The sequence below is a fragment of the Pseudacidovorax sp. NFM-22 genome, assembly GCF_021401245.1.
Lineage (GTDB): Bacteria > Pseudomonadota > Gammaproteobacteria > Burkholderiales > Burkholderiaceae_C > Xenophilus.
Genome location: NZ_JACBFY010000011.1, coordinates 1 through 111,317, shown reverse-complemented (window position 1 = coordinate 111,317; position 111,317 = coordinate 1). Strand labels below are relative to the sequence as shown.

Below are 111,317 nucleotides of genomic sequence, written 5' to 3'. Positions count from 1 at the left end.
TACTGCGACGTCAGCTTGCCGGCAGCTTGACCGCCCGCCCGGCGGGACGGGCAGGCGAGGGCCGCTGGCGCGCCGCGAACCGCGCGGTGGGCATCAGCTCCGGTTCGCCTTCTGGAAGCGCTCCAGCTGCTCGTTGCCACGTTGCACCGCGGCGTCCAGCGCTTCCTTGGCGCTCTTCTTGCCCGACCAGATCTGCTCGGTCTCCTCGTCGATGATGGTGCGGATCTGCACGAAGTTGCCCAGGCGGATGCCGCGCGACTTGTCGGTGGTCTTGCGGATCATCTGCGTCACGGCCACGTCGGTGCCCGGCTTCTCCTTGTAGAAGCCCGACTTCTCGGTCAACTCATAGGCGGCCAGGGTGATCGGCAGGTAGCCGGTGCGCTTGTGGCTGGCCGACTGCACGTCGGCGTTGGACAGGAACTTGAAGAAGTCCGCCACGCCCTTGTATTCGGCCGGCTTCTTGCCTGCCATGACCCACAGGCTGGCACCGCCGATCACGGTGTTCTGCGGCGAACCTTCGACATCGGGGTAGTAGGGCAGGGTGGACAGGCCGTAGGCGAACTTGGCGTCCTTGGCAACGCGGGCGTACAGGCCCGACGAACCGGTCATCATGGCGCACTCGCCGGCGGGGAAGGCGGCGTCCGGCACGTTGCCACGGCCCTTGTAGACGAACAGGCCCTGCTTGGCCATGTTGGCCAGGTTCTCGAAGTGGCGCACATGCAGCGGCGAGTTGAAGGCCAGGCGTGCGTCGGTGCCACCGAAGCCGTTGTTGCGCGTCGCGAACAGGGTGTTGTGCCAGGTCGAGAAGCTCTCCAGCTGCGTCCAGCTGATCCAGCTGGTGGTGAAGGGGCACTTGTGGCCGCTGGCCTTGAGCTTGGCGGCGGCGGCGACGACCTCGGGCCAGGTCTTGGGCGCCTTCTCGGGGTCCAGACCGGCCGCCTTGAAGGCGTCCTTGTTGTAGTAGAAGATCGTCGTCGAGCTGTTGAAGGGCAGGCTCAGCATCTGGCCGTTGGGGGCCGTGTAGTAGCCGGCCACGGCGGGGATGTAGGCCTTGGGATCGAAGCTCACGCCGCTTTCCTTCATCACCTCGGCCACCGGCTTGATGGCGGCCTTGGAGGCCATCATGGTGGCGGTGCCCACTTCGAAGACCTGCAGGATGTGCGGCGCGTTGCCCGACCGGTAGGCGGCGATGGCGGCCGTCATCGACTCGTCATAGGTGCCCTTGAAGGTGGGCACGACCTTGTATTCCTTCTGGCTCTCGTTGTACTGCTTGGCGAGGTCGTTGACCCACTCGCCCAGCGGGCCGCTCATGGCGTGCCACCACTGGATCTCGGTCTGTGCGTGCGCCGGAACGGCGGCCATGACGGCCACGGTGGCGGCTGCAGCAAGTTGCGTGAATCGCATGAAGACTCCTGGATGCGAATGACAAAAGTGAAGAGACTATGGCTGTTCTGTGACAGCGTGACGGCGGGTTGTCGCATGGCAGGCGGTCCATGCTCAAGCGGGGAAACCCTTTTTGCGGCCGGGGCGGGCCGGCCGCTCTGCGGCGGTGCAGCAGGCTTGAACCATACTCGACCGTTTTGACAAACGTGTTGATGCCGGGCATGACGAAGACCACCTCGCTGGACAAGGCCAAGATCAAGTTCCTGTTGCTGGAGGGCATCCATCCCTCCGCGGTCGAACTGCTGCAGGCCTCCGGCTACAGCCAGGTGGAGGTGCTGCCCGGTGCGCTCGAAGGCGAAGAGCTCAAGGCCCGCCTGGCCGACGTGCACTTCCTGGGCATCCGATCGCGCACGCAGCTCACGGCCGAGGTGTTCGCCGCCGCGCCCAAGCTGGTGGCCGTGGGCGCCTTCTGCATCGGCACCAACCAGATCGACCTGGACGCGGCCCGCGAGCATGGCGTGGCCGTGTTCAACGCGCCTTACTCCAACACCCGCTCGGTGGCCGAGCTGGTGCTGGCCGAGGCCATCCTGCTGCTGCGCGGCGTGCCCGAAAAGAACGCGGCGGCCCACCGCGGCGGCTGGCTCAAGACCGCCGACAACGCCTACGAGATCCGCGGCAAGACGCTGGGCATCGTGGGCTATGGCTCCATCGGTGCGCAGCTGTCGGTGCTGGCCGAGGCGCTGGGCATGCATGTGGTCTTCCACGACGTGGTGGCCAAGCTGCCGCTGGGCAATGCGCGCCAGGCCCGCAGCCTGGAAGAGCTGCTGGCCCAGTCCGACATCGTGAGCCTGCACGTGCCCGAACTGCCCTCCACGCAATGGATGGTCGGCGAGGCCGAGATCGCGGCCATGAAGCCGGGCGCCATCCTCATCAATGCCTCGCGTGGCACGGTGGTGGTCATCGAGGCGCTGGCCGCGGCGCTGCGTGAGCGCCGGCTGCTGGGCGCGGCCATCGATGTCTTTCCCAAGGAGCCCAAGAGCAACAAGGACGAATTCCAGTCGCCGCTGCGCGGGCTGGACAACGTGATCCTCACGCCGCACATCGGCGGCTCGACCATGGAGGCGCAGGCCAACATCGGCGTCGAGGTGGCCGAGAAGCTGGTGCGCTACAGCGACAACGGCACCACCACGCGCTCGGTCAACTTTCCCGAGGTGGCGCTGCCGGCGCACCCGGGCAAGCACCGGCTGCTGCACATCCACCGCAACGTGCCGGGCGTGCTGTCGGCCGTGAACCAGGTCTTTGCCGACCACCACATCAACATCGCCGCGCAGTACCTGCAGACCAACGACAAGGTGGGCTACGTGGTGACCGATGTGGACGCGGCTTCGTCCGACGTGGCCCACGAGGCGCTGGCCAAGGTGCCGGGGACGATCAAGAGCCGGGTGCTGTTCTAGGCGCCGCGCCGCGCCTGCCTCGGCGTCGCCTGCGGGTCCCGCCGGGGCCGCCTCGCAGCACCGCCGAAGTCGCGGCCGATGCCCAAGGGCCGGCTTCGGGTGCCCGTACGATGGCGCTCCTTGTCATTGCCGGGAGCGTCCATGCCGCTTCGAGTCGTTCAGCTGGGGTCGCCGCGTGCCGCCGATGAAGGCACGCGCATCGGAACCGTCCGCCGCCCGCCCCGCGGTGTGCCCCAGGCGGCGTTCTCGTCGGGCAACTGGTACGACGTCTGGTTCCCCGTTCTGGCGCCCTCGGCCGACACCATGAAGCAGGGGCGGGAGGCCGAGACGCCGCAGCAATGGTCCGCCTTCGTGCGCAAATTCAAGGCGGAGCTGAACACGCCGGAGGCCCAGCAGTCGCTCGACCTGCTGGCCGTCCTGTCGCGCGACGCCAACCTGTCCGTGGGCTGCTACTGCGAGCATGAGAGCCGCTGCCATCGCTCGGTCCTGCGCGAACTGCTGGCGGCCCGCGGCGCGGTGTTCGCAGGCGATGAGCCCGCATGACGTCCTCTCCCGCCATAACCTTTCGTCGTCTTCATCCATGCCACGCATCGACCATGTCGCCCTCTGGGTGCACGATCTGGACGCCATGTGCGCCTTCTACGCCCGCGCTTTCGAGGGCCAGGTGGGGCCGCTCTACAAGAATGCCGCCAAGGGATTCGCCTCCCGCTTCGTGGCCTTCGGCGACGGTGGCCGGATCGAGTTCATGACCACGACCACGCTGGCGCCGCTGGCTGCGGCGCCCGGCAGCCAGCGCATGGGCCTGACGCACCTGGCCATGGCGGTGGGCAGCGAGGCCCGGGTCGACGCACTGACGCAGGATCTGCAGCGTCAGGGCGCGCCGCTACTCGACGGGCCGCGACGCACCGGCGACGGCTACTACGAAAGCGTGGTACTCGACCCCGAGGGCAACCGGATCGAGATCACGGTCTAGCGGGCGTGGCGGGCAGGGCACGGCCCGGCATGGGCCCGGCCAAGCGCCGCCATGAGGGCGGCGACTAAAATCCGCCCCCCGGTTCAAGGGCGCGAGGCGCCCTGCCGTGGCGCCTTCCCCCGATGAATGCCCCGACCGCGCTCAATGCGCTGCTGTCGCAGGCCGCCGAGCCGGCGCGTCTGCGCGAGATTCCGTACAACTACACCAGCTTCTCCGATCGCGAGATCGTGATCCGCCTGCTCGGCAGCCGGGCCTGGGAGCTGCTGCAGAGCCTGCGCGACGAGCGCCGCACGGGCCGCTCCGCCCGCATGCTGTACGAGGTGCTGGGCGACATCTGGGTGGTGCAGCGCAATCCCTACCTGGTGGACGACCTGCTGGACAACCCGCGCCGCCGCGGCCAGCTGGTCGACGCCCTGCGCCACCGCCTGGCCGAGGTGCAGCGCCGCCGCACGCCGCAGGACGACGCCCAGCGCGACACGCTGGTGGGCGAGCTGCTGGTGCTGGTGCAGCAGGCCATCGATGGCTTCTCCGCCCACTTCGACGAACTCGCCGCCCTGCGCCAGAAGGCCCAGCGCGTGCTGCGTCGCTGCACGGCGCGCGACAACATCAAGTTCGACGGCCTCTCGCGCGTGGCCCATGTGACCGACGCCACCGACTGGCGGGTCGAATACCCCTTCGTCGTGCTCGTGCCCGACACCGAGGCCGAGATGGCCGCGCTGGTGGCCGCCTGCATCGAGCTCGGGCTCACCATCATTCCGCGCGGGGGCGGCACCGGCTACACCGGTGGCGCCATTCCGCTGACCTGGAAGAGCGTGGTGATCAACACCGAAAAGCTCGAAGCCATGACCGAGGTCGAGATGGTGAACCTGCCGGGCCTGGACGGCCCGGTGCCCACCATCTGGACCGAGGCCGGGGTGGTGACGCAGCGCGTGGCCGATGCGGCCGAGCGGGCGGGCTTCGTCTTCGCGGTCGACCCGACCTCGGCCGAGGCATCGTGCGTGGGCGGCAACGTGGCCATGAACGCCGGCGGCAAGAAGGCCGTGCTGTGGGGCACGGCGCTGGACAACCTCGCCTCCTGGCGCATGGTCACGCCGCAGGCCGAGTGGCTGGAAGTCACGCGCCTGGGCCACAACCTGGGCAAGATCCACGACGTCGACAGCGCGGTCTTCGAGTTGCAGTACTTCGCCGCCGACGGCCGCACGCCGCTGCGCACCGAGCGCCTGGAAATCCCCGGCCGCACTTTCCGCAAGGAAGGCCTGGGCAAGGACGTCACCGACAAGTTCCTGGCCGGCTTGCCCGGCATCCAGAAGGAGGGCTGCGACGGCCTGATCACCAGCTGCCGCTGGGTGGTGCACCGCATGCCGGCGCACACCCGCACCGTCTGCCTGGAGTTCTTCGGCAATGCCAAGGACGCGGTGCCCTCGATCGTCGAGATCAAGGACTTCATGTTCGCCGAGCAGAAGCGTTCGGGCGTGCTGCTGGCCGGCCTGGAGCACCTGGACGACCGCTACCTCAAGGCCGTGGGCTATGCCACCAAGAGCAAGAAGCACGGCGGCGGCCTGCCCAAGATGGTGCTCTTCGGCGACATCAGCGGCGACGATGCCGACGCCGTGGCCCGCGTCACCAGCGAGGTGGTGCGCATCGCCAACTCCCGCTCGGGCGAAGGCTTCATCGCCATCAGCCCCGAGGCGCGCAAGAAGTTCTGGCTGGACCGCAAGCGCACTGCGGCCATCAGCCGCCACACCAACGCCTTCAAGATCAACGAGGACGTGGTGATTCCGCTGCCGCGGATGGCCGAGTACACCGACGGCATCGAGCGCATCAACATCGAGCTGTCGCTGCGCAACAAGATCCGCCTGACGCACGAGCTGGAGGCCTTCCTCTCGCGCGGCAACCTGCCGCTGGGCAAGAGCGACGACGCGCACGAGATTCCCGCCGCCGAGCTTCTGGAAGGCCGCGTGCAGCAGGCCGTGGCCCTGGTGCGCGAGGTGCGCGGCCGCTGGCAGAGCTGGCTGGGCGACGCCGACGCGCTGTTCCCGCAGCTGCAGGACCACTCGCTGCGCGCCAGCTGGAAGACCGAGATCCGCGCGCCGCTGGCCAAGATCTTCGGCGGCAGCGAGTTCGCGCCCATCCTGGCCGAATGCGAGGCCATCCACAAGCGCGTGCTCAAGGGCCGCGTGTGGGTGGCGCTGCACATGCATGCCGGCGACGGCAACGTGCACACCAACATCCCCGTCAACAGCGACGACTACGAGATGCTGCAGACGGCCCATGAGGCCGTGGAGCGCATCATGAAGCTCGCCCGCAGCCTGGACGGCGTGATCTCGGGCGAGCACGGCATCGGCATCACCAAGCTGGAGTTCCTGTCCGACGAAGAGCTGGCGCCCTTCGCGCAGTACAAGCAACGGGTCGACCCGGAAGGCCGCTTCAACAAGGGCAAGCTGCTGCGGACTCCGCGTTCCGCTGGCGCTGAAGCCGCCTCCTCCGTTCACGCTGAGCTTGTCGAAGCGCGGCGCGAGGCTTCGACAAGCTCAGCCCGAACGGGTGGCGCTGGCTCAGCCCGAACGGTGCGGGAGGAGCCGCTTCATGCCGACCTGACCAACGCCTACACGCCCAGCTTCGGGCTGATGGGGCACGAGTCGATCATCATGCAGCAGTCCGACATCGGTGCCATCGCCGACTCGGTCAAGGACTGCCTGCGCTGCGGCAAGTGCAAGCCGGTGTGCGCCACGCACGTGCCGCGCGCCAACCTGCTCTACAGCCCACGCAACAAGATCCTCGCCACCTCGCTGCTGGTGGAGGCCTTCCTGTACGAGGAGCAGACGCGCCGCGGCGTGTCGATCCAGCACTGGCAGGAGTTCGAGGACGTGGCCGACCACTGCACGGTCTGCCACAAGTGCCTGACGCCCTGCCCGGTGAAGATCGACTTCGGCGACGTGTCGATGAACATGCGCAACCTGCTGCGCAAGATGGGCCAGAAGAGCTTCCGTCCCGGCAACGCGGCGGCCATGTTCTTCCTGAACGCGACCAACCCGTCGACCATCAAGGCCATGCGCACCGGCATGGTGGAAGTCGGCTTCAAGGCACAGCGCCTGGCCAACGACCTGCTGCGCCCCGCCGCCAAGAAGCAGACCGCGCATCCGCCGGCCAGCCTGGGCACGGCGCCGATCAAGGAACAGGTCATCCACTTCGTCAACAAGAAGATGCCCGGCGGCCTGCCCAAGAAGACGGCCCGCGCGCTGCTGGACATCGAGGACGCCGACTACGTCCCGATCATCCGCGACCCCAAGGCCACGACGCCCGAGACCGAGGCGGTCTTCTACTTCCCGGGCTGCGGCTCGGAGCGGCTCTTCTCGCAGGTGGGCCTGGCGACGCAGGCCATGCTGTGGCATGCGGGCGTGCAGACGGTGCTGCCGCCGGGCTACCTGTGCTGCGGCTATCCGCAGCGCGGCTCGGGCCAGTTCGACAAGGCCGAGCAGATGATCACCGACAACCGGGTGCTCTTCCACCGCGTGGCCAACACGCTCAACTACCTGGACATCAAGACCGTGGTGGTGAGCTGCGGCACCTGCTACGACCAGCTGCAGGGCTACCAGTTCGACAAGATCTTCCCCGGCTGCCGGATCATCGACATCCACGAGTACCTGCTGGAGAAGGGCATCAAGCTGGAGGCCAACGCCGCCGCGTACCTCTACCACGACCCCTGCCACACGCCCATGAAGCTGCAGGACCCGATGAAGACCGTGAAGTCGCTGGTGGGCGACCAGGTGCTCAAGAGCGACCGCTGCTGCGGCGAATCCGGCACGCTGGGCGTGACGCGGCCCGACATCTCCACGCAGATCCGCTTCCGCAAGGAAGAAGAGCTGAAGAAGGGCGAGGCCGCGCTGCGCGCCACCCATGCGCTGCCGGCGCAGGGCGACGTGAAGATCCTCACCAGCTGCCCCAGCTGCCTGCAGGGCCTGTCGCGCTACGGCAATGACCTGAACAACGGCCTGCTCGAAGCCGACTACATCGTGGTCGAAATGGCACGCCGCATCCTGGGCGAGAACTGGATGCCTGAGTACGTGTCGGCCGCCAACGCGGGTGGCATCGAGCGGGTGCTGGTGTGAGCGTGGTCGCGGGCTGCCCGCTGTGCGACGAGCCCGGCGGCCGCGTGGTCGCCCAGGGCGCGCGGTGGCGCGTGATCCACGCGCAGGAGGCGGGCTTTCCAGCCTTCTACCGGGTGGTCTTGACGGCGCATGTGGCCGAGTTCTCCGACCTGCCGGACGACGAGCGTGCCGAGTGCATGCGCGTGATGGTGGCCGTGGAGCGTGCGCTGCGCGATGCGCTGGCGCCCGCCAAGATGAACGTGGCCACGCTCGGCAACATGGTCCCGCACCTGCACTGGCATGTGATCGCGCGCTTCGACTGGGACAGCCACTTTCCCTCGCCCGTGTGGGCCGAGGCGCGCCGTGCGCGCGACATGGCGCGCGAGCAGGACGTGCAGGCCCGCCTGCCCGCGGCGGAGTCGGCCATGGTGGCCGCGCTTGCGCGCCGCTGATCTCGATGAGCAAGGAATCTTCCGCATGGCAGGCTTGACGCCCGGCGCACCGACGCCCGAATCCATCACCCTGCATGCGCAGTCGCGCGTGCTAGAAGTGGGCTTTTCCGATGGCGCGGTGTTCCGCATTCCCTACGAGCTGCTGCGCATCAACTCGCCCTCGGCCGAAGTGAAGGGCCATGGGCCGGGCCAGGAGATCCTGCAGACCGGCAAGCGCGAGGTCGAGATCGTCGACCTGCAGCTGGTGGGCCACTATGCCGTGCAGCCGCTCTTCAGCGACGGGCACGAGAGTGGCATCTACTCGTGGGACCTGCTCTACGACCTGGGCGCCCGCCAGGCCGAGCACTGGGCCGAGTACGAGCGCCGCATCGCCGAAGCGGGTGCCGACCGCGATGCGCCCATGCCCAAGTCGGGCCCCTCCACCTGCAGTCCTTCCTGAGCGCCGGGCGCTTCGCGCTTTGCGCGAATGTCCGCCGCATGTCAAGGGTCGTCGGCCGGAAGGCCGGGCGATCCGCCTAACATCGGACCCATGACTTCCACCCACTTCGGTTTCGAGACCGTCGACGAAAGCGACAAGGCGCGCCGCGTGCGCGGCGTGTTCGATTCCGTGGCCCCGCGCTACGACCTGATGAACGACCTCATGTCCATGGGTCTGCACCGGGCATGGAAGGCGTACACCGTGATGGTCGCGAACGTGCGCGAAGGCTCGAAGGTGCTGGACATCGCCGGCGGCACCGGCGACCTCGCACTGGCCTTCGCCAAGAAGGTGGGCCGCAGCGGCCAGGTGGTGCACACCGACATCAACGAGGCCATGCTGCGCACCGGCCGCGAGCGCCTGCTCGATGCCGGCGTGGTGCTGCCCACCACGGTCTGCGATGCCGAGAAGCTGCCCTTTCCCGACAACCATTTCGACGTCGTCACCGTGGCCTTCGGCCTGCGCAACATGACGCACAAGGACGCCGCGCTCAAGGAGATGAACCGCGTGCTGCGTCCGCGCGGCAAGCTGCTGGTGCTGGAGTTCTCGCAGGTGGCCCAGCCGCTGCGCAAGGCCTACGACTGGTATTCCTTCAACGTGCTGCCGCGCCTGGGCAAGGCGGTGGCGGGCGACGACGCCAGCTACCGCTATCTGGCCGAGTCCATCCGGATGCATCCGGACCAGGAGTCGCTCAAGACCCTCATGAAAGAGGGCGGTTTCGGACATGTGGACTATCACAACATGACGGGTGGCGTGGTCGCCCTGCATGTTGGAATCAAGTGCTGAGGGGCTGACCGGCCCGGCCGCATTGCATGCGGCCGTCAGGTGCAAGGGGAGTAGCGTGCTCGCTATTCACACAACAAGAGAACTACGAGTCGATCTGAAACTGATGTTTCGTATCCGGAAGGAGACTGGACGATGAAGCGAAATCTGTGGGCCGTGCTGCTGGTGTGTGCGTCGATGGCCGTCGTGAGCCTGGACGCCGACGCCAAGCGGCTCGGTGGGGGCAAGTCGATGGGGCGGCAGTCCAACAACGTGACGCAGCGTGAGGCCGCGCCGACGGCCGCACCGGGCGCCCCGACCCAGAACGCGACCAACGCGGCGCCCGCCGCCAGGCCGGGGACGCCGGCCGGCGCGGCGCAGGCGGCGCCCAAGCGGCCCTGGGCCGGCATCCTGGGCGGCATCGCAGCCGGCCTGGGCCTGGCCTGGCTGGCCAATTCGCTGGGCCTGGGCGCCGCCTTCGGCAACTTCCTGCTGATCGCGCTGCTGGTCCTTGCTGCCGTGGTGATCTGGCGCGTGCTGAGCAACCGCTCGCGCGGCGCCGCTGGCCAACTGGCCATGCAGGGCGCTGGCGCAGCCGGTTCGCCGAGCATGCCGCGCAGCTACAGCCCGAACAACGTCGGCAATGACGCGTCGGCCCGTCCGTGGGAGCGTCAGCAGGCGGCCTTCGACGGCTCGGCCGCGGGTGGCAACGCAGGGTCGGCTTCGACCCTGGCCGGTGCGACCGGCGTGAGCATCGGCTCGGCCCTCCAAGGGGCCCAGGGCTGGGGCGTGCCGGACGGCTTCGATGCGGAGGGCTTCCTGGCTGCGGCCAAGCGCAACTTCGTGACGCTGCAGCATGCCTGGGACCGTGCCGACATCCCGGCGCTGCGTTCCATGATGACCGACAGCATGGTCGAAGAGATCCGCACCCAGCTGGAGGAGCGCGAGCGCAGCTCCGGCGGCCGTCCCAACAAGACGGAAGTGGTGATGCTCGACGCCAAGCTGCTGGGCATCGAGGAGATGCCCGACGTCTACCTTGCCAGCGTGGAGTTCTCCGGCATGATCCGCGAGGACGACTCGGCGGGCCCCAGCCCCTTCCGCGAGGTCTGGAACATGAGCAAGCCCGCCCATGGCGGCGGCTGGCTCGTGGCTGGCGTGCAGGCGCTCCAATAAGACGTATTGGCCCGTGGGACGGGCCCGGGTTTCTGCTTCCGCAGCGGCCCGCCACCAGATAATGGGGACATGGTCACACCATCGTCCCCATTTGCTTTTGTGGAATCGCTGTTCGAGCGCATCGGCGAGCGCCTGCAGCCCCCCGCCTGGGCCATCCACGAGGTCCAGCACCGTGCCGTGCTCTTCCTGAATCACGTGCTGCAGCAGGAGCCCGAGGCGCAGGACCGCCTGGCGCGGCAGAAGGGGCGGGTGGTGCTCTTCCGCTGGCGCACGATGCACATGCGCCTGGTCGCCACGCCGGCCGGCCTGCTCGACGTGGCGCCCGAGGCGGCCCTGCCTGATCTGACGCTGACCATCACCGAGACCTCGCCCTTCGCCCTGGCCGGCGCCCAGTTGCGCGGCGACAAGCCCAAGGTCGAGATCGAGGGCGACGTGCAGCTCGCGGCCGAGGTCAACTGGCTGGTCGACCACGTGCGCTGGGACGTCGAGGACGACCTGGCGCGCCTGATCGGCGATGCGCCGGCCCACGCCGTGGGCAATGCGGCCCGCAAGGTGGCTGGCGCGCTGCGCCAGTTCGTGGACCGCGCCGCACGGCCGCGGTCTTCCGGCGGCAGCGCCGAATGAGGCGCATCGCCCGCGGCTTCTTCATCGTCTGGGTCGCACTGCGCTACGGCCTGGACGAGCTCGTCCTCACCAGCTTCCAGAATCCGCTGATCCGCCGGCTGGCGCGCATCCTGACGCTGGGACGGCGTCTGGAAGCACCGCGTGGCCAGCGCCTGCGCGAGGCACTCGAAAGCCTGGGCCCGATCTTCGTCAAGTTCGGCCAGGTGCTGTCCACGCGGCGCGACCTGCTGCCGCCCGACATCGCCGATGAGCTGGCCTGGCTGCAGGACCGTGTGCCGCCCTTCGACTCGGCCATCGCCGTGGCCACCATCGAGCGTGCCTTCCGCCGGCCCATCGCCGAGATCTTCGAGCAGTTCGACACCACGCCGGTGGCGAGTGCCTCCATCGCGCAGGTGCACTTCGCCACGCTGCGCCTGCCCGACGGCAGCCTGCGCGAAGTCGCCGTCAAGGTGCTGCGCCCGGGCATGCGCAAGGTCATCGACAAGGACCTGGAGCTGATGGCCATGATGGCCGGCTGGGTCGAGGGCCTGTCGGCCGACGGCAAGCGGCTGAAGCCGCGGCAGGTGGTGGCCGAGTTCGACAAGTACCTGCACGACGAGCTGGACCTGGTGCGCGAGGCGGCCAATGCCGCCCAGCTGCGCCGCAACATGGCCAAGCTCGACATGCTCCTGATCCCCGAGATGTTCTGGGACTGGTGCCATCCCGAAGTGATGGTGATGGAGCGCATGAAGGGCGTGCCCATCGCCCAGCTCGACCGCATCCGTGCGGCCGGCGTGGACATCAAGAAGCTGGCCCGCGACGGCGTGACCATCTTCTTCACCCAGGTGTTCCGCGACGGCTTCTTCCACGGCGACATGCACCCGGGCAACATCCAGGTGAGCCTGGCGCCGGAGACCTTCGGCCGCTATATCGCGCTGGATTTCGGCATCGTGGGCACGCTCACCGAGTCCGACAAGGAATACCTGGCGCAGAACTTCGCTGCCTTCTTCCGCCGCGACTACAAGCGCGTGGCCGAGCTGCACCTGGAAAGCGGCTGGGTGCCCCCGGGCACGCGCATCGACGAGCTGGAGGCCGCCATCCGCACGGTGTGCGAGCCCTACTTCGACCGGCCGCTGCGGCAGATCTCGCTGGGCATGGTGCTGATGCGCCTGTTCCAGACCTCGCGCCGCTTTCATGTCGAGATCCAGCCGCAGCTGGTGCTGCTGCAGAAGACGCTGCTCAACATCGAGGGCCTCGGCCGCCAGCTCGACCCGGAGCTGGACCTGTGGGCCACGGCCAAGCCCTTCCTCGAGAAGTGGATGGCCGACCAGATCGGCCCGCACAAGCTGTGGGAGCAGCTGCGCGCCGAGGGCCCGCGCTACGCCAAGCTGCTGCCGCAGCTGCCGCGCCTGCTGCACGACTACCTGGCGCAGCGTCCCGGCGACGACCGCCGCGAGCTGCAGGAACTGCTGGCCGCCCACAAGCGCACCCACCGTCTGCTGCAGGCCGTGATCTGGGGTGGCACGGGTTTTGTATTGGGCGTGCTGGTCATGCAGGTGCTGCCGCGGCTGCACTGGCTCTGAGCACTTTCCCGCCTCTTCCTTCCGGTTCCAACAACAAGCCTTTCTCGAGGAGAACCCGTCGTGCTGCTGTCACTGGTCATCGTCTACCTGCTGGTCACCATCGGCATCGGCCTGTATGCGGCCCGGCGGGTGAAGAACACGACCGACTTCGCGATCGCCGGCCGGCATCTGCCGTTGTTCATGATCGTGACCACCACCTTCGCCACCTGGTTCGGGTCGGAGACGGTGCTGGGCATCCCGGCCAAGTTCATCGAGGGCGGCCTGGGCGGCGTGGTGGAAGACCCCTTCGGCGCCGGCACCTGCCTGATCCTGGTGGGCCTGTTCTTCGCCGGCAAGCTCTACCGCATGACGCTGCTGACCATCAGCGACTACTACCGCGAGCGCTACGGCCGTTTCATCGAGGTGGTGTGTTCGCTGATCATCATGCTGAGCTACCTGGGCTGGGTGTCGGCGCAAGTCACGGCGCTGGGGCTGGTGTTCAACCTGCTGTCTGGCGGCGCGGTGAGCGTGCCCTGGGGCATGGTGATCGGCGTGATCTCGATCCTGGCGTACACGCTCTTCGGCGGCATGTGGTCGGTGGCCGTCACCGACTTCGTGCAGATGATCATCCTGGTGGCGGGCCTGTCGATCATCGCGGTCTTCGCCGGCAACATGGCCGGCGGCGCCGACAAGGTGATCGACCTGGCGGCGAGCAAGGAGCTCTTCAAGTTCTGGCCCGAGCCGAGCTGGCACGACATCGTCTTCTTCTTCGCTGCGGCCATCACGATGATGCTGGGCTCCATTCCGCAGCAGGACGTGTTCCAGCGGGTGATGTCGGCCAACAGCACCAAGGCCGCCACGCGCGGCCCGGTGATCGGCGGCGTGGCCTACATCCTCTTCGCGGCCGTGCCCATGTTCCTGGTGGCGAGTGCGCTGATCATCATGCCTGAGCAGACGACGGCGCTGCTCAAGGAGGATCCGCAGAAGGTGCTGCCGACGCTGGTGATGGAGAAGATGCCCTTCGTCATGCAGGTCTTCTTCTTCGGCGCGCTGCTGTCGGCCATCAAGTCCACCGCGTCGGCGACGCTGCTGGCACCCAGCGTGACCTTCACCGAGAACATCTGGCGCCAGTTCCGCCCCCAGGGCACGGACCGGGAGAACCTGCGCACCATGCGCATCACCGTGCTGGTGTTCAGTGGGGCGGTGCTGGCCTACGCCATCCGCATGCAGGGCACCTCGATCTACGAACTGGTGTCCGGCGCCTACCAGGTGCCGTTGGTCGGCGCCTTCGTGCCGCTGGTCTTCGGCCTCTACTGGAACCGGGCTACCACGCAAGGTGCCGTGGCCGCCGTGCTGCTGGGCGTGGGCGTCTGGCTGGCCGGCCTGGCGCTGCCGTGGGGCGAGGTGTTCCCGGCGCAGCTGGCCGGCGTGCTGGCCTCCGCGGCGGGCATGGTTGTCGGTTCCCTGCTGCCGCAGTGGGTGGCCAACCGGCGTATGCCGCACCGGATGCTGGCTGGCGAATAAGGCGCTGCAGGCGCTGGCCCTCGCCACCCCAGGCTGGGGAAAGCCCGGGGTCGGTGCCTATAATCGCGGGCTTTGCGCGGCGGCCGCCGGCCGCCCGTTTCACGTCTTTCCAGCAGCTTTTTCCATGCCCATCTACGCCTACAAATGCAGCGCCTGCGGCTTTGCCAAGGATGTGCTGCAGAAGATGTCGGATGCGCCGCTCACCGTCTGCCCTTCCTGCGGTGCGGCCTCGTTCAGCAAGCAATTGACCGCCGCCGGCTTCCAGCTCAAGGGCTCCGGCTGGTACGTCACCGACTTCCGCGAGGGCGGCTCCAACACCGGCAAGTCCGGCGGCAGCGCCCCGGCCCCGGCCCTCGCCAGTGGCGATGCCGCTGCACCCGCACCAGCGGCTGCACCTGCTGCGGCGTCGCCGGCCCCTGCGGCGCCCGCACCGGCCCCGGCACCCGCTGCCAAGGCCGACTGACTCTCGCCTCGCACACCGCACCATGCTCGCCCTGCGCAAGTGGCTCCTGTCCGGCCTCCTGGTCATCGTGCCTCTGGCCGTGACCCTGGGCGTGCTCAACTGGATCGTCGGCACCCTCGACCAGACCTTGTGGCTGCTGCCCGAGGATTGGCAGGAATGGCTGTCCGCCCACCGCATCCGCGGGTTGGGCGTGCTGCTCACGCTGGCCATTCTGCTGGTGGTCGGTGCCGTCGCCAGCAATTTCATTGGCAAGCGGCTGCTGGGTTGGGGCGATGCGCTGGTGCGCCGCATCCCGGTGGTGCGCTCCATCTACTCCAGCGTCAAGCAGGTCTCGGACACGCTGTTCTCCGAAAGCGGCAATGCCTTCCGTACTGCGGTGCTGGTGCAGTGGCCGCGCGAGGGCATGTGGACCATCGCCTTCGTCACCGGCGCACCCGGTGGCGACGTGGTCAACCACCTGCATGGCGACTACCTGGGCGTGTACGTGCCCACCACGCCCAACCCCACGGGCGGCTACTTCGTCATGCTCCGCCGCAGCGACTGCATCGAGCTGAAGATGAGCGTCGACGAGGCGCTGAAGTACATCGTCTCGATGGGCGTGGTGGTGCCGGGCGGCCCCGCTGCACTGCCCACCAAGAAATCCTGAGATCAGAAACAAGAAGGCGCCCCGCGCGGGGTGCAGGAATCCAAGCATGGCCATGCGTTCTCACTACTGCGGTCTCGTGACCGAAGCCCTGATGGGCGAAACCGTCACCCTGTGCGGCTGGGTCAACCGCCGTCGTGACCATGGCGGCGTGATCTTCGTCGACCTGCGCGACCGTGAAGGCTACGTGCAGGTGGTGTGCGACCCCGACCGCGCCACCACCTTCGCCGCCGCCGAAGGCCTGCGCAACGAGTTCTGCGTGCAGGTCAAGGGCATCGTCCGCGCTCGGCCCGAGGGCACCACCAACGACGGCCTCAAGAGCGGCAAGATCGAGGTGCTGGCGCACGAGCTGAAGGTGCTCAACCCCTCCGTGACGCCGCCCTTCCTGCTGGACGACGACAACCTGTCCGAGACCACGCGCCTCACGCACCGCGTGCTCGACCTGCGCCGCCCCGCGATGCAGAAGAACATGATGACGCGCTACAAGGTGACGATGGAGGCGCGCAAGTTCCTCGACGCCAACGGCTTCATCGACATCGAGACGCCCATGCTGGGCAAGTCCACGCCCGAAGGCGCGCGCGACTACCTGGTGCCCAGCCGCGTGCACGACGGCGCCTTCTACGCACTGCCGCAGTCGCCCCAGCTGTACAAGCAGATGCTGATGGTGTCGGGCTACGACCGCTACTACCAGATCGTCAAGTGCTTCCGGGACGAGGACCTGCGCGCCGACCGCCAGCCCGAGTTCACGCAGATCGACATCGAGACCTCCTTCCTCACCGAGGACGAGATCCGCGACATGTTCGAGGGCATGATCCGCAACGTCTTCCGCAACGTGGCCGACATCGACCTGGGCGTGTTCCCGGTCATGAGCTACGGCGACGCGATGTTCAAGTACGGCTCCGACAAGCCCGACCTGCGCGTCAAGCTCGAATTCACCGAGCTGACCGAGGTGATGAAGCGGGTGGAGTTCAAGGTCTTCTCCGGTGCCGCCAACATGGACGGCGGCCGCGTGGTGGCCCTGCGGGTGCCCGGCGGCGGCGCGGCGGAGGGCGGCCTGTCGCGCGGCGACATCGACGGCTACACCGAGTTCGTCAAGATCTACGGCGCCAAGGGCCTGGCCTACATCAAGGTCAACGACTGGTCGCAGGGGCGCGAAGGCCTGCAGAGCCCCATCGTGAAGAACCTGGACGACAACGCCCTGGGCGAGATCATCGCCCGCACCGGCGCGCGCAACGGCGACCTGATCTTCTTCGGTGCCGACAAGGCCAAGGTGGTCAACGACGCCATCGGCGCCCTGCGCGTGAAGATCGGCCAGAGCGCCTTCGGCCGCAAGAACGGCCTGTTCGAGGATCGCTGGGCGCCGCTGTGGGTGGTGGACTTCCCGATGTTCGAGTTCGACGAGGACAACCAGCGCTGGAGCGCGGTGCACCACCCCTTCACCAGCCCCAAGGACGGCCACGAGGACCTGATGGACACGGCGCCCGAGAAGTGCCTGGCCAAGGCCTACGACATGGTGCTCAACGGCATCGAGATGGGCGGCGGTTCGGTGCGTATCCACCGCGAGGAGGTGCAGAGCAAGGTGTTCCGCGCCCTCAAGATCTCCGCCGAGGACGCGCAGTTGAAGTTCGGCTACCTGCTGGACGCGCTGCAGTACGGCGCGCCCCCGCACGGTGGCATCGCCATCGGCCTGGACCGCCTGGTCATGCTGATGACCGGCGCCGATTCGATCCGCGACGTGATCGCCTTCCCCAAGACGCAGCGCGCGCAAGACCTGCTGACGCAGGCCCCGAGCGCTGTGGACGAGAAGCAGCTGCGCGAGCTGCACATCCGCCTGCGCAACGCGCAACCTGCCGCCTGAGTCGCAGCCCGGCCGCGGCGGTCCTTCGCACAGGTCCGCGGCGGGCGGGCACAGCGGCTGGCACACCATGGTCACGGACGCCACGCTGCCGGCCTTCAAGATCCCGCAGTCGGTGCTGGTGGTGATCCACACGCCGGCGCTGGAGGTGCTGCTGATCCGCCGGGCCGGCATCGCGCCGGCCTTCTGGCAGTCGGTGACAGGCAGCAAGGACTGGCCCGAGGAAAGCTGGGCCGCCACCGCGGCACGCGAGGTGGCCGAGGAGACCGGCATCCACTGTGGCCCGGGCACGCCGCTGCCCCTGCAGGACTGGGGCCTCGAGAACGTCTACGACATCTATCCCCGCTGGCGGCACCGCTATGCGCCGGGCGTGACGCGCAACACCGAGCACCTCTTCGGCCTGTGCGTGCCCGAGGCCGTCACGCCCGTCCTGGCGCCGCGCGAGCACGATGCCTGGCAGTGGCTGCCCTGGCGCGAGGCGGCCGACGCCTGCTTTTCCCCTTCCAACGCGGAAGCCATCCTCCTGCTGCCACAATTTCGCGCATGACTGCTGCGCATGCCACGAGCGATCCCGGGCGGGCCGAAAGCGAGTTCGGCGCCCTGTCGACGCTGAGGGTGGCCACCTACAACATCCACAAGGGCGTGCAGGGCGTAGGCCCGGCGCGGCGGCTGGAGATCCACAACCTGGGCCATGCGGTCGAGCAGCTCGATGCCGACTTGGTGTGCCTGCAGGAGGTGCGCAAGCTCAACCGCCAGGGCGAGCGCCGCTTCGCCCGCTGGCCGGAGCAGCCGCAGGCCGACTTCCTTTGCCCTGAGGGCTACCGGGCCGTCTACGAGACCAATGCCTACACCCGCCACGGCGAGCACGGCAATGCGCTGCTCACGCGCTGGCCGGTGGTGCGCCATGGCCATGAGGACATGTCCGACCACCGCTTCGAACAGCGCGGCCTGCTGCACGTGGAAGTGACCCTCGGCAGCCAGCCGGTGCATGCCATCGTCGTGCACCTGGGGCTGATCCGCGGCAGCCGGGTGCGGCAGGTGGCACAGCTGCAGCGCTACATCGAACGCGAGGTGCCCCCCGGCGAGCCGCTGGTGGTGGCTGGCGACTTCAATGACTGGGGCGCGCGCATGCGGCCCGCCATGAACGACGTGGGCCTGGTCGACCTGGTGATGCCGCGCTGTGCGACCTACCCGTCGCGGTTGCCGCTGGCGCAGCTGGACTTCATCTACGGCCGGGGGCTGCGGCCCATGTCGCTGTCGGTGCCCCGCGGGCGCATCTGGGCGCGCATGTCGGACCACTTGCCGTTGGTGGCCGAGTTCGCGTTGGACTGAATGTGCAGGCAGCCGCGGTGCGCTACGCGCGACGCACCATGGTCGGATCACAGCGGCCCAGGGCGGTACGTGGGATTGGGCGCCGCGCGCCCGTGATGAAAAAACCCTGCTGTTACGATTCCGCACCATGTTGATCCCCGCCCAGCCTGAGGACCGTTCCGCCGTTGCGGCGAGCGACGAGGGCACGCCCGTCTCCGTCAAGATCCGCGAGCGCCTCAAGGCCGCACGCCATCGCTTCCACGCCAACGACAACATCGCCGAGTTCATCGAGCCGGGCGAGCTGGAGGCGCTGCTCGACGAGGTCGAGGTCAAGATGCGCGATGTGCTGCACAGCCTGGTGATCGACATCGACAGCGACCACAACACGGGGAACACGGCCCGCCGCGTGGCCAAGATGTACCTCAACGAGGTGTTCCGCGGCCGCTATGTGCACGGGCCCAGCCTCACCGAATTCCCCAATGCCGAGCGGCTGAACGAGCTGATGATCGTCGGCCCGATCACTGTGCGCAGTGCCTGCTCGCATCACTTCTGCCCCATCATGGGCAAGCTGTGGATCGGCGTGATGCCGAACGAGCACACCAACGTCATCGGCCTTTCCAAGTACGCGCGCCTGGCCGAATGGGTGATGGGCCGTCCGCAGATCCAGGAAGAGGCCGTGGTGCAACTGGCCGACCTGATCCAGGAGAAGACCCAGCCCGACGGCCTCGCCCTGGTGATGGAGGCCGAGCATTTCTGCATGCAGTGGCGCGGCGTGAAGGAGACGGACAGCAAGATGATCAATTCCGTCATGCGCGGCGTCTTCCTCAAGGACCCGAACCTGCGCCGCGAATTCCTCGCGCTGCTTCCACGCAAGGGGTGATGCCATGCTCGTGCGCCTTCTCTATGCCAGCCGTGCCGTCGACGTGTCGCCGGCCGCCCTCGACAGCATCCTGTCCACCGGGCGGACCCACAACACGGCGTCGGGTATCACCGGCATCCTCTGCTACGGCGGCGGCGTGTTCCTCCAGGCGCTGGAAGGCGGCCGTATGGCGGTGAACACGCTGTATGCGCAGATCCTGCGCGACCCCCGCCACAAGGACGTGGCGCTGCTGCACTACGAAGAGATCCTGGAGCGCCGCTTCGGTGGCTGGACCATGGGCCAGGTCAACCTCAACAAGCTCAACGCGAGCACGGTGCTCAAGTATTCCGAGCGCCCGGAGCTTGATCCGTATGCCGTTTCGGGCAAGGTCTCTCTGGCGCTTCTCGAAGAGCTGATGGCCACGGCGGCCATCGTCGGCAGGCCCTGAAGGTCATCGCTGCCGCGGCGGCAGTCCAGCGGGCGAAGCGCCTGGTCGGCTGCGACTTCTCGAGCACGCCGACGCGCCGCAAGCCGATCGTGCTGGCCTGGGGGCGGTGCGATGGCGACGAGGTGGTCGTCGAGGCGCTGCAATCCTTTTCGACGCTGGACGCCTGGACCGATCGCCTCGCCATCGAGCCGGCGTGGGTTGGGGGTTTCGACTTTCCCTTCGGCCTGCCGCGGGAGTTCGTGCTGGCCCAGGGCTGGCCGCTGGACTGGGCGGCCTGCATGGCGGTCTACGCCGGATGGAGCCGCGCCGAGTTGCGCGAGCGATTCATCGCCTTCTGCGCCGCACGGCCGGTGGGGGGCAAATTCGCCCACCGCGCCACCGACGGGCCGGCCGGTTCGAGCCCCTCGATGAAGTGGGTCAATCCCCCGGTCGCCTGGATGATGCATGCGGGCGTGCCGCGACTCCTGGCGGCTGGCGCGTGGTTGCCGGGGCAGGGCGGCACGCGGGGAGCGCCCAAGGTCGCGCTGGAGGCCTATCCCGGACTGGTGGCGCGTGACCTGCTCGGCACGCAAAGCTACAAGAGCGACGAGCGCGCCAAACAGACGCCCGACCGCCTGGAGGCCCGGCAGCGCCTGATCACCCATCTGGAGGCCGGCAAAGGGCGGCTGGGCCTGCGCCTCGTCTTGTCGAGCGAGCTCCGCGAAGCGCTGGCCTGCGATGGCAGCGGGGACTCGCTGGACGCCGTGCTGTGCCTCATGCTCGCGGCCTGGGGCGAGCAACGCGCCCAAAGCGAAGGGCCGGGGTATGGACTCCCGGCCCGGATGGATCCGCTCGAAGGCTGGATCGTCGGCGCCTGAGCGGCGCAGGGTGCGGCGGACGAGGGCTTACTTGTCCATCCAGTCGCTCAGCTCGTCGGCATGCTCTTCCTCATCGGCGAGGATCTCTTCGAGCATGCGACGCGTGGTCGAGTCCTTGTCACCGATCAGGGCCACCATCTGGCGGTAACTCTCGACCGCGATGCGCTCGGCCTTGAGGTTGGCACGCACCATGGCCTGCAGATCCTTCGACTCGTCGTAGTCGGCATGGCTGCGCTTCGACAGGCTGTCGGGCTGGAAGTTGGGCTCGCCGCCCAGTTGCACGATGCGCTCGGCAATGCGATCGGCATGAGCGGACTCTTCGTTGGCATGCACGAGGAATTCGTCGGCAATCGCCGGCGACTCGACGCCCTTGGCGGTGAAGTAGTGGCGCTTGTAGCGCAGCACGCACACCAGTTCGGTGGCGAGCGCGTCATTGAGCAGCTTGACGATGTCGTCGCGCCACGGGCCATAGCTGGGCGTGACGGCGCCATCGTCCAGGCTCTTCGCGGCGGCATCGATGGCCTTCTGGTCGAGTTGGAGGGGCTGACGGGCTGCAAGGGTGTCGTTCATGGCATTTCCTTTCGTGGGGGAGAGTCTGGTTCTGGGCGGGACATGGCCAAGGTGGTGATGAGGTCGGCCACATCGGAGGTGCGCAGCAGCAGCGCCAACAGCGCGGTGCCGGACAACAGCCGCCATGGTCGGGTCAGCGCGAGCACCGAACCCGCCGCAGCCGCTCCCGCCACCAGCTTGGCAGGATGCCGGCTGGCGTAGCCCTGCAACAGAGGGTGCGCGAGCTGCCCCGCGGCGTGCAGGGGATGCCGCTGCCACCAGCGTCGGGCCATGTTGCGGCCCATGTCCAGCCAGGGCAGCTTTCGCAGCACGGACGCGCTGCGCGCAGCCACACCTTGCCCTGAACCCGTCCCGCGGCTGCGTTGCGGCGGAGGAGGAGGCGGGATGAGTGCATCCAGCAAAGCCAACCGAGATTGGGCCAGGCGCTGCTCGGGTGTCAGAGGCAGCGCGGTGTCATCGATGCGGTCAGCGATCGGCATGGCTGCTTTCGGAGAGGGCGTGGAGTACCTGCATGTCTTCGGCCGCCTGGTTCTTCAGTCCGGCGAAGAGGGGGAGTTGAGGCGGCCTCAAAGCGAGTGCGATGCCCACGAGCATCAGGACCACCGCCACGCCGGGCACGATCAGCAGCACCCACTCGAAGCGCCCGTGGAGTACGCCCAGCATCACAGCCACGCCACCCCACCCCAGCGTGAACAAGGCGCCGAGCAGGGCGATGGCGCCGCCAATGGCACGCGTCACCACCGACCGGCCGGCCTCCGCCACCTCGACCTTGGCCAAGGCGACGTAATTCAGGAGATGGCGCCCGACCAGCGCAGGATGTCGCAGGGCTGCGGAAATGACAGGATGGAGCATGTGCGGTGGTCGGTACGCCTGGGCGTCGATCAGTAGTCGTCGCCGCTGCGGCGGCTGGCAAGCACGATGAGTGCGGTGATCGCGGCCCCCGCGGCTGCAGCGATCAGCACGGAGCGGACGGGCTGGTCGGCGATATAGCGGGTCGTCACCGTGGCGGCCTCGCCGAAGCGTTCCTGGGCACGGCTGGTGGTCTTCGATGCCGCTTCCAGGCCGCGCTGGACGGCCTGCTGAACGCGCGACGCGATCTGTTCCACCGTCGGCTCCACCTCGCCGCGCAGCTGCCGCACCTTCTGGCCCGTCGCATCGACGGCGTTCTTGGCGTAGGTGCGCGTGCTCTCGGCCGCATCCTGGGCGGCGCCGCGCAGTTCGTCGGCAAGTTGGGAGGGGGTCTTGGCGGTCGAGTTCATGGAGAAGTCCTTGTGGATGGGATGGGAAAGAAGTCAGCCCGCCGGCCGTAGCCGGCGTGCAAAGATGCTAGCGCCTCAACGCCGGCGCAACAGACCCGCGATGAAGCTGGCAATCGTCAGGATGGCGAAGATCACGAACAGGAGCTTCGCGATGCCCACGGCGCCGGCAGCGATGCCGCCGAAGCCGAACAGCGCGGCCACCAGCGCGATGACGAGGAAGACGACGGTGTAGTGCAGCATGGCAGGCTCCTTTCATGCCGGTGCCCACCGGTACCCTGGAGCGGGACCGCAGGTGAAGGCACCTTGTGTTTGCCGATGGCGAGAGCTTAAGGAGCAGGCCCGCCCCGGACCTGTCAGCAGCGGGGTCCGGGGGGCGTAGGAAAGCGGCGAATCGGGCGGTCCGCAGGGCTGGATGCGCCCTTGCGGCGGGCGTCGCCCTACTGCTTGGGCATCACGGCATGCAGGCGCGTGCCATTCCCCGGACTGCTGTCCACCGACAGCTTGCCGCCTGCGGCCTGCACGCGATGTCGCATGCCGGCCAGGCCGTGACTCGCACGTGCGGCCTGCTGCTGCAGGTCGAAGCCCCGGCCGTTGTCGCTGACTTCCACCTCGACATGGTTCTCATAGTCCTTGAGGACGATGGTGGCCTCCTGGGCCTGGGCGTACTTGCCGATGTTGGTGAGGCCTTCCTGCACCATGCGGTAGATGGTGAGCTGGCGCGACTCGTCCAGTTCGACCGGCTCCAGCGCCATGTCGACCTGGATGCCCGAGCGCTCAGCGAACTCGCGGCCGAGGATCTCGAGCGAGGCCACCAGGCCGAGGTTCGACAGCGACGAGGGCCGCAGGTCCTCGATGATGCGCCGCTTGAGGGCGATGCCCGAATTCAGCAACTCGGTCAGGTGGGCCAGGCGCTGGGCGGCATCCGGCGAATCGCCCAGGCGCGACTTGAGCCGCGCCACATCGAGCTTGGCGGCCGTGAGCAGGGCGCCCAGTTCGTCGTGCAGTTCACGGGCCAGGTAGCCGCGCTCGGACTCCCGCACCTCCTGCAGGTGGGTCGCCAGTTCGGCCAGCGACGCCGTGCGGTCGCGCACTTCCAGCTCCAGCGAGTTGCGTTCGCGTTGCAGCGCCTGCTGCTGGCGGTCGTTGGCCTGCTGCAGTGCCGAGGTCTGGCGAAGATAGAGCACGAAGGCCAGCAGGGCCGCCAGGACGATCAGGCCGATGCCCACACGGGCCAGGCCCAGGGCCTGCGAGATCTGCAGTCGCCCTTCCTCGACCGACCGGGTGCTGAACGCCATGAGCGCATCGGCTTCCTGGCGGATGCCCTGCATTTCCTCCCGACCCACGTCCGTGCTGAGCACGAAGCGCGAGGCGTCCGCATTGCCGGTGCTGAGCATGCGCACGGTCAATTCCATCTCGGCCAGCTTGCGCGACAGGTGGTTGCCCAGTGCGGCAAGATGGCTGCGCTCCATGGGCTTGTCGGCATAGAGCATGCGCAGGCGGTCCATCTGCTTGGGCAGTTCGGCAACCGCGAGGTCATAGGGCTCCCGATAGCGGGGGTCGCCCGTGAGCATGAACCCGCGGGTGCCCGTCTCGGCGTCCAGCGTGTAGCGCAGCAGCAGGTGGATGGACAGCCGCGCCTCCTGCGCGCGGCCGATTTCCTCCAGCGCACGGGTCGACCGGTGATAACCCGATTCATTGAAGGCCACGAGCGCGAACGCCGCCAGGATGGCGAGGCTCAGACTCAAGGCTTTCTTCTTGTAAGCCAACAGCGACAGCTTGTGTTTCAGCATGCGTGAGGGGGAATCGGGCCGTCTATTTATTGAATAATGTTTGTCAACGAAAGCTGTGTTGGCGGTGGCAATAAGCCACTGCGACTCGACAAAGGCAACAAATGATCAAGATTGGCATTGTGGACGACCATGCGATCGTCCGGTCCGGACTGAAGCAGTTTTTCTCGGAGCACGTGGACCTGCGTGTGGTGGGGGAAGCCGCGACGGGCCGCGAGGCGATCGAGCTGGTGCGCACCACCGAGCTGGATGTGCTGGTGATGGACCTGTCGATGCCCGGTCAGAGCGGCATCGATGCTCTGGCCATGATTCGGGCCAAGGCACCCGACGTCGGCATCCTGATCCTCAGTGGCTATCCGGAGGAGCACTACGCGATGAACCTCATCCGTCAGGGCGCGAGTGGCTACCTCAACAAGGATTGCGACCCGATGGAGATCGTCAACGCGATCCGCACCATCTCGCTGGGCCGTCGCTACATCACGCCCGCGGTGGCCGAACTGCTGGCCCGCCAGCTCGACCGCAAGGACGACGCTGCGCCGCATGAGCAACTCTCCGAGCGCGAATTCCAGGTGTTCCTCAAGCTCGCCAAGGGCGAAACCGCCGGCGAAATCGCGAAGACGCTCTCGCTGTCGGTGAAGACGGTCAGCACCTACCGCACGCGCCTGATGGAGAAGATGAATCTTTCGTCCAACAGCGACCTCACCTATTACGCGCTCAAGAACAAGCTGATCGACTGATCGGCAAGGGCCGCGCCCCCAAGGCGCAGCCTTTGTTGCAGACCGCGCCGGGCCTGGCCTCGCGCGGTCTTTTCTTTTTGCGCGGCTCAGTGCGCGGTCGGTTGCTGGGATTGCCACAGGCAATAGTCGACCAGGGCATCGATCTCGTTGGATTTGTCGAAGACTGCGTCGACGCCCAACTGTGCACAGCGGCGGCGGATGTCTGGCGTGGCGTAGTTGCTCAGCACCACCACCTTCTGCTGGGGCTTGCGTTCACGGCAGGCGTTGAGAACGCCCAGTCCACTGCCCTCCCTGAGGAACAGGTCCACGATGGCCAGTTGCCAGTCGCCGCGATGGTCGCGCAGCCACTGGCGCGCGTCGGTCTCGGTCTCCGCGTAGCCCACTGCGCTCACCGGCGTGAGTTCTTCAAGCGTTCCCACCAGGTTCTCGCGGATGGTGACGTTGTCTTCGACGATGTAGGTGTGCAGTCTGCCGCTCATGATGGGTGAGACGCCGGCCAGGGCCCGGGCCGCGCGTGCGGCAACAGGCAGGCAGTGGCGACCCGATGCTGGTACTGACTAGATCGTAGAAGCGCGCCCCGCCGACCCTGCAATCCCGGATGGCCTGTTGCTGTAGGAGCGAGCCGACGATGCCGCCGTAGGTGTCTGCGCACAGGGGGTGCGGCGACCGGCCGACCTGCGGTCGTGGCGCTGCGAATTAACGTGTTGCCATTCGTTCAATCCGGTCGTGGGCGGTTGGCAAGGCCGTTTGGCCCGCCGTCAACGCCCGCGCCTTGCAATCAACATGATGACGGCATCCGAGAGGTGGACCATGAAAGGCATTCTGGGTTTCCTGCTGGCGGGCGGTCTGGCCCTGCTTGCTGCATGGGTGGTCGTGCAGGGCGAACCGGGCTCGGCCGAGCTGCACCTGGTGAACGCCGTCACCGCCGATGCCCCGGGCGGGGTGGGCAAGGGCTGGCTGTCGTTCTTCGTCGGCCCTTGAGGCGGACGGGCCGCATTCCATGCATCCATCCACCGCCACAGCCCCCGCTGCCGCTGTACCACCTCGCGGCGGGCGATGGCTGCGGCGCATCCTGATCGCGCTCGCCATCCTGATCGTCGCGGTGGTGTTGATCGTCCTGTTCTTCCCATGGGATGTCCTGCGCGGTCCCATCAATCGCTATGTGAGCGAGAAGACTGGGCGGCGTTTCGAGATCACGCGGCACCTCGATGTGAAGCCGGGCCTGCGCACGGCGCGCATCACGCTCGATGGCATCGAGTTCGACAACCCCAAGTGGGCAAGGGACCCGCTCCTGGTCGGCGCCGACAAGGCCGAGATCGACATCCGCATCTGGCCGCTTCTCCGCAAGCAGGTGGACATTCCCCGTCTGATGTTGAGCGCCCCCCGGATCGGCCTGCAGATGGAAGAGGATGGCCGCAAGACCTGGGCCCTTGAGAAGGGTGGCGATGGCGAGGCGGGCCGCGGCACCACGCCGCGGATCGGCGTGCTGCAGGTCGATGGCGGCCATCTCGATTTCCTGGCCAAGCACCTGGGCGTGGACATGCGCGTCGACTTCGCCTTCGATACCCAGAAGGGCGACATGCCCCTTTCCTACCAGATGAAGGGACGCTACCAGTCCCAGCCGCTGAGTGCCCAGGGTCGCACAGGCAATGTGCTGCTGCTCACGCAGGCCGGAGTGCCACCCTTTCCTTTCGAGATCAACGCGACGGCCGGCGGGACGCGCCTGGACGCAACAGGCAGCATGGCCGCGCTCACCGAACTGGATGGCGTGGATGCCAAGGTTCGGCTGAAGGGCCGCAACCTGGGCGATCTCTACCGCCTGATCGGCGTGGCGCTGCCGGACACCTCGCCCTACCAGGTCGAAGGCCGCCTGCTCAAGACCGGCAACACCTGGCAGGCGCAGCAGCTGGCGGGCAAGCTCGGGCTGTCGGACATCGGCGGCGAGCTGCAGTTCGAAAAAGGCACTGCCCGTCCTAAGCTGAGCGGCAAGCTGGCCTCGAAGGTGATGGACATGGACGACCTCGGCCCGCTCATCGGTCTGCCGCCGACTGAGCGCTCGGCCAAGGCCGTCGAGGGCGTGGACGCACCCGCCACGCTGGAGAAGACCCGCCGCCGCGGCGCGGATGTGCGCGTGCTGCCGACCGCGCCCCTGGACTTCGAACGGCTTCGCGCGATGGACGCCGATGTGCGCTACACCGCGGGGCGCATCCGCAATGTGCGCGAGGTGCCGCTGCAACGTGGCAGCGTGCAGGTGGCGCTCAAGGACGGCGTGCTGGAACTCAAGCCGCTGGACCTGGGCGTGGCGGGCGGCAGCATCCAGGGTGCCGTGCACATCGACGGTTCGCGCAACCCGGCCGACATCCGCATGGCGTTGGACGTGAAGGCGCTGCAGCTCAATCAGCTGATTCCCAAGGTCGAATCCACCAAGAGCAGCCTGGGTCGGCTGGATGGCCGCATCAACCTGGCGGGGCAGGGGACGTCCGTCGCCAACTGGCTCGGGGCGGCCTCCGGCGATGTGGCAGCCATGACGGGGCGCGGACAGTTCAGCAACCTCTTGCTGGAGATCGCCGGCCTCGACGGTGGCGAGGTGCTGGAATTCCTGCTTCGCGGCGACAAGAACGTGCGCATGCGCTGCGCGGCGCTGGCCTTCGATGTGAACAAGGGCGTCATGAACGGCCGTACGCTCATCTTCGACACCGACGACACGCTGTTCACCGCGACCGGACAGGCGAGCCTGAAGGACGAGACGCTGGACTTCGTCATCCGGCCGCAACCCAAGGACAAAAGCATCCTGAGCCTGCGCACCCCCCTGACGGTACGGGGGCATTTCGGTGACCCCCGCCCGGGTGTGGAAGCTGCACCGTTGGTCGCGCGCGGCGCTGCGGCCCTGGCACTCGGCGCCATCAATCCGTTGCTGGCCCTGGCGGCCACGGTCGAGACCGGGCCGGGTGAGAACGCAGACTGCGCCGCGGCCTTGGCCGATGCCGGCAAACCCGAATCGGCCGAGGCTGCCAAGGCGGCCGATCGGGCGAAGGCCGTGCGCCGCTGAGCATTCACACCTTGCGGTGCATGCCCCCGCAGACAGGGCATTCCGGGTCGCGTCGCACCTGAAGCGTGTCGAAGCGGCTCGCCCGGCCGTCGAACATCAACAGCCGGCCCGTCAGCGTGCCGCCGATGCCGGCAACGAGCTTGAGGGCCTCGTGCGCCTGCAAGGTGCCCAAGGTGCCCACCACGGGAGAGAACACGCCCATCACCGCGCAGCGTGTCTCCTCGAACTCGGCGTCGGGCGGAAACAGGCAGGCGTAGCAGGGACTGTCTGGCTGGCGCGCGTCATACACCGACAGCTGGCCGTCGAAGCGGATGGCCGCACCTGCCACCAGCGGCCTGCGATGGGCGACGCAGGCGGCATTGACGCGGTGACGGGTCTCGAAGTTGTCGCTGCAGTCCAGCACCACGTCGGCCTGCGGCACGAGTTCCTCCAGCAGCGGGCCATCCGCACGGGCGCGGACCGTGCGGATGTCGATCCCGGGATTGAGCGCCCGCATGGCCTCGGCCGCCGACTCCGCCTTCGGCATCCCCACCCGCGCGCTGCTGTGGGCAATCTGGCGCTGCAGGTTGGTCACATCGACGACGTCGTCATCCACCAGGGTGATCCGTCCCACGCCCGCCCCCGCCAGGTACAGCGCCACGGGCGAACCCAGCCCGCCGGCACCGATGACGAGGGCGTGGGCGGCCGACACGCGCTGCTGGCCGTCGATGCCGAACTCCTCCAGCAGGATATGGCGCGAATAGCGCAGAAGGTCTTGGTCGTCCATGGCTCGGCGGGGCGCAGGCGCTTCAGCGGTTCCGACAAAGACATCGGCCTCCACGCGGGAGGCCGATGCGTTGCGGAAGCCGGGCGCTGGGCCTCAGTTTTCCTTCTTCTCTTCCTTGTTCTCCACGATCACCTGCGTCTTGCTGGCGACCACGGGCTGGCCCTTGAGCTGGTTGATCGCCTGCATCAGCGGGAAGTCCTTGTCCGTGCCGAACTCGGGCGTGACCCGTGCCTGCGGCGACTTCTTGGTTTCCTCTTCGAGGCGCTTGCGGGCTTCGTCGCGCTGCTTCTCCAGCTCGGGGTCCTTCTTCTCGGGGCCCTGGCCGCTGGACAGGTGCTTCTCGAGGTCGGCCTCGCGCATGCGCAGCACGGCGAAGGGGCTGCCTTCGGCCGTGTCGTCCACCAGCACGTTGGGCACGATGCCGCGGGCCTGGATCGAGGTGCCGCTGGGCGTGTAGTAGCGCGCGGTGGTGATCTTGAGGCCGGTGTCCGGACCCAGCGGACGCACCGTCTGCACCGAGCCCTTGCCGAAGGTCTGGCTGCCCATCACGGTGGCGCGCTTGTGGTCCTGCAGGGCGCCGGCCACGATCTCGCTGGCCGAGGCCGAGCCTTCGTTGACCAGCACCACCAGCGGCACGGTCTTGAGGCCGGCCGGCAGGTTGCGCAGCGGGTCGCTGCCCGAGCGGCGCTGGTAGTCGGCCGGAATCGCCTTGTAGACCTGCTTGCTCTCGGCCAACTGGCCGTCGGTGGTCACCACCGTCGAGCCCTGCGGCAGGAAAGCGGCAGAAACGGCCACCGCCGCGTCGAGCAGGCCGCCCGGGTCATTGCGCAGGTCGAGCACCAGACCCTTGAGGTTCGGGTCCTGCTTGTAGATCTCTTCGATCTTCTTGGCGAAGTCGTCGACCGTGCGTTCCTGGAACTGCGACAGGCGGATCCAGGCGTAGCCGGGCTCCATCACCTTGCCACGCACCGACTGCGTGCGGATCTCCTCGCGGGTGATCGTCACGGGGAAGGTGCGGCTTTCGTCTTTGCGGAAGATGGTCAGCAGCACCTTGGTGCCCGCCTCGCCGCGCATGCGCTTGACGGCTTCGCTCAGCGTCAGGCCCTTGACGGCGGTGTCGTCGATCTTGGTGATCAGGTCGCCCGGCTTGAGGCCGGCGCGGAAGGCCGGCGAGCCCTCGATGGGCGAGACCACCTTGACCAGGCCGTCTTCCTGCGAGATCTCGATGCCCACGCCCACGAAGCGGCCCGAGGTGCCCTCGCGGAATTCCTTGAAGGACTTCTTGTCGAAATACTGGGAGTGCGGATCGAGCCCGGCCACCATGCCGGAGATGGCGTCGGAGATGAGCTTCTTCTCATCCACCGGCTCCACATAGTCGGTCTTGATCATGCCGAACACCGCGGCGAGCTGCTGCAGCTCTTCCAGCGGCAGTGGCGCCAGGGCCCCGCGCGCCATCGTCTGCAGCGAGACGGTGGTGAGCGCGCCGGCGACCGCGCCTGCGGCAATCCAGCCGGTGATCTTCAATTTCTGGCCCATGGGCAGCGTCCTTTCGGGAGACCCGATCCGTCGTTCACAAAATCGGCAATCAATATACGCGGACTTTGGAAGCGGAAATGGCCCCGCGGGTTCCGTCCGTATCCGTGAATCAGGCTTTGCCCTGGGAGGCGACCGCGGCGGCCGCCTTTTCGGCCGCGGCCGCGTCGCCCAGGTAGTAGTGGCGCAGCGGCTTGAGGTCGTCGTCCAGCTCGTACACCAGCGGAATGCCGTTGGGGATGTTCAGGCCCACGATGTCGCTGTCGGAGATGCCGTCCAGGTACTTCACCAGGGCGCGGATCGAGTTGCCGTGGGCCGCCACCACCAGCCGGCGCCCGGCGCGGATGGCCGGGGCCATCGACTCGTTCCAGAAAGGCAGCACGCGCGCGACGGTGTCCTTCAGGCATTCGGTCAGCGGCACCTGCTCGGGGTCGAGCCGGGCGTAGCGCACATCGCCGCGCTCGCTGCGCGGGTCGGTCGGCTCCAGTGCCGGCGGGGGGGTGTCGTAGCTGCGGCGCCAGACCAGCACCTGCTCGTCGCCGTACTGCTTGGCCATGTCGGCCTTGTTCAGGCCCTGGAGCGCGCCGTAGTGGCGCTCGTTCAGGCGCCAGGAATGCACCACCGGCAGCCAGGTGCGGTCGAGTTCGTCGAGCACATGCCACAGCGTACGGGTGGCCCGCTTGAGCACGCTGGTGTAGGCGACGTCGAAGTCGTAGCCCTGTTCCTTGAGCAGGCGGCCGGCCTGCTTGGCCTGCGCGATGCCGGTGTCGGTCAGGTCGACGTCGGTCCAGCCGGTGAAGCGGTTCTCGAGGTTCCAGGTCGATTCGCCATGGCGGATCAGCACCAGTTTATGCATGGGGTCCCTTACGTGTCGCCGGAGTAAAACCGCCATTCTAAAATTGCCGGTTTGCCATCTCGGAAGCTTCCCGTGAAATTCATCCTCGACAACTGGGCCCTGATCCTCCTCGCACTCGGCTCGGGCGGCATGCTGGCCTGGCCGGTGCTGCGCGGTGCGGGCCAGGGCTCGCTCAGCGCCCAGGGCGCGGTGCAGATCATCAACCGTCAGAAGGGCGTGCTGATCGACGTGCGCGAGCCCGAGGAATTCGCCGCCGGCCATGCCGTGGGCGCGCGCAACGTGCCGCTGGCCGAGCTGGAGCAGAAGCTGCCGGGCCTCGTCAAGAACAAGGCGCTGCCGGTGCTGCTGATGTGCGCCACCGGCGCCCGGGCCCAGCGCGCGGTGGCTGCGGCCAAGAAACTCGGCTACGAGCAGGCCCAAGCCGTGGCCGGCGGGATGAAATCGTGGAACGAGGCTAACCTGCCCGTCGAGAAGGTGGCCGCCAAGGCCTGAGCGCCTTCCGCCCCATCCCCCATTCACCCGCCCACGAGGAAACCCATGCAAGCCGTGAAGATGTACACCACCGCCGTCTGTCCCTACTGCATCCGCGCCAAGCAGGTGCTCAAGGCCAAGGGCGTGGACAGCATCCAGGAGATCCGCGTCGACGCCGACCCCGCGGCCCGCGACGAGATGATGCGCCTGACCCAGCGGCGCACGGTGCCCCAGATCTTCATCGGCGACACCCACGTCGGCGGCTGCGACGACCTGATCGCGCTCGACGGCCGTGGCGGCCTGGTGCCGCTGCTGCAGGGCGCCTGAGGCACCGCTGGCCGGCCGGGCCGGTCATTGGCACAGGCCATAATCGAAGGCTTTCGCGCCCGCTGACCGCGGGCCTTTTTGTCCCGACACACCTCCAAGCACCATGGCCGACCAACAAGCCGCAGAACCCGTCTTCCAGATCCAGCGCGTCTACCTCAAGGACCTGTCGCTGGAGCAGCCCAATTCGCCGGCCATCCTGCTGGAGCAGACCCAGCCCACCGTCGACATCCAGCTGGGCGTCGAGGCGCAGAACGTCGCCGAAGGCATCTTTGAAGTGAGCGTCTCGGCCACCGTGCAGACCAAGATCGACGACCGCACCGTGTTCCTGGTCGAGGCCAAGCAGGCCGGCATCTTCGAGATCCGCAACCTGCCGGAAGACCAGATGGGCCCCATCCTGGGCATCGCCTGCCCGCAGATCGTCTACCCCTACCTGCGCGGCAACGTGGCCGACACCATCCAGCGCGGCGGCTTCCCGCCCGTGCACCTGGCCGAGATCAACTTCCAGGCCATGTACGAACAGCAGCAGGCCCAGGCCGCCGGCCAGGGCCTGCCGGCCAACGCCCAGTAATTGCCGGCGACGGCAAACCGGGCAGGCGCCGCCATGCGCATCTGCGTGCTCGGCGCCGGCGCCTGGGGCACGGCGCTGGCCATCAGCGCCGCGGCCCACCCGGCCGGGCACCACGTGGTGCTCTGGGGCCGGGATGCCGCCCAGGTGGCCGAGATGGCGCGCAGCCGCGCCAACCCGCGCTACCTGGCGGGTGTGGCCTTTCCGCCTTCCCTTCTTCTTCTGTCGGGCGACGCCCGCGAGGCCTGGCGCGATGCCGACCTCGTGGTGCTGGGCACGCCCATGTCCGCCTTGCGCGTGCAGCTGGCGGCGCTGGCGGCGGACGGCTGCGCCGCGCCGGTCGCCTGGCTGTGCAAGGGCGTGGAGCCGGCCAGCGGACTCTTTCCCCATGAGGTACAGGCCGAGGTGGCGCCGAAGCTGCGCGCCGGCCTGCTGAGCGGCCCCAGCTTCGCGCTGGAAGTCGCCCAGGCCCAGCCCACGGCCCTGGTGGCCGCGAGCGCCGATGCCGACGTGCGCGAGCGCCTGGTCGGCGCCTTCCACGGGCCGGCGCTGCGGGTCTATGGCAACGACGACGTCATTGGGGTGGAGGTCGGCGGTGCCGTCAAGAACGTGCTGGCCATCGCCACCGGTCTGGCCGACGGACTGGTGCTGGGCCTCAATGCGCGTGCCGCACTCATCACCCGCGGGCTGGCCGAGATGACCCGCCTGGGCATCGCGCTGGGCGGCCGGGCCGAGACCTTCATGGGCCTCTCCGGCCTGGGTGACCTGGTGCTCACCGCCACCGGCCACCTGTCGCGCAACCGGCGCGTGGGCCTGCTGCTGGCCGAGGGTCGGACGCTCGATGAGGCGGTCCGCTCGCTCGGCCATGTGGCCGAGGGCGTCAACTGCGCCCGGGCCGTGGTGCAGCGGGCGCGGCAGCTGGGGGTGGAAATGCCCATCGCCGAATCGGTGGTGGGCCTGCTCGACGGGCGCCTGCAGCCGGCGCAGGCGGTGGCCGCGCTGATGGGGCGCGAGCCGACGCACGAGGTCTGACTCTCAGCTTGGCGCGTACGCCAGCCGCACGTAGATGGGCGCGAAGGCCTCCGCCTGGGTGATCTCCACCAGCGTCTCCTTGCCCAGTTCCAGCAGGGCAATGAAGGTGACGACCAGCACCGGCACGCCGCGCGTGGCGTCGAACAGCGATTCGAATTCGACGAAACGCCGCCCCTGCAGCTGGCGCAGCACGATGCTCATGTGCTCGCGCACCGACAGCTCTTCGCGCGAGATCTTGTGGTGCTGCACCAGCTTGGCCCGCTTGAGGATGTCGGCCCAGGCCTGGCGAAGGTCGTCCAGGCTCACCTCCGGAAAGCGCGGCTTGAGCGACTGCTCGATGTAGACCTGCGCCTTCCAGAAGTCCCGTCCGTAGGTGGGCAGCGCATTGATGGCGGCCGCCTGCATCTTGGCCTGCTCGTACTCCAGCAGGCGCCGCACCAGCTCGGCCCGCGGGTCCTCCGCCTCTTCGCCGTCGGCCGACTTCTTGGGCGGCAGCAGCATGCGCGACTTGATCTCGATGAGCATCGCCGCCATCAGCAGGTACTCGGCCGCCAGCTCCAGGTTGCGGCTTCGGATCTCTTCCACGTAGGCGAGGTACTGGCGGGTGACGCCCGCCATGGGGATGTCGAGGATGTTGAAGTTCTGCTTGCGGATCAGGTAGAGCAGCAGATCCAGCGGCCCCTCGAAGGCCTCCAGGAAGACCTCCAGCGCATCGGGCGGGATGTAGAGGTCGTTCGGCAGCGCGAACAGCGGCTCGCCGTAGAGGCGGGCCAGCGCCACCTGGTCGACCACCTCGGGCATGGCAGCGACCGCGGGGCGGTCGTCCTCGTCCGCGGCGGCGGCAGGCAGCGCGGGGGTGGTGCTCAATGCGACTTCGTCTGATAGACGTAGGGCTGCTGCGCCACGGCGGCGGCCTCGAACTCGGCCTGGGTCTGGCGGTCGATCTGCTTGTCCCACAGCAGGGCGCGGCCGGCGCGCTGTTCTGCTTCGAGCGTGGGCTTCTGTTCGCGCAGCTTCTCGATGAACTGGGTGGCGTCGGAGGTGTAGTGGGGGCGGCCGAAGATCGACATAGACTGGTGCAGCTTCTTGTGACGGGACGAGGGGCGCGATTTTAACGACGGGGCGATGGGGAATCGATGACCACTGGCAGGACCGCGGCGCGCATCGCCGCCGCATTCACCGCGCTGGCCGCCCTGGCCGGCTGCGACCCGCAGCGCATCGACCAGCTCGAAGAGGGCGTGGCCATCGAGGCCGATGTGCGCGCCCAGTTCGGCGAGCCCGAGAACATCTGGGAGTCGCCCGCCGGCCGGGTGCTCGAATACAACCGCCAGCCCGCTGGCCGCAAGAACTACATGATCACCATCGGCCCCGACGGCCGCATGAGCGCCCTGCGCCAGGTGCTCACGCCCGAGAACTTCGCCCGCGTGCAGCCCGGCATGCCGATGGAGGACCTGCGCAAGCTGCTGGGCAAGCCCGCCAAGGTGACGCGCTATGCCCTCAAGCAGGAAACCGAATGGGACTGGCACTGGATGCAGCCGCCCAACACGCCGATGGTGTTCACCGCGGTGCTGAACGACCAGCAGTATGTGCTGCGCAGCGGCTCGTCGCAGGACCGCAGCGTCGAGGCGCCGTGACATGAAACCACCCCGTTTGGACTTCCTCACTGCGTGTGGAAGTCCAATCCCCCTCAAGGGGCGCACCCGGCGGCCGGGCCAAGCCCGTTCCGCGGGTGCACTGGCATGGCCTGCTCCGCGGCCTTTCGGTCAGCAGGGTGGCGCAGGGTTCATGCCATACGGGTGGCGCATCGGCGCCTTGAACAACTGAGTTCCAGCTGATGGATCTGCGGCGCCTCGGTCGGGCGCCACCCCGTACCCAAAACCGCCGTCGCGGACGCCTTCAGTCGTTGCCGCCCGGCAGAACCGCGCCCGCCGCCGCCCCGACCGCCCGGCCGCCCAGCCGCGCGGTGCCGATGGCCGCATCTGCCGCCAGCCCGACCGCGCCGGCGCCCACGCTGACCGCGGTGGCGCCCACCGACACGGCAGCGCCCGCCACGGCGCAGCCGCCAATTGCGCTGAGGGCAAGGCTGGCCCACAGCAGATGACAGTAAAGGGCTGGGCGCATGGCGGCTCCGGTGTCGGGGTTGGAAGAACGATCGGCGTGCGTGCGCTGAAAAATGCCGCTCAGCGCACCCGCATGCCCGGCTGGGCACCCGGCCAGGGCTCCAGCACATGGATGCCGGGCTGGGCCTTCTCGTCCGCATGGCTGGCGGCCAGCACCATGCCTTCGCTGACGCCGAACTTCATCTTGCGCGGCGCCAGGTTGGCGACCATCACGGTGAGCTTGCCCACCAGCTGCTCCGGCTGGTAGGCCGAGGCGATGCCGCTGAACACGTTGCGGGTCTTGCCTTCGCCCACGTCCAGCGTCAGGCGCAGCAGCTTGGTGGAGCCTTCGACCTTCTCGCAGGCCACGATCTTCGCGATGCGCAGGTCGATCTTGGCGAAGTCGTCGATGCCGATGGTGGGCGCCAGCGCCTCGCCGCCGGGCAGGTCCGGCGCCGCTTCGGGCGCGGGTGCCGCGGCAGGGGCGGGCGGCGTGAAGAGCTGTTCCAGCACCTTCGGGTCCACGCGCGTCATCAGGTGCTTGTAGTCGCCGATGGCATGGCCGGCGCCCAGCGCGCGCGCGGCGTCGGCCCACTGCAGCGGGCCGACGTTCAGGAAGGCCTCGACCTGCGCGGCCAGCGCCGGCAGCACCGGCTTGAGGTAGAGCGTGAGCAGGCGGAAGGCCTCGATGCAGGTGGTGCACACGTCGTGTAGGCGCGCCTCCTGGCCGGCCTGCTTGGCCAGCTCCCAGGGCTTGTTGGCGTCGACGTAGGCATTCACCTGGTCGGCCAGGGCCATCACCTCGCGCAGGGCACGGGCGTAGTCGCGGCCGTCGTAGAGCTGGCGCAGGTCCTCGGCGCCGGCGCGCAGCATCACCAGCAGTTCCTCGCCGTCGACAGAGACCGTGCCCAGCTGGCCGCCGAAGCGCTTGGCGATGAAGCCGGCCGAGCGGCTGGCGATGTTGATGAACTTGCCCACCAGGTCGCTGTTGACGCGGGCGACGAAGTCCTCGGGGTTGAAGTCGATGTCCTCGTTGCGGCCGTTGAGCTTGGCGGCGATGTAGTAGCGCAGCCATTCGGGGTTCAGGCCCAGGCCGAGGTACTGCAGCGGGTCGATGCCGGTGCCGCGGCTCTTGCTCATCTTCTCGTTGTTCACCGTCAGGTGGCCGTGCACGAAAATGCCGTCCGGCGCCTTGCGGCCGCTGAAATGCAGCATGGCCGGCCAGAACAGGGTGTGGAAGGTGATGATGTCCTTGCCGATGAAGTGCACTTGCTCCAGGTCGGGCTGGGCCATGTAGGCCGCGTAGTCCTCGCCCTTCTTGCCCAGCCAGTTCTTCAGCGAGGCCAGGTAGCCCACCGGGGCATCGAGCCAGACGTAGAAGTACTTGCCCGGCGCGTCGGGGATCTCGATGCCGAAGTAGGGCGCGTCGCGGCTGATGTCCCAGTCGCCCAGGCCGCCGGTGCCGTCCTCCTTCTTGACCAGCCATTCGCGGATCTTGTTCTGCACCTCGGGCTGCACGTGGCCGGGGGCCGCGGTCCATTCCTTCAGGAAGGCCTCGCAGCGCGGGTCGGACAGCTTGAAGAAGAAGTGGTCGGAGCTGCGCAGCTCCGGCTTGGCGCCCGACAGGGCCGAGTAGGGGTTGATCAGCTCGGTGGGCGCGTAGACGGCGCCGCAGACCTCGCAGTTGTCGCCGTACTGGTCCTTGGCGTGGCAGTTCGGACACTCGCCCTTGATGAAGCGATCCGCCAGGAACATGCCCTTCTCGGGGTCGTAGAACTGCTCGACCGGGCGGGTCTCGATCAGGCCCGCGGCCTTGAGGTCGCGGTAGATCTGCTGGGCGAGTTCGTGGTTCTCGGGCGCATCGGTGGAGTGCCAGTTGTCGAAGGCGATGTGGAAGCCGTCGAGGTAGGGCTTGCGGCCAGCCGCGATCTCGGCCACGAAGGCCTGGGGCGTGATGCCCGCCTTGTCGGCCGCGATGGTGATGGCGGCGCCGTGGGCGTCGTCGGCGCAGACGAAGTTGACCTCGGCACCGTTCATCCGCTGGAAGCGCACCCAGATGTCGGCCTGGATGTATTCCATGATGTGGCCGATGTGGAACTTGCCGTTGGCGTAGGGAAGGGCGGTGGTGACGAAGAGCTTGCGCGCTGCGGGCATGGATGTCGGTCTCGCGGATGGGCCGGCCGTGTCGCGGCAGGGCGCCGCGGGCTGGCAGGGTCGGGCATTTTAGGTTTGGGGCCGCGTCGCAGCCGTATGCTTGCAGCTTTGCCCGCAGACCCCGAAGGAGGAAGCCCCGTGACCACCCCCCGCATCCCCGCCACCCTGATCTCCGGCGACGGCATCGGCCCCGAGATCATGGAAGCCACCCTGGCCGCGCTCGACGCGCTGGGTTCGCCCTTCGAGTGGGATCCGCAGATCGCCGGCCTGGGCGGCGTCAGGACCTCGGGCGACCCGCTGCCCGAGGCCACGCTGGAGAGCATCCGCCGCACGCGCCTGGCGCTCAAGGGCCCGCTGGAGACGCCCTCGGGCGGCGGCTACCGCAGCTCCAACGTGCGGCTGCGCGAGGCCTTCCAGCTCTTCGCCAACGTGCGGCCGGCCCGCACCATCATCCCCGGCGGACGCTTCGACAACATCGACCTGCTGGTGGTGCGCGAGAACCTCGAAGGCCTGTACATCGGCCACGAGCACTACATCCGCATCGAGGACGATCCGCACGCCGTGGCCATGGCCACCGGCATCAACACCCGCCAGGGTTGCAAGCACATCCTGCGCTATGCCTTCGAGGCCGCCGTGGCCCAGGGCCGCAAGAAGGTGACGGTGGTGCACAAGGCCAACATCATGAAGGCGCTGACGGGCATCTTCCTGGAGACGGCCGAGCAGCTCTACGCCGCCGAGTACCAGGGCAAATTCCAGTTCGAGACCATGATCGTGGACGCCTGCGCCATGAAGCTGGTGCTCAACCCCTGGCAGTTCGACATGATCGTCACCACCAACCTGTTCGGCGACATCCTGTCCGACCTGGTGGCCGGGCTGGTGGGCGGCCTGGGCATGGCCCCCGGCGCCAACATCGGCGCCGACGCGGCCATCTTCGAGGCGGTGCACGGCTCGGCGCCGGACATCGCCGGCAAGGGCATCGCCAACCCTATCGCGCTGATGCTGGCCGCGGCGCAGATGCTGGACCACGTGAAGCGCGTCGACCTGGCCGACCGGCTGCGCACCGCCATCGACCAGACGCTCAACGTCGACAACGTGCGCACGGGCGACCTGGGTGGCGGCGCCAACACCATCGCCTTCACCAAGGCGCTGGTGGCCCGCATCAAGGGGGGTGCATGACGACGGAACAGAACCTGCCCATCCTCTCGCCCTCCGAGGCGCGGGTGCTCGGCGTGCTGATCGAGAAGCAGCGCACCGTGCCCGACAGCTATCCGCTCACGCTCAACAGCCTGCTCGCCGGCTGCAACCAGAAGACCAGCCGCCATCCGGTGATGGAACTGGGCGAGGCCGAGGTGCAGGACGCGCTGGAAAGCCTGCGCCGCCGCAGCCTGGTGGACGAGAGCAGCGGCGGCCGCGCCATGCGCTACGGCCACAACACCGACCGCGTGCTGCGGCTGCCCTCGCAGTCGGTAATCCTGCTGGCGGTGCTGATGCTGCGCGGCCCGCAGACGGCAGGCGAGCTGCGCATCGCCAGCGACCGCATGCACAACTTCGCCGACATCTCGTCGGTGGAGGGCTTCCTGGATGAGATGGCCGAGCGCCCGGCCGGCGCGCTGGTGGTCAAGCTGCCGCGCCTGCCGGGGGCGCGCGAGAGCCGCTGGGCGCATCTGCTGTCCGGGCCGGTGGCGGCCGAGCTGATGGCGGTGCCGGCGGCCGGTGCTGCCGCGCCGGCGGCCGGGGGCGATGCCGGTGAGACGGCCGCCCTGCGCCTGCGGGTGGACCGGCTCGAAGCCGAGGTCGCCACGCTCAAGGCCACGCTGGCCAAGGTCTGCGCGGACCTGGGCATCGACGTCGCCTGAAGTCCCGCGCCGTCCGGCCATGTCCGGATGCGCCCCTCTCCCCTCGCGGGAGAGGGAGAAAGCGCCGCGACGGCCCAATGCCAGTCAGTTCGCCCGTTCGCCCTGAGCTTGTCGAAGGGCTTGCGCCAGGCTTCGACAAGCTCAGCCCGAACGGACTTTGGTTATCTGACTGGCATGGCGCGACGGCCGCGCGATCCCCTGGGCCTGTCGTGCCGTGCGCCCGCTGTCACCCAGCGGACCGCCCTCGCGGGGCCGGCTGCGCTACCTTCCGTCTCCCCAAGAACAGGGCCGCCCGCGCCCACGGAGACACCCCATGACGCACCCCGCCGCCCTGGCCGAATGGCACCGCCTGGTGCAGACCCACGATAGCGCCGGCCTCTGGGCCCTGCTGGCCGAGGACGCCGTCTTCCACTCGCCCGTGGTGCACACGCCGCAGGTGGGCCGGCCCATCGTCAGCGCCTACCTCACGGCGGCCTTCCAGGTCTTCTTCAACGAGAGCTTCCGCTACGTGCGCGAAACCGTCGCGGCCGACCATGCGGTGCTGGAGTTCGCCGTCACCCTCGACGGCATCGAGGTCAACGGCGTGGACATCATCAGCTGGAACGCCGAGGGCCGCATCACCCAGTTCAAGGTCATGCTCCGGCCGCTGAAGGCGGTCAACCTCATCCACCAGCGCATGGGCGAGATGCTGGCGGCGCGCAAGGGCGGCTGACAGCCACCCGGCGCGGCCCGGGCCGCGGCAGTAGCATCGCGCGCACCGCCATGCCCGCACCGCTGCCATGAACCTCGAATCCGATCCGACCGCGAACACCCCGGGCGGCTTCGACCTGCGCCGGTGGCGCGCGCTGGAAAGCGCCTCGCCCGCCCGCGAGCCCTGGCAGGCCCTGCCGGGTCATGAAGTGCGCCGCTCCAGCCAAGGGCTGCCCTGGCCCGGGCTGATGCTGTGGCACCAGGTGGGGCCCGAGGGCGACCTCTACGTGCCGCCCACGGCCGAGCACACCATCCTCGTGCGCCGCGCCATTCCCACCGACCTGCTGCAGCGCCATGGCGCGAGCGTGGGCCGCACCCGCTGGCGACCCGGGCAGGCCGTGGTCGTGCCGGCGGGCCTGCCCAGCTTCTGGCGCAGCGCCCGGCCGCGCGACAACCTGCACATCGACGTCGCCCCCAGCTGGCTGCACCGCAGCGCGCAGGCCGAGGTCAGCCTGCACAGCTGCTTCGGCCGCGACGACCCCGTGCTCGACGGCTTCGCCCGCATGCTGCTCGGAGCGCTGGACAGCCAGGCGGCCTTGCAAAGCGGCTTTGGCGAGCATGTGGCGCAGGCCCTGGCGCTGCATCTGCTCAGTCATTACGCCGGCCCGCACCGGGCGTTGCGCGGTGGCGCCTGGCTGCTGCGACGGCAGATGCAGCAGCTGGAGGAGGCCGTGCGCGAGGCGCTCGACGCCCACTGGACGGTCGAGCGCATGGCGCGACTGGTGGGCCTGAGCAGCTTCCACTTCGCGCGCGCCTTCAAGGCCTCGTACGGCATGACGCCGCACGCCTGGCTGAACGCGCAGCGCATGGCGCACGCCGCCCAGCTGGTGCGCGAGACCTCGCTCGACATCGCCGAGATCGCCGCACGCACCGGCCACCGCTCGGCGCCGCATTTCTCGCAGGCCTTCCGGCGGCACTGGGGCCAGTCGCCGACGGCCCTGCGGCGCGGCGGCTGAGCGTCTCAGGGCTTTCCCGCGGTGGCGCAAGGCGCCGACAGCCGGCGCAGCAAACCGACAGGCCCCCATCTTCACCCGCGGCACAGTGCGGGCCCAGCCCGGCATCGACCAGACCGGGCCTGAAGGAGACCTTGCCATGACCGACCGCCGCCAGTTCACCGCCCGCATGCTGGGCACCCTGGGCACCCTGGGCACCCTGGGCGCCACCGCCGCCCTGCCACTGTGGCCGCGCCTGGCCTCGGCGCAGACGCCCGAGGTGGTGCGCATCGTCGTCGGCTTTCCGCCCGGCGGCAGCACCGACAACGTGGCCCGCCGCCTGGCCGAGAAGCTGCGCGGCGCCTACGCGCCGACGATGCTGGTGGACAACCGGCCCGGCGCCGGCACCCAGATCGCGGTCGGGGCGGTCAAGGAGGCCGCGCCCGACGGCGGCACGGTGCTGCTGTCCCCGCCCGCGCCCTTCAGCGTCTACCCCTTCACCTACCGCAAGCTGCCCTACGCGCCGCAGGACCTGGTGCCGGTCGCGATGGTGTGCACCTTCCCCTTCGCCTTCGCTGTCGGGCCGGCGGTGCCGGCCAGCGTCCGGACGCTGCCCGACTTCATCGCCTGGGCCAAGGCGCATCCGACGCAGGCGGCCTTCGGCTCGCCCGCCGCGGGCTCCACGCCGCACCTGCTGGGCAGCCTGCTGGGCAAGATGGCCGGCGTGGAGCTGACGCATGTGCCCTACCGCGGCGACGGGCCCGGCCTGCAGGACCTGATGGGCGGCCAGGTGGCGGGCTATTCGACCGTGCTGGGCAGCTACCTGCCGCAGCTGCGCTCGGGCCGGCTGCGCCTGCTGGCCGTCAGCGGCAGCGCGCGCAGTCCGTTTGCGCCGGAGCTGCCCACCTACGCCGAGCAGGGCTATGCGCTCGACAACACCGAATGGTTCGGGCTCTTCGTGCCGGCACGCACGCCCCAGGCCGTCATCGAACGTCTGGCCAGCGCAGCCCGCGCAGCCGTAGCGCAGCCGGACTATGCCCAGGGCCTGGCCGAATTCGGCATGAGTGCGCAGTTCCTCGGCCCGCAGGAGCTGGCGGCGAAACTGAAGGCCGACACCGACTTCTGGCGCGTGCAGGTGCCGCGCATCGGCTTCACGGCCGACTCCTGAAACCCCCGCCGGCGAGCCATTCGCCGGCCTTTCCCCGGCGACTGCCCATGACCCCCTCCGAACACCCGCCCACGCCCCTCTGGACGCCCGATGCCCACCGCCGCGACCGCGCCCTGATCACGGCCTTCGCGCAGTGGCTGCAGCGCGAGCGCAGCCTGCACTTCGACGGCTACGAGGCCCTGTGGCAGTGGTCGGTTCAGGACACCGAGGGGTTCTGGCGTGCGGTGCTCGACTTCTTCGCGCTGCCCTTCGACCCGCCGCCCGCGCGCATGCTGGAGGACGCGCCCATGCCCGGCGCACGCTGGTTTCCGGGCGCACGGGTGAACTTCGTGCAGCAGGTGCTGCGCCACGAGGGGCTGCAGACGCCGGCCATCGTCTACGAGAGCGAGGCCGGTGGTACCGGCGAGATCGGCTGGGTCGAGCTGCGGCACCAGGTGGGCGCCGTGGCCGCGATGCTGCGCGCGCTGGGCGTGCAACCCGGCGACCGCGTGGCGGGCTACCTGCCCAACATCCCGCAGACCGTCGTGGCCTTCCTGGCCGCCGCCAGCCTGGGCGCCATCTGGACGCTGTGCGCGCCCGACATGGGGCCGGTGAGCGTCGGTGACCGCTTCCGCCAGGTCGCGCCGAAGGTGTTGATCGCCGTGGACGGCTACCGCTTCGCCGGCAAGCCTTTCGACCGGCGCGCGCCGCTGGACGAAATCCTGGCCGGCCTGCCCAGCGTGCAGGCGGTGCTGTGGGTGCCGCACCTCGGGGCCGATGCCGCGCCGCCGCCGCAGGTGCAGGCCCGGCGCTGGCTGCCGTGGGCGGACGCGCTGGCCACGCCATCGGCCGTGGCGCCGGAGCCGATGGCGGCCGATCACCCGCTGTGGATCCTCTATTCCTCGGGCACCACCGGCCTGCCCAAGCCCATCGTGCATGGCCATGGCGGCATGCTGGCCAACGGCATGGTCAACATGGTGCTGCACAACGACCTGCATCCCGGCGACCGGGTGCTGTGGGCCGTCAACACCTCGTGGATGGTGTGGAACGCCCACATCATGAGCCTGCTCGGCGGTGCCACCGTGGTGCTGTACGACGGCAGCGTGACGGGCGACGGGCCCGAGCACGACTGGGGCCACCTGTGGAAGCTCGCCGGCCGCACGCGCGCCACCTTCTTCGGCGCCGGGGCGGCCATCCACCAGGCCTGCATGAAGGCAGGCATCGTGCCGCGCGACATCGCCGATCTGGACGCGCTGCACACGCTCGGCTCCACCGGCTCGCCGCTGTCGCCCGAGGCCTGTGCCTGGATGTACGCGTCGATCCGGCCCGACCTGTGGCTCAACGTGGTGTCCGGTGGCACCGACCTGGCCGGTGGCTTCCTGGTGGGCCTGCCCACGCTGCCGGTGTACCTGGGCGAGATGCAGTGCCGCACGCTGGGCGCCCGCGTCGAGGCCTGGAGCGACGAGGGCCGCCCGGTGATGGACGAAGTCGGCGAGCTGGTCTGCGTCAACCCGCTGCCCTCGATGCCGCTGTTCTTCTGGGGCGACGAGGACGGCAGCCGCTACCGCGAGAGCTATTTCGACACCTTCCAGGACGCGGCTGGACGGCCCGTCTGGCGGCATGGCGACTGGCTGCGGCTGGTGCCCCGGCCGGGGGCGGTGGGCGGCGTGATCTACGGACGCTCCGACGCCACCATCAACCGCCAGGGCGTGCGCATGGGCACGGCCGAGTTCTACCGCGTGGTGGAGCAGCTGGAGGAGGTGGCCGACAGCCTGGTGGTGGACCTCGAATACCTGGGGCGCCCGTCGTGGATGGCCCTGTTCGTGCAGCTGCGGCCCGGCATCGAGCTGGACGAGCCGCTGCGCCAGCGCATCCGGCAGGCGCTGCGCACGGGGCTCTCGGCCCGCCATGTGCCCGACGAGATCGTTCCGGTGGCGCTGGTGCCGCGCACCATCACGGGCAAGAAGCTGGAACTGCCCGTCAAGAAGCTGTTGCTGGGCCAGCCGCTGGACAAGGTGGTCAAGCGCGATGCGCTCGCGCAGCCCGCGGCCATCGACTGGTTCGTGGCGTTTGCGCAGGACTATCTGGCGCGCTCGCCCTCATAGCTCTGTTGTCCGACAGCGGGCGCGCGCCCGGCTTCCTACGATGGCACGCAGGGGGAGAGCCCGGGGTGCCGTCGCCGCAACACACAACGACAGACAGGACGCGACCTGACCCGAACCCGCCGGCGCCATCTGCGGTGCCGGCCCGTTTCGAGCAAGGGGTCTGGCGATGTCCACGAACACGCCGCGCACGCGCGCGGCCACCACCGGCAGCCGGGAACAGGCGCGCAAGCGGGAGGAAGAAGGCCGCCTGAAGCCGGGCAACCGTCGCCGCCTGCCCGCGCAGTCCCAGGATGCGGATCTGCCGCCGCAGCACGAGCCTGGCAGCCACGATGGCGAGAAGGTGAGCGAGAAGGGCGACGCCACCGGCGCACCTCATCCTGCCGCCAAGGGGCGTGATGCCCCGGTGGACGTGCGTTGATCGCGCGGTGTCGAATCTCCCCGCCGGCTCCGCTGGGCATGCCGTGCCTGCGTCACCGCTGCTGCCTGCGCTGCACGCCACGCGCGTCGCGCCTGCCTTCTGACGCGGGGGCCGCATGCCCTGGCTGAAGGTCCTGCACATCGGCGCCGTCATCCTGTGGTGCGGCTCGCTGCTCTATCTGCCGTTGGCGACCGCGGCCGCTTCCGGCGACGGCCGGCGGCGACCGGCAGCGCTGGGCGAACCGCAGGACGAGATCCTGCGCGCCCTGTTCATCTGGGTGGCCACGCCGGCTGCGCTGGTCGCCATCGGGTCGGGCACGCTGATCTTCGTGGTGCAGGGCACGCTGGGGCTGTGGCTGCTGGCCAAGCTGGTGCTGGTGGGCCTGCTGGCGCTGGGCCATGCGAGCTTCGGCCTGCTGATCCTGTGGGTGGAGCGCGGCCAGTCTGCCAGGCGCGCCGCACTCCTCGTCGGCGCATTGCTGCTGCCGCTGCTGCTGGCGATTGCGTGGCTGGTGCTGCGCAAGCCCGGCCTCGACGGAGCGCTGCCATGAGCGGCGGATTCACCGCCACCGCGCGGCGCTGGCTGTCCGCGCCCGCTTCAGCTCATGTCGACCGCCACACCCTTCTCGTACACCAGCCGTCCGCCCAGGTAGGCGGCCAGGGCGATGAAGCCGGCCGTGAACAGCGTGATGCCCGCGCCCCAGGGCCACAGCCACTGGGCCGGGTCGTCCGCGCGCCAGCGCAGCGCCCAGTTCAGCGTGGCCAGCGACAGCATCATCACGGCCACGATGGCATGGCCCCAGGCCGTGACGAGCCGGCGGATGCGCCTGACCGTCAGCAGGTCGATCAGACCGGCCACGCTGGCGATCCAGCCGCCGGCCGCGCCCACGCCCGCCAGCCACAGGCCGGCCCGGGCCCAGAACGGGTCCTGCGTCCACCACCAGGCACCGTCGGTGCCCACCAGGCCGATCAATGCCGCCACGGGAAAGTGGATCAGCATGGGATGCAGCGGATGGCCGGCGATGGCCGCGCGGCTTCGGATGGGTTCGGGCAGGGTCGGGCTCGGAGGTGCGGCGCTCATGCCGCCATTGTGGGCATCGGGCTGCTGCCGCTGCTCGGCGGATGCCGGGGACCGCTGTCGGTGTTGGACCCGGCCGGGCCTTCGGCCGGCGCCATCGCGCAGGTGTGGTGGTGGATGTTCGGCATGGCGGCTGCAATCTGGTTGCTGATGATGGTGCTCGGTGCGCTGGCCATGCGCGCCGGCCGTGACCGCAGCGGTGGCAAGGGCGAATGGCCGGGCGTCGAAGAGGGCGAACATCGCTCCGGCCGCGAGGCACGGCGGGCCGAGGACGGCGCCCGCCAGCGCCGCATCGCCCGCCGCTGCCTCGTCGGCGGCGGCCTGCTGCTGCCGGGCGTGGCCATCACGGCCCTGCTGCTCTTCGGCTCGCCCGCCGGCTTCCACCAACTGCCCTGGCCCGGCGCCGCTGCCGCGCCGCTGCGCGTGGAGGTGACCGGCCACCAGTGGTGGTGGGAGGTGCACTATCCCGACACCGGCCAGCGCCTGCGCAACGAGCTGCGCCTGCCCGCCGGCCGCGCGGTGGACGTGCACACCCGCAGCGCCGACGTGATCCACGGCTTCTGGGTGCCGCGGCTGGGCGGCAAGCTCGACGCCGTGCCGGGCCGCACGCTGGTCGTGCGGCTGCAGGCGGATGCGCCCGGCACCTACCGCGGCGTCTGCGCCGAGTTCTGCGGCCACGGCCATGCGCACATGACGATGGTGGTGCAGGCGATGCCGGCCGACGACTTCGACGTCTGGCTGAAGACCGCACCGGCCCTGGCCGCTGACCGTACGCCTGCCGTGGCGACAGCCTTTGCGCCGGAGGCCCGCCCATGACGGAGCGCGAACAACCCACCAGCGAGGCCACCAACCAGCAGGCCGACGACGCCCTGCACCGCGCCCTGCACGAGACCTGGCGCAACCCGACCGGCTGGCGCGTGCTGGCGGCGGTCAACCACAGCACCATCGCGCAGCGCTTCATGCTCACCGGCGGCGCCTTCTTCCTGATCGCGGGGGTGCTGGCCATGCTCATCCGCGCGCAGCTGGCGCTGCCGCAGCACGACTTCATGGGCGCCGAGGCCTACGCCCAGGCCTTCACCATGCACGGCACGCTGATGATGTTCCTCTTCGCCGTGCCCATGCTGCAGGGCATCGCGGCCTACCTGCTGCCCAAGATGATCGGCGCGCGCGACCTGGTCTTTCCGCGGCTGTCGTCCTTCGGCTACTGGTGCTACCTGTTCGGCGGCGTGATCTTCACCAGCAGCCTGGCCTTCGAGCTGGCGCCCGACGCGGGCTGGTTCATGTACACGCCGCTGTCCAGCAATGCCTATTCGCCGGGCATCAACTCGGACTTCTGGCTCATCGGCATCACCTTCGTGGAGATCTCCACCATGGCGGCCGCCATCGAGCTGGCGGTGTCGGTGCTGCGCACCCGCTCGGCCGGCATGGCGCTGCAGCGCATGCCGGTGTTTGCCTGGGCGATGCTGGTCACCTCGCTGATGATCGTGATCGGCTTTCCGCCGCTGATCCTGGGCTCGCTGCTGCTGGAGCTGGAACGCGCCGCCGGCTGGGCCTTCTTCGACCCGACGCGCGGGGGCGATCCGCTCCTGTGGGCGCACCTCTTCTGGCTCTTCGGCCATCCGGAGGTCTACATCATCTTCCTGCCGGCCACGGGGCTCATCTCCACCATGGTGCCTGTCTTCGCGGGCCGGCCGCTGGTGGGCTATCGCTGGGTGGTGGCCTCGCTGATCGGCATCGGCTTCCTCAGCTTCGGCCTGTGGGTGCACCACATGTTCACGCTGGGCATTCCAGCGCTGGCGCAGGCCTTCTTCTCGGCGGCCAGCATGCTGGTGGGCATTCCGACGGCGGTGCAGATCTTTGCGTGGCTCGCCACGCTGTGGACCGGCCGGCCGCGCTGGGAGGTGCCCATGCTGTGGATCGCGGCCTTCCTGGTGGTGTTCGTGGCCGGCGGGCTGACGGGCGTGATGCTGGCGCTGGTGCCCTTCAACTGGCAGGTGCACGACACGCATTTCGTGGTGGCGCATTTCCACTACGTGCTGGTGGGCGGCATGCTGTTCCCGCTGCTGGCGGGCCTGTACTACTGGCTGCCCCACATGAGCGGACGCATGCCCTCGAAGCGGCTGTCGCGCGCGGGCTTCTGGCTCACCGTCATCGGCTTCAACGGCACCTTCCTGGTGATGCACTGGACGGGCCTGCTGGGCATGCCGCGGCGCGTGTACACCTACGAGCCGGGGCTGGGCTGGGAATGGCCCAACCTCGTCTCCTCGGTGTTCGGCTTCGTCATGGCCTTCGGGGTGGTGACGGTGCTGCTGGACCTGGCGCTGCACTGGCGCCTGGGCCGCCGCGCCGAGGTCAACCCCTGGAAGGCCGACACGCTGGAATGGGCCACCGCCATGCCCGCCGAGGCCTACAACTTCGCCAGCCAGCCGGCCGTGCACACGCGGCATCCGCTGTGGACGCGGCCCGGCCTGCCCGCCGAGATCGCCGCCGGCCGCCACGCGCTGGCCCGCGGCGTGGCGGCGCGCGAGACGCTGGGCAGCAGCCCCGTGGCCGCCCGGCCCACCGAGCTCATCGTGCTGCCGGGCAACAGCTGGCTGCCCTTCCAGGCGGCGCTGCTGATCGCGCTCTTGTGCATCTGCCTGCTGCTCAAGGCCTACGGGTTGGCCGCGCTCCTCGGCGCGGCGGCGGCGCTGGTGCTGCTGCGCTGGTCTTGGGTCAATGGCGACCACCCGGGCTATGGCGCGCCGCACGAGGAACAGGAGGCCGTCACCGAGGTCCACGGCGTGGTGCTGCGCCCGCACACGCACGGCTTCGACGGGCCGGGGCTCTGGGGCATGAAGTTCACGCTGCTGGCCGATGGCGCTTTCTTCAGTTCGCTGCTCTTCGGCTGGTTCTACCTGTGGACGGTGGCGCCCGGCTGGCAGGCGCCGGCGAAGCCGGTGGTGGGGCTGTGGCCGCTGCTGGCCGTCAGCGGGCTGGCGGTGGCGGCGAGCGGGCTGATGGGCAATGGGGTCGGGCGGCTGCGGCGGGGCGAGGGTGGCGGTCTTGCGTGGCGCCTGGCTGCCGCGGGGCTGCTGGCGCTGGGTGCGTCAGGCGGCCTGGCGTTGCTGGGTGGCACGCTCGACCTGCGTCCGCATCTGCAGGCGCATGACGCCATCGTCGCCGTCACGCTGCTCTACCTGGGTTTCCACACACTGCTGGCCGGCGTGCTGGCGTTGATGCAGGCGGCGCGCGTGCGGGCGGGCCATGTGGGGCTGCGGCGGCCCTATGAGCCCGGGGTGGTGGCGGCCTTCTGCCACTACACGGCGGGGGCCTGTGCCGTCGCCTGGCTGGCCTTTGCGCTGGTGCCGCGGGGGTGGGCATGAAGGGGGGGCGGAGCGATGCGCCGGTGCGGGGTGGGGATGTGGGGAAGGCCCGGCCACCTGCAGACAGTCGCGCTGCACGAGCGTCGTCACCCCCTCTCCCCCGGCCCCTCTCCCGCGGGGGGAGAGGGGAGGAGGACCGTCCTACTGGGGCGGCGCGGACGTGGCGGTGGCTGTCGCCCGACAGTCCCTGGCAGCTGGCGCTGGGCTTCACGTTGTGGTCGCTGTGGTTCGTGGGGGTGTACGGCGGGGTGTCGGTGGCCTGCGCGGCGGGCTGGGCGGCCGGTGCAACCGGGCCCGGCAACGGGGTCAACGGCGTGCTGATCGGCGGCACGCTGGCCACCCTGGTCCTGCTGCTGCTGGCCGCCTGGCGTTGCCTGCGCCATGCCCGGGCCCTGCGTCGGCTGGACCCGGCCGGCCCGCGTCGACCGGCACGGCCGGCGGACGCGGTGGGGCAGGCCGAGTCCGATGAGCCGCCTGCTGGCGAAGTACCCGAAAGCGCCTTCGATCAGCGTCGGGAGCGTCGACGCTTCATCGCCTTCATGGCGGCACTGCTGCATGCGCTGGCGGCCGCGTCCACCGTGTTCGTGGCGCTGCCGCTGCTGCGGCTGCCGCCGTGTCTCTGACCGACTCCGAGGAATGCCACCATGCCCGTCGACCTGATCCGCCTGTGCACCCTCGGCGCCCTGCCCGCGCTGCCGCAGGACTGGTGGACGGCCTGGAGCCTGGCGCCGGCCATGCTGCTGCCGCTGCTGGCACTGGCCTTCCATGCGCTTCGGCCGACGGCGAAGTCGGGCCTGCCGGCGGGCAGCGCCCGCCGATGGCGCCTGGCCGGGCTGGCCCTGCTGGCGCTGGCGCTGCTGTCGCCCCTGTGCCGGCTGGCGGCCACCCTGGCGGGCGCGCACATGGTGCAGTTGATGGTGCTGGTGGCAGGCTGCGCGCTGCTGGCCGTCGGCTGGGCGCCGCCGCGCCGGGACGCGCGCATGGCGCTGCCGCTGGCGGCGGCCCTGCACGGCGGGCTTCTCTGGCTGTGGCACCTGCCGGCCGTCTATGCGGCCACGCTGACCAGCGGCGTGGTGCACTGGGCCGCCACGGCGGCGCTGGTGGTGGCCTCCTTCGTTTTCTTCCACCGGGCCGTCCATGCCCCGGCGGACCGCCGCGGCGCCGCGCTGCTGGCCGTGCTGGCCACGCTGGCCCACACCGGATTGCTGGGCGCGTTGCTCACCTTCGCCGGCCAGCCGCTGTACGCACTGCAGGCGCCCGGCGCGCGGGCCTGGGGCCTCGATCCGCTCACCGACCAGCAGATCGCCGGCCTGGTGATGTGGGTGCCCGGGGGCCTGGGCTACATGGCCCTGGCGCTGGGCCTGGCGGTGCACTGGGCTTCTCAGGGCCACCGTGGCCGGCGTCGCGGGGCCCCGGCGGCCCGCGTGTCGGGCGAGCCGGCCGCCCGCCCCGGCTGAGGCGGCTTGTCCCTTCCGCGGCAGCGGCCGGCCGCTGCCCCGTAGACTCGCCGCCCAATTGAGGAGCCAAATCCAATGACCGTGACCCCCGAGGGCCTGCTCGACGCGCTCAAGAGCGTCCAGGACCCGAACACCGGCCAGTCCTTCGTGGCGGCCAAGGCCGTGCGCAACCTGCAGATCGACGGTGGCGACGTTGCCTTCGACCTGGTGCTGGGCTACCCGGCGCGCAGCCAGCATCCGGCGCTGCGCAAGGCGCTGGTGGCCGCGGCCCGCACCGTGCCCGGCGTCGAGAACGTGTCGGTCAACGTGCTGACCGAGATCACCGCCCATGCCGTCCAGCGCGGCGTGCAGTTGCTGCCGGGCGTGAAGAACATCGTGGCCGTGGCCTCGGGCAAGGGCGGCGTGGGCAAGAGCACCACCGCCGCCAACCTGGCCCTGGCGCTGGCCGCCGAGGGCGCACGCGTGGGCCTGCTCGACGCCGACATCTACGGCCCCAGCCAGCCCATGATGATGGGCGTGAGCGGCCGGCCCACCAGCCCCGACGACAAGACCATGGACCCGCTGGAAGGCCACGGCGTGCAACTGATGTCCATCGGCTTCCTGGTCGACCCCGACCAGGCCATGATCTGGCGCGGCCCCATGGCCACGCAGGCGCTGGACCAGCTGCTGCGCCAGACCAACTGGAAGGACATCGACTACCTCGTGGTCGACATGCCGCCCGGCACCGGCGACATCCAGCTCAGCCTGAGCCAGCGCGTGCCCATCACCGGCGCGGTGATCGTCACCACGCCGCAGGACATCGCCCTGCTCGACGCCCGCAAGGGCATCACCATGTTCGAGAAGGTGGGCGTGCCCATCCTCGGCATCGTGGAGAACATGGCCGTGCACGTGTGCACGAACTGCGGCCATGTGGAGCACATCTTCGGCCACGAGGGCGGCAAGAAGATGGCGGCCGAGCGCAACATGGCCTACCTGGGTGCGCTGCCCCTGGCCATGACCATCCGCGAGCAGGCCGACGGCGGCAAGCCCACCGTGGTGGCCGATCCCGACGGCGAGATCGCCAACCTGTACAAGGCCGTGGCCCGCCAGGTGGCGATGGGCATCGCGGGCAAGGCCAAGGACTTCTCGTCCAAGTTCCCGACCATCACGGTGAGCAAGAACACCTGAGGGGCTCGCCGGGGCGGCCGGCCGCGCGCCGCCCTCGTCCTTGCAAATCGATCGGCGGCCGATCGATTTGCAAGGAAGCCCGGCGATCATCGGCAGTGGCTGACTTGCCCTGCCGCCCTGCCGACGCATGAACATCCTCGCCTCCCTGCGCTACCTCGCCGCCCTGGCCGAGCACCGGCATTTCGGCCGGGCGGCTGCCGCCTGCCACATCACGCAGCCGGCGCTGTCGAATGCCATGCGGGCGCTGGAGGCCGAGTTCGGCGTGGCCATCGTGCGCCGCGGCCGGGCCTATGCGGGCCTGACGCCCGAGGGCGAACAGGTGCTGGCGACCGCCCACCGCATGCTGCACGAACACGAGCGACTGCAGCAGCAGTTGCGCAGCGAGGCCGGTCAGCCGCGCGGGCGCCTGCGCATGGCGGCTGTGCCCACGGCCATTCCGCTGCTCAGTCGCTTCGCGGCGCGGCTGCGGGCGCGGCACCCGGGCATCGTGCCGACGGTGCTGTCGATGAGTTCGCTGGAGCTGGAGACGGGGCTCGATCATCTGGCCATCGACCTGGCCCTGGGCTACACCGGCCGGCAGGGCCCGGCGGCCAAGGCGCTGCAGACCTGGCCGCAGATCGAGGAGCATTACTTCCTGCTACGCCGGCCGGCCGAAGCGCCAGCGGCCACGATGCTGGCGCGTGGCCAGCCCATCGGCTGGGCCGAGGCGGCGGCGCTGCCGCTGTGCCTGCTCACGCCCGAGATGCACAACCGCGCGATCGTCGATGCCGCCTTCGCGGAGGCCGGTGCGACGGGCGTGGCGCCGGCGGTGGAGACCAATTCCGTGCTCACGCTGGTGCTGGCCGTGCAGGCCGGCGACGTGTGTGCGGTGCTGCCCGGCGCGATGGTCGACACGGTGCGCGGCCAGCCCGGGTTGGTGGCGCAGCCGCTGGTGGGGCCGACCGTGCGCACGCCCTTGGGTTTCATGGCGCCGGCGGCGGTGCGGCCTTCGCGGGCGCTGGAGGCGGCGCTGGGGCTGCTGCAGTCGCAGGAGTGGTTGTCCGAATTGCGGGCGCATGGCGGGGCGCTGGAGGCGTGATGTCTGTGCGCCGTCTCGAAGGGGCCTGCCGTGGTGCCGCCTGACGCCGGGCTGCTGGATGCGCTGCGGGCGCTGTGGGAACTGCTGGTGATGGTGGGGCGCTTCTTTCTCTGGCTGTTCAACATCGGGCGCTGAGGGGCGGGTTTTGCGATCTCGCGCTCAAGAGCCTTGGCTGGATTGCGGTAGCCGGTCGCCGGTTGGTCTTCGATGCTCGGTGCTCGGTGCTTGGTGCTTGGTGCTTGGTGCTTGGTGCTTGGTGGTGCTGGTTGCTGGTTGCTGGTGGGCGTTGTCGGGACGCGCGAGACGCCGGGGTGCTAACCCGGCAGAGGGCGCCGGCATGCGTGCTCCCGGTGCACGCTCGCGCTGACCGGCTTGTTGCACGGCACGGGTGCTCGCTCTCCACCGACGTGCTCGGGGTACTGCACGGCGCCGCGAATGGCACCTCCGCACGCACACCGGCACCCTCTGCCTCGACGCTGCGCTCGAACGGCCGGGTTCGGCCGCCCGGGTCCTCACTCCGTTCGCCCTGAGCTTGTCGAAGGGCAGAGCGGCGCGCGGCGCAAATGCCCGGCGGTGCTTGAGCCGCTTGCTTGCTGCCCATGGGGGCGAGGCTTCGACAGGCTCAGCCCGAACGGTCTGTGGGTTGACTGGTCCGCCTCGTCCCAAAACGCCAAGACCCCGGGATCAGGGCCAGGGCCAGGGCCAGGACCAGGACCAGGACCAGGACCAGGACCAGGACCAGGACCAGGACCAGGACCAGGACCAGGACCAGGACCAGGACCCCGGGACTCCTGGACTCAAGGACTCAAGGACTCGAGGATCCCACGGCCCTGATGGCCTCAAGCCCCCACGACCTGAAAAGGGGAGGGCTCGCGCACAGCGTCGAGGCGGAGGATGCCGGTGTGCGTGCGGAGGTGCCATTCGCGGCGCCGTGCAGTGCGCAAGGCGCGTCGGTGGAGAGCGAGCACCCGTGCAATGAGGCAAGTCGGTCAGCGCGAGCGTGCACCGGGAGCACGCATGCCGGCGTCCTCTGCCGGGTTAGTGCCCCTGCTTCTCGCGCACCCCGACCCCGACCCGACCCCGACCCGACCCCGACCCGACCCCCGACCCGACCCCGGACCCGGACCCGGACCCGAACAGGAGGTCCAGAAGCGCACCGCCCCAACCCCGAACCCGAACAGGAGACTCAGAAGAGACGCCAAACCCGAGTGCCATTCACGCTGCCGGCCCAGCCCATTCAATCCCTGAATCGCCCCATGTCGCGAAGCAATTTGCGACCAGCACCCCCCGCGCGCACACTCCCGCCGAGACAACTCCAGCGTCACCGGCCGGCCGCCGTCCACGCGCATGCGGCGCGGCATCCGAGCGCCCGGTGCCCGCCCCACGATGGCCCAGAATCCGACCCCACCCGCCGGCTCCGCGCGCGTCCGCAGCGAACGCGTGCTCGCCACCCCCGACGAACTGCGCGACCGACTGCGCCAACTGGGCCGCGCCCCCGCCGAAGCCGCCGATCCGCGCCTGGCCATGGTCCGCGAGATCGTCGCCCGGCACGCCCTGCAGCGCGGCGGCCTGCTGCCTGCGCTGCACGACGTGCAGGACGCGCTGGGCTGCGTGCCGGCCGAGGTCGTGGGCGAGATCGCCCTGGGCTTCAACCTGTCGCGCGCCGAGGTGCATGGCGTCGTCAGCTACTACCACCACTTCCGCAGCGAACCCGCCGGCCGCCACGTGCTGGAGGTCTGCCGCGCCGAGGCTTGCCAGGCCATGGGCGCCGACGCGCTCTGGCAGCATGCCTGCGAAGGCCTGGGCCTGCCCGAAGGGGGCGGCACGCGGCCCGATGGTTCGCTGACGCTCCAGCCCGTCTATTGCCTCGGCCTGTGCGCCCAGTCGCCGGCCGCCATGCTCGACGGCCGGCCGCATGCGCGGCTCTCGCCCGAGCGGCTGGACCGGGTGATCGGCGCCTGCATGGCCGCGGAGGTGGACGCATGAACGCCGTCACCGTCTACGTACCCCGCGACAGCGCCGCCCTGGCCGTCGGCGCCGATGAGGTGGCCGTGGCCATCGAACGCGAGGCCACGGCCCGCGGCCTGTCGGTGCGTCTCGTGCGCAACGGCTCACGCGGCATGCTCTGGCTCGAAACCCTGGTGGAGGTGCAGACGCCGCAGGGCCGCGTGGGCTACGGCCCGGTCGCGCCCGAGGACGTGCCGGCGCTGTTCGACGCCGGCTGCCTCCAGGGCGGCGCGCATGCGCTGGCGCTGGGCGTGGTCGATGAACTGCCGTGGCTCCAGCGCCAGCAGCGCCTGACCTTCGCGCGCGTAGGCCTCACGGATCCGCTGTCGCTGGCCGACTACGAAGCGCATGGCGGCCTGCTCGGCCTGCGCCGCGCGCTCGCCATGCCGGCCACCGAGGTGGTGCAGCAGGTGACCGATTCGGGCCTGCGCGGACGCGGCGGCGCGGCCTTTCCGGCCGGCATCAAGTGGAAGACGGTGGCCTCGGCGGCGGCCAGCCACAAGTACGTGGTCTGCAATGCCGACGAGGGCGATTCCGGCACCTTCTCCGACCGCATGATCATGGAGGGCGACCCCTTCGTGCTGGTGGAGGGCATGACCATCGCCGGCATCAGCACCGGCGCCACGCGCGGCTACATCTACGTGCGCTCCGAATACCCCTTCGCCGTGCGCATGCTGCGCGAGGCGGTGGACATCGCCCGCACCGCCGGCATCCTGGGGCCCGACGTGCTGGACAGCGGCCGCGCCTTCGACATCGAGGTGCGCATGGCGGCCGGCGCCTACGTCTGCGGCGAAGAGACGGCCATGCTCGAAAGCCTGGAAGGCAAGCGCGGCATCGTGCGCGCCAAGCCGCCGATCCCGGCGCTGTCGGGCCTGTTCGGCCAGCCGACGGTGATCAACAACGTCATCACCTTCGCCTCGGTGCCCATCATCCTGGCGCGTGGCGCGGCCTTCTACCGCGACTACGGCGTGGGTCGCTCGCACGGCACGCTGCCGATCCAGATCGCGGGCAACGTGCGCCGCGGTGGACTGGTCGAGCTGGCCTTCGGTGTCACGCTGCGCGAGCTGCTGACGGACTGGGCCGGCGGCACCGCCTCGGGCCGGCCGGTGAAGGCGGTGCAGGTGGGCGGCCCGCTGGGCGCCTACGTGCCCGAATCGAAGTGGGACGTGCCGCTCGATTACGAGGCCTACGCCGCCATGGGCGCTGTGGTGGGCCACGGCGGCATCGTGGTGCACGACGACACGGCCGACCTTTCGAGGCTGGCGCGCTATGCCATGGAATTCTGTGCAATCGAATCCTGCGGCAAGTGCACGCCCTGCCGCATCGGCTCGACGCGCGGCGTCGAGGTCATCGACCGCATCACCGCGCGCGCAGGCACCGCCAAGGACGAACAGGTCGAGTTGCTGCGCGACCTGTGCGACACCATGCTGGCCGGCTCGCTGTGCGCCATGGGCGGCATGACGCCCTACCCGGTGCTGTCCGCGCTGGACCATTACCCCGAGGACTTCGGCCTGCAGCCGGCCGCCGCCGCGCAGGCCCCGGCCGGCGCCGTCGCCTGACGCGCCGCACCCGCACGAAGAACAACGAACGAGACCCGCAAGGAGCCCCCGATGCTCGACCACCTCAAGACCACCGACTACGGCACGCCGCTGCGCGAGTCCGCGCAGGAAGTCACGCTGGAGATCGACGGCCAGTCCGTCACCGTGCCGCAGGGCACCTCGCTGATGCGCGCCGCCGTCGATGCCGGCGTGCAGGTGCCCAAGCTGTGCGCCACCGACAGCCTGGAGCCCTTCGGCTCCTGCCGGCTGTGCCTGGTCGAGATCGAGGGCCGCAAGGGCTTCCCGGCCTCGTGCACCACGCCGGCCGAGGCGGGCATGAAGGTTCGCACCCAGAGCCCCAAGTTGCAGAAGCTGCGCAAGGGTGTGATGGAGCTCTACATCTCCGACCATCCGCTGGACTGCCTCACCTGCTCGGCCAACGGCAACTGCGAGCTGCAGGACATGGCGGGCGTCACCGGCCTGCGCAACGTGCGCTACGGCTTCGACGGTGCCAACCACCTGAAGGCGTCCAAGGACGAATCCAACCCCTACTTCAGCTACGACCCGTCCAAGTGCATCGTGTGCAACCGCTGCGTGCGGGCCTGCGAGGAGACGCAGGGCACCTTCGCGCTCACCATCAGCGGCCGCGGCTTCGAGTCGCGCGTCTCGCCGGGGCAGGACCAGCCCTTCATGGAGAGCGAATGCGTGAGCTGCGGCGCCTGCGTCGAGGCCTGCCCCACGGCCACGCTGCAGGAGAAGTCGGTGATCGAGCTGGGCCAGCCCGAGCACAGCGTGATCACCACCTGCGCCTACTGCGGCGTCGGCTGCGCCTTCAAGGCCGAGATGAAAGGCACGCAGGTCGTGCGCATGGTGCCGTGGAAGGACGGCAAGGCCAACGAGGGCCACAGCTGCGTCAAGGGCCGCTTCGCCTGGGGTTATGCCACGCACCAGGACCGCATCACGACGCCCATGATCCGCGCCAAGATCACCGACCCGTGGCGCGAGGTGAGCTGGGAAGAGGCCATCGCCCATGCGGCCTCGGAGTTCCGCCGCATCCAGGCCAAGCACGGGCAGGATTCCATCGGCGGCATCACCTCCAGCCGTTGCACCAACGAAGAGACCTACCTGGTGCAGAAGCTCATCCGCGCGGCCTTCGGCAACAACAACGTCGACACCTGCGCGCGCGTGTGCCATTCGCCCACCGGCTACGGCCTGGGCCAGACCTTCGGCACCTCGGCCGGCACGCAGACCTTCAAGTCGGTCGAGAAGAGCGACGTCATTCTGGTGATCGGCGCCAACCCGGCGGCGGCGCATCCGGTGTTCGCCTCGCGCATGAAGAAGCGCATCCGCCAGGGCGCGCGCCTGATCGTGGTCGACCCGCGCGAGACCGAGATGGTCAAAGGCCCGCACCTGCAGGCCGACTTCCACCTGGCGCTCAAGCCCGGCACCAACGTGGCCCTGATCAGCGCGCTGGCGCATGTGGTCGTCACCGAAGGCCTGCTGGCCGACGACTACATCGCCGAGCGCTGCGACGAAAAATCCTTCAAGGCCTGGAAGGACTTCGTCGCCCGCCCGGACAACTCACCCGAGGCCATGGAAGCCGTCACCGGCGTGCCCGCCGCCGTGGTGCGTGGCGCCGCGCGCCTCTATGCCACGGGCAATGCCGAGGGCGTCAAGACCGGCAAGCCCGTCAACAGCGCCATCTACTACGGCCTGGGCGTGACCGAGCATGCGCAGGGCTCGACCATGGTGATGGGCATCGCCAACCTGGCCATGGCCTGCGGCATGGTCGGCCGCGAAGGCGTGGGCGTGAACCCGCTGCGCGGCCAGAACAACGTGCAGGGCAGTTGCGACATGGGCAGCTTTCCGCACGAGCTGCCGGGCTACCGCCACATCAGCGACACCACCACCCGCAGCCAGTTCGAGGCCGCCTGGGGCGTGGAACTCAGCCCCGAGCCGGGCCTGCGCATTCCCAACATGTTCGACGCCGCGCTGGACGGGAGCTTCATGGGCCTGTACTGCGAGGGCGAGGACATTGTGCAGTCCGACCCCAACACGCAGCACGTGGCCGCGGCGCTCTCGGCCATGGAATGCATCGTGGTGCAGGACATCTTTTTGAACGAGACGGCCAAGTACGCGCATGTGTTCCTGCCCGGCTCCTCCTTCCTGGAGAAGGACGGCACCTTCACCAACGCCGAGCGCCGCATCTCGCGCGTGCGCAAGGTCATGCCGCCGCTGGCCCAGTACGCCGACTGGGAGGTAACGCAGCTGCTGGCCAATGCGCTGGGCTACCCGATGCACTACACGCATCCGCGCGAGATCATGGCCGAGATCGCGGCGCTCACGCCCTCCTTCGCGGGCGTCAGCTACGACAAGCTGGACCAGCACGGCAGCCTGCAATGGCCCTGCAACGACAGCACGCCCGAGATCGGCACGCCGATCATGCACATCGACCGCTTCGTGCGCGGCAAGGGCCGCTTCATCGTCACGCAGTACGTGGCCACGGACGAGAAGGTCACGCCGCGCTTCCCGCTGCTGCTGACCACCGGCCGCATCCTGTCGCAGTACAACGTGGGCGCGCAGACTCGGCGCACGCCCAACAACCAGTGGCACAGCGAAGACCGGCTGGAGATCCATCCGCACGACGCCGAGGAGCGCGGCATCCACGACGGCGACTGGGTCGGCATCACCAGCCGCGCCGGCGAGACCGTGCTGCGCGCCACGGTCACCGAGCGCATCCAGCCCGGCGTGGTCTACACCACCTTCCACTTCCCCGAGTCGGGCGCCAACGTGATCACCACCGACAGCTCGGACTGGGCAACCAACTGCCCGGAATACAAGGTGACGGCCGTGCAGGTCGCGCCTGTCGCGCAGCCGCAGCAGCGCTCGGCCTGGCAGTGCGACTACGCCCGCTTCAACGCCGAGCAGATCGCCCACCTGGAGGCCGCCACCGATGGACGCTGACGACAACCTGGTGCGCATGGCCAACCGCATCGGCGACTTCTTTGCTGCCCAGCCCGACCACGAGGAGGCGCTGGCGGGCATCGCCGAGCACCTGAAGAAGTTCTGGGCGCCGCGCATGCGGGCCGATTTCCTGGCGGCGCTGGATGCCGGCGCGCCCGCCTTGCATCCCCTGGTGCGCGAGGCCGTGACGGCGCATCGCGCGCAGCTCGCGCCGGCCGCCAAACTTCAGGGTTAACCCCTGACGCGTTCGATCATCGAACGCTGAAGTGCGCTGAACGAACGCCGCGGCGGCGGCGGCGTTGTAGGAGGCGGTCGCGGTTTTTAAAGTCGCGGCCGTTCCGGTTCTTCTGGGCCGGCCCGCGACCCCATTCCTCCTTCCTCCGCCGCCCATGCGCCGTTCCATCGCCACCGTTTCCCTCAGCGGCACGCTGCGCCAGAAGCTGGAGGCGGTGGCGGCGGCCGGATTCGACGGCGTGGAGCTCTTCGAGCCCGACTTCACGCACTTCCCCGGCTCGGCCGCCGACCTGGGCCGCATGGCCGCCGACCTGGGCCTGACGATCGACCTGTTCCAGCCCTTCCGCGACTTCGAGACGATGCCGCCCGAGGCCTTCGCCCGCAGCCTGGAGCGGGCCGAGCGCAAGTTCGACCTGATGCAGGCCATGGGCGTGCCGCTGATGCTGTGCTGCTCCAACACCTCGCCGCTGTGCGTGGACGCGCCGGCGCTGGCCGCCGAGCAGCTGCATGCGCTGGCCGAGCGCGCCGCCCGGCGTGGCCTGCGCGTGGGCTTCGAGGCCCTGGCCTGGGGCCGCCACACCTCGCTCTACGGCCAGGCCTGGGACATCGTGCGCCGGGCCGACCATCCGGCGCTGGGCCTGATCCTGGACAGCTTCCACACGCTCTCGCTGCGCGACGACCCGGCCGGCATCGCCGACATCCCGGGCGACAGGATCTTCTTCCTGCAGATGGCCGACGCGCCGCTGATGAGCCTGGACGTGCTGCAGTGGGCGCGCCATCACCGCTCCTTTCCGGGCCAGGGCGACTTCGACGTCGTGGGCTTCTACGAGCAGGTGCTGCTGGCCGGCTACAGCGGTCCGCTGTCGCTGGAGATCTTCAACGACGTGTTCCGCGAGACGCCCAACCGCCGCACGGCGGTGGACGCGATGCGCTCGCTGCTGTACCTGGAAAGCCAGGTGCGCGAGCGCCTGGCGGCCCGCGCCGCGGCGCCCGCGCCCGACGCCCGCGCCGGCTCGGTCCTGACGCTGCGCGGCCTGGCCGAGCCGCCGGCCGCGCCCGCCTTCGCCGGTGTCGCCTTCATCGAATTCGCGGCCGACGAGGCCACCGCGCCGCAGCTCGATGTGCAGTTGCGCCAGCTGGGCTTCCGCCGCGCGGGGCGCCACCGCTCCAAGGCGGCCACGCTGTACCGGCAGGGCGACATCGCCATGATCGTCAATGCCGAGCCGGCCTCCTTTGCGCGCAGCCGCTTCGAGCTGCACGGCCCCTCGGTCTGCGCCCTCGGCCTGCGCACCGCGCAGCCGCAGGCCGCGCAGGACCGCGCCATCGCCCTGTGCTCCCAGCGGCACCGCAGCCCGCTCGGCCCGGGCGAGGTGGCGGTGCCGGCCATCGTTTCGCCCGGCGGCAACCTGGTGCACTTCGTCGACGCGGCGCTCGGCACCGACGGGCTGTTCGCGGCCGACTTCGTGCTGGACGAGGGGCAGGCGCCCGATGCCGGCCTGCAGCGCGTGGACCATGTGGCTCTGGGCCTGAACCTGGACCAGTACGACACCTGGACGCTGTTCACCCGTGCCGTGCTGGGCCTGTCGCTGGCCGAGAGCCAGGAGCTGGCCGATCCCTTCGGCCTGGTGCGCAGCCGCGCCGCCGCCGACGCCGGCCGCAACGTGCGGCTGGTGCTCAATGCCTCGCTCAGCCGCCGCACGCTCACGGCCCGCACCGTGGGCCGGCGCGGCGACGGTGGCGTGCACCACATCGCCTTCGCCTGCGAGGACATCTTCGACACGGTGGCCCGGCTGCGCGCGCGCGGCATCGCCTTCCTGCCGATCTCGCCCAACTACTACGACGACCTGCCCACGCGCTTCGATCTCGACCCGGCACTGCTGGCGCGCATGCGCGAGGCCGGCGTGCTCTTCGACCGCTCGGCGCAGGGCGACTTCCTGCACATCTACACCCGCGCCGCGGACGAAGGCCTGTTCTTCGAAGTCGTGCAGCGCATCGGCGCCTACGACGGCTATGGCGCCGCCAACAGTCCGGCCCGCATGGCGGCCCAGGCCCAGGCCTGAGTCAGCCACCGTCCTTACGCTCAACCCGTTCCCGTTCCACAACCACACGCCACATACCAACGCGGAGACCTCGCACCATGTCCACCTCATCCCACGCGCACGAGCCTGAAGGCCGGCGCCAGTCCAGGAAGGCCGCCGCCAGCGGCTGGATCGGCTCGGCGCTGGAGTACTACGACTTCTTCATCTACGCCACGGCCGCCTCGCTGATCTTTCCCCAGATCTTCTTCCCCAAGGGCGATCCGGCCATCGCCATCATTGCCTCGCTGGCCACCTACGGCGTGGGCTACGTGGCGCGCCCCATCGGTGCCTTCGTGCTGGGCCACATGGGCGACACGCGCGGGCGCAAGCAGGTGCTGGTGCTGTGCATGTTCATGATGGGCTTCTCGACCATCGCCGTGGGCCTGCTGCCCACCTACGACCAGATCGGCCTGTGGGCCCCCGCGCTGCTGGTGCTGTGCCGCCTGGTGCAGGGCTTCGCCGTCGCCGGTGAGATCTCGGGAGCCAGCTCCATGATCCTGGAGCACGCGCCCTTCGGCCGCCGCGGCTTCTTCGCCAGCTTCACGCTGCAGGGCGTGCAGGCCGGCCAGATCCTGGCTGCGGCCGTCTTCCTGCCGCTGGCGCACTACATGCCCACCGACCAGTTCAACAGCTGGGGCTGGCGCGTGCCCTTCATCCTGAGCTTCGTCGTCATCATCATCGGCTGGATCATCCGCCGCGAGGTGGACGAGACGCCCGCCTTCACCCAGGAAGGCGCCGCCAAGCCGCGCTCGCCCGTGACCGAGGCCTTCAAGAACCACGCTCCCGACATGCTGCGCGTGGTGCTGATGTCGCTGATGAACGTGATCCCGGTGGTGGCCACCATCTTCGGCGCCGCCTATGCCGTGCAGCCGGCCTACGGCATCGGCTTTCACAAGGACGTGTACCTGTGGATCCCCGTGCTGGGCAACATCCTGGCCGTGCTGGTGATCCCGATCGTGGGGAACCTCTCGGACAAGATCGGCCGCCGCCCGCCCATGATCGTGGGCTCGGTGCTGGCCGGCCTGCTGGCCTTCGGCTACCTGTACGCGATCAGCATCGGCAGCGTGCCGCTGGCCATCGTGATGTCGCTGCTGATGTGGGGCATCGTGTACCAGGGCTACAACGCCGTCTTCCCCAGCTTCTACCCGGAGCTGTTCCCCACCCGCACCCGCGTGTCGGCCATGGCCATCTCGCAGAACGTGGGCACGGCCATCACCGCCATGCTGCCGGCCGTCTTCGCGGCCGTGGCGCCTCCCGGCTCCACCAACATCTGGATGACCGTGGGCGCGCTGGCCTTCGGCATCACCGTGATCTCGGCCGTGGCCTGTTTCACCGCCCGCGAGACCTACCGCCTGGCCATGAACGACCTGGGCAAGCCCGAGGCGGCTCCGGTGCCCGAAGGCGAATACATGCGCCTGCGCGACGAGGCCCTGGCTCAGGCGGCGCGCGCCTGACCGGCGCCATGCCCCCGCACGGCGTGCGGCGGGTGGATGGCTCCACTTCGCCGGCCGTCCAGGCTGGGCACAATCCCGAGGCCGTGGTGCTGCAAGCGCCACGGCCTTTTTCCATGGGCGCGACGCGTGCCGAAAGGGCGGCGGCACCGGGCCGCCGCGGCGTCATCTGTCCGCTACGGCCATCGCGCCCACGACCGCCCGCCTGCTTCACCGCCGCCATGTCCCACATCGCCACCGAACCGCTGCTGCCCTCCCTCGTGCGCCTGCCCGTGCATGTGCAGGGCGAGGCCGGGCTGCCGCCCGAGGGCGCGCAGCGCGAGGACGTGCTGGCCGCCGAGGTGCCGGTGGCGCTGGTCTTCAACGGCATCTCGCATGCCGTGATGATGGCCACGCCGCAGGACATCGAGGACTTCGCGCTGGGCTTCGCGCTGAGCGAGGGCATCCTCGATGCCGCCGCCGATTGCCGCGGCATCGAGGCCGAGGCCGTCGACGCCGCGGCGGCCGGCCTGCCCGAGGGCATGCCCGGCATCGAGGTGCGGCTGGAGATCTCCACGCGCGCCTTCGAGCGCCTCAAGGGCCGCCGCCGCAGCCTGGCGGGGCGCACCGGCTGCGGCGTGTGCGGCGTCGAGAGCTTCGCCGCGCTCGACCTCACGCCCGTGCCGCTGCCCGCGCCCGACTGGCTGGCGCAGGTGGACCTGCCCACCGTGCTGCGCGGCTTCGCGCAGCTGCCGCCGCGCCAGCGCCTCAATGCCGAGGCCGGCGCCATCCATGCCGCGGCCTGGGCCACACTGGGCGGCACGGTGACCGACGTGCTGGAGGACGTGGGCCGCCACAACGCGCTGGACAAGCTGGTCGGCCGCCTGGCGCGCGAAGGCCGGCTGGGCACGCCGGGCTTCGTGCTGCTGTCCAGCCGCGGCAGCCACGAGCTGGTGCGCAAGTGCGCGCGCGTGGGCATCGCGGCGATGGCCACCATCTCGGCGCCGACGGCGATGGGCGTGCAGATGGCGAAGGCGAGCGGTGTGCGGCTGTGGGGGCTGTGCCGCGCGCCGCGGGGGGTGCTCTACACGCCCTGAACGGGCTGCGCCGTCACCCCTCTTCCCAGCCCTCTGCCGCAAGGGGAGAGGGAGCAAGGCGCCGCCTCGTCGCGTGACTGGAGCCCCTCTCTCCCCGTGGGAGAGGGGTTGGGGAGAGGGGGTGAATCCATCCGCACGGCATTGCGCATGCGGGCGCCGTCCCCCCTCTCCCCAGCCCTCTCCCGCAAGGGGAGAGGGAGCAAAAGCCTATGCGCCGCGCCAGCGCCGGGATTCAGCCCAGCGCCAGCACTGCCTCGGCCGCCGCGTCAATGTCCTGCGGCCCCAGCGCCGCCACTTCCACCGGCCGCCGCGTGGCCCAGGCATGAAAGTGCCGTGCCTGTGAGCGCTCGTAATGCGGGTCGTAATGCAGCGCCATCAGCTCGCCGAAGAGCAGCGGCAGCGCGCCTTCGCTCGCCCACTGCTGCCAGCGCTGCACCGTCTCCTTGCCCTGCATCTCCTTGAGCGCGCCCAGCCGCTCGGCCAGGGCCTCGCGGTCGTCGCCCAGGTAGGCGTAGTCGGTGAGCAGGTAGGCCAGGCGCGCCTCGGGCGTGGCGCGGATCTCGATGCAGTCGGCCGCACGCATGCGCTCGACCAGCGGCTGCGGCACCGACAGGCGGCCGATGCGCGGGCTTTCGCCTTCCACGTACAGCGGACGCGCCGGGTCGCTGGCCTCCAGCGCGGCGGCGATGCGGGTCTCGAACTGCTTCTGCGATGGCTGCGGCACGCCGGGCCAGGCGCCCAGCAGCGAGCCCTTGTGGCAGGCGGCGGCCTCCAGGTCCAGCACCTGGGCGCCGCGCTCGGCCAGCGCCTCCAGCACGCGGGTCTTGGCGCTGCCCGTGGCGCCGACGATCACGCGCAGCTGCAGCGCCGGCACCAGCTGGTCGATCTGCGTGACCACGTGCTTGCGGAAGGACTTGTAGCCGCCGGCCAGCTGCTGCGCGTCCCAGCCCACCAGGCGCATCCACTGCACCATCGAGCCGCTGCGCAGGCCGCCGCGCCAGCAGTAGACCAGGGGCCGCCACTTGATCGGCCGCTCGGCCATCACCGGGCTTTGCAGGTGCCGCGCCAGGTTGGCCGCCACCATCGCGCCGCCCACGCGGCGGGCCTCGAAGGCGCCCTGCTGGTGGTAGAGCGTGCCGACGATGCGGCGCTCCTCGTCGTCGAGCACCGGACAGTTGATGGCGCCGGGAATGTGGTCCAGCGCGAATTCGGAAGGCGAGCGCGCGTCGATGACGGTGTCGAAGGCGTGGCGGTCTTCCGGGCGGACGGGGCGGGGCTGGCTCATGGGGCGCGATTGTCGGCGGCCGTCTCACGGGAGCGCCACGCGGGGGGATCGGTCGGGTACTGGCCTGCATCGGCGTCGGCCTGGCCGGCCGGCGGCGTATGGCCGTCGACCGCTCAGGCCCCCCAGCGCCGCCGCACCCAGCCGCTGGCGCCGTCCACCAGCGCCACCAGCGCGAACATGCCCAGCAGCACCGTCATCGACTGCGCCTGCTGGAAGATCGACAGGTGGAAGTACAGCATCTGCCCCAACCCGCCGCCGCCCACGAAGCCGAGCACGGCGGCCATGCGGATGTTCATCTCCCAGCGGTAGAGGCTGTAGGCCAGCCACTGCGGCGCCACCAGCGGCAGGCTGGCGTAGCCGAAGGCGGCGATGCGGCCGGCGCCGGCCTCGCGCAGGGCACGCTCGGGCGCGGGCGGCGCGTTCTCCAGCGCCTCGGCGAAGAGCCGGCCCAGCACGCCGGTGGTGTGCAGCGACAGCGCCAGCGCGCCGGCGAAGGGGCCGATGCCGGCGGCCAGCACCATCAGCGCGGCCCACACCAGCTCGGGCACGCTGCGCAGCAGGTTGAGCACGAAGCGCGCGGCCTGCTGCGCCGGCCAGCCCGCGCGGCCCGAGGCGGGCAGCGCCAGCATCGCGCCCGCGGCCATGGCCAGCACGGTGCCCAGCGCCGACACGGCCAGCGTCTGCAGCGCACCCTGAGCCGTGCGCACCAGGAAGTCGGGCGACAGGTCGGGCGGGAAGAACTCGGCCACGAAGCGGCCCATGTGGCCCATCGACTCGGCCGAGACCAGCGCCGACAGGTCCAGCCCCAGCCAAGCGAAGCTGGCGACGATGGCGGCCAGCACGGCCACGAGCACGATGCGGCAGCGCCAGCAGGGTGCGGGCCGCGGGGGCAGCGATTTGGCGAGGTGGCCGTTCATGCCAGCAGCCTCCGAAGCCCATTCGACAGCGCATCCGCGAGCAGCACCAGCGCCAGGAAGACCAGCAGGATGCTGCAGGCCTCGCCGCCGTTGAGCATCTTCATCGACTGGTCCATCAGCTGCCCCAGCCCGCCGGCGCCGACGAAGCCCATGACCACCGAGGCGCGCACCGCGCATTCCCAGCGGTAGACGGTGTACGAGGCCAGTTCCTGCGCCGCGTTGGGCAGCAGGCCGTAGGCCAGGGCGGCGATGCGGCTGCTGCCCGATTCGAGCAGCGCCTGGGCCGGCCGGTTGTCCACCGACTCCAGGATCTCGGCATACACCTTGCCCAGCATGCCGCCGTAGGTGACGGCCAGGGCCAGCACGCCGGCGGCCGGGCCCAGGCCCATGGCCCGCACGAAGAGCAGGGCCCAGACGATCTCGGGAATGGCGCGCAGGCCCATCAGCAGCAGCCGCGCCGCCCGGCGCACGAGGCCGCCGCGCAGCCGCCCTGGGCCGGGGCCGAGGCGCGACACCGACAGCGCCCGCGTGGCGGCGAAGGCCAGCGGCACCGCGATCACGAAGGCCAGCGTGGTGCCGGCGGTGGCCATGGCCAGGGTTTCCAGCGTGGCGCGGCCCAGCAGGGCCAGGAAGTCGGGCGACAGCGCGGGCGGCCAGAAGGCGGCGAGGAAGCCACCGATGACGGCCAGGTTGCCCCTGGTCAGCAGCTGCCAGGGCTGGAACTCGGACAGCTGCAGCACCGGCCAGGCGATGGCCAGCGCCGCCAGCGCGCCGATCAGGCGTCGGCGCGCGGCCGGGTCGCGCAGCGGTGGTGCGGCAACGACGGGCGCCGAGGCCGGCGAGGCGGCGGTGATCGTGCGGATCGTCATCTGCGCCCTGACACAGACGGAGCAGACCGCGACGTCATCGGCATGCCGGCGGCAGAAAAAGGTAGGTCGGCGTCATCGCAACATGAGCGCCATGCGGCTCTTGTCCTCATCGGCAACCCGAGGGAATGAAGGCCGCTGCCGGCGGCGTCACCGCCACGGCCTCGTCGGCGGCGGGCAGGCCGCCTTCCGCCGCATACAGCGCGGAAAGCCGCTCCGGCGTCACCTCGGCGGCCGGCAGGTCGAACAGCACGCGCCCGCCCTGCAGCCCGACCACGCGCGGAAACCAGCGCAGCGCCAAGTCCACCGCATGCAGCGAGGCGCAGAGCGTCGCACCGGTGGCTTCGCTCTGCGCGGCCAGTGCGCGCAGCGTGGTGTCGGCCAGCGTGGGGTCGAGCGCGGAGACGGGCTCGTCGGCCAGCAGCAGGTCGGGCCGCTGGTAGAGCACGCGCGCCACGGCCACGCGCTGGAACTGCCCGCCGGAGAGCCGGTCGCAGCGCTCGAAGAGCCGGCCCTCGATGCCCACCTGTGCCAGCGCGGCATGGGCGCCCTGCAGGTCGCCGGGCCGCAGCAGGGAGCCCAGCGCCCGCAGCGTGGACCATTGCCCCAGCCGGCCCGAGAGCACCGCCGTCACGGCCCGCAGACGCGGCGCGATGGGCGGCTGCTGGTGCACGGTGCCGATGCGCGCGCGCAAGGCGCGCAGGCGCCGCGCGTCGGCCTGCCAGGGCGCCTGGTCCAGCAACTGCACCTGGCCTTCGCTGGGCCGCAACGCCGCACCCAGGATGCGCAGCAGCGTGGTCTTGCCCGCGCCCGAGGGGCCGATGAAGGCGATGCGCTCGCCGAGCCGCGCGGACAGCGTCACGCCTTGAAGCGCCCGCTGTCCGTTGGGATGGACCAGGCCCACGCCTTCCAGTGTAAAGCTCACGCCGTGCCTTTCTTGCAGTGGAGGTGGCTTACTTGATCAGGCCGGCCGACTTGCCGGCAGCCTCGATGCCGTCGTAGTTGGACGACTGCGTGGGCACGAACTTGCTGGCGCGCTGCAGCTGCATGATTTCCTTCTGCTCGGGCTTGGCCGGGTCGAGCTGCAGGAAGGCGTCGGTCAGCTTCTTTGTCAGTGCCGGGTCCAGGCCGGGGCGCACCGTCCAGTTGTAGTCGAAGTACGGGGGCGTGGTCGCCAGCACGCGCACCTTGGCGGCATTGGGATTCTTGGCCTCGACCAGCTTGTCCCACACCGAGGCGTTGAGCACGCCGGCCTCGGCGCGGCCTGCGGCCACGAAGGCGACGGTGGCGTCGTGCGCGCCGGAATAGGCGACGGTCTTGAAGTCCTTCTCGGGGTTGATGCCGTCCTTGAGCAGGAAGAAGCGCGGCATCAGGCTGCCCGAGGTGGAGGAGGGCGCGCCGAAGGCGAAGGTCTTGCCCTTGAGGTCGGCCAGGGTCTTGGCGGTGCTGTCGGCCGGCACGATGAATTTGCTGGTGAAGACCTCGTCCTCGGCCCGCTGCACGATGGGCTTGGCGCCGCCGTTGGTGCGGATCTTGGCTTGCACGTAGGTGAAGCCGCCCAACCAGGCCAGGTCGATCTTGTTGGTGGCCAGGCCCTCGACCACGGCGGCATAGTCGGTGACGGGCGTGAACTGCACGTTCATGCCGGTCTGCTGCTTGAGGTATTCGCCCAGCGGGGCGAACTTGCGCTGCAGTTCGGTGGGCGCCTCGTCGGGAATGGCGGACACGCGCAGGGTGCCGGTCTGGGCATGGGCCGGGAGCGTGCCGAAGGCGGCGGTGGCGAGCAATGCGGCCAGGGTGGCGCGGCGGGAGAAGGTCATGGTGTTGGCTTCGTTGAAAAGACAGGATGGCAAGGGCAGGAATGGGGGCGCTTCGATAATCCGGCGCTTGTCCCTACCACGCCCTCAGGAGAACACTGCGATGCAGCAGCAGCGACCGATGAACCCGCTGGCGCCGATGCGCCTGACCAGCTTCTCGCACGGCGGCGGCTGCGGCTGCAAGATCGCGCCCGGCGTGCTCAGCGAGATCCTGCGCAGCAGCGGCGCGGGGCTGATTCCGCCGGAACTGATGGTGGGCATCGAGACGGCCGACGATGCGGCCGTGTATCGGTTGAACGACGAACAGGCGCTGGTGGCGACCACCGATTTTTTCATGCCGATCGTGGACGACCCCTACGAGTTCGGCCGCATCGCCGCAACCAATGCGATCAGCGACGTGTACGCGATGGGCGGCACGCCGATCCTGGCGCTGGCGCTGGTGGCGATGCCGGTCAACCAGTTGCCGGTGGCGGTGATCGGCGACATCGTGCGCGGCGGGCAGGACGTGTGCCGCGCGGCGGGCATCCCGATCGCGGGCGGCCACACCATCGATTCGGTGGAGCCGATCTATGGGCTGGTGGCGCTGGGGCTGGTGCACCCCGACCGCGTGCGGCGCAATGCCGATGCGCGTGCCGGCGACGTGCTGGTGCTGGGCAAGCCGCTGGGCGTGGGCGTGCTGTCGGCGGCGCTGAAGAAGGAGAAGCTGCCCGAGTCGGGCTACCGGCAGCTGATCGCCAACACGACCAAGCTCAACACGCCGGGGCCCAAGCTGGCTGCGCTCGATGGCGTGCATGCGATCACCGACGTGACGGGCTTCGGCCTGGCGGGCCATGGGCTGGAACTGGCGCGGGGCGCGGGGCTGCGGGTGGTGATCGAATGGCCGCGCGTGCCGCTGCTGGAGGGCGTGGCAGCGATGGCGGCCGATGGCTTCGTGACGGGGGCGTCGGGGCGCAACTGGGCGGGCTATGGGGCCTCGGTGTCCTTGTCTGCCGGGCTGCCTGACGTGACGCAGGCCCTGGTGACCGATCCTCAGACGGCGGGCGGGTTGCTGGTGAGCTGCGCGCCGGAAGCCGTGGATGCGGTGCTGGGCGTGTTCCGTGACGAAGGGTTCGAGTCGGCGGCGGTCGTGGGGCGCTGCGAGGCGGGCGAGGCGGGGCTGGTGGTCGAGGGCTGAGGCCTGGCCTATGGAGGCTGCCTTTGCTGGACGGGATGGTCGCCCGGCAGGTGTTCCACGTCGGAGGATGAGGCTGAGCGCTTGTGCTGTTCGAAGCGGTTGAGCGGGTGGCGCGTGTTGCTCTGGATGCGCCGTCCTGCCTGCGCGTTCGATGAGGTCCGCCTGATGCGGGGCACCCGCGGGCGTCGCCCACAGGCTGCGCCGCTCGCTGAACGCTCGCGGAACCTGCGGTGCTCGCCGGATGAGCGCGCGGCATAACTCGCTGCGCGCTGACGCGCTCCGCTCAGACAAATGCCGCGAGTCAGAAGGAACGGCCCGCGGAGACCGCGGGCCTCGCTCATCCGGCTGCGCGCCTCGGCGCATCCTGAGGGCGCCACCCGCGGGCACCCCGCACCAGGCTCCTGGGCGCGCCGGTGGCGGGCTCCCCTTCGGGATTGCCCGTTGGGCACGGCCTTTGGGCTTGTAGGGTCTGGTTTGACTCCTCTCCCCTCTGGGGAGAGGTTGGGTGAGGGGCCAGCGGCGGTGGATGCAACGCATGGTCATTACCGCCCAAGCCCTCACCCCAACCCTCTCCCAGAGGGAGAGGGAGGAAGAGCGGCCTTTGTCGCTCACTCGAATTCCCCGCACCCTTCTTTCCGCTACGCCTTTCGGGGGACAGCCGCCGTCGCGAGCGGGCCGAGGTTGCGCCGAGAAGCGCAGCCGTACATGGGTACGGCGAGCATCGCAGGTGCAAGATCGACCCGCGCAGCAGGCGGATGCCCCCGAAAGGGCGGAGGGGAGAGGGAGTCGAACCCTCCCAGCGACGCGTGGCGCCACCCACCGGGTTTGAAGCCCGGCCGCCCCACCAGGGACGTTTCCCCTCCGAATGGGCGACCGCTGCGCGGCGCCCATGGAATGTTGTCTCGCGCGGCCCCGCCGCTGTCCGGCCGCCTGCGGCGCCAACCTCGCCACCTTCGTGGCCGGCGTTGCACAGGCTCTCATGCGCCCCGCCCCCCGAACATCGCCGTGTCCGGCCGCAGCAGGTGCGTGTCCTTGACGCGCCGCGTGTAGCCCACGCGGTCGAAGAACTCCAGGATCTGGATCGCGCGCTTGCGGCCGAGGCCGGTGGCGTCGCGGAAGCTGGCAGCCTGCAGGCCGTCCGGGCCGTCGATGCAGTCACGGGCCAGGGCCGCCAGCCGCTCGACGGTGGGCAGCGGATAGTACAGGTCTTTGACCACCTGGAAGGCCGCGCCACGCCGGGCCAGGCTGGCCAGCGTCTGGCGCACCATGGCCTCGCTGGCGGCCAGGTCCTTGGCCAGGTCGCGCACCCAGGGCGGGTCGAAGCCGCCATCCGCGAGCTTCGGCAGCAGTTGCTGCGCGAGCTTCTCTTCGGCGGCGTTGAGGCGGGCCGCATGGTCGGGCAGGTGCAGCCAGTGGGCGCTGCGCACCAGGCGGCCGTCCGCCACCAGTGCCTCGACCAGCGCGCGCCACAGGCCATCATCGGTGCGCGGGCCGGCCAGGCGGCGCAGGCGGCGCGCGTCGGGGCCGATCTCGGCGGGCTGGGCCTCGTGGAAGGCGCGCAGGCGCTCGATGACCTGGGCCTGCAGGGCTTCCAGGTGGCGGCGGGCGATCAGCATGCCGTCGATGCGCAGCGCATCGGCGGGCAAGGGCGCCAGTGCGTCCGGGCCAGGCAGGGCCAGGGCGCGGGCCAGGCGGGTGGCGTCCAGGCCCAGCGGGGCGGCCTGCAGCAGGCCGTCGATCAACGCGGCGCGCTCGGGCAGCGCCCAGGCCGCCAGTTCGGCCAGGCGCTGCGGCGTGCGGCGGTAGCGCACGGGCGCATCAGGGTCGAGCACGCGCACGCCGGCCACGGTGCGCGTGGCACTGGCATCGCGCAGCACGCCGCGGTCACCATGCCAGGCGGCGACGGGCTCGCGCAGCACCAGCTGGGCCAGGCCGGTGCCGCCAGCCGCCAGGGTGTCGCGGTCGAGGAGGGCGATGGAGGCCATCACGTCGCTGGCGCCCAGGTGCACATGCACGGGCGTGCCCGAGCGCAGCGCATGGGCCTCGCCGGGCCACAGCGTGAGCTGCACGTCGAGGCGCGTCGTGGCGAGGGCGACGGCCGGGGCGCACAGCCAGTCGCCGCGGCGCACCTCTTCCTTCGCCAGGCCGGCCAGGGCCAGGGCGCAGCGCTGGCCGGCGCGGGCCTCGTCCGCCGGGAGGTTCTGCGCATGGATGCCGCGCAGCCGGGCGCTGCGTTCGCCGGGCACCAGCCGCAGCTCGTCGCCGATGCGGGCGGTGCCGGCATGCACGGTGCCGGTGGCGACGGTGCCGACACCCGACAAGGTGAAGGCCCGGTCGGCCGCGAGCCGGAAGGCCAGCGCGTCGTCGTGGGCGCGCACCTCGCCTGCGGCTTGCAGCAGGTGCTGGCGCAGCGGCTCCAGCCCTTCGCCGGTCTGGGCCGAGACCGGGAACAGCGGTGACCCAGCCAGCGGCGTGTCCGCCAGCAGTTCGGCGATCTCGGCGCGCAGCTGGGCGATGCGGGCTTCGCGCTCGGCGGTATCGATGCGGTCGATCTTGGTCAGGGCCACGCTGCCGCGGTCCAGGCCCAGCAGCGCGACCACGGCCAGGTGCTCGCGCGTCTGCGGCATCACGCCGTCGTCGGCGGCCACCACCAGCAGCGCATGGTCGATGCCGGTGGCGCCGGCCAGCATGGTGTGCAGCAGGCGCTCGTGGCCGGGCACGTCGACGAAGCCCAGGGAGACGTCACCGGCCTGCAGGTAGGCATAGCCCAGCTCGATGGAGATGCCGCGGCGCTTCTCCTCCGGCAGGCGGTCGGTGTCCACGCCGGTCAAGGCGCGCACCAGGGTGGTCTTGCCGTGGTCGATGTGGCCGGCGGTGCCGACGATCAGGGTGCTCATCGTTCGCGCCCTTTCACATGAAGTTGCGCGTGTGCAGGGCCGACAGCCGCTCGGCCTCGTCGCGTGCGAAGCCCAGCCGCGCCAGCCGGGCGCGGCGGCCGGCGGCCATGTCGCGCTGCAGCTGCTGCACGGCCGCATGGCCGCGGGCGACGGCAGCAGGCGTGAGCGCGCCGGCCGCGATCAGCACCAGCGCGTCGAACACCTCCTCGTTCAGGCCCGAGGTGGCGGCCAGCTGGTCGTAGCGGGTCTCGATGGCGTTGGCCAGCCGCACCTGGAAGTCGGGCTCTTCCTCCAGCCGGTATTCCAGGTGGGCCATGCCGAAAGCCACATGCCGTGCCTCGTCGCGGGCGGCGAGGCGGCAGACCTGCGCGGTGACGGGGTCGGGCGCATGCGCCTGCAGGAAGTTCAGCAGGTTGACGAAGCTGCCCTCGCCCAGCACGGCCAGCAGGAAGGTGGCGATGGAGAAATCCGGCGCCTGGAACAGCGTCTGCAGCGAGGCCTGCCCGCCCGCGGTGGAGAGCCCCGGCGAGCGGCCGCGCAGCTGCGCGCGGCGGGTGAAGACCTCCACATGCCGCGCCTCGTCGGCGCACTGCAGGGCCAGCAGCTGCAGCACCTCGCGGAAGTGCGGATGGATCTGGCCCAGATGGCGCGCCGGCACCAGCAGGGCGGCGTTCTCGTTCTCGATCAGGTAGGTCATGACCTGCACCACGGCGTCCTCGATGGCGTCGGGCAGGTCGAAGGGCGCGTCCCAGTCGATGGCGGTGGCCGGGTCCCACTGGGCCGCGGCGGCCTGGCGGTAGAGCTCGCCGGCCGTGGCGGCCCACAGCTCGCGCCGGCGGCGCAGCGCGAAGGCGAAGGGCGGGCTGCCGGTCTCGACGGTGGCGCCGCGCGCGGCCAGGCCCCAGCCGGGCAGGGCTTCGTCGGCGGGCAGGCCGGGCGTGTCGCCCGCGGCGGCCTGCGCGCCCCGCCAGCGGCCATCCGCCTGGGCGCCACGGGTGACCAGCGCCTCGTGCGCGTCGCAGGTCTGCAGGCCGTGGCCCTGCTGGCGGCACCAGGCCGCCAGGTGCAGCGCCCAGTCGGGCGCGCGGCCGCGCACGCGCAGCACGCCGCCCGCGGGCACCTCGGCCAGCGCGCGGCGGATGAGCAGCAGGGCGCCTTCGGCCAGCCCCAGCGACTCAATATCGATAGTCGGCAGCGGTGATGCGTCCATCGGCGGCATAGAAGCCTTCGTCGTCCACGGCGCGCTCCAGCAGCGCATAGCCGCTGGTGCGGCCGGTGCGCCATTCGCGCAGGCCTTCCAGCTCCAGCAGCGGCCGCACCTCGGGGTCGTCCCAGCGCATGGCCATCAGCAGCGCGACGAAGCGGTCGATCAGCGCTGCCGGTGCGCCCGGGCTGGTGGTGAAGTTGCAGTGGTCGTAGGCGCCGGTGCGCGCGATGACGCGGGTGCTGCCGGCCGGCAGCGTGCCGTCCAGGCCGAAGGCCAGGTGGTTGCCGTCGATCAGGCAGCAGGCGTCGATCTGACCCGCCAGCAGGGCCTGTGCCGCATCGCGTTCGCCGCCGATGTGGTCGCCATGCTTGCCGCCCAGCACGTCGAAGAAGCGGGCCTGGTAGTCGCGGCCCTGCACCAGGCCCTGCTGGCGCAGATGGTCCAGCGGGATCAGCGTGGCCTGCGGCGAATCGAGCGCGCCGAAGCCGATGCGCTGGCCGCGCAGCCCGGCCGGCTGCTGCACGGCGCTGTCGGCGCGCACCACCAGCACCGACGTGAGGTCGCAGTCGGTGTCGCGCATGGCCACGGCCTGCACCTGCTGGCCGCGGGCGCGGGCCAGGCGGTCGGCGCGCACCCAGGCCAGGGGCGAGTTCCAGGCCAGGTGGATGCCGCCGTCGAACTGCGCCTCCACCTGCCGCTCGTAGTTGGAATACAGCACGAAGTCGAAGGGCAGGCCGTTGCGCACGAAGAAGGCCTTGAAGCCTTCCCAGATGGTGACGACCTTGGGGGCGTAGGCGACGGCGCCCATGACGAGGGTCTGGCTCATGGCGGGGCTCCTCAGAACAGGGGCAGGCCGGTGACGGCCTTGCCGATGAAGTCGTACAGCACGTCCGACGTGGGTGCCATGACGCTGGCCGCGCGGGCGTCGCGGAACAGGCGCTCGATGCCGGCCTCCTTGCGGAAGGCGGCGCCACCGCACACGCGCATGGCGATGTCCGTCACCTCCAGCGCCGTCTCGGCCGCGGCGGCCTTCACCTCCAGCACGCGCAGCATGGTGTCGAGCCGGCCGGCGCCGATGGCGGCGATGGTGTCGTTCACCAGCGCCTGCGCCATGTCGGCCTTGATGCGGCCGCGCGCCAGGTAGGCCCGGATGGTGGGCAGGTCGGCCAGCGAGGTCGACAGGTGCTGGTGCTGCGTCGCGCCCACATGGCCGATGGCCCGCGTGAGCGCGCCGTCGGACAGGCCCACCGAGCAGCAGGCGCTCAGCGTGGCGAACCAGGGCAGCACGGTGCCCATCATGATGTCGAAGCCCTGGCCGTCGGCCCCCAGGCGCTGGCCGGCCGCGATGCGCACGCCCTGGGCCGTGATCGGCGTGGAGGCGTTGCCGCGCAGGCCCAGGCCGTCGAAGCGGCCGGGTTGCGAGAGCCCGTCGGCCTTCGCGTCCACCCACCAGAGCGTGCTGGCGCCATCGGCCGCCACCGGCTTGCTGGACCAGACGTAGCTGTCGGCCTCGAAGGCGGAGGTGACCCAGCTCTTGCGGGCGTCGAGCAGCACGGCCTCGCCCTCGGCGCGGGCGGTGCTCGCGGGCGCCCAGAAATGGCTGCGCGACTCGGCCTCGGAGAAGGCCAGCGTGGACAGATGCCTGCCTTCGGCGACGGCCCGGCGCAGCGTCTCGGGGCCGAAGGCCTCGATCACCGCCGTGGCGCTGTAGTGCATGCACACGATCATGGCGATGGAGGGGCAGGTGCGCGCCAGCGCCGTGACCACCTGCGCCGCCTCGGCCAGGCCGCGGCCCTGCCCGCCCACGGCCGTGGCCGAGACCAGGCCCAGCAGGCCGGCGCCGGCCAGCGCATCGATGGCCTCGCGGGGAAAGCGGCCCTCGGCATCGGTGCGCGGCGCAAGCGCCTGCAGCACGTCGGTGTCGATGCGGGCCAGGGTGTCGGTGAGGCTCATGAAGCGGTCCTTTCGGTCACTGAAGCTGCTCGCGCAGCGAAGAAAGCTGGGTGGACGAGACGAGGTCCTGCGGCGCCTCCAGGCAGCGCAGGTCCAGCAGCAGGCGGTCGTCGGCAATGCGGCCGATGACGGGCAGGGGCAGCTGGCGCAATGCCTGGGCCAGCTGGTCGAGGGCGCGGCCGGTGCCTTTCCTGGCGACGCCGGCCGGGGCGAGCGCCAGGCCGGCCGAGGGCAGGCGCTCCACCGGCAGCGAGCCGCTGCCGATCTGGCCCTGCAGCGCCACGGTTTCCACCGTGAAGCGCGGCGCCACGGCCTCGGCCAGCGGGCCGTGCACGGCGCAGGCGGTGGCCTGGATGGCTTCCAGCGGACGCGTGAGCAGCCGCAGCGTGGGCAGGTCCTGCGCCAGGCGCTCGGGGCGCAAGTAGAGCATCAGCGTGGCCTCCAGCGCGGCCAGCGGCAGCTTGCTCATGCGCAGGGCGCGCTTCATCGGGAACTTGCGGATGCGGCCCACGGCCTCCTTGCTGCCGACGATCAGCCCGGCCTGCGGCCCGCCCAGCAGCTTGTCGCCGGAGAAGGTGACCACGTCGCAGCCGGCAGCCAGCTTCTCCTGCGGCAGCGGCTCGCGCGGCAGGCCGTAGGCGGCCAGGTCCACCAGGGAGCCGCTGCCCAGGTCGGTGGCCACGGGCAGGCCGCGCGCATGGGCGATGCCGGCCAGCACCGATTCGTCGACCGAGGCCGTGAAGCCCTGCACGGCGTAGTTGCTGGTGTGCACCTTCAAAAGCAGCGCGGTGCGTTCGGTGATGGCCTGCTCGTAGTCGCGCGGATGCGTGCGGTTGGTGGTGCCCACCTCCACCATGTGCGCGCCGGCGGAGGCCATGACGTCGGGCATGCGGAAGGCGCCGCCGATCTCCACCAGCTCGCCGCGCGAGACGATCACCTCGCGGTCGCGGGCCAGCGCGCCCAGCGTCAGCAGCACCGCGGCGGCGTTGTTGTTGACCACTGTGGCGGCCTCGGCGCCGGTCAGGGTGGTCAGCAGTTCCTCCACCACCGTGTCGCGGTCGCCGCGGCCGCCGGTGGCCAGGTCGTATTCCAGGTTGTTGGGGCCGGTCATCAGCCGCAACAGATGGGCCAGGGCCTCGTCGGCCAGCAGCGCGCGGCCGAGGTTGGTGTGGATCACCGTGCCGGTGAGGTTGAGCACCCGCCGCATGCGCGGCGCCAGCCGGGCCTGCACGCGCTTCAGCAGTGCTGCCTGCAGCGCCGCAGGCTGCACATCGGCGATGGGCAACTGGCCGGCGACGGCACGCGGGCGCAGCGCATCGAGCAGGGCGCGCGCCTCGCCGGCCACCAGCGTGTGGCCGTGGGCGGCGATCAGGGATTGCGTGTCCGGGGCACGCAGCAGCCGGTCGACGGCGGGCAGATCCTGGGGACTTGCCTTGGAGCCGTGGACCACGGACTCGTCGGGCATGGCCATCAGCCGCCTCCGCCGTCGTCGGGTGGGTGATTCGCCGCGGCCTCGGGCTCGGGGTCGCCGAAGAGCAGCATCAGGTTGTGGCCGGTGCGCTGATGGCCGGCCTCGGAGACCAGCAGGTCCAGCGGCAGGCTGGCCAGGTCGTCGGCCACGGCCTCGACCTCGGGGTCGCGGTCCATGGCCACGAGCTTGAGGTAGTGGCCGCATTCGTCGCAGCATTCGGCCCTCACGGCGCCGGGCTTGAGGCCCACCGGCCGCTCGGGCGCGGCCTCGCCCTCGGGCTCCAGCGACTGGTAGTGGATGCCCTTGGTGCTCTCGCAATTGGCGCACTTGATGCGCACGTAGTGCCACTGGGTGCTGCACAGCGCGCAATGCAGGTAGCGCACGCCGGCATCGTCGGCGCCGATGCGGATCACGCAGGCGGTGGGCGCGCTGCCGCAGCAGGGGCAGCGGGTGAGCGGCTCGGTCACGCCGAAGGCGCGCAAGGTGCCGTGCTCCTCGGCCGTGGCGATGGCCATGTGCGTGAAGTAGACCTGCAGGCCGGCCGCCACCAGTGGCGCGGTGCCCAGGTCCAGGCCGAACATGATGCCCTGCGTGATCAGGCCGGCCTGGCGTTCCAGCCAGGCGCTGTCGGCATCGAGCACGCGCTGCACGGTCTCGCGCGCGGGGCCTTCGGGCAGTCGGTTTCGCAGCGGCATCAGCACCTGCCGGAGCACGGCGCGCCAGGCCGGGTCGCGCGGCCACAGGTCGGCGGGCAGCGGCGGCCTGAGTGCCTGCGAGGCGGCCTCGATGGCGGCCAGGTCGGGCAGCTTCACATCGGGATGGTGCTGCAGCGCCTCGTGCTGGGCCTGCGCGATGTCGGCCACGAAGAGCAGGTAGTCGCGCATCGGATGGCCGGCGGCCAGCTGGCGAAGGCGCAGGCCGCGGTCGGCGAACACCGTGGCGCGTTGCGGCAGCCGCAGGAAGGGCACCCGCTGGCCGGCCTGCATCGCGATCTGCTCGGGCTCGAGCACCCGCGTGCTGGCGAAGAAGGCGGCGGGGTTGCTGGGTTCGGTCATCGGGGGCGAATGCTAGAGCATGGCCGTGTCAGGGCGCATGCCAGGGGTATCCCGGGGCGGGCGTTGCAAAAGAACGAACCCCACGGCCCGGATGCGGCGCCGTGGGGCGGAGGGTGCGCGCCGGACCGGCGCGCGAGGGCTGCGACCGTGCTCAGTCGCGTCCCGTCATCTCGCGGTGCCACACCGGATGGTTGAGCCGTGCCCAGCCTTCGGTGACGGTGCCGCGCGTCATGGCGCGCATGGTGCCCTTGACCCAGATGGCGGCGTACACATGCATGATCACCGACAGCACCAGGAACACGGCCGAGGCCGCATGCAGCACCACGGCGATACGGCGCAGCGTGATGGGGAAGTAGTGCACGAACCACGGGCTCCAGAACAGGAAGCCCGTCGCCAGCAGCACCAGCAGCGACACCGCCATCACCCAGAACACCAGCTTCTGGCCGGCGTTGTACTTGCCCACCGGCGGCATGTGCTCCTTGTGGCCGGCCAACATCTGGCCCGAGCGCTTCATCCATTCGACGTCGTTGCGGCCGATCAGGTTCTCGCGCCAGAGGCCGAAGAACATGAAGGCGAAGCCCAGCACCATCAAGAGGCCCATGAAGGGATGCAGGATGCGCGTCCACTGCCCGCCGCCGAAGAGGTTGGTCAGCGGAAACAGCGCCGGGTGGAAGAAGGCCAGGCCCGAGAGGGCGGCGCAGAAGAACATGACGACGATGAACCAGTGGTTCATCCGCGTGCCGTCCTTGTAGCGGCGCAGGTAGACACGGCTCATGGCTGGGCTCCTTCACGGCGGTCTGCGGCGGGCTTCTCGATGACGGCGACCTCGTGGTCATCGGCGACGCCATCGGCGTCCCTGTCTTCCTTGGCCTCGACGGGCCCCACCTTCATGTAGTGGAAGAAGCCGCCGATCACCGCGCCGGCCATGGCCAGCAGGCCCAGTGGCTTGGCGATGCCCTTCCAGAGCGAGACCAGCGGGCTGATCGTCGGGTCCTTGGGCAGGCCATGGTAGAGCTCGGGCCGGTCGGCATGCTGCAGCACGTACATGACGTGCGTGCCGCCCACGCCCTGCGGGTCGTAGACGCCGGCATTGGCATAGCCGCGCTCCTTGAGGTCGACGAGGCGCTCGGCGGCGTACTCGTGCATGTCCTCCTTGGTGCCGAACTGGATGGCGCCGGTGGGGCAGACCTTGGCGCAGGCCGGTTCCAGGCCCACGCCCACGCGGTCGGAGCACAGCGAGCACTTGTAGGCCCGGTTGTCCGCCTTGTTGATGCGCGGCACATTGAAGGGGCAGCCCGTGACGCAGTTGCCGCAGCCCACGCAATGCTCGCTGATGAAGTCGACGATGCCGTTGGTGTACTTGACGATGGCGCCGGGCGCCGGGCAGGCCTTGAGGCAGCCCGGGTCCTCGCAGTGCATGCAGCCGTCCTTGCGGATCAGCCACTCGAGCTTGCCTTCTTCGGGCTCGACTTCCGAGAAGCGCATCACCGTCCAGGAGGCCGGCGAGAGGTCCATCGGGTTGTCGTAGGTGCCGTGGGTGGTGCCGACCTCGTCGCGCAGGTCGTTCCACTGCATGCAGGCCACCTGGCAGGCCTTGCAGCCGATGCAGGCCGACACGTCGATCAGCTTGGCCACCGGCTGCACCTGCGGCTGGTGGCGCACCACGGGCGGTTGCACCGTGGTGGCCGAGCGCTTGGCGATGTCCAGGGATTGGAGTGAAGACATGGGTGCGCTCCTTCCCTAGGCTTTTTCGATGTTGACGGTGAAGGACTTGTATTCGGGCGTCTGCGTGTTCGCATCCCCCACGAACGGCGTCAGCGTGTTCACCAGGTAACCCGGCTTGGCCACGCCCACGAATCCCCAGTGGTTCGGCAGGCCGACGGTGTGCACCGTCCTGCCGTCCACCTGCAGCACCGAGATGCGCTTGGAGACCAGCGCGACGGCCTTGATGTAGCCGCGCTTGCTCGACACCTTGACCCAGTCGCCATTGGCGATGCCCTTTTCCTTCGCCAGCACATCGCTGATCTCCACGAACTGCTGCGGCTGGATGATGGCCGAGGTCATCACGTTCTTCGTCCAGTAGTGGAAGTGCTCCGTCAAGCGGTAGCTCGTCGCCACGTACGGGAAGTCCTTGGGCACGCCCAGGCGCTCCAGGTCACCCTTGAAGATGCGCGCTGCCGGGTTGGCCCGCGCCACCTTGTTGTTGGGGTGCAGCGGGTTGTTCTCCAGCGGCGACTCGAAGGGCTCGTAGTGCTCGGGCAGCGGGCCTTCGGCCATGCCCGTGGGCGCGAACAGGCGCGCCACGCCCTCGGCGGTCATGATGAAGGGACGCACCGCGTCGGGGTCGGCCGGGTTGGCGTCGGGGCGGATGTCCGGCACGTCGGCCCCGGTCCACTTGGCGCCGTCCCAGAACACCAGCGGCCGCCTGGCGATCCATGGCTTGCCGGTCTTGGGGTCGGTGGAGGCGCCGTTGTAGAGGATGCGCCGGTTGGCCGGCCAGGCCCAGGCCCAGTCCTGCACCATGCCGATGCCGTAGGGGTCGGCATTGCCGCGGCGCGCCATCTGGTTGCCGGCCTGCGTCCAGGCGCCGGCATAGATCCAGCAGCCGCTGGCCGTGGAGCCGTCATCGCGCAGCAGGCCGAAGCCGGCCAGCTGCTCGCCGGCCTTGGCCAGCACCTTGGTCGGGTCCTTCGGATCCGTCAGGTCTGTCAGCGCCTTGCCGTTGTATTCCATCGCCAGCTCCTCGGGAGCAGGCGAGGTCGGAATCTTGTAGTTCCAGGCCAGGTTGACGATGGGGTCGGGGAAGGCGCCGCCTTCCTTGGCGTAGGCCGCGCGCAGCCGCGTGAACAGCTGGCCCACGATCTCGGTGTCGGCCAGGGCCTCGCCCGGGGGCTCGGCGCCCTTCCAGTGCCACTGCAGCCAGCGGCTGGAGTTGGTGACCGAGCCGTTCTCCTCTGCGAAGCAGGTGGAGGGCAGGCGGAACACCGTGGTCTGGATCTGCTTGGGATCGACGTCGTTGTGCTCGCCGAAGTTGCGCCAGAACTCGCTGGTCTCGGTCATCAGCGGATCGATGGTGACCAGGAACTTGAGCTTGGACAGGCTGCGCACGATCTTGTGCTTGTCCGGGAACGAGCCGACGGGGTTGAAGCCCTGGCAGATGTAGCCGTTGAGCTTGCCCTGGTCCATCAGCTCGAAGGCCTGGAGCACGTCGTAGAGCTTGTCGATCTTGGGCAGGTAGTGGAAGGCCCAGTCGTTCTCCTTGGTGGCCGCCTTGCCGAACCAGGCCTTCTGCATGCTGACGAAGAACTTGGGGTAGTTCTGCCAGTAGCTCATCTGGTTGGGCCGCAGGGGCTTGAGGGCGCGCGGCTTGTAGTAGTCGTCCAGCGTCTGCTCGGTGTCGCGTGCCAGCGAGAGGTAGCCGGGCAGCGAGTTCGACAGCAGGCCCAGGTCCGTCAGGCCCTGGATGTTGCTGTGGCCGCGCAGCGCATTCATGCCGCCGCCGGGCGCGCCGATGTTGCCCAGCAGCAGCTGGACGATGGCGCCGGTGCGGATGATCTGCGAGCCCTGGCTGTGCTGCGTCCAGCCCAGCGCGTACATGACCGTCATGGTGCGGCCGGGCACGGCGGTGCTGGCGATGTACTCGCAGACCTTCAGGAACTTGTCCTGGGGCGTGCCCGTGATGCGGCTGACCATCTCGGGCGTGTAGCGCGCGTAGTGGCGCTTCATGACCTGCAGCACGCAGTTCGGGTCCTGCATGGTCATGTCGACCTTCGCATTGCCCTGCTCGTCGAGCGCGTAGCCCCAGCTCTTGTTGTCGTAGCTGCGCTTCTCGGCGTTGTAGCCGCTGAACAGTCCGTCCTCGAACTTGTAGTCCGGACCCACGATGAAGGGGGCGTTGGTGTAGTTGCGGACGTACTCGGTCTGGATCTTGTCCTGGCTCAGCAGGTAGTGGATGACGCCGCCCAGGAAGGCGATGTCGGAGCCGGCGCGGATGGGCGCGTAATAGTCCGCCACGGCAGCCGAGCGCGTGAAGCGCGGGTCCACCACGACGAGGCGTGCCTTGTTGTGCTTCTTGGCCTCGATGACCCACTTGAAGCCGCACGGATGCGCTTCTGCGGCATTGCCGCCCATGATCAGGACCAGATCAGCGTTCTGGATGTCCTGCCAATGGTTGGTCATCGCACCGCGGCCGAACGTCGGGGCCAGACTGGCCACCGTCGGTCCGTGTCAAACGCGGGCCTGGTTGTCGAAGGCGAGCATTCCGAGCGAGCGGAATGCCTTGTGCGTCAGGTAGCCGGTTTCGTTGGACGAGGCCGAGGCACACAGCATGCCCGTCGAGATCCACCGGTTGACCACCTGCCCTGCGGCATTGGTGGCCTGGAAGTTGGCGTCGCGGTCGGCCTTGAGCAGCTTGGCGATGCGGTTGAAGGCTTCGTCCCAGCTCACGCGCTTCCACTCGGTGCTGCCGGGCTCGCGCACCTCGGGGTACTTCAACCGGTTGGGGCTGTGCACGAAGTCGAGCAGGCCGGCACCCTTGGGGCACAGCGTGCCGCGGTTGACGGGGTGGTCCGGGTCGCCCTCGATGTGAAGGATGGAGGCCTTCACGTTCTTGGCCTTGTCGCCCAGGCTGTACATCAGCAGGCCGCAGCCCACGGAGCAGTACGTGCAGGTCTGGCGCGTCTCGGTGGTGCGGGCCAGCTTGAACTGGCGGGTCTCGGCCAGTGCGGCGGTGGGCGAGAAGCCCAGGGCCACCAGGCTGGAGCCGACCAGGCCGGCACCGCTGACGCGGAAGAAATGGCGGCGGTTCATGTCCATGACCGAACCTCCTGCAATGACACGGGTTTCGTGGGCTTCATCGTGGGTCGCGCTGTGATGCGTCTGTCGTGGGAATTCGTGGGCCGCCGCCGTGGGGCTCGTCAGTTCTTGGGCGCCGCACCGTCGCCGCTGGACGGTGCCGGTGTGGGGCCATCGACGTTGTGGCCGCCAGCCGCCTGGCCTGCTGCCACCCCGCCGATGGCCGAGCTGCCTTCGGCCGGGCCTTTATGGGCGCCGGAGTCTACGCCCGCACCGGAAGGCGCGGGGTTGATGCCCTGGGGTGTCCCAGTGGCGCCAGAGGTTGATGCGGCGGTCGGGGCATCGGCCTTGGGCTTGGGGTCGCAGCCGGCGAGCAGACCGCCAGCGGCGGCCAGGGTGGCGATGGCGAGGGCGGATCGGACGAGGGCGTTCATGGGCTTCCTTGGACTGGGGCGTCGTATCGGTTGGGCCGCCATGGTTGCAGCGCCCGCCGCATGGCAGCGTCGGAGGACGCCGCGTCCGCCAGCCCATGATGGCCGCCGGGCGCCTTGCCGCGCATGCGGGAAATCCCTTTGCGATTGCCCCGCATTCCCGCGCGACCGGAAGCGCTGGGCTATCGTGCGCCACTCCTATGAAAGACGCTTTCTTCCTTGGCTGGCGCACGCTGCGCCGCGACCTGCGTGCGGGCGAGCTGCGCCTCCTGATCGTGGCCGTGCTGCTGGCCGTGGCCGCGCTCACGGCGGTGGGTTTCTTCGCCGACCGGCTCAAGGGCGGGCTGGCTCGCGATGCCCGCCAGCTGCTGGGCGGCGACGCGGTGCTGGTCACCGACAACCCGCCGCCGCAGGCGCAGGTGGACGCAGCCCATGGCCAGGGCCTGCAGTCGGCCATGACCTATGACTTCCCCACCATGGCCCGGGCGACGGACGAGCGTGGCGGCGCGAGCCGCCTGGTGGCGCTCAAGGCGGTGGCGGCCGGCTATCCGCTGCGCGGCAGCCTGCGCATCGCCGAAGCACCCGGCGCGCCGGATGCGGCCACGCGCGACGTGCCCGCCCCCGGCGACGTGTGGGTCGATGCCAGCCTGCTCGAAGCGCTGGACCTGAAGGTGGGCGACACCCTGCTGCTGGGCGATGCCGCTCTGACGATCCGCCGCGTGCTGGTAATCGAGCCCGACCGCGGCGCCGGCTTCCTCAACTTCGCGCCGCGGGTCATGATGAACCAGGCCGACGTGGCCCGCACCGCGCTCGTGCAGCCGGCCAGCCGCGTGCGCTACCGGCTCGCGGTGGCCGGCGAGGCGCCGGCGGTCAAGCGCTTCTCGGACCAGGTGCAGCAGCGCCTGGATGCCGGCGAACTGCGCGGCGCGCGGCTGGAGTCGCTGGACAGCGGCCGCCCCGAGATGCGCCAGACGCTGGACCGGGCCGAGAAATTCCTGAACCTGGTGGCGCTGCTCGCCGCGCTGCTGTCGGCGGTGGCCGTGGCGCTGGCGGCGCGCGGCTTCGCGGCCCGGCACCTGGACGGCGCCGCGATGCTGCGCGTGCTGGGTCAGCGCCAGCGCACCATCGCGGGCGCCTATGCGGTCGAGTTCGGCGTCATCGGGCTGGGCGCCAGCCTGGCGGGCGTGGCCATCGGCTATGCGGTGCACCATGTGTTCGTGCGCCTGCTGGCCGGGCTGGTCGACGGCGACCTGCCTGCTGCCACGGCATGGCCAGCGCTCTTCGGCGTGGGCATGGGCCTGACGCTGCTCTTCGCCTTCGGCCTGCCGCCGGTGCTGCAGCTGGCGCAGGTGCCGCCGCTGCGCGTCATCCGCCGCGAGCTGGGCGCGCTGCGGCCTGCCTCGGCCGCGGTGCTGGGCCTGGGCGTGGCCGGCTTCGCGGCCCTGCTGCTGGCCGCCAGCAGCGACCTCAAGCTCGGCCTGATCGCCGTCGGCGGCTTCGCCGGGGCAGTGGCCGTGTTCGCCGTGCTGGCCTGGCTGGCCGTGCTGGTGCTGCGGCGCGTGGTGCGCGAGGGCAGTGCGCCGCGCTGGCTGGTGCTGGCCACGCGGCAGGTGTCGGCGCGGCCGGTGTATGCGGTGCTGCAGGTCAGCAGCCTGGCCGTGGGCCTGCTGGCGCTGATGCTGCTGGTGCTGCTGCGCACCGACCTGGTCGACAGCTGGCGCAAGGCCACGCCGCCCGATGCGCCGAACCGCTTCGTCATCAACGTCATGCCCGACCAGGCGCAGGCCTTCCAGGACGCGCTGCGCCAGGGCGGCGTGGCGCAGTACGACTGGTACCCCATGTTCCGCGGCCGGCTGGTGGCCATCAACGACAAGCCGGTCACGCCCGACGACTACAGCGAGGACCGCGCCAAGCGCCTGGTCGACCGCGAGTTCAACCTCAGCAACGCGGCCGACCGGCCCGGCCACAACAGCATCGTGCAGGGTGCGTGGACCTCGGGCGAGGCCGATGCCGTGAGCGTGGAGGAAGGCCTGATGGAGACGCTGGGCCTCAAGCTCGGCGACCGGCTGCGCTTCGACATCGGTGGCGTGACGAGCGAGGGCCGCATCACCTCCACCCGCAAGGTGGACTGGGGCTCGCTCCATGCGAACTTCTTCGTGATGTACCCGCTGGCGGCGATGCCGGCCGAGGTGCCGGTGACGTATCTGGCCGCCTTCCGCGCACCAGAAAAGCTGCCCCCACGCTCCCCCGCTGCGCGAGGTCCGCTGCCCCCCGAGGGGGCGCCTTCCGTCCTGGGGCGGCCCGGCGACGGAAGCGCGAGCTTCGACAACGCCCTGGTCCGCCAGTTTCCCAACGTGACCAACGTCGACATGAGCAGCACCATCGCCCAGGTGCAGCGCGTGCTGGACCAGGTGATCCGCGCGGTGGAGTTCCTGTTCGGCTTCACGCTCGCGGCCGGCCTGGTGGTGCTGTTCGCGGCCGTCAGTGCGACGCGCGAGGAGCGGGCGCGCGAGTTCGCCGTCATGCGCGCGCTGGGCGCCCGCGCCGCGCTGCTGCGGCAGGTGCAGCGCGCGGAACTGGCCGGCACCGGGCTGCTCGCCGGTCTGCTGGCGAGCATCGTGGCTTCGGCCATCGCCTGGGCGCTGGCGCGCTGGGTGTTCGACTTCCGCTGGACGGCGTCGCCGCTGGTGCCGCTGTTCGGCGCCATCGTCGGCGCGCTGCTGGCCCTGGGCGCCGGCTGGTGGAGCCTGCGCGAAGTGCTGCGCCGGCCCGTGGCGGCCACGCTGCGGCAGGCGGCCGAGTGAGTGCAACGGGGCTGGCACGCCGGGTGCTAAAGTCCTCGCGCCGTTGGCCGGGCTGCACTCGCGATGGCCTCTCCGCTCGCCCATCGTGACCGCTTCCTCTCCCTCGCCCGACTCGCCTTCCGAAGACTCCAAGCAGGTGCGTGCCGCGCGGCGCGCCCTCGACATCATCGAGCTGGTGGCCGAGGCCCGGCTGCTCAAGCATTCGGACATCGCCGCGCGGCTGGGCATTCCCAAGAGCACGACCACGCTCATCCTCGATACGCTGGTGCGCTCGGGCTACCTGCGCCGTGACGCCTTCAGCCGCGCCTATTCGCTGGGCTCGCGCATCCTGGGCATCGCCGGGCGCTACCTGTCCGAAGCCGACATCGTGCAGATCAGCCAGCCGGTGCTCAGCCGCCTGGTGCTGGACATCGACGAGAGCAGCTTCCTGGTGCAGGCCGAAGGCGACGAGGTGCTGGTGATGTGGCGCGAGGTCTGCCGGCGGCGCCTGACCTACATGTTCTCGCTGGGCGAGCGTGCCTCGATCACTGACACGGCCGGTGGCCTGGCCATGCTGGCGATGCGCGGCATGGCGCAATGGGCGCCCACACTGGCGCGCTGCGGCGTGGCAGCCGGCGCGGAAGCCGATGCGCTGATCGCCCATCTGCGCGAGGTGGCCGATGGCGCCGTGGCCTTCCGCGCGCCCGGCCGTGTTCCGGAAGTCGCCTCGCTGGCGCTGCCCGTCGTCAATTCCATGGGCGTGCCGCTGGCGGCGGTGTCGGTGGCGGTGCCGGCGCATCGCCTGGATGCGCCGCTGCGCGGACGGGTGGAGGCGGCACTGCGCATCGCGCAGGCCGACATCGCGGGCCAGGCCCGCGCCCTCGGGCCTCAGCAGCCCAGCCTGTAGAGGCCGGCGAGCAGCAGGCCCGCCACGACGGCGCTGCGCAGCACGAAGCCGAGGTTCCAGCCCAGGGCGATCTCGCGCGGCGGCACGCCGGTCATGGCGCCCGCCAGCAGCAGCGTGGCGCTCACGGGCGAGACCATGATGGCCAGCGACCAGCCCAGCGTCAGCGCCAGCGCATGCGTGAGCGGCGCCGCCAGTGCGGAGGCGGTCCCCGCGAAGACCTGCGCCCAGATCAGCACGGCGATGGTGGGCGCCACCGACAGGGCGGCCACCAGCGGAATGGAGACCAGGCACAGCAGCGGCAGCAGCCAGCCGGGCAGACCGGCGCCATCGCCCAGCCCCAAAGCGCGGGCGACGGCCAGCACGGCCTGCCCGATGAACAGGGCCGAGGAGAAGACGAAGATCTCGCTGCGCGTCTCGGTCAGCACCTCGAAGAAGTGCGACAGCGCCAAGCGGACGCCCTCGCGTTCCGCCGTGGTCGATGGCGGTGTGGACTGGCCCAGGGCCCAGGCCAGACTCAGCGCGGGAATGGTCAGCGTGGCGCAGGCCATGAAGCTCCAGCCGGTCGCGTGGTGCAGCAGCAGCGTGGCCAGGAAGAGCAGCACGCTCATGCCCAGGATGAGCGCCAGCGCGCGGCCGTCGGACGGGACGGAAGTCGCCGGATCGGCGGACTCCGCGGGCGGCCGGCTGCGATGGTCGGCGATGAGCTCGACGCCCAGGATCAGCGCCGCCGCCAGCATGCCGGTGGCGACGAAGGGCAGCACGCGCAGCGTCGGCAGGGCCGAACTCACGATGGCGAAGCTGATCGCCATGGGCGACCAGGCGGTGGTCAGCGCCAGGCCGCGAATGACGGCCGCCAGCATGCCGCGGGCCACGGGGCTGCTGCGCACATGCAGGCCCGCGCGCTCCAGCAGTTCGCCCATCATCGGCACCACGCCGAAGCTGAACATGAGGCTCAGCCAGTGGCTGCCGAACAGCACCGCGCCGTGGCGCAGGCCCGGGCGCGCGGCCAGCAGCGAGGCCGCTGCCCGCCCCATCAGCGGCGAGCGGCGCATCGGCAGGCGCAAGGTGGCCAGCGCCGCCAGCAGTGCGGCGAACTGCGTGCTCTGCGCCACCGCCCCTTCGAGGATCGGGCCGGGCGCGGGCGCCACCAGCCAGACCAGCGCCGCCGCGGGCACGGCCAGCGCGCCGAAGAAGCGCGCCTGCGGACTGACCCGCGGCCAGGCGGCGGCGGCGAACACCGTCAGGCCCAGTGCGGCGGCCGTCAGCCACCCAGCACCACCGCCGAGCATGAGCCGCAGCACGGTGCAAAGCGCCGCGGTGGCCAGGCCGGCCTGTGCCAGCCGGTCGCGGACGGCCGGGCGGGGAGTTGCGGGGCGCGTCGTCGGTACAGGCCCCGTGCCCGTGGCCGGGCGGGCGCTCATCGGCACACCGCCGATGGCGTATTCAGTGCACCACGCGCCCTGCGTGCGGCCGGCCCGGTGCTCACGCCGCTTCGAGGATGTTCACCGCCCGCGCGGGCCAGTGCGCCCACACCTGGGTGCCGACCGCGAGCGGGGCCTGGCCTGCGCTTTCCTGGCGCACCAGCAATTGCTGGCCGTCGGGCAGCTGGACGGTGTAGTCGGACGCATGGCCGTGGTAGATGGCCTGCGTGAGGCGGCCTGCGACGCGCGCGGAGTCGTCCTGCGCCTCAGGCGCCAGCCGGATGCGCTCGGGCCGCACGGCGATCTCCACCTCGGTGCCGGCGGGCAGCGCGCTGGCCGGGGCTTCGAAGCGCTGGCCGAAGGCGCTCAGCACGCTGCCCAGCGGGCCGGCCTGCTCCAGCCGCGCGCGCACGAAGTTGTCCAGGCCCATGAACTCGGCGACGAAGCGGTTGCGCGGCCGCTCGTACAGCGCGGCGGGCGGGCCCACCTGCTCGATGCGGCCGCGGTTCATCACCGCCACGCTGTCGCTGAGCATCAGCGCCTCTTCCTGGTCGTGGGTGACGAAGAGGGCGGTGATGCCCAACTCGCGGGTGATGGTGTAGAGCTCGGTCTGCATCGCCTCGCGCAGCTTGCGGTCGAGGGCGCCGAAGGGCTCGTCGAGGATCAGGATGCTGGGCTCCACCACCAGCGCTCGGGCGATGGCCACGCGCTGCTGCTGGCCGCCCGAGAGCTGTTGCGGAAAGCGGTCGCCGAAGCTGTCCAGCCGCACCTGGGCCAGCGCCCGGCGCACGCGGCGCTGCTGCTCCGAACTGGCGATCTTGCGCATGCGCAGGCCGAAGGCCACGTTCTCGGCCACCGACATGTGCGGGAACAGCGCATGGCTCTGGAACACCATGCCGATGTTGCGCTTCTGTACCTCCAGCCGGGTGACGTCGCGCTCGTCGATCAGGATGCGGCCCGCGTCGGGCGAGGAGAGCCCGGCCACGATGCGCAGCGTCGAGCTCTTGCCGCAGCCGCTGGGCCCCAGCAGCGTGAGGAAGTGCCCGCTGGGGATGTCCAGCGAGATGTCGTCGAGCACCAGCTGGCTGCCGTGGCTCTTGCGCAGGCGTTCGGCGCGGACATGGGCCATGCTCAGCTCCCCAGGATCTTCTTGAGGCCGAACACGCGTTCGACCACCAGCGCGATGGCCAGCGTGGCCAGGATCAGCATCGCGGAGATGGCCGCGATGGACGGGTCGAAGTTGTATTGCATGTAGGACATGATGGCGATGGGCAGCGTGGTGTGCTGGGCGCTGCCGAGGAAGAGCGAGACGGACACGTCGTCGAAGGAGAGGATGAAGCTCAGGATGGCGCCCGCGGCGATGGCGCCGCGCAGCTGCGGCAGCAGGATGTGGCGCAGCACCTGCCAGCGCGAGGCGCCGAACACCATGCCGGCTTCTTCCAGCGTCGGGTCCATCCGCGTCAGGGCGGCCAGCACGGTGCGCAGCGTGTAGGGCAGCACGATCAGCGCATGGCCCAGCAACAGGCGCAGCGGCGCGTTGCCGATGCCCAGGCCCGCCATCGCCACCAGCACCGCGATGCCGATCACGATGCCCGGCACGATCAGCGGCGACAGGAACAGCGACTCGACCAGCGTGCGCCCCGGCCAGCGTCCGCGCGCGATGGCGAAGGCCGCGGCCACCCCGACCGGCAGCACCACCAGCGTGGCCGCCGCGGCCAGCCAGAGGCTGGTCACCAGCCCGCCCATGAAGTTGTCCGACGCCAGGGCCTCGCCGTACCAGTGCAGCGAGAGGTCGGTGGGCGGAAAGCTGGGCACCGGCCCGCCGTTGAACGACACCACCACGACCATGACCAGCGGCGCGAGCAGGAAGACGTAGAGCAGCACCGTCAGCACGCGCATGCCCAGGGAGAGAAGGCGGTTCATCGGGCCAGGCTCCATTGGCGCGTGTACCAGCGGCTCCAGCCCACCACGGCCAGCAGCAGGGCCAGCGTGGCGGCCAGCAGCACGGCCACTATGGTGGCGCCGAAGTGCCAGTTCATCGTGACCGAGAACTGCTGGTAGATGAAGGTGGTCATCAGCCCCGAGCGGCTGCCGCCCATGAGCGCCGGCGTGACGTACGAGGACATCGACAGGCTGAAGACAATGATGGTGCCGCTGGCCAGTCCCGGCACCGCGAGCGGCAGGATCACGTGGCGGAACACATGCCAGCGCGAGGCACCGAGCGTGGCCGCGGCCTCGGTGAGCAGGGGGTCGATGCGGTCCAGCGCGCCCAGCAGCGAGAGCACCATGAAGGGCAGGAACACATGCACCAGCCCGATGAGCACGGCCGGCTGGGTGTACATGATGCGCAGGGGCTCGTCCGTCAGGCCCAGCGCCATGAGCACGCTGTTGAGCGCGCCCTTGTCGCCGAGCAGCACCACCCAGCCGTAGGTGCGCGCGACGATGCTCACCAGCAGCGGCGCGAGGATCATCACCAGCAGCATGCCGCGCACCGAAGGCCTTGCCCGCCATACCGACAGGCCCAGCACCATGCCGAACACCGCGGTGAGCAGGGTGGTTAGCGCCGACAGCCACAGCGTGCGTCCGACGATGCCCAGGTAGAAGTCGCTGCGCATCAGGCGCGCGTAGTTGGCCAGCGTGAGTTCGGCGACCGGCGCGATGACGCCGGGCTCGGGCGGGTTCAGGCTCATCCACAGCACCTGGCCCAGCGGCAGGAACAGGCCGAGCACCAGCAAGGCCAGGCCCGGCAGCACCAGCAGCCCTACCGGCGGCCTGCGCCGCGCCGGGGCGACGACGGTGAGGGAGTCGGGCGCCAGGATGGCGGCATGCGCGGTCATGGGCCGGCGTCCTGCGGCGCGGCGTGGCTCTGCAGCGCCTGCGCGATACGGGCCACGGGCTCGACCAGCGCGAAGTAGGTGCGCATCTGCTCGAGAGACGCCTCGTGCAGCGCCACCACCGAGTTCTTCACGCCCACGGCGTCTTCGGCGACCACGACGTGGAAGTCCAGCATGGATGCATCGCGCACCGTCGACTCGACGCAGCAGTTGGTGGTCACGCCCGCCACGATCAGCGTGCGGATGCCGCGCGCGCGCAGCATCACTTCCAGCGGCGTGTCCACGAAGGCGCTGAAGCGGTGCTTGGTGATCTGCAGCTCGCCGTCGCGCGGCGCGGCAGCGGCCAGCGGCTGACCGCCCCAGCTGCCGGGCAGGCAGACCTCCACCTCGCCGGGCGCGAACTGATGGGCGTCGTCCACCTCGGTGGCCGACAGGCTCCAGACGGCGCCTTCGCGCGTGCGCGTGCTCGGGAAGCGGTAGGGCGAGCCGACGTTGCGCACATGCTGGCCGTATTCGGCATGCACATGCACCACGGTGCAGCCTGCCGTGCGGGCCGCGTCCAGCAGCGCCGGCACCTGGGCCACGGCGGCCTGCACCAGCGGCATGGCTTCCCGCCGGCCGGTGGCGCCCTCGGGGCTGACGAAGTCGTTCTGCACGTCGATCAGCAGCAGCGCGGTGTGCGACGGTGCGACGCGTTGCTCCAGCGTGCGCAGCCACCGCGAATGCTTGACCTCGGGCTGCCAGCTGCGCGGCGCTTCCGGCGTGGCGGGCCATTGGCGCGCGATGGCGGCGTGGGTCTCGGCGCCGACGGCCGCCTGCGCCTGCATCCCGCGGGCGCGCGCATCGCGCAGCAGGCTGGCGAGAGCCAGGTCCAGCTGCAGCCCGGCCACCACCAGCTGCTCGATGGCGTTGGCACGCAGCAGCAGGTTGAGCGTGCTGGCACCGAAGGCGCCGGTGTCCGGCGCGCGGACCACGAATTCGTGCGGGCCCGGACGCGGCGTGAGGGCTGCCGGCCAGGGAAAGTCGGCTTCGACCGGTGCGATGAAGACGGTGAACACGCGGGCCGCACGCGCGGCCTGCAGCAGCGTGGTCAGATCCTCCAGCGCGGCGGGCAACGCGTCACGCAGGGCGGCGCTGGCAGGAATCACCAGCGCGGTCGCGAACGGCGTGGCGTCCTGCGCCGCTTCATCCAGGGGCTGCTCGGCGATCAACCTGCGATCTCCTGGTTCCAGCGGTCGGTGATCTCGGACATCTGCGGGATGACCTTGCCCCAGTCGAAGAGCTTGAGCTGTTCGAGGGCCGGCACGCGCTCGGCCGCCTTGCCGCTCAGGCGCGCCAGGCGGTTGGTGGGGCCGGCGATCACGGCATTGCAGAAGGCCTCCTGCGCCTCCTTGCTCAGCGCGTGGTCGATGAACTGCATGCACAGCTCGGCATTGGGCGTGTTGCGGGCGACGTGGTAGGAGACCATGCCCACCATCGAGCCGTCCTTGGGGAAGACGAACTTCACGGGCTTGCCGCTGTCGATGAGCGCGTAGGCGGGGATGTTGGTGGTCATCGCCACGACGGAGACCTCGCCGGTGTCCAGCATCTGCATCGCATCGGTGGAGCCGCTGAAGAAGCGGCGGATGTTGGGCCGCAGCTCGCGCAGGGCCTTGAAGCCGGGGTCGAGGTTGCCTTCGTCGCCGCCGCGCGTGCGTGCGGCCGCGACCAGCATCTCCCAACTGCCCCAGACGCCGATGTTGGGCACGGTGACGCGACCTTTGAGGGCCGGGTCCCACAGGTCGCTCCAGGCCTGCGGCGGCTTCTTCACCAGGTCGGTGCGGTAGGCGATGCCGTAGGCCACATAGTCCAGGCCGACCGCCTCCTTGCGGAACTGGTCGAACCACATCGGGTGCACGTTGCGGATGTTGGGGATCTTCTCGGGCGACAGCGGCATGCCGATGCCGGCACGCACCGCCTTGATGCTGTCCGGGTAGGGCAGCAGCAGCATGTCGATCTCGGGCCTGGCCCGGTTGACCATGCCGTTGGTCAGCCACTCGCTGGCCGTGCCCAGCTTGAGGGCGACCTTCACGCCCAGCTTCTTCTCGAAGCTGTCGACGATGGCGGCGCGGTAGTTCTTTTCCCAGACGCCGCCGAAGACGGTGGAGGTGAGGCCGCCTGCGGCGCGGGCCGGCAGGGCGAGTCCCACCGTCAGCGAGGAGGCGGCGCCGAGGAAATGGCGTCGGGAGAAAGCGTCGCTCATGGTCATGCTCATCACTCCTTGTTCAATATATTGAACTGATTTCAATATAGAGAACAAAAATGAGCAAGACACATGCCAGTGTCCCCGGGCCGGGAAGGGGGTGGCATCGCACCGATTCCGGGCATGCCGCAGGCGGCGCGGACAATCGCCGCATGCAGATTCAGGAAAAGCCGCCCTTCGACACGCCCTTCGAGTGGATCGGCGGCGAAGACAAGATCCGCGCCATGGTCGAGCGCTTCTACGACCTGATGGAGCTGGAGCCGAAATACGCCGACCTCCGCGCCGCCCACGGTCCCAGCCTGGACAACGCGCGCGAGCGGCTGGCCTGGTTCCTCACGGGCTGGATGGGCGGGCCGCAGCACTACACCGAGCGCTTCGGCCATCCGCGTCTGCGGGCGCGGCACATGCCCTTTCCCATCGGCATCAAGGAACGCGACCAGTGGCTGGCCTGCATGGACCAGGCCATGGGCGAGACGGGCGTGCCCGAGGCGCTGCGGGCGCGGCTGCGCGATTCCTTCTTCCAGACGGCGGACTGGATGCGCAACAAGGGCGTGTGAGCGGCCCCGCCTTCCTTCAGCGCCCGGCGGGCGCCAGCAGCACCACCAGCGCGCCGGCGCCGCCTTCGGCCGGCTTGGCCTGCACGAAGGCCAGCACTTCCTTCTTCTGGATCAGCCAGCGCTGCGCCTTGGTCTTGAGCACCGGCTGCTTGCCGGGCGAGCCCAGGCCCTTGCCGTGCACCACGCGCACGCAGCGCACGCCGTGGCGGTGGGCCTCGCGGATGAAGCCGCCCAGGGCCTCGCGCGCCTCGTCGCTGCGCAGGCCGTGCAGGTCCAGCTGGCGCTGGATGGACCAGTCGCCCGAGCGCAGCCGGCGCGTCACGTCCAGGCCCACGCCGGGGCGGCGGAAGCTCATCTGGTCGTCGGCGTCCAGCAGCGTCGTCACGTCGAACTCGTCGCTGATCGCTTCGCGCAGCGCCTTGGCCTCGTCCAGGTGGAACTGCGTGGCCACCGGCGCCGGCCGCTCCTTGGCCAGCACGACCATGGGCTTGTGCTTGAGGGGCTTGGTGGCGCCCGTGTCGGCGCCGATGGCGCGGGCAAAGAGGTTCTGGCGCGCCTGGCGCTGCTCTTCCAGCTGCTTCTGGCGCAGGGCCTCGGCCGCCTCGCGCGCGCGGTCCTCGGCCAGCTGGCGCTGGACCTGCTTGAGGTCGGCCAAGCTCTTGAGGGCCGGGGTCTTGGAGGGCATCGGGGCAGTGTCTCACGGGCCCGCGGCAGGGGCGCCGCGGATCACACGAGTCCCTGCTGCGCCATCGACAGGAAGCGGCCCGGGCCCACGATCACATGGTCCAGCACGCGGATGTCCAGCAGGGCCAGCGCCGCCTTGAGCGCGTCGGTGAGCTGCTGGTCGGCCCGCGAGGGCTGCACGTCGCCGCTGGGATGGTTGTGGGCCAGCACGACGGCCGCGGCGCCATGGTGCAGGGCGCGCTGCACCACCTCGCGCGGGTAGACGCTGGTCTGCGACAGCGTGCCGCGGAACAGCTCCTCCATGGCCAGCAGGTGGTGCCGCGTGTCGAGGAAGAGCACCGCAAACACCTCGTGCGGCTTGTGGGCCAGGTGTAGCTGCAGGTACTCGGCCACCGCATCGGGCGTCTCGAAGGCGGGGCGCTCGGCCAGGCGCTGGGCCATGGCGCGGCGGGCCAGTTCCATCACCGCCAGCAGCTCGGCCCGCTTGGCCGTGCCGCCCAGGCCGCGGATCTGGCGCAGCGCCTCACCATCGGCATGCAGCAGTCCGGCGATGCCGCCGCAGGCATCGAGCACGTCCTGCGCCAGCTGCAGCACATGCCGGCCCGCGAGGCCGGTGCGCAGCAGCAGCGCCAGCAGTTCGGTGTCGCTCAGCGCGGCGGGGCCGCGCGCGAGCAGCTTCTCCCGCGGGCGCGCGTCGGCCGGCAGGTCGTGGAATGCCATGTGGATCCTCCCCGGGGGCTGTGGCGTCGACGGCCCCACGGCACGGCGGCCCAACCCCCTCCTTTAAACTCGCGGGCCAGTTTATCGGGGGCCTCCCTTGTCTTCGTCCACCCAAATCCCCGTGGTGCAGCCCGGCTCCTTCCTCACGCTGCACTACCGTCTGGCCGGCCCGGCCGGCGACATCATCAACACCTTCAACGACAAGCCTGCCACGCTGTCGCTGGGCGCGGGCGAACTCTCGCCCGCCGTCGAGCAGCGCCTGCTGGGCCTGGAAGAGGGCACGCACACCACCTTCGAGCTGCCGGCCGGCGAGGCCTTCGGCGAGCGCAACGCCGAGATGCAGCAGTGGGTGGCGCGCACGCTGCTCGCGCAGCTGGGCGACCCCGACGAGCAGTACGCCGTCGGCGACGTGGTGCAGTTCCCCACGCCCGATGGCGCCGGCAGTTATGCCGGGGCCGTCGTCGCGCTGTCGGACAGCGCGGTGCAGTTCGACTTCAACCATCCATTGGCGGGCCAGCCGGTGACCTTCGAGGTGCGCCTGATCGGCGTCCTGTGATGGCGACGAGCACCGCCCTGAGCGAAGTCCTGCTGGCCGAGCCGCGCGGCTTCTGCGCCGGCGTGGACCGGGCCATCGAGATCGTGGAACGGGCGCTGGCCAAGTTCGGCGCGCCCATCTACGTGCGCCACGAGATCGTGCACAACACCTACGTGGTGAACGAGCTCAAGGCCAAGGGCGCGATCTTCATCGAGGAACTCGACGAGGTGCCGCCCGGCGCCACGCTGGTCTTCAGCGCCCACGGCGTGAGCAAGGCGGTGGAGAACGAGGCGCGTGCGCGCGGCTTCTCGATCTTCGATGCCACCTGCCCGCTGGTGACCAAGGTGCACGTCGAGGTCGCCAAGCTGGCCAGGGAAGGCTACGAGTTCATCATGATCGGCCACAAGGGGCATCCCGAGGTCGAGGGCACGATGGGCCAGCTCTCCAGCGGCATCCACCTGGTCGAGGACGTCGAGGACGTGGCCCAGGTGCAGCCCGGCCAGACCGACAAGCTGGCCGTCGTCACGCAGACCACGCTGAGCGTGGACGATGCCGCCGAGATCGCCGCCGCCGTGCGGGCGCGCTTTCCCAAGGCGCGCGAGCCCAAGCAGCAGGACATCTGCTACGCCACGCAGAACCGGCAGGACGCGGTCAAGCTGCTGTCGCCGCAGGTCGATGTGGTGATCGTGGTGGGCAGCCCCACCAGCTCCAACAGCAACCGCCTGCGCGAGCTGGCCGAACGGCTGGGGACGCCGGCCTACATGGTCGACTCGGCCGCCGAGCTACAACCGGCCTGGTTCGAGGGTCGCAGCCGGGTGGGCCTGACGGCCGGCGCCTCCGCGCCCGAGGTGCTCGTGGCCGAGGTCATCGAGCGCATCAAGTCGCTGGGGGCGGTGTCGGTGCGCAGCCTGCCGGGCGTGGAGGAGCATCTCAAGTTCCCCTTGCCCAAGGGCCTCAAGCTGGACGACCAGCCGCCGTTGCAGCACATCTCCTGATCCTTCCCGGACGCCCATGCACGCGCGCCACGATGCGTTGTGCAAAGCCTCCCACCCGCCGGCCGCACGATGCGGCCGGTGCCACTTCCGAGCCACGCATGACGACTTCGACTTCCTCTTCCGACGGTTCGCACGATTCCCGGGGCTGGCGCGCCGACATCGAAGCCGCCGCCCGCCGCCTGCAGCAGGACGGCCGCGGCTTCGTGCGCGAGACGCCGCTGTGGCGCCTGCCGGCCGCTGCGCTGGGCCTGGGCGCGCCCGGCGCCGAGGTCTGGCTCAAGCTGGAGCATCTGCAGTCCGGCGGCAGCTTCAAGGCCCGCGGCATGATGAACCGGCTGCTGGCCAACCCCATTCCGGCAGCGGGCGTGGTGGTCGCCTCTGGCGGCAATGCCGGCATCGCCACCGCGGGCGCCGCGCGGGCGCTGGGCGTGCCCTGCGAAGTCTTCCTGCCCGGCGTCTCGCCCGAGGCCAAGCGCCAGAAGTTGCGCGACCTGGGTGCGACCGTCAACGTGGTCGGCGAGCTGTATGTCGATGCGCTCGAAGCCTGCCTGGCGCGCCAGCAGGCCACCGGCGCGCTGCTGACCCATGCCTACGACCAGCCCGAGGTGGTGGCCGGCGCCGGCACGCTGGGCCGCGAGATCGAGGCCCAGGCCGGCGGCGTACCCGACGCGGTGCTGGTCAGCGTGGGCGGCGGCGGCCTCATCGGTGGCCTGGCCGGCTGGTTCGAGCGCCGCACGCGCGTCATCGCGCTGGAGCCCGAGGGCTCGCCCACGCTCTACCGCGCCCGCGAGGCCGGCGAGCCGGTCGATGTGGCCGTGGGCGGCCTGGCCGCCGATTCGCTGGGCGCGCGCCGCATCGGCGACATCGCGTGGCAGATTGCGCAACAGCACGTGCCCGAGGCGCTGCTGCTGACCGAGTCCGCCATCCGCGACGCCCAACAGTGGTTGTGGAAGGAAATGAAGCTGGCCGTCGAGGCCGCCGCGGCGCTGCCGCTGGCCGCGCTGCACAGCGGCGCCGTGCGACTGCAGCCCGGCCAGCGCGTGTGCCTGATCGTCTGCGGCGCCAACGTCGATCCGGCGACGGTCGCCTGAGCCTGGCGCGCGCCTCATGAGCCTGCCCGCCTGGCGACTGCTTCTGCGCCGCACGGCGCGGCGCATCTGGTTCCGCTCCGTGGTTTTCAGCCTGGTGGCCGTGCTGCTGGCGGTGGCAGCGCGCTACCTGGCGCCATGGCTGCCCGAGCATTTCGAGGGCAACATCGGTCAGGACTCGGTGGGCGGCATCCTGCAGATCCTGGCCTCGTCGATGCTGGCGGTGACCACCTTCTCGCTCACGGCCATGGTGTCGGCCTATTCGTCGGCGACCACGCTGGCCACGCCGCGCGCCACGCAACTGCTCATCCAGGACCCGACCTCGCAGAACGCGCTCTCGACCTTCCTGGGCGCCTTCCTGTTCTCCATCGTCGGCATCATTGCCTTGTCGACCGGCTTCTATGGCGACCGGGGGCGGGTGATCCTGTTCGTCGGCACGCTGGCCGTGGTGGCGCTGATCGTGTTCACGCTGCTGCGCTGGATCGCGCATCTCACGGCCTTCGGCCGCATGTCGGACGTGATCGACCGCGTGGAGCGTGCGGCCGTCGCCTCGGTGCGCGAATGGCGCGAGGCGCCGCATCTGGGCGGTCAGCCGGCCGTGCCGGTGCCGTCCGGCACCTGGGCCGCCTTCGGAGAGCGCACCGGCTACGCCACGCATGTGGATGTGGGCGCGCTGCAGCGTATTGCCGAGCAGTCCGGTCTGCGTGTGCATGTGGCCGTGCTGCCGGGCGCGCTGGTGCATCCGCAGCGGCCGCTGCTCTGGGCGCAGGGACAGGTTGACGATGAATGCCGCGCGGCGCTCGCCCGGGCCTTCACCGTCGAGCGGCACCGCAGCTTCGACCACGACCCCCGCCTGGGCCTCGTCGCCCTGGCCGAGATCGGCAGCCGCGCGCTGTCGGCGGCGGTCAACGACGCCGGCACCGCCATCGAGGTGATCGACGCGCAGCACCGTGTGTTCCGGGCCTGGTTCGAGTGCTCCGAGCAGGCATCGCCCGCCGCCGCCGAATGCGACCGCGTCTTCGTGCCGCTGCCCGTCATCGCCGACCTGCTGGAAGATGCCTTCCGCCCGCTGGCGCGCGACGGCACCGGCGCCATCGAGATATCGATCCGCCTGCAGAAGACGCTGGCGGCCCTGGCCGAGGCCGCGCCGGCTCATGCCGAAGCCATCGAGGCCATGGCCCGCCAGGCCTTCGACCGGGCGAGCGCCGCCATTGCCAGCGACGCCGACCGCGATGCGCTGACGCAGGCCACGCAGGGCCGTTTCCTACAATGAGCCGATGCTCGACATCACTCTCCTGCGCAAGGACCTGCCTTCGGTCGTCGCGCGCCTCGAATCCCGCAAGAAGAACCAGCCCTACCTCGACGTCGCGCGCTTTTCCGCCCTGGAAGCCGAGCGCAAGCAACTGCAGACGCGCACCGAGGAGATCCAGGCCCGCCGCAACGCGCTGAACAAGCAGATCGGTCCGCTCAAGGCCAAGGGCGAGTCGGTCGATGCGCTGATGGCCGAGGTCAACGCGCTCAAGGCCGAGCAGGAATCGTCCGCCGTCCGTCTCGAGGCGCTGCAGCCCGAGCTGCAGGCCCTGCTGCTGGCCGTGCCCAACCTGCCGCACGACAGCGTGCCGCAGGGCGAGGACGAAGCCGGCAACGTCGAAGTGCGCCGATGGAGCCCGCAGGGCGGGGAGGGCGGCAACCCGGCCGAGTTGGGTTTTGCAGCCAGCGACCATGTGGCACTGGGCGAACCGCTGGGCCTGGACTTCGAGATGGGCGTCAAGCTCGCCGGCTCGCGCTTCACCGTCATGAAGGGCGCCATCGCCCGCCTGCACCGCGCGCTGGCGCAGTTCATGATCGACCTGCAGACGCAGCAGCACGGCTACACCGAGTGCTACGTGCCCTACATCGTCAACGGCGAGACGTTGCGTGGTACGGGCCAACTGCCCAAGTTCGAGGGCGACCTCTTCGCCGCCAAGAAGGGCGGGCAGGACGGCGAGCCGGTGCCCGACCTGTCGGCGCTCTACCTCATTCCCACCAGCGAGGTGCCGCTGACCAACTTCGTGCGCGACACCGTCGTGCCCGAATCGCAACTGCCCATCCGCCTGACTGCTCACACGCCGTGCTTTCGCTCCGAGGCGGGCAGCGCCGGCCGCGACACGCGCGGCATGATCCGCCAGCACCAGTTCGACAAGGTCGAGATGGTGCAGATCGTGCACCCCGAGAAGAGCTACGAGGCCCTGGAAGAAATGACCCGCCATGCCGAGGCGGTGCTGCAGGCGCTGGAGCTGCCCTACCGCGTGGTGCTGCTGTGCACCGGCGACATGGGCTTCGGCTCGTCCAAGACCTACGACCTGGAAGTGTGGATTCCGGCGCAGGACACCTACCGCGAGATCAGCTCGGTCTCCAACTGCGAGGCCTTCCAGGCGCGCCGGCTGCAGGCCCGCTTCAAGAACGCGCAGGGCAAAAACGAACTGCTGCACACCCTGAACGGCTCCGGCCTGGCCGTGGGCCGTGCGCTGGTCGCGGTGCTGGAGAACCACCAGCAGGCCGACGGCAGCATCGCCATCCCCAAGGCCCTGCGCCCCTACTTGGGCAACCAGGCCGTGCTGCGTGCCTGATCGATTCGTCGGCGGCCGCTTCCCAGCGGGCCAAAAGCCTGGCTATAATGCAAGGCTTCGACTGAATCGCACAGCTTGTGGAGAGGTGGCAGAGTGGTCGAATGTACCTGACTCGAAATCAGGCGTACGGTTTCCCCGTACCGTGGGTTCGAATCCCACCCTCTCCGCCAGTCACCGTCCATGACGGTTCCAGAAAGCCCGGTAGCGCACTGCTCACCGGGCTTTTTCATTGGGTCTTCGACGTCATCCTGGTTTGCTCTCCATTCCTAAAGCTGGGGTGGGGTGCTGTTCCCACCCCGGTCGTGGCTGTCAGGGTGTGGTCTGCGACGGTCGCGCACAAAATCCGGGCATGACCTCCCAGGACGCCCGTACTCAAGAGATCGAACGCCTCCAGCGCGCCCGCGCCCGGTGGCGCCATGTGGGCGACGCCCGCCCTCCGTTCGCCCAGACGCCAGCCCCGGGCCAGGAATCGGTCTGGGACTACCCGCGCCCGCCGCGCATCGAGGCGGACTCGCGCGAGATCGTGGTGTGCTGCGGCGATATGGAGATCGCGCGGACCCGCAATGCGCTGCGGCTGCTCGAAACCGCCAGCCCGCCCACTTTCTACCTGCCGCGTGTCGATGTGCGGCCCGGTGCGCTGGTGCCGGCCGCAGGCACGTCGTATTGCGAATGGAAGGGCGAGGCGCGCTACCTCACGGTCGTTGCAGGCGCCCACCGGTTTGACGCTGCGGCGTGGTTCTATCCAGAGCTGGAGCCGACCTACGCGGCACTGCGCGACCACGTCGCGTTCTATCCGCACCAGCTCGCCTGCTGGGTCGATGGCGTTCGCGTGGTGCCGCAGCCTGGTCGCTTCTATGCGGGCTGGATCACGCCCGAGGTCGTGGGTCCCTTCAAGGGCGAGTCCGGTTCGGCCGGTTGGTGACGCGCAGACGGCCGCGGCGTCGCCGTCAGCGCGAAGGCCGCTGGTATCCCAACTTCACCGGCAGGGCTTGCTGCGTCTGCGCGAACTGCTCGAGAAAGATGCCCGGCTCGATCTGTGCCTGTAGGCCGTGATAGCCGCTTTGCAAACCCAACACCGCATCGTCATGACCGAAGCTTCTACTGCCAATGTTGACGCATCCATCCAGAGCGATCCTCGTCTCGCCACCGTGCGTCAGCGGATGCAGCGCATGGAAGGCTATCTTCAACAAGATCCCGACAACAACGAGCTTCTCATCGCGAGCTTCGAAGCGTCCTTGGCATGCGGTGAGTGGGAAAAGGCCAAGGCGCACCTTCGCCATGCACAGGGGCTAGGTGCCGACACACTCGGCTGGCGGCTGCGTGAAGGTGACTTTTGGCTGGCCCAGCAGCGCTATGACGAAGCGCAGGCGGTCCTTGAGGCGCTCGTGGCCACGCCCAATCCACCCGATGGCTTTCTTGACGTCCTGACGCATAACCTCGCCTTTGTGGATTTGCGTCGAGGCGCAAGCGGACTCAGCGTTCAGCGACTTGCCCGCATGTTGGAGTCTCCTGTGCAAAGGGGCGTCCTATCCTCATCTGCCAAGGGGGAACGTCCACCTGTTGCCTCGCGGGCGCTTCAGCAACTCTGGTTGCGTGCTCTCCATCAGGACGCACAACTCGACCGGGCGATGGAGTGGGCCTTGGATTTGGACCGCAGCGGATCGCTGGACCCGCAAGTTGCGGGGGTGGGCAGTCTGATTGCCATCGACGCTTCCGAGTTCGGTACAGCGCAACGATGGGCCGATCTGAGTCATAAAAATGGCGATCCCGCCGAGCATCCGCCCGAAGCGTCGCTCGCATGTGCATCGCTGGCGCTTGCCCGCCAAGACGCGGCAGCGGCCGGCCGGTTTGCCGATGCGGCTTTGCAGCGCCAACCCGGCGATGGTCGGGCTTGGTCCACACGCGGGTTTGCTTGGTTGCTTGCTGGCGAGCTGGAGCAAGCGTTTCAGGCCTTCAACAAGGCGCTTTTCGTCATGGGCCAGCACGTTGGCACTTGGCATGGCTTGGCATGGACACAAATCTCTCAGGGCGACTTGATTGGCGCAGAGCAAAGCTTTCAGTCGGCGCTTCGGCTGGATCGCAATTTCGCGGAAAGCCACGGGGGGTTGGCAGTGGCGCTTGCCATGCAATCACGCCAACGTGAAGCCAGCGAGCACGCCGAGATCGCGGCGCGCCTGGATCGCACCAATGCGTCCGGACGCTATGCCCAGGCGCTATTGAGTGGGGAAGTGAAAGATCTCAGTGACGTCCAGCGCTTTGCCCGTCGCGTGCTGGGAGGCGTAGCAACGCGGCCGCAGAGTGGGTCGCGAGGATAGTGCTGGATTTTCTTAGGAGCTACTCCGAGGCTGTTCGGGCCGAGGCTAGCGATGGGATGCATCGACGAGAACGTGGAGCCGCACCCACGGCAGGGCCCAGATCGCCAGTGCCACGGCCACTCCGACCCACAGCAGCACGATCACCACCGCCGCCACCCGGCTGCGTGGCCGGTCGCGGCGCGCGTCCATCCAGGTCCGCGCGTTGTCGCGCGAATCGGCCAGCACCTGCGGCGGCAGCAGCCGAAGCGTGAGCCAGATCAGCCCTGGCAGCAGGATCACGTCGTCCACGAAGCCCAGCACCGGGATGAAGTCCGGGATCAGGTCGACGGGGCTGAGCGCATAGGCCACGACGAAGGCGCCCAGCGCCTTGGCATGCCAGGGCGTCTGCGGATGGCGGCGGGCGAACCAGAGGGCGAGCACGTCGCGCTTGAGCTGGCGGGCCCAGCGGCGCAGGGCGTCAATGAAGGACACGGCATCGAGGCAAGGAATGGCGGCGGCCGTGACTATAGGCAGCCATGGGCCCGCTGCGGGCAGAGGCTCGCCATCGGCGCATCAGCTCGCGGCCACCGCCCTCAACCCATCGGCAGCAACGACAGGTCGAACACCCGCTCCACCAGCCACACCAGCGCCAGGATCGCCGCCAGCACCGATCCACCGCGCAGCACCACGGGCACATAGCCCCGCCAGCGCCGCAGGCCCAGCAGCACCAGCATGGCGCTGCCCACGACCAGCAGCTGCCCCGCCTCGACGCCCAGGTTGAACTGCAGCAGGGCGCTGGCGAAGGCCCGGGTGGGCAGGTCCAGCTCGGCCAGGGCCCCCGCGAAGCCGAAGCCATGGATCAGCCCGAAGCCGAAGCTGAAGAAACGCCGGCGCGTGCCGAGCAGCGGTCGCAGGTTGTCCAGCGCCGCCAGCAGGATGGTGGCGGCGATGGCCGGTTCGACGATGCGCGGCGACAGGCTCACGACCTTGAGCGCCGCCAGTGCAAGCGTGAGCGAATGCGCCAGGGTGAACAGCGTGACCCAGCTCACGATGGGCCAGAGGGCATCGCGCCAGCGGCCCACCGGCGTCCAGCCCGCGGCACTGCGGCGCATCACTGCCGGCAGCAGCAGGCACAGCAGGAAGAGCAGGTGGTCGTAGCCGATCAGGATGTGGTGCAGGCCATCGGCGAAGAAGCCATGTCCGGCCGCGGGTGGCGGCGCCTCGTCGGAGGGCCAGCGCAGCTGCACCGGGCCACCGCCCGGGTCGAGCGAGCGAACGCTGGCGCTCGGGGCGGCCGTGTCGCTCGTCGCGCCGAGCCGCAGCAGGCCGCGGTGGGTGGGATCGACCTCGCGCAACAGCCGGTAGTCGATGGTCAGCAGGTCGGTGTCGGCGCAGTCGCTGTCGAAGCGCAGCGCCAGGTAGGCGCCGTCCACCCGCTCCTCGATGCCTTCGGCCGGGCCCGGCCGCAGGATGCAGCGGCCCTGCTGCAGCTGCAGCCGCGCGCTGGCGTAGGCCATGATGTCCGGCAGGCGTCTGCGCACCTCGCCCCATTGCAGGCGCTGGTCCTGGTCGGCGTCGAGGTCCAGGGCGGCGTCCAGGTCGCGCAGGGCGATGTCCCATCGGATGGCGAGCCGAGGCCCTTCCCGGGTGATCCACAGATAGGCGTCGCTGGACTTGTGCGCCAGTGCGGGCAGGGGGCACAGGAGCGTGGCCAGCGCCAGCAGCACCATGAGCAGCAGGGCACGCATGGCGCGGCGCCAGGGGTCAGAGCAGCGCATCGATCCGGGCATCCCGCAGGCCGATCTCGTCACGCACCCGGCGCGCCTCGGCGAGGGCGGCCGGGTCCCGCGCGGCGCGGGCGGCGCGTGCCAGCAGCAGCAGGTCCGTCGGCTCGCGCTGCAGGCCGATGTTCTGCCGCGCCAGCGCCAGGGACTGCTGCGCGTTGCCCTGCACGTCCAGGGCAAAGAGTGCCTGTTCGCGCGCATGGGCCGCAGCGCTTGCGGGTCGGAGGGCCTCCGCCGCAAAACGGTCGGCCAGTTCCTCCGCCGCCTCGCCGGGGCGACCCGACGTGCGCCGCTCGGCGATGGCCAGGCGCAGCAGCACCGGATCGCTGCGCGGCTCTGCACTCAGCAAGGGCGGCACTTCGCTGGCGCGGTCCTGCTGCAGCAGGAAGTCGGCATAGGCCAGCCGCAGATAGCCGTCGCGGCCGAGCAGCAGCGCTTCCCGGTAGGCGGCTTCGGCCGCGGCGGGCCGGGCGGCCAGCTGCTCGACCTCGGCCAGCGTGGTCCACAGCCATTGCCGCACGCCGGCCAGGCTGTCGGTCTGGAGCGGCGCGTCCTGCAGCAGCGTGCGCAGGGTGGCACGCGCCTCGTCATGGCGGCCGCGCAGCGCGGCGTTCTCGGCCAGGCAGGCGATGCCGTAGACGGCTGGTCCCGCCCGGCCCGTGGCCCGGCAGGCGGCGTCGGATTCGGCAAGCCGGCCCCGCACGCGCAGGAGGGTGGCCTGCGTCAGCCAGGCCTGCGCGTCGGCCGGGCGGCGGGCGAGGGCGGCTTTCAGCGACGCTTCGGCGCCGTCGAAGTCGTGGACGAACTGCTGGATGGTGGCCCGCATCACCAGGACTTCCGGCGGTGTCTGGGCTGCCGGCACGGCGTCCCAGGCGCGCAGCGCGGCCAGCGCCTGACCGGCATAGCGGGCATCGCCCTGCGTCCGCGCCAGGGTGAGGTAGGCCTGGGCGGCCTCGACCGCGGCGGCAGGGTCGCCGGCGCGTTCCTGCAGGCTCGCACGCAGCCGGCGCTTGGCTTTCGCGGCCCCCGGCCCGCCGGGCAGCGTCTCGACGACCTGGTCGTCGGACGCGGGCAGGCGCGGCGCCGCATGGACGGCCGCCAGCGCACTGCCGGCGACCGCCAGGCCCAGCGCCAGCGGGCGCCAGTGCGCGCCGTGGCGGCGGCGGGGCGGCCCGCCGCTCATGGTGTCGCGATCGGCTCGGCCGTCTCGGACGTGGGCGCCGGATCGAGCGCCGCCACGTCCGCGGGCTCGGCGCCATCCTGCTGGGTGCCGACCAGGGCGAGCACGTAGGCCAGGAACTGGTCGTAGGCGCTCGTCTGCGGTGCGGGGTTGGTGGGCGTGGGCGGGTTGCTGCTCCCCGTGCCGGGCGCCGTTGCCGGCACGAAGGCGAAGGAGCTGCCACCCCCACCGCCGCCGCAGCCCGCCAGGGCCGCGGCAGCCAGCAGGGCGCTCGCGAGATGCATGGACAGGCGGCTCATCGCGACGCCCTCACTGGCGCGCCAGGGTCGCGCCCGGCAGCGGTGTGTTGAGGTACGGGAAGGCGTCTGGGAACTGGGCCGGCGACTGCGCGGCGCCATCGGTCAGCGCCGCGCCGCCCGCGGGCGCATCCGAAGGCTTGCAGCCCACCTTGAGCGCGTCGTTGGCGCCGGTGGCCACGCACAGGGCGCCCATGGCCACGCGCAGTTCGGCGTCCACCACGTCGTCGCCGGGGCGGCGTCCGTTGGGAAAGCCCGCCGTGTCGCCGCCCAGCACGCCCAGGTTGCTCTGCTGCGCCTTGGGCGTCGGGGCGATGCCGGTGTTGAGCCTCAGCATCTCCGCCGCCTTGACGTTGGCCGGCTTGTTCAGGCCCTCCACGCCGGTGAGGAAGGCCGCGACCAGGTCGGTGCGCGGGAAGTTCGTGGGGGCTTGTGCGGGGAACAGCGTCTGCACCAGGGCCGGCAGCGTGGGGTTCGTCACGTAGTTGGCGAACTGGGCATCGTCCATCGGTTTCGAGCTGTTGAAGCGGTCCTTGTCCTTCAGGCCGATCACCACCTCGTTGACCAGCGGCATGCCCAGGCGCGAGACCTGGGCCCAGGCGCCGCCCTGGAGGGCGGTCGTGCCGTGGCCGCTCTTGGGCGGGCTGGCGATCAGCCGGCCCTGCCGCACGCTGGCGGTGGTCCAGCCGCCGACGATGGGCTGGCTCGCCGTCGTCACGCAGGCGATGGGCAGCTCCACCGCCATCGTCGTCACGTTCTTGGCCGCGAGCGCGTCGGCATTGGCATCGGGCGCACCCAGCGGGTTGAGGTTGACCAGGTCGAACACCTGGCCGAGCGCCACGCTGAACGGGTCCTTGCGCTGGCCCACGAACACGCGGCCGGGCGCGCTGCAGCCCGGGATGTTGACGGTGTAGATGTGCTGGTTGGCGTAGTTGGCATAGCCCGCGCCGGCACCGAAGGTCTTCTCGCCGATGTTGTCGGTCGGCTTGTCGAACTCGGTGGCGCCGCCAGGCCCGGTCACCGGCTGGACGCTGCCCTTGCGCCGGTCGCCGCGCACCACGCTCAGGGTGTAGGTCTCGCGCAGGTTGCTCGTGGCCTGGTTGGGCCCGGTGATGCCGCCGGCCTGGATCAGGGGGATGGAGACCTGCTTGCCGCCCACGGGCAGCTGGATGTCGCGCAGCGTGTTCTTGAAGCGGAACTGGAAGGTGAGGTCTTCCACCGCGTCGCCGTTGGTGTCCAGGTGGATCTCGTACAGGGCGTTCGGATCCATGCTGAAGTAGTTGGGCCCGCCGTAGGCGCTCTGGTCGGGCTGGTAGTTGGCGATCAGCGTCAGGTAGTCCTGCCGGCCGGCCTCGTAGCTGCGGAACATGTAGAAGTCGGTGGCGTCCAGCTTGGGCATGCCCGCGATCGACGGCGCCTCGCGGTGGCTGGACGCGTGGGCGCCCGCAATCAGCAGCGCGCCGGCGGCAAAGCCGAGCGCCTTGGCAGGGATGGACAGTCTCATCGGCGTGACCTCTGTAGGTGGAGTGATGGGCAGTGGGATTCGACCGATTTCGCATCGGTGGATCGGATACGGCACTGCGCATGCACTGGATGCAGAGGACGTGCGGGCCTCGGGTTTGCACCGAGAGGCGGCCTGTGCGGAAGACGGACTGCGAAAACGAAAAGGCCGCCAGCGATGGCGGCCTTTCATGCGGCGCGGGAGGGCGGCGGTCAGGTCGCTGGCGGTGTGCGGCTGCGGCCCGGCAGCAGCGGACGCTCCGCCCCCGCGGCCGTGGTGTCGGCCGCCGTGCCGACGGCGCGCTCCTCGATGGCGTCGAGGCGGTAGCCTATGCGGTAGATCGCCGACAGCAGATAGCCGTTGTGCGGCCGCAGGTCCAGCTTGTGGCGCAGGCGCGAGACATGGGTGTCCAGCGAGCGCGAGGTGGTCTCTGCGCCTGGGCCCACCACGGTGCCGCACAGGTGTTCGCGCGACAGCAGGCGGCCCAGGTTGCGGAACAGCAGCAGGGCCAGTTCGAATTCGCGGTTGGTGAGCGGCACCAGGGTGTTGCGCACCGTCAATTGCCGGCGGCGGGGCATGAAGGTGTAGACGCCGAAATGCAATTCGGCCTCGGTCAATTGCGGATAGGTGCGGCGCAGCAGGGCCTGCATGCGGGCGGCCAGTTCGCCGGTGCGCACCGGGCGGCACAGGTGGTCGTCCGCGCCGGCGCCCAGGCCTTCGACCATGTCGGCGTCGCTCTCGCCGGTGGTGATGAAGATGATGGGCACCGTGCTGGGCAGGCCGTTGCGGATCATTCGGATCAGCTCGGCCCCGGTCAGGTCGGGCAGGGTCCAGTCGATCACCAGCAGGTCGAAGCTGTGATGGCGCAGGGTGCGCAGGAGGTCCAGCCCGGTGGTGAAGCCGAAACACTCATGGCCTTCCTGGGTGATGGTCCGGTGCAGGAAATCCAGCGACGCCGGCTCGTCGTCCACAACTGCAATACGCATATCGCGCTCTCCTGAAATGGGTCGGTAATTCGATTTGGAGGGGAAGCGACGCCATTAGACAGGACAGAAAAGGTGTACTGTTAAATTTCGCGCCTATTGTTGAGAAGGCAAAAAGACCATTGAAGATGTTTGAATATCGTTGATAAATGAATGTAAATATTTGGGAGGAAAGCGGCAGGACCGCAATAAAAGGAAATCGGGGCGTCGGACGGGATCCATGGCCCCCGAGGCGTGGCGATGTCGTTACGGCGTTACGGGCGGCGACCCCGTAACAAGCGCGGGCGAATGCGCCGCGTGCGGGCGGAAGCGCCCGGGGGCATTGCAGGAAACTCCTTGTCTGACAAAGACTTGGGCTGCGGGGTCAATCGCGCGGTTGGCGGGTGGCGCGGGCGGCATGCATGTTGCCCCACAGGGTCATCTCCGTCGCACAACGAGGCCCTCCATGACGCTCCAGACTTCGACCTCCGCTTCCTCCGCCCTTTCGGCGTCCTCTGCTGGCGACAAGCCGGTGCTGATGGCCCAGGCTTCTGCCGCGCCTGTCGCTGCTTCCGCGACGGGCGGCGGTGCCGCGACGGCGGGCGTGGGCACCCTGTCCAACGCCACGCCCGGCGTCGCCGTGATCCGCGAGGGCGTGCGCCTGCCCGTCGAGGGCACGCAGGCGCTGCTGCCCGGCGACCGGGTGCTGGTTCCCGATGGCGGACAGGCGGCCGTGAATTTCCCCGGCGCGGGCGCCAACCAGGCGCCGCTGGTCGGCACCTTCACCGGTGGCACGGACGCCACCATCTCCGCGACGGCCTTGCCGGGCGGCCTGCAGCAGGTCGATGTGGACCTGGCTGCCGGCGACCTGGCCGTGGCGCCCGCCGGCGATGCCGAAGGCGCCGCGCTGGCGGTGAAGAAGACCCTGGCTGCCACGGGCGGACTGGGCCTGGCCGACTTCGCGCTGGCGGCTTTGGGCGGCGCGGCCCTGGTGGCCGCCGCCGACAGCGGGGGGGATGACGGGAGCGTGCTCCCGTTGCTCGTCCCGCAGCCGGGCGAGGATGGGGATGCAGATGCCGATGCGGACGCCGACGCCGATGCCGATGCCGATGCCGACGCCGATGCCGATGCCGATGCCGATGCCGATGCCGACGCCGATGCTGACGCGGACGCGGACGCGGACGCGGACGCGGATGCGGATGCGGACGCAGATGCGGATGCGGATGCGGATGCGGATGCCGACGCAGATGCCCTGCTCGACCCCACCG

The 111,317-nt window shown here is 70.1% G+C and carries 104 protein-coding genes, 2 tRNA genes and 1 pseudogene; 61 read left to right on the top strand and 46 right to left on the bottom strand.

What is annotated here, in order from left to right; translation table 11 throughout:
- Positions 1-93: 93 nt before the first annotated feature.
- Positions 94-1,404, bottom strand: a complete 1,311-nt coding sequence (ugpB, locus tag L0984_RS28060; protein WP_234197696.1) for a sn-glycerol-3-phosphate ABC transporter substrate-binding protein UgpB — start codon at positions 1,402-1,404, stop codon at positions 94-96.
- Between the two features lie 200 nt (positions 1,405-1,604).
- Here ugpB and serA point away from each other — a divergent pair, with 200 nt between their 5' ends.
- The 19 genes from serA (at position 1,605) to L0984_RS27965 (ending at position 20,885) form a co-directional block, all read left to right on the top strand.
- The gene (gene serA / locus L0984_RS28055) at positions 1,605-2,837 is read left to right on the top strand and encodes a phosphoglycerate dehydrogenase (RefSeq protein WP_234197695.1); all 1,233 of its coding nucleotides are present in this window, start codon (positions 1,605-1,607) and stop codon (positions 2,835-2,837) included.
- A gap of 141 nt (positions 2,838-2,978) precedes the next feature.
- Entirely contained in the window at positions 2,979-3,380 is a 402-nt protein-coding gene (locus L0984_RS28050) for a DUF488 domain-containing protein (RefSeq protein WP_234197694.1), read from the top strand.
- Between the two features lie 37 nt (positions 3,381-3,417).
- Complete coding sequence (locus tag L0984_RS28045) at positions 3,418-3,810, top strand: VOC family protein (protein WP_234197693.1); 393 nt, start codon at positions 3,418-3,420, stop codon at positions 3,808-3,810.
- Positions 3,811-3,932: 122 nt separating this feature from the next.
- The gene (locus tag L0984_RS28040) at positions 3,933-7,919 is read left to right on the top strand and encodes a DUF3683 domain-containing protein (RefSeq protein WP_234197692.1); all 3,987 of its coding nucleotides are present in this window, start codon (positions 3,933-3,935) and stop codon (positions 7,917-7,919) included.
- A complete protein-coding gene (locus tag L0984_RS28035; protein ID WP_234197691.1) occupies positions 7,916-8,350 on the top strand; it encodes an HIT family protein in 435 nt (144 codons plus the stop codon). The genes L0984_RS28040 and L0984_RS28035 overlap by 4 nt, the downstream gene beginning before the upstream one ends.
- A gap of 25 nt (positions 8,351-8,375) precedes the next feature.
- Positions 8,376-8,789, top strand: coding sequence for a gamma-butyrobetaine hydroxylase-like domain-containing protein (locus tag L0984_RS28030; RefSeq protein WP_234197690.1), 414 nt, complete (start codon positions 8,376-8,378; stop codon positions 8,787-8,789).
- A 90-nt stretch (positions 8,790-8,879) separates the two neighbouring features.
- On the top strand, positions 8,880-9,611 hold the full coding sequence (gene ubiE, locus L0984_RS28025; protein ID WP_234197689.1) for a bifunctional demethylmenaquinone methyltransferase/2-methoxy-6-polyprenyl-1,4-benzoquinol methylase UbiE: 732 nt from the start codon (positions 8,880-8,882) through the stop codon (positions 9,609-9,611).
- Positions 9,612-9,743: 132 nt separating this feature from the next.
- Positions 9,744-10,760, top strand: coding sequence for a Tim44 domain-containing protein (locus L0984_RS28020; RefSeq protein WP_114802831.1), 1,017 nt, complete (start codon positions 9,744-9,746; stop codon positions 10,758-10,760).
- A 69-nt stretch (positions 10,761-10,829) separates the two neighbouring features.
- Positions 10,830-11,384 (top strand): ubiquinone biosynthesis accessory factor UbiJ, encoded by a 555-nt coding sequence (locus L0984_RS28015; protein WP_043116427.1) that lies wholly within the window; start codon positions 10,830-10,832, stop codon positions 11,382-11,384.
- A complete protein-coding gene (ubiB, locus tag L0984_RS28010) occupies positions 11,381-12,946 on the top strand; it encodes a ubiquinone biosynthesis regulatory protein kinase UbiB (RefSeq protein WP_234197688.1) in 1,566 nt (521 codons plus the stop codon). The genes L0984_RS28015 and ubiB overlap by 4 nt, the downstream gene beginning before the upstream one ends.
- Positions 12,947-13,006: 60 nt before the next feature.
- On the top strand, positions 13,007-14,449 hold the full coding sequence (locus tag L0984_RS28005; protein WP_017758790.1) for a sodium:solute symporter family protein: 1,443 nt from the start codon (positions 13,007-13,009) through the stop codon (positions 14,447-14,449).
- A gap of 124 nt (positions 14,450-14,573) precedes the next feature.
- On the top strand, positions 14,574-14,912 hold the full coding sequence (locus tag L0984_RS28000) for an FmdB family zinc ribbon protein (RefSeq protein WP_234197687.1): 339 nt from the start codon (positions 14,574-14,576) through the stop codon (positions 14,910-14,912).
- A gap of 22 nt (positions 14,913-14,934) precedes the next feature.
- Positions 14,935-15,558 carry a DUF502 domain-containing protein gene (locus tag L0984_RS27995; RefSeq protein WP_234197686.1) on the top strand — a complete coding sequence of 208 codons (624 nt, stop codon included), beginning with the start codon at positions 14,935-14,937 and terminating at the stop codon, positions 15,556-15,558.
- A 46-nt stretch (positions 15,559-15,604) separates the two neighbouring features.
- Positions 15,605-17,413, top strand: a complete 1,809-nt coding sequence (gene aspS / locus L0984_RS27990; RefSeq protein ID WP_234197684.1) for an aspartate--tRNA ligase — start codon at positions 15,605-15,607, stop codon at positions 17,411-17,413.
- Between the two features lie 67 nt (positions 17,414-17,480).
- A complete protein-coding gene (nudB, locus tag L0984_RS27985) occupies positions 17,481-17,957 on the top strand; it encodes a dihydroneopterin triphosphate diphosphatase (protein WP_234197682.1) in 477 nt (158 codons plus the stop codon).
- A complete protein-coding gene (locus tag L0984_RS27980) occupies positions 17,954-18,742 on the top strand; it encodes an endonuclease/exonuclease/phosphatase family protein (RefSeq protein ID WP_234197680.1) in 789 nt (262 codons plus the stop codon). The genes nudB and L0984_RS27980 overlap by 4 nt, the downstream gene beginning before the upstream one ends.
- A gap of 127 nt (positions 18,743-18,869) precedes the next feature.
- Complete coding sequence (gene folE / locus L0984_RS27975; protein WP_017761755.1) at positions 18,870-19,601, top strand: GTP cyclohydrolase I; 732 nt, start codon at positions 18,870-18,872, stop codon at positions 19,599-19,601.
- Positions 19,602-19,605: 4 nt separating this feature from the next.
- On the top strand, positions 19,606-20,028 hold the full coding sequence (locus L0984_RS27970; protein WP_114802828.1) for a BLUF domain-containing protein: 423 nt from the start codon (positions 19,606-19,608) through the stop codon (positions 20,026-20,028).
- Positions 20,029-20,117: 89 nt separating this feature from the next.
- Positions 20,118-20,885: a DUF429 domain-containing protein gene (locus L0984_RS27965; RefSeq protein ID WP_234197678.1), complete on the top strand. Its 768-nt coding sequence runs from the start codon at positions 20,118-20,120 to the stop codon at positions 20,883-20,885.
- A 27-nt stretch (positions 20,886-20,912) separates the two neighbouring features.
- Here the strand turns inward: L0984_RS27965 and L0984_RS27960 are convergent, their stop codons facing one another.
- The 6 genes from L0984_RS27960 to L0984_RS27935 all read right to left on the bottom strand — a co-directional run bounded on the left by L0984_RS27960 (position 20,913) and on the right by L0984_RS27935 (position 24,504).
- Positions 20,913-21,455 carry a ferritin-like domain-containing protein gene (locus L0984_RS27960; protein ID WP_234197677.1) on the bottom strand — a complete coding sequence of 181 codons (543 nt, stop codon included), beginning with the start codon at positions 21,453-21,455 and terminating at the stop codon, positions 20,913-20,915.
- Positions 21,452-21,934 (bottom strand): hypothetical protein, encoded by a 483-nt coding sequence (locus L0984_RS27955; RefSeq protein WP_234197676.1) that lies wholly within the window; start codon positions 21,932-21,934, stop codon positions 21,452-21,454. Before L0984_RS27955 ends, L0984_RS27960 begins: the two co-directional genes overlap by 4 nt.
- A complete protein-coding gene (locus L0984_RS27950) occupies positions 21,921-22,307 on the bottom strand; it encodes a hypothetical protein (RefSeq protein WP_234197675.1) in 387 nt (128 codons plus the stop codon). The genes L0984_RS27955 and L0984_RS27950 overlap by 14 nt, the downstream gene beginning before the upstream one ends.
- Before the next feature lie 29 nt (positions 22,308-22,336).
- Positions 22,337-22,714, bottom strand: a complete 378-nt coding sequence (locus L0984_RS27945) for a hypothetical protein (protein ID WP_017761761.1) — start codon at positions 22,712-22,714, stop codon at positions 22,337-22,339.
- A 75-nt stretch (positions 22,715-22,789) separates the two neighbouring features.
- Positions 22,790-22,954, bottom strand: a complete 165-nt coding sequence (locus L0984_RS27940; RefSeq protein WP_017761762.1) for a DUF1328 domain-containing protein — start codon at positions 22,952-22,954, stop codon at positions 22,790-22,792.
- Positions 22,955-23,151: 197 nt separating this feature from the next.
- Positions 23,152-24,504, bottom strand: a complete 1,353-nt coding sequence (locus L0984_RS27935) for a CHASE3 domain-containing protein (RefSeq protein WP_234197674.1) — start codon at positions 24,502-24,504, stop codon at positions 23,152-23,154.
- Between the two features lie 101 nt (positions 24,505-24,605).
- Here L0984_RS27935 and L0984_RS27930 point away from each other — a divergent pair, with 101 nt between their 5' ends.
- A complete protein-coding gene (locus L0984_RS27930) occupies positions 24,606-25,238 on the top strand; it encodes a response regulator (RefSeq protein ID WP_017761764.1) in 633 nt (210 codons plus the stop codon).
- An 86-nt stretch (positions 25,239-25,324) separates the two neighbouring features.
- Here the strand turns inward: L0984_RS27930 and L0984_RS27925 are convergent, their stop codons facing one another.
- Complete coding sequence (locus L0984_RS27925) at positions 25,325-25,717, bottom strand: response regulator (RefSeq protein WP_234197673.1); 393 nt, start codon at positions 25,715-25,717, stop codon at positions 25,325-25,327.
- Between the two features lie 331 nt (positions 25,718-26,048).
- On the opposite strand from L0984_RS27925, the gene L0984_RS27920 reads away from it, so the two are divergent.
- Both L0984_RS27920 and L0984_RS27915 read left to right on the top strand, forming a co-directional pair.
- Entirely contained in the window at positions 26,049-26,219 is a 171-nt protein-coding gene (locus L0984_RS27920; RefSeq protein WP_155946965.1) for a hypothetical protein, read from the top strand.
- A 19-nt stretch (positions 26,220-26,238) separates the two neighbouring features.
- Positions 26,239-28,287 carry an AsmA family protein gene (locus tag L0984_RS27915; RefSeq protein ID WP_234197672.1) on the top strand — a complete coding sequence of 683 codons (2,049 nt, stop codon included), beginning with the start codon at positions 26,239-26,241 and terminating at the stop codon, positions 28,285-28,287.
- Between the two features lie 4 nt (positions 28,288-28,291).
- On the opposite strand, the gene L0984_RS27910 is transcribed toward L0984_RS27915, so the two are convergent.
- From L0984_RS27910 to gpmA, 3 genes are all read right to left on the bottom strand, one after another.
- Positions 28,292-29,053, bottom strand: coding sequence for a HesA/MoeB/ThiF family protein (locus L0984_RS27910; RefSeq protein WP_234197670.1), 762 nt, complete (start codon positions 29,051-29,053; stop codon positions 28,292-28,294).
- A 93-nt stretch (positions 29,054-29,146) separates the two neighbouring features.
- The gene (locus L0984_RS27905) at positions 29,147-30,589 is read right to left on the bottom strand and encodes a S41 family peptidase (protein WP_234197668.1); all 1,443 of its coding nucleotides are present in this window, start codon (positions 30,587-30,589) and stop codon (positions 29,147-29,149) included.
- Between the two features lie 109 nt (positions 30,590-30,698).
- On the bottom strand, positions 30,699-31,442 hold the full coding sequence (gene gpmA, locus L0984_RS27900; protein ID WP_234197667.1) for a 2,3-diphosphoglycerate-dependent phosphoglycerate mutase: 744 nt from the start codon (positions 31,440-31,442) through the stop codon (positions 30,699-30,701).
- Between the two features lie 72 nt (positions 31,443-31,514).
- On the opposite strand from gpmA, the gene L0984_RS27895 reads away from it, so the two are divergent.
- The 4 genes from L0984_RS27895 to L0984_RS27880 all read left to right on the top strand — a co-directional run bounded on the left by L0984_RS27895 (position 31,515) and on the right by L0984_RS27880 (position 33,837).
- Positions 31,515-31,934, top strand: coding sequence for a rhodanese-like domain-containing protein (locus tag L0984_RS27895; protein WP_017761771.1), 420 nt, complete (start codon positions 31,515-31,517; stop codon positions 31,932-31,934).
- Positions 31,935-31,979: 45 nt separating this feature from the next.
- Positions 31,980-32,240 (top strand): glutaredoxin 3, encoded by a 261-nt coding sequence (gene grxC, locus L0984_RS27890; protein ID WP_017761772.1) that lies wholly within the window; start codon positions 31,980-31,982, stop codon positions 32,238-32,240.
- Positions 32,241-32,343: 103 nt separating this feature from the next.
- Complete coding sequence (gene secB / locus L0984_RS27885) at positions 32,344-32,808, top strand: protein-export chaperone SecB (RefSeq protein WP_017761773.1); 465 nt, start codon at positions 32,344-32,346, stop codon at positions 32,806-32,808.
- A gap of 33 nt (positions 32,809-32,841) precedes the next feature.
- Positions 32,842-33,837 (top strand): NAD(P)H-dependent glycerol-3-phosphate dehydrogenase, encoded by a 996-nt coding sequence (locus L0984_RS27880; RefSeq protein ID WP_234197665.1) that lies wholly within the window; start codon positions 32,842-32,844, stop codon positions 33,835-33,837.
- 3 nt (positions 33,838-33,840) lie between these two features.
- Here L0984_RS27880 and L0984_RS27875 read toward each other — a convergent pair whose 3' ends face one another.
- A complete protein-coding gene (locus tag L0984_RS27875; protein WP_234197735.1) occupies positions 33,841-34,638 on the bottom strand; it encodes a segregation and condensation protein A in 798 nt (265 codons plus the stop codon).
- A 62-nt stretch (positions 34,639-34,700) separates the two neighbouring features.
- Entirely contained in the window at positions 34,701-34,907 is a 207-nt protein-coding gene (locus tag L0984_RS27870; protein ID WP_017762266.1) for a DUF3460 family protein, read from the bottom strand.
- A 66-nt stretch (positions 34,908-34,973) separates the two neighbouring features.
- On the opposite strand from L0984_RS27870, the gene L0984_RS27865 reads away from it, so the two are divergent.
- The gene (locus tag L0984_RS27865) at positions 34,974-35,471 is read left to right on the top strand and encodes an outer membrane protein assembly factor BamE (protein WP_234197663.1); all 498 of its coding nucleotides are present in this window, start codon (positions 34,974-34,976) and stop codon (positions 35,469-35,471) included.
- A gap of 262 nt (positions 35,472-35,733) precedes the next feature.
- Here the strand turns inward: L0984_RS27865 and L0984_RS27860 are convergent, their stop codons facing one another.
- Together L0984_RS27860 and metG are read right to left on the bottom strand one after the other, a co-directional pair.
- Positions 35,734-35,958, bottom strand: coding sequence for a hypothetical protein (locus L0984_RS27860; RefSeq protein ID WP_234197662.1), 225 nt, complete (start codon positions 35,956-35,958; stop codon positions 35,734-35,736).
- Between the two features lie 59 nt (positions 35,959-36,017).
- Complete coding sequence (metG, locus tag L0984_RS27855; RefSeq protein ID WP_234197660.1) at positions 36,018-38,090, bottom strand: methionine--tRNA ligase; 2,073 nt, start codon at positions 38,088-38,090, stop codon at positions 36,018-36,020.
- Positions 38,091-38,288: 198 nt separating this feature from the next.
- Between metG and L0984_RS27850 the strand changes: the two genes are divergently transcribed.
- The 8 genes from L0984_RS27850 (at position 38,289) to L0984_RS27815 (ending at position 45,848) form a co-directional block, all read left to right on the top strand.
- Positions 38,289-39,266, top strand: a complete 978-nt coding sequence (locus tag L0984_RS27850) for an isocitrate/isopropylmalate dehydrogenase family protein (RefSeq protein ID WP_370646219.1) — start codon at positions 38,289-38,291, stop codon at positions 39,264-39,266.
- Positions 39,263-39,946: a YceH family protein gene (locus L0984_RS27845; protein ID WP_234197657.1), complete on the top strand. Its 684-nt coding sequence runs from the start codon at positions 39,263-39,265 to the stop codon at positions 39,944-39,946. Before L0984_RS27850 ends, L0984_RS27845 begins: the two co-directional genes overlap by 4 nt.
- Positions 39,947-40,259: 313 nt before the next feature.
- Positions 40,260-40,658, top strand: coding sequence for a nuclear transport factor 2 family protein (locus L0984_RS27840; protein WP_234197655.1), 399 nt, complete (start codon positions 40,260-40,262; stop codon positions 40,656-40,658).
- A 67-nt stretch (positions 40,659-40,725) separates the two neighbouring features.
- Positions 40,726-41,652, top strand: coding sequence for an AraC family transcriptional regulator (locus L0984_RS27835; RefSeq protein WP_234197653.1), 927 nt, complete (start codon positions 40,726-40,728; stop codon positions 41,650-41,652).
- A 136-nt stretch (positions 41,653-41,788) separates the two neighbouring features.
- Positions 41,789-42,796 (top strand): Bug family tripartite tricarboxylate transporter substrate binding protein, encoded by a 1,008-nt coding sequence (locus tag L0984_RS27830; protein WP_234197652.1) that lies wholly within the window; start codon positions 41,789-41,791, stop codon positions 42,794-42,796.
- A gap of 47 nt (positions 42,797-42,843) precedes the next feature.
- Positions 42,844-44,880 (top strand): acetoacetate--CoA ligase, encoded by a 2,037-nt coding sequence (locus L0984_RS27825; RefSeq protein ID WP_234197650.1) that lies wholly within the window; start codon positions 42,844-42,846, stop codon positions 44,878-44,880.
- A 166-nt stretch (positions 44,881-45,046) separates the two neighbouring features.
- On the top strand, positions 45,047-45,298 hold the full coding sequence (locus tag L0984_RS27820; RefSeq protein ID WP_234197649.1) for a hypothetical protein: 252 nt from the start codon (positions 45,047-45,049) through the stop codon (positions 45,296-45,298).
- Positions 45,299-45,413: 115 nt separating this feature from the next.
- Positions 45,414-45,848 carry a CopD family protein gene (locus L0984_RS27815; protein ID WP_234197648.1) on the top strand — a complete coding sequence of 145 codons (435 nt, stop codon included), beginning with the start codon at positions 45,414-45,416 and terminating at the stop codon, positions 45,846-45,848.
- 47 nt (positions 45,849-45,895) lie between these two features.
- Here L0984_RS27815 and L0984_RS27810 read toward each other — a convergent pair whose 3' ends face one another.
- Positions 45,896-46,378 (bottom strand): DUF2231 domain-containing protein, encoded by a 483-nt coding sequence (locus tag L0984_RS27810; RefSeq protein WP_234197647.1) that lies wholly within the window; start codon positions 46,376-46,378, stop codon positions 45,896-45,898.
- A gap of 9 nt (positions 46,379-46,387) precedes the next feature.
- Between L0984_RS27810 and coxB the strand changes: the two genes are divergently transcribed.
- The 13 genes from coxB (at position 46,388) to fdhD (ending at position 64,790) form a co-directional block, all read left to right on the top strand.
- Positions 46,388-47,191 carry a cytochrome c oxidase subunit II gene (gene coxB / locus L0984_RS27805; RefSeq protein ID WP_234197646.1) on the top strand — a complete coding sequence of 268 codons (804 nt, stop codon included), beginning with the start codon at positions 46,388-46,390 and terminating at the stop codon, positions 47,189-47,191.
- Positions 47,188-49,740, top strand: coding sequence for a cytochrome c oxidase subunit I (ctaD, locus tag L0984_RS27800; protein WP_234197645.1), 2,553 nt, complete (start codon positions 47,188-47,190; stop codon positions 49,738-49,740). Before coxB ends, ctaD begins: the two co-directional genes overlap by 4 nt.
- 212 nt (positions 49,741-49,952) lie before the next feature.
- On the top strand, positions 49,953-50,363 hold the full coding sequence (locus tag L0984_RS27795) for a hypothetical protein (RefSeq protein ID WP_234197644.1): 411 nt from the start codon (positions 49,953-49,955) through the stop codon (positions 50,361-50,363).
- A gap of 21 nt (positions 50,364-50,384) precedes the next feature.
- Positions 50,385-51,197 carry a cytochrome c oxidase assembly protein gene (locus L0984_RS27790; RefSeq protein ID WP_234197643.1) on the top strand — a complete coding sequence of 271 codons (813 nt, stop codon included), beginning with the start codon at positions 50,385-50,387 and terminating at the stop codon, positions 51,195-51,197.
- Between the two features lie 75 nt (positions 51,198-51,272).
- Positions 51,273-52,364 (top strand): iron-sulfur cluster carrier protein ApbC, encoded by a 1,092-nt coding sequence (gene apbC, locus L0984_RS27785; protein WP_234197642.1) that lies wholly within the window; start codon positions 51,273-51,275, stop codon positions 52,362-52,364.
- Between the two features lie 127 nt (positions 52,365-52,491).
- Positions 52,492-53,442 carry a LysR family transcriptional regulator gene (locus L0984_RS27780; RefSeq protein WP_234197641.1) on the top strand — a complete coding sequence of 317 codons (951 nt, stop codon included), beginning with the start codon at positions 52,492-52,494 and terminating at the stop codon, positions 53,440-53,442.
- A gap of 1,386 nt (positions 53,443-54,828) precedes the next feature.
- On the top strand, positions 54,829-55,428 hold the full coding sequence (locus tag L0984_RS27775) for a formate dehydrogenase subunit gamma (protein WP_370646215.1): 600 nt from the start codon (positions 54,829-54,831) through the stop codon (positions 55,426-55,428).
- A complete protein-coding gene (locus tag L0984_RS27770) occupies positions 55,425-57,008 on the top strand; it encodes a formate dehydrogenase beta subunit (protein ID WP_234197640.1) in 1,584 nt (527 codons plus the stop codon). The genes L0984_RS27775 and L0984_RS27770 overlap by 4 nt, the downstream gene beginning before the upstream one ends.
- Positions 57,009-57,059: 51 nt before the next feature.
- A complete protein-coding gene (fdhF, locus tag L0984_RS27765) occupies positions 57,060-59,951 on the top strand; it encodes a formate dehydrogenase subunit alpha (RefSeq protein ID WP_234197639.1) in 2,892 nt (963 codons plus the stop codon).
- Entirely contained in the window at positions 59,941-60,186 is a 246-nt protein-coding gene (locus L0984_RS27760) for a formate dehydrogenase subunit delta (RefSeq protein ID WP_234197638.1), read from the top strand. The genes fdhF and L0984_RS27760 overlap by 11 nt, the downstream gene beginning before the upstream one ends.
- Positions 60,187-60,340: 154 nt before the next feature.
- Complete coding sequence (locus L0984_RS27755) at positions 60,341-62,245, top strand: bifunctional sugar phosphate isomerase/epimerase/4-hydroxyphenylpyruvate dioxygenase family protein (protein WP_234197637.1); 1,905 nt, start codon at positions 60,341-60,343, stop codon at positions 62,243-62,245.
- Between the two features lie 77 nt (positions 62,246-62,322).
- Positions 62,323-63,717: an MFS transporter gene (locus L0984_RS27750; protein WP_234197635.1), complete on the top strand. Its 1,395-nt coding sequence runs from the start codon at positions 62,323-62,325 to the stop codon at positions 63,715-63,717.
- Positions 63,718-63,935: 218 nt separating this feature from the next.
- Entirely contained in the window at positions 63,936-64,790 is an 855-nt protein-coding gene (gene fdhD / locus L0984_RS27745) for a formate dehydrogenase accessory sulfurtransferase FdhD (RefSeq protein ID WP_370646214.1), read from the top strand.
- Positions 64,791-65,022: 232 nt separating this feature from the next.
- Here fdhD and mnmH read toward each other — a convergent pair whose 3' ends face one another.
- From mnmH to L0984_RS27720, 5 genes are all read right to left on the bottom strand, one after another.
- Positions 65,023-66,075, bottom strand: coding sequence for a tRNA 2-selenouridine(34) synthase MnmH (gene mnmH, locus L0984_RS27740; RefSeq protein ID WP_234197633.1), 1,053 nt, complete (start codon positions 66,073-66,075; stop codon positions 65,023-65,025).
- 113 nt (positions 66,076-66,188) lie between these two features.
- The gene (phnE, locus tag L0984_RS27735; protein WP_234197632.1) at positions 66,189-66,992 is read right to left on the bottom strand and encodes a phosphonate ABC transporter, permease protein PhnE; all 804 of its coding nucleotides are present in this window, start codon (positions 66,990-66,992) and stop codon (positions 66,189-66,191) included.
- The gene (locus L0984_RS27730) at positions 66,989-67,861 is read right to left on the bottom strand and encodes a PhnE/PtxC family ABC transporter permease (protein WP_234197631.1); all 873 of its coding nucleotides are present in this window, start codon (positions 67,859-67,861) and stop codon (positions 66,989-66,991) included. The genes phnE and L0984_RS27730 overlap by 4 nt, the downstream gene beginning before the upstream one ends.
- A gap of 106 nt (positions 67,862-67,967) precedes the next feature.
- The gene (locus L0984_RS27725; protein WP_234197630.1) at positions 67,968-68,783 is read right to left on the bottom strand and encodes a phosphonate ABC transporter ATP-binding protein; all 816 of its coding nucleotides are present in this window, start codon (positions 68,781-68,783) and stop codon (positions 67,968-67,970) included.
- A gap of 28 nt (positions 68,784-68,811) precedes the next feature.
- Positions 68,812-69,678, bottom strand: a complete 867-nt coding sequence (locus tag L0984_RS27720; RefSeq protein ID WP_234197629.1) for a putative selenate ABC transporter substrate-binding protein — start codon at positions 69,676-69,678, stop codon at positions 68,812-68,814.
- 100 nt (positions 69,679-69,778) lie between these two features.
- On the opposite strand from L0984_RS27720, the gene selD reads away from it, so the two are divergent.
- Positions 69,779-70,849, top strand: a complete 1,071-nt coding sequence (selD, locus tag L0984_RS27715) for a selenide, water dikinase SelD (protein WP_370646213.1) — start codon at positions 69,779-69,781, stop codon at positions 70,847-70,849.
- 770 nt (positions 70,850-71,619) lie between these two features.
- On the opposite strand, the gene L0984_RS27710 is transcribed toward selD, so the two are convergent.
- The 11 genes from L0984_RS27710 to L0984_RS27660 form a co-directional block, all read right to left on the bottom strand.
- A tRNA-Sec gene (locus tag L0984_RS27710) sits at positions 71,620-71,712 on the bottom strand.
- Positions 71,713-71,826: 114 nt separating this feature from the next.
- Positions 71,827-73,737: a selenocysteine-specific translation elongation factor gene (gene selB / locus L0984_RS27705; RefSeq protein ID WP_234197730.1), complete on the bottom strand. Its 1,911-nt coding sequence runs from the start codon at positions 73,735-73,737 to the stop codon at positions 71,827-71,829.
- A gap of 22 nt (positions 73,738-73,759) precedes the next feature.
- The gene (locus L0984_RS27700; RefSeq protein ID WP_234197628.1) at positions 73,760-74,956 is read right to left on the bottom strand and encodes a ferritin-like domain-containing protein; all 1,197 of its coding nucleotides are present in this window, start codon (positions 74,954-74,956) and stop codon (positions 73,760-73,762) included.
- Positions 74,922-75,779 (bottom strand): phosphate/phosphite/phosphonate ABC transporter substrate-binding protein, encoded by an 858-nt coding sequence (locus L0984_RS27695; RefSeq protein WP_234197626.1) that lies wholly within the window; start codon positions 75,777-75,779, stop codon positions 74,922-74,924. Before L0984_RS27695 ends, L0984_RS27700 begins: the two co-directional genes overlap by 35 nt.
- An 11-nt stretch (positions 75,780-75,790) precedes the next feature.
- The gene (locus L0984_RS27690) at positions 75,791-76,906 is read right to left on the bottom strand and encodes an acyl-CoA dehydrogenase family protein (RefSeq protein WP_234197625.1); all 1,116 of its coding nucleotides are present in this window, start codon (positions 76,904-76,906) and stop codon (positions 75,791-75,793) included.
- A 16-nt stretch (positions 76,907-76,922) separates the two neighbouring features.
- The gene (selA, locus tag L0984_RS27685; RefSeq protein ID WP_234197624.1) at positions 76,923-78,377 is read right to left on the bottom strand and encodes an L-seryl-tRNA(Sec) selenium transferase; all 1,455 of its coding nucleotides are present in this window, start codon (positions 78,375-78,377) and stop codon (positions 76,923-76,925) included.
- The gene (gene fdhE / locus L0984_RS27680) at positions 78,377-79,432 is read right to left on the bottom strand and encodes a formate dehydrogenase accessory protein FdhE (protein ID WP_234197623.1); all 1,056 of its coding nucleotides are present in this window, start codon (positions 79,430-79,432) and stop codon (positions 78,377-78,379) included. The genes selA and fdhE overlap by 1 nt, the downstream gene beginning before the upstream one ends.
- A 151-nt stretch (positions 79,433-79,583) precedes the next feature.
- The gene (locus L0984_RS27675; protein ID WP_234197622.1) at positions 79,584-80,207 is read right to left on the bottom strand and encodes a formate dehydrogenase subunit gamma; all 624 of its coding nucleotides are present in this window, start codon (positions 80,205-80,207) and stop codon (positions 79,584-79,586) included.
- Positions 80,204-81,157 (bottom strand): formate dehydrogenase subunit beta, encoded by a 954-nt coding sequence (gene fdxH / locus L0984_RS27670; RefSeq protein ID WP_234197621.1) that lies wholly within the window; start codon positions 81,155-81,157, stop codon positions 80,204-80,206. Before fdxH ends, L0984_RS27675 begins: the two co-directional genes overlap by 4 nt.
- A 15-nt stretch (positions 81,158-81,172) precedes the next feature.
- Entirely contained in the window at positions 81,173-84,247 is a 3,075-nt protein-coding gene (gene fdnG / locus L0984_RS27665; protein ID WP_234197620.1) for a formate dehydrogenase-N subunit alpha, read from the bottom strand.
- Positions 84,248-84,348: 101 nt separating this feature from the next.
- Positions 84,349-84,660, bottom strand: coding sequence for a hypothetical protein (locus tag L0984_RS27660; RefSeq protein ID WP_234197618.1), 312 nt, complete (start codon positions 84,658-84,660; stop codon positions 84,349-84,351).
- A 197-nt stretch (positions 84,661-84,857) separates the two neighbouring features.
- On the opposite strand from L0984_RS27660, the gene L0984_RS27655 reads away from it, so the two are divergent.
- On the top strand, positions 84,858-87,461 hold the full coding sequence (locus tag L0984_RS27655) for an ABC transporter permease (protein ID WP_234197617.1): 2,604 nt from the start codon (positions 84,858-84,860) through the stop codon (positions 87,459-87,461).
- 85 nt (positions 87,462-87,546) lie between these two features.
- Positions 87,547-88,347, top strand: a complete 801-nt coding sequence (locus L0984_RS27650; RefSeq protein WP_234197616.1) for an IclR family transcriptional regulator — start codon at positions 87,547-87,549, stop codon at positions 88,345-88,347.
- Here L0984_RS27650 and L0984_RS27645 read toward each other — a convergent pair.
- The 6 genes from L0984_RS27645 to L0984_RS27620 form a co-directional block, all read right to left on the bottom strand.
- A complete protein-coding gene (locus tag L0984_RS27645; RefSeq protein ID WP_234197615.1) occupies positions 88,329-89,768 on the bottom strand; it encodes a hypothetical protein in 1,440 nt (479 codons plus the stop codon). The genes L0984_RS27650 and L0984_RS27645 overlap by 19 nt on opposite strands.
- Before the next feature lie 61 nt (positions 89,769-89,829).
- Positions 89,830-90,897, bottom strand: coding sequence for an ABC transporter ATP-binding protein (locus tag L0984_RS27640; protein ID WP_234197614.1), 1,068 nt, complete (start codon positions 90,895-90,897; stop codon positions 89,830-89,832).
- A gap of 2 nt (positions 90,898-90,899) precedes the next feature.
- Complete coding sequence (locus L0984_RS27635; protein ID WP_234197613.1) at positions 90,900-91,691, bottom strand: ABC transporter permease; 792 nt, start codon at positions 91,689-91,691, stop codon at positions 90,900-90,902.
- Complete coding sequence (locus L0984_RS27630) at positions 91,688-92,605, bottom strand: ABC transporter permease (protein ID WP_234197612.1); 918 nt, start codon at positions 92,603-92,605, stop codon at positions 91,688-91,690. Before L0984_RS27630 ends, L0984_RS27635 begins: the two co-directional genes overlap by 4 nt.
- On the bottom strand, positions 92,602-93,813 hold the full coding sequence (locus L0984_RS27625; RefSeq protein ID WP_234197611.1) for an isochorismatase family protein: 1,212 nt from the start codon (positions 93,811-93,813) through the stop codon (positions 92,602-92,604). Before L0984_RS27625 ends, L0984_RS27630 begins: the two co-directional genes overlap by 4 nt.
- Positions 93,810-94,844: an ABC transporter substrate-binding protein gene (locus L0984_RS27620; RefSeq protein WP_234197610.1), complete on the bottom strand. Its 1,035-nt coding sequence runs from the start codon at positions 94,842-94,844 to the stop codon at positions 93,810-93,812. Before L0984_RS27620 ends, L0984_RS27625 begins: the two co-directional genes overlap by 4 nt.
- 152 nt (positions 94,845-94,996) lie before the next feature.
- On the opposite strand from L0984_RS27620, the gene L0984_RS27615 reads away from it, so the two are divergent.
- The gene (locus L0984_RS27615) at positions 94,997-95,401 is read left to right on the top strand and encodes a group II truncated hemoglobin (RefSeq protein WP_234197609.1); all 405 of its coding nucleotides are present in this window, start codon (positions 94,997-94,999) and stop codon (positions 95,399-95,401) included.
- A 16-nt stretch (positions 95,402-95,417) separates the two neighbouring features.
- On the opposite strand, the gene L0984_RS27610 is transcribed toward L0984_RS27615, so the two are convergent.
- Entirely contained in the window at positions 95,418-96,086 is a 669-nt protein-coding gene (locus L0984_RS27610) for a Smr/MutS family protein (protein ID WP_234197608.1), read from the bottom strand.
- 41 nt (positions 96,087-96,127) lie between these two features.
- Complete coding sequence (gene radC / locus L0984_RS27605) at positions 96,128-96,805, bottom strand: RadC family protein (RefSeq protein ID WP_234197607.1); 678 nt, start codon at positions 96,803-96,805, stop codon at positions 96,128-96,130.
- A 97-nt stretch (positions 96,806-96,902) separates the two neighbouring features.
- Here radC and L0984_RS27600 point away from each other — a divergent pair, with 97 nt between their 5' ends.
- The 8 genes from L0984_RS27600 to L0984_RS27565 all read left to right on the top strand — a co-directional run bounded on the left by L0984_RS27600 (position 96,903) and on the right by L0984_RS27565 (position 104,347).
- Complete coding sequence (locus L0984_RS27600; RefSeq protein ID WP_234197606.1) at positions 96,903-97,361, top strand: FKBP-type peptidyl-prolyl cis-trans isomerase; 459 nt, start codon at positions 96,903-96,905, stop codon at positions 97,359-97,361.
- Complete coding sequence (gene ispH, locus L0984_RS27595) at positions 97,361-98,335, top strand: 4-hydroxy-3-methylbut-2-enyl diphosphate reductase (protein WP_234197605.1); 975 nt, start codon at positions 97,361-97,363, stop codon at positions 98,333-98,335. Before L0984_RS27600 ends, ispH begins: the two co-directional genes overlap by 1 nt.
- Positions 98,336-98,433: 98 nt before the next feature.
- Complete coding sequence (locus tag L0984_RS27590) at positions 98,434-99,426, top strand: threonine/serine dehydratase (protein WP_234197604.1); 993 nt, start codon at positions 98,434-98,436, stop codon at positions 99,424-99,426.
- A 16-nt stretch (positions 99,427-99,442) separates the two neighbouring features.
- Positions 99,443-100,696, top strand: coding sequence for a DUF2254 domain-containing protein (locus L0984_RS27585; RefSeq protein ID WP_234197602.1), 1,254 nt, complete (start codon positions 99,443-99,445; stop codon positions 100,694-100,696).
- Between the two features lie 4 nt (positions 100,697-100,700).
- Positions 100,701-102,032: a serine--tRNA ligase gene (gene serS / locus L0984_RS27580; RefSeq protein ID WP_234197601.1), complete on the top strand. Its 1,332-nt coding sequence runs from the start codon at positions 100,701-100,703 to the stop codon at positions 102,030-102,032.
- A 79-nt stretch (positions 102,033-102,111) separates the two neighbouring features.
- Positions 102,112-102,202, top strand: a tRNA-Ser gene (locus L0984_RS27575).
- A gap of 179 nt (positions 102,203-102,381) precedes the next feature.
- Positions 102,382-102,954, top strand: coding sequence for a DUF427 domain-containing protein (locus L0984_RS27570; RefSeq protein ID WP_234197599.1), 573 nt, complete (start codon positions 102,382-102,384; stop codon positions 102,952-102,954).
- A gap of 163 nt (positions 102,955-103,117) precedes the next feature.
- Entirely contained in the window at positions 103,118-104,347 is a 1,230-nt protein-coding gene (locus L0984_RS27565; protein WP_234197598.1) for a tetratricopeptide repeat protein, read from the top strand.
- A gap of 45 nt (positions 104,348-104,392) precedes the next feature.
- Here L0984_RS27565 and L0984_RS27560 read toward each other — a convergent pair whose 3' ends face one another.
- The 6 genes from L0984_RS27560 to L0984_RS27535 form a co-directional block, all read right to left on the bottom strand.
- On the bottom strand, positions 104,393-104,818 hold the full coding sequence (locus L0984_RS27560; protein WP_234197596.1) for a YkvA family protein: 426 nt from the start codon (positions 104,816-104,818) through the stop codon (positions 104,393-104,395).
- A gap of 101 nt (positions 104,819-104,919) precedes the next feature.
- A complete protein-coding gene (locus L0984_RS27555; protein ID WP_234197595.1) occupies positions 104,920-106,074 on the bottom strand; it encodes a HupE/UreJ family protein in 1,155 nt (384 codons plus the stop codon).
- Positions 106,075-106,090: 16 nt separating this feature from the next.
- A complete protein-coding gene (locus tag L0984_RS27550) occupies positions 106,091-107,293 on the bottom strand; it encodes a hypothetical protein (RefSeq protein ID WP_234197594.1) in 1,203 nt (400 codons plus the stop codon).
- Positions 107,290-107,589, bottom strand: a complete 300-nt coding sequence (locus L0984_RS27545; protein ID WP_234197593.1) for a hypothetical protein — start codon at positions 107,587-107,589, stop codon at positions 107,290-107,292. The genes L0984_RS27550 and L0984_RS27545 overlap by 4 nt, the downstream gene beginning before the upstream one ends.
- Before the next feature lie 10 nt (positions 107,590-107,599).
- Positions 107,600-109,090, bottom strand: coding sequence for a DUF4331 domain-containing protein (locus L0984_RS27540; protein ID WP_234197592.1), 1,491 nt, complete (start codon positions 109,088-109,090; stop codon positions 107,600-107,602).
- A gap of 209 nt (positions 109,091-109,299) precedes the next feature.
- On the bottom strand, positions 109,300-110,073 hold the full coding sequence (locus L0984_RS27535; RefSeq protein ID WP_234197591.1) for a response regulator transcription factor: 774 nt from the start codon (positions 110,071-110,073) through the stop codon (positions 109,300-109,302).
- A gap of 442 nt (positions 110,074-110,515) precedes the next feature.
- On the opposite strand from L0984_RS27535, the pseudogene L0984_RS27530 reads away from it, so the two are divergent.
- A pseudogene (locus L0984_RS27530) lies at positions 110,516-111,317 on the top strand (hypothetical protein); the annotation flags it as partial.

What these genes read in the sequence shown, in the direction of transcription:
- ugpB (WP_234197696.1), bottom strand. Translation starts at nt 1,404, where the DNA reads ATGCGATTCACGCAACTTGCTGCAGCCGCCACCGTGGCCGTCATGGCC.
- serA (WP_234197695.1), top strand. Translation starts at nt 1,605, where the DNA reads ATGACGAAGACCACCTCGCTGGACAAGGCCAAGATCAAGTTCCTGTTG.
- L0984_RS28050 (WP_234197694.1), top strand. Translation starts at nt 2,979, where the DNA reads ATGCCGCTTCGAGTCGTTCAGCTGGGGTCGCCGCGTGCCGCCGATGAA.
- L0984_RS28045 (WP_234197693.1), top strand. Translation starts at nt 3,418, where the DNA reads ATGCCACGCATCGACCATGTCGCCCTCTGGGTGCACGATCTGGACGCC.
- L0984_RS28040 (WP_234197692.1), top strand. Translation starts at nt 3,933, where the DNA reads ATGAATGCCCCGACCGCGCTCAATGCGCTGCTGTCGCAGGCCGCCGAG.
- L0984_RS28030 (WP_234197690.1), top strand. Translation starts at nt 8,376, where the DNA reads ATGGCAGGCTTGACGCCCGGCGCACCGACGCCCGAATCCATCACCCTG.
- ubiE (WP_234197689.1), top strand. Translation starts at nt 8,880, where the DNA reads ATGACTTCCACCCACTTCGGTTTCGAGACCGTCGACGAAAGCGACAAG.
- L0984_RS28020 (WP_114802831.1), top strand. Translation starts at nt 9,744, where the DNA reads ATGAAGCGAAATCTGTGGGCCGTGCTGCTGGTGTGTGCGTCGATGGCC.
- L0984_RS28015 (WP_043116427.1), top strand. Translation starts at nt 10,830, where the DNA reads ATGGTCACACCATCGTCCCCATTTGCTTTTGTGGAATCGCTGTTCGAG.
- ubiB (WP_234197688.1), top strand. Translation starts at nt 11,381, where the DNA reads ATGAGGCGCATCGCCCGCGGCTTCTTCATCGTCTGGGTCGCACTGCGC.
- L0984_RS28000 (WP_234197687.1), top strand. Translation starts at nt 14,574, where the DNA reads ATGCCCATCTACGCCTACAAATGCAGCGCCTGCGGCTTTGCCAAGGAT.
- L0984_RS27995 (WP_234197686.1), top strand. Translation starts at nt 14,935, where the DNA reads ATGCTCGCCCTGCGCAAGTGGCTCCTGTCCGGCCTCCTGGTCATCGTG.
- aspS (WP_234197684.1), top strand. Translation starts at nt 15,605, where the DNA reads ATGGCCATGCGTTCTCACTACTGCGGTCTCGTGACCGAAGCCCTGATG.
- nudB (WP_234197682.1), top strand. Translation starts at nt 17,481, where the DNA reads ATGGTCACGGACGCCACGCTGCCGGCCTTCAAGATCCCGCAGTCGGTG.
- L0984_RS27980 (WP_234197680.1), top strand. Translation starts at nt 17,954, where the DNA reads ATGACTGCTGCGCATGCCACGAGCGATCCCGGGCGGGCCGAAAGCGAG.
- folE (WP_017761755.1), top strand. Translation starts at nt 18,870, where the DNA reads ATGTTGATCCCCGCCCAGCCTGAGGACCGTTCCGCCGTTGCGGCGAGC.
- L0984_RS27970 (WP_114802828.1), top strand. Translation starts at nt 19,606, where the DNA reads ATGCTCGTGCGCCTTCTCTATGCCAGCCGTGCCGTCGACGTGTCGCCG.
- L0984_RS27960 (WP_234197677.1), bottom strand. Translation starts at nt 21,455, where the DNA reads ATGAACGACACCCTTGCAGCCCGTCAGCCCCTCCAACTCGACCAGAAG.
- L0984_RS27955 (WP_234197676.1), bottom strand. Translation starts at nt 21,934, where the DNA reads ATGCCGATCGCTGACCGCATCGATGACACCGCGCTGCCTCTGACACCC.
- L0984_RS27950 (WP_234197675.1), bottom strand. Translation starts at nt 22,307, where the DNA reads ATGCTCCATCCTGTCATTTCCGCAGCCCTGCGACATCCTGCGCTGGTC.
- L0984_RS27945 (WP_017761761.1), bottom strand. Translation starts at nt 22,714, where the DNA reads ATGAACTCGACCGCCAAGACCCCCTCCCAACTTGCCGACGAACTGCGC.
- L0984_RS27940 (WP_017761762.1), bottom strand. Translation starts at nt 22,954, where the DNA reads ATGCTGCACTACACCGTCGTCTTCCTCGTCATCGCGCTGGTGGCCGCG.
- L0984_RS27935 (WP_234197674.1), bottom strand. Translation starts at nt 24,504, where the DNA reads ATGCTGAAACACAAGCTGTCGCTGTTGGCTTACAAGAAGAAAGCCTTG.
- L0984_RS27930 (WP_017761764.1), top strand. Translation starts at nt 24,606, where the DNA reads ATGATCAAGATTGGCATTGTGGACGACCATGCGATCGTCCGGTCCGGA.
- L0984_RS27925 (WP_234197673.1), bottom strand. Translation starts at nt 25,717, where the DNA reads ATGAGCGGCAGACTGCACACCTACATCGTCGAAGACAACGTCACCATC.
- L0984_RS27920 (WP_155946965.1), top strand. Translation starts at nt 26,049, where the DNA reads ATGAAAGGCATTCTGGGTTTCCTGCTGGCGGGCGGTCTGGCCCTGCTT.
- L0984_RS27915 (WP_234197672.1), top strand. Translation starts at nt 26,239, where the DNA reads ATGCATCCATCCACCGCCACAGCCCCCGCTGCCGCTGTACCACCTCGC.
- L0984_RS27910 (WP_234197670.1), bottom strand. Translation starts at nt 29,053, where the DNA reads ATGGACGACCAAGACCTTCTGCGCTATTCGCGCCATATCCTGCTGGAG.
- L0984_RS27905 (WP_234197668.1), bottom strand. Translation starts at nt 30,589, where the DNA reads ATGGGCCAGAAATTGAAGATCACCGGCTGGATTGCCGCAGGCGCGGTC.
- gpmA (WP_234197667.1), bottom strand. Translation starts at nt 31,442, where the DNA reads ATGCATAAACTGGTGCTGATCCGCCATGGCGAATCGACCTGGAACCTC.
- grxC (WP_017761772.1), top strand. Translation starts at nt 31,980, where the DNA reads ATGCAAGCCGTGAAGATGTACACCACCGCCGTCTGTCCCTACTGCATC.
- secB (WP_017761773.1), top strand. Translation starts at nt 32,344, where the DNA reads ATGGCCGACCAACAAGCCGCAGAACCCGTCTTCCAGATCCAGCGCGTC.
- L0984_RS27880 (WP_234197665.1), top strand. Translation starts at nt 32,842, where the DNA reads ATGCGCATCTGCGTGCTCGGCGCCGGCGCCTGGGGCACGGCGCTGGCC.
- L0984_RS27875 (WP_234197735.1), bottom strand. Translation starts at nt 34,638, where the DNA reads ATGCCCGAGGTGGTCGACCAGGTGGCGCTGGCCCGCCTCTACGGCGAG.
- L0984_RS27870 (WP_017762266.1), bottom strand. Translation starts at nt 34,907, where the DNA reads ATGTCGATCTTCGGCCGCCCCCACTACACCTCCGACGCCACCCAGTTC.
- L0984_RS27865 (WP_234197663.1), top strand. Translation starts at nt 34,974, where the DNA reads ATGACCACTGGCAGGACCGCGGCGCGCATCGCCGCCGCATTCACCGCG.
- L0984_RS27860 (WP_234197662.1), bottom strand. Translation starts at nt 35,958, where the DNA reads ATGCGCCCAGCCCTTTACTGTCATCTGCTGTGGGCCAGCCTTGCCCTC.
- metG (WP_234197660.1), bottom strand. Translation starts at nt 38,090, where the DNA reads ATGCCCGCAGCGCGCAAGCTCTTCGTCACCACCGCCCTTCCCTACGCC.
- L0984_RS27850 (WP_370646219.1), top strand. Translation starts at nt 38,289, where the DNA reads ATGGAAGCCACCCTGGCCGCGCTCGACGCGCTGGGTTCGCCCTTCGAG.
- L0984_RS27845 (WP_234197657.1), top strand. Translation starts at nt 39,263, where the DNA reads ATGACGACGGAACAGAACCTGCCCATCCTCTCGCCCTCCGAGGCGCGG.
- L0984_RS27840 (WP_234197655.1), top strand. Translation starts at nt 40,260, where the DNA reads ATGACGCACCCCGCCGCCCTGGCCGAATGGCACCGCCTGGTGCAGACC.
- L0984_RS27835 (WP_234197653.1), top strand. Translation starts at nt 40,726, where the DNA reads ATGAACCTCGAATCCGATCCGACCGCGAACACCCCGGGCGGCTTCGAC.
- L0984_RS27830 (WP_234197652.1), top strand. Translation starts at nt 41,789, where the DNA reads ATGACCGACCGCCGCCAGTTCACCGCCCGCATGCTGGGCACCCTGGGC.
- L0984_RS27825 (WP_234197650.1), top strand. Translation starts at nt 42,844, where the DNA reads ATGACCCCCTCCGAACACCCGCCCACGCCCCTCTGGACGCCCGATGCC.
- L0984_RS27820 (WP_234197649.1), top strand. Translation starts at nt 45,047, where the DNA reads ATGTCCACGAACACGCCGCGCACGCGCGCGGCCACCACCGGCAGCCGG.
- L0984_RS27815 (WP_234197648.1), top strand. Translation starts at nt 45,414, where the DNA reads ATGCCCTGGCTGAAGGTCCTGCACATCGGCGCCGTCATCCTGTGGTGC.
- L0984_RS27810 (WP_234197647.1), bottom strand. Translation starts at nt 46,378, where the DNA reads ATGAGCGCCGCACCTCCGAGCCCGACCCTGCCCGAACCCATCCGAAGC.
- ctaD (WP_234197645.1), top strand. Translation starts at nt 47,188, where the DNA reads ATGACGGAGCGCGAACAACCCACCAGCGAGGCCACCAACCAGCAGGCC.
- L0984_RS27790 (WP_234197643.1), top strand. Translation starts at nt 50,385, where the DNA reads ATGCCCGTCGACCTGATCCGCCTGTGCACCCTCGGCGCCCTGCCCGCG.
- apbC (WP_234197642.1), top strand. Translation starts at nt 51,273, where the DNA reads ATGACCGTGACCCCCGAGGGCCTGCTCGACGCGCTCAAGAGCGTCCAG.
- L0984_RS27780 (WP_234197641.1), top strand. Translation starts at nt 52,492, where the DNA reads ATGAACATCCTCGCCTCCCTGCGCTACCTCGCCGCCCTGGCCGAGCAC.
- L0984_RS27775 (WP_370646215.1), top strand. Translation starts at nt 54,829, where the DNA reads ATGGCCCAGAATCCGACCCCACCCGCCGGCTCCGCGCGCGTCCGCAGC.
- L0984_RS27770 (WP_234197640.1), top strand. Translation starts at nt 55,425, where the DNA reads ATGAACGCCGTCACCGTCTACGTACCCCGCGACAGCGCCGCCCTGGCC.
- fdhF (WP_234197639.1), top strand. Translation starts at nt 57,060, where the DNA reads ATGCTCGACCACCTCAAGACCACCGACTACGGCACGCCGCTGCGCGAG.
- L0984_RS27760 (WP_234197638.1), top strand. Translation starts at nt 59,941, where the DNA reads ATGGACGCTGACGACAACCTGGTGCGCATGGCCAACCGCATCGGCGAC.
- L0984_RS27755 (WP_234197637.1), top strand. Translation starts at nt 60,341, where the DNA reads ATGCGCCGTTCCATCGCCACCGTTTCCCTCAGCGGCACGCTGCGCCAG.
- L0984_RS27750 (WP_234197635.1), top strand. Translation starts at nt 62,323, where the DNA reads ATGTCCACCTCATCCCACGCGCACGAGCCTGAAGGCCGGCGCCAGTCC.
- fdhD (WP_370646214.1), top strand. Translation starts at nt 63,936, where the DNA reads ATGTCCCACATCGCCACCGAACCGCTGCTGCCCTCCCTCGTGCGCCTG.
- mnmH (WP_234197633.1), bottom strand. Translation starts at nt 66,075, where the DNA reads ATGAGCCAGCCCCGCCCCGTCCGCCCGGAAGACCGCCACGCCTTCGAC.
- phnE (WP_234197632.1), bottom strand. Translation starts at nt 66,992, where the DNA reads ATGAACGGCCACCTCGCCAAATCGCTGCCCCCGCGGCCCGCACCCTGC.
- L0984_RS27730 (WP_234197631.1), bottom strand. Translation starts at nt 67,861, where the DNA reads ATGACGATCCGCACGATCACCGCCGCCTCGCCGGCCTCGGCGCCCGTC.
- L0984_RS27720 (WP_234197629.1), bottom strand. Translation starts at nt 69,678, where the DNA reads ATGACCTTCTCCCGCCGCGCCACCCTGGCCGCATTGCTCGCCACCGCC.
- selD (WP_370646213.1), top strand. Translation starts at nt 69,779, where the DNA reads ATGCAGCAGCAGCGACCGATGAACCCGCTGGCGCCGATGCGCCTGACC.
- L0984_RS27700 (WP_234197628.1), bottom strand. Translation starts at nt 74,956, where the DNA reads ATGGACGCATCACCGCTGCCGACTATCGATATTGAGTCGCTGGGGCTG.
- L0984_RS27695 (WP_234197626.1), bottom strand. Translation starts at nt 75,779, where the DNA reads ATGAGCCAGACCCTCGTCATGGGCGCCGTCGCCTACGCCCCCAAGGTC.
- L0984_RS27690 (WP_234197625.1), bottom strand. Translation starts at nt 76,906, where the DNA reads ATGAGCCTCACCGACACCCTGGCCCGCATCGACACCGACGTGCTGCAG.
- selA (WP_234197624.1), bottom strand. Translation starts at nt 78,377, where the DNA reads ATGGCCATGCCCGACGAGTCCGTGGTCCACGGCTCCAAGGCAAGTCCC.
- fdhE (WP_234197623.1), bottom strand. Translation starts at nt 79,432, where the DNA reads ATGACCGAACCCAGCAACCCCGCCGCCTTCTTCGCCAGCACGCGGGTG.
- L0984_RS27675 (WP_234197622.1), bottom strand. Translation starts at nt 80,207, where the DNA reads ATGAGCCGTGTCTACCTGCGCCGCTACAAGGACGGCACGCGGATGAAC.
- fdxH (WP_234197621.1), bottom strand. Translation starts at nt 81,157, where the DNA reads ATGTCTTCACTCCAATCCCTGGACATCGCCAAGCGCTCGGCCACCACG.
- L0984_RS27660 (WP_234197618.1), bottom strand. Translation starts at nt 84,660, where the DNA reads ATGAACGCCCTCGTCCGATCCGCCCTCGCCATCGCCACCCTGGCCGCC.
- L0984_RS27655 (WP_234197617.1), top strand. Translation starts at nt 84,858, where the DNA reads ATGAAAGACGCTTTCTTCCTTGGCTGGCGCACGCTGCGCCGCGACCTG.
- L0984_RS27645 (WP_234197615.1), bottom strand. Translation starts at nt 89,768, where the DNA reads ATGAGCGCCCGCCCGGCCACGGGCACGGGGCCTGTACCGACGACGCGC.
- L0984_RS27640 (WP_234197614.1), bottom strand. Translation starts at nt 90,897, where the DNA reads ATGGCCCATGTCCGCGCCGAACGCCTGCGCAAGAGCCACGGCAGCCAG.
- L0984_RS27635 (WP_234197613.1), bottom strand. Translation starts at nt 91,691, where the DNA reads ATGAACCGCCTTCTCTCCCTGGGCATGCGCGTGCTGACGGTGCTGCTC.
- L0984_RS27630 (WP_234197612.1), bottom strand. Translation starts at nt 92,605, where the DNA reads ATGACCGCGCATGCCGCCATCCTGGCGCCCGACTCCCTCACCGTCGTC.
- L0984_RS27620 (WP_234197610.1), bottom strand. Translation starts at nt 94,844, where the DNA reads ATGAGCGACGCTTTCTCCCGACGCCATTTCCTCGGCGCCGCCTCCTCG.
- L0984_RS27615 (WP_234197609.1), top strand. Translation starts at nt 94,997, where the DNA reads ATGCAGATTCAGGAAAAGCCGCCCTTCGACACGCCCTTCGAGTGGATC.
- L0984_RS27610 (WP_234197608.1), bottom strand. Translation starts at nt 96,086, where the DNA reads ATGCCCTCCAAGACCCCGGCCCTCAAGAGCTTGGCCGACCTCAAGCAG.
- radC (WP_234197607.1), bottom strand. Translation starts at nt 96,805, where the DNA reads ATGGCATTCCACGACCTGCCGGCCGACGCGCGCCCGCGGGAGAAGCTG.
- ispH (WP_234197605.1), top strand. Translation starts at nt 97,361, where the DNA reads ATGGCGACGAGCACCGCCCTGAGCGAAGTCCTGCTGGCCGAGCCGCGC.
- L0984_RS27590 (WP_234197604.1), top strand. Translation starts at nt 98,434, where the DNA reads ATGACGACTTCGACTTCCTCTTCCGACGGTTCGCACGATTCCCGGGGC.
- L0984_RS27585 (WP_234197602.1), top strand. Translation starts at nt 99,443, where the DNA reads ATGAGCCTGCCCGCCTGGCGACTGCTTCTGCGCCGCACGGCGCGGCGC.
- serS (WP_234197601.1), top strand. Translation starts at nt 100,701, where the DNA reads ATGCTCGACATCACTCTCCTGCGCAAGGACCTGCCTTCGGTCGTCGCG.
- L0984_RS27570 (WP_234197599.1), top strand. Translation starts at nt 102,382, where the DNA reads ATGACCTCCCAGGACGCCCGTACTCAAGAGATCGAACGCCTCCAGCGC.
- L0984_RS27565 (WP_234197598.1), top strand. Translation starts at nt 103,118, where the DNA reads ATGACCGAAGCTTCTACTGCCAATGTTGACGCATCCATCCAGAGCGAT.
- L0984_RS27555 (WP_234197595.1), bottom strand. Translation starts at nt 106,074, where the DNA reads ATGCGTGCCCTGCTGCTCATGGTGCTGCTGGCGCTGGCCACGCTCCTG.
- L0984_RS27550 (WP_234197594.1), bottom strand. Translation starts at nt 107,293, where the DNA reads ATGAGCGGCGGGCCGCCCCGCCGCCGCCACGGCGCGCACTGGCGCCCG.
- L0984_RS27545 (WP_234197593.1), bottom strand. Translation starts at nt 107,589, where the DNA reads ATGAGCCGCCTGTCCATGCATCTCGCGAGCGCCCTGCTGGCTGCCGCG.
- L0984_RS27540 (WP_234197592.1), bottom strand. Translation starts at nt 109,090, where the DNA reads ATGAGACTGTCCATCCCTGCCAAGGCGCTCGGCTTTGCCGCCGGCGCG.
- L0984_RS27535 (WP_234197591.1), bottom strand. Translation starts at nt 110,073, where the DNA reads ATGCGTATTGCAGTTGTGGACGACGAGCCGGCGTCGCTGGATTTCCTG.